The sequence below is a fragment of the Pseudomonas sp. LAIL14HWK12:I10 genome (assembly GCF_900184205.1).
Lineage (GTDB): Bacteria > Pseudomonadota > Gammaproteobacteria > Pseudomonadales > Pseudomonadaceae > Aquipseudomonas > Aquipseudomonas kermanshahensis.
Window position 1 is genome coordinate 203374 of record NZ_FXWU01000003.1, and the last position, 115343, is coordinate 318716.

The following is a 115343-nucleotide window of genomic DNA, read 5'->3' on the forward strand; positions in this document are numbered from 1 at the left end:
TACCAAGCCGCCTGCGTCCGGCAAGCCATCCGGGTTTTACGCATTGCCCGGTAGGAGCAGCCTTGTGCTGCGAAGAGGCCGGTGATAGCAACGAAGATTGACTGTGCCTGTACCCGCCTCTTCGCAGCGCAAGGCTGCTCCTACACAGATTGGGGGCGCAGCGCTATTGCATATGGGCCTGCAGCGCTTGCTGGTCGGCATGGTAGGAGGACCGCACCAGCGGCCCGGACGCCACGTTCTTGAAGCCCATCGCCAAGGCCCGTTCGGCAAACCAGGCGAAGGTGTCCGGGTGCACGAAGCGCTGCACCGGCAGGTGGCTGCGCGACGGTTGCAGGTATTGCCCCAGGGTCAGCATGTCGACCTGGTGCTCGCGCATGCGCTGCATCACCTCGATCACTTCTTCATCGGTTTCACCCAGGCCCAGCATCAGCCCGGATTTGGTCGGTACGCTGGGCACACGTCGTTTGAAATTCTCCAGCAGGTCCAGCGACCACTCGAAGTCCGAGCCCGGCCGCGCCGCCTTGTACAGGCGCGGCACGGTTTCCAGGTTGTGGTTGAACACGTCCGGCGGCTCCTGCGCGGTGATGGCCAGGGCCACGTCCATGCGCCCGCGGTAGTCCGGCACCAGGGTCTCCAGCTTGACGCCCGGCGACAGCGTGCGGATTTCACGCAGGCAGTCGACGAAGTGCTGGGCGCCGCCGTCGCGCAGGTCATCGCGGTCCACCGAGGTGATCACCACGTACTTCAGGCGCAGGTCGGCAATGGCAATCGCCAGGTTCTTCGGCTCATCGGCATCCAGCGGTTTCGGCCGCCCGTGGCCGACGTCGCAGAATGGGCAACGGCGGGTGCAGATGTCACCCATGATCATGAAGGTCGCCGTGCCACCGGAGAAGCACTCGCCCAGGTTCGGGCATGAGGCTTCTTCGCAAACACTGTGCAGCTTGTGCTTGCGCAGCAGCGCCTTGACCCGTGCGACCTCGGATGACGTGGCAATGCCCACGCGAATCCAGTCAGGTTTGCGCGGCACCTCCTCGGTGGGCAGGATCTTCACCGGGATGCGCGCCACCTTGTCGGCGCCGCGCAGTTTCACACCGGCTTGCAGGGGCTGCGGGCGCGTGGCGGCAGGCAGGGTCTGGTTCATGTTCATGCTCCGGCAATGAAGGCTTCAGCCACGGTAATATCGTTGCGTCACAAAGGGTGTGCGTACCACCTGCATCGGCACCCGCTTGCCTCGCACCAAGGCGAAGACTTCGGTTTCCAATGCCGCGTGCGCACTGTGCACGTACCCCATCGCCAACGGCCCGCCCAGGCTGGGGCCGAAACCGCCGCTGGTGACGCGGCCGACTTCCTGGTCGTTGGCATCGACGATCAGCGCCCCTTCGCGCACCGGTACACGCGCTTTGGGCATCAGGCCCACCCGTTTACTGGCCACGCCCTCGCGTTGCTGGGCAAAGAGGCGTTCGGCCCCCGGAAAACCGCCGGCCCGCACGCCCTCGGCACGTCGAGCCTTGGAGATCGCCCAGGTCAGGCTGGCCTCGATAGGTGTGCTGCGCGCGTCCATGTCATGGCCGTACAGGCACAGCCCGGCCTCCAGGCGCAGCGAATCGCGGGCGCCCAGGCCGATGGCCTCGACCTCGGGCTCGGCCAGCAGCGTGCGGGCGAGCATTGCCGCCGCCTCGGCCGGCACCGAGATCTCGAAGCCATCCTCACCGGTATAACCCGAGCGGCTGACGTAGCAGTCAACACCCAGCAGCTTCACACGGGCGAACTGCATGAAGGTCATGGCGCCGGCCTGGGACGCCAGGCGCCCCAGCACCTTGGCCGCAGCAGGCCCCTGCAGGGCCAGCAAGGCGTGGCTTTCGAACAGCGATTCCACCTCGCACTGCCCTTCCAGATGCTGCTTGAGGTGCAGCAGGTCCTGGTCCTTGCAGCCAGCGTTAACCACCAGCAACAGTTCGTCACCGCCCAGGTTGGCCACCATCAGGTCGTCGAGGATGCCGCCGTCGTCGTTGGTGAACAGCGCATAACGCTGCATGCCCACCGGCAGGTCGAGAATGTCGACCGGCACCAGCGCCTCCAATGCCTTGGCAGCGCCGGCGCCGCGCAGGCGAATCTGCCCCATGTGCGAAACGTCGAACAGGCCGGCCTGCTCACGGGTATGCAGGTGCTCCTTGAGCACCCCCAGCGGGTATTGCACCGGCATGGCGTAGCCGGCAAAGGGCACCATGCGCGCGCCGAGTTTCAGGTGCAGGTCATGCAGTGGTGTTTGTTTGAGTTGTTCTGTGGACATGAACGATTCCCCGTAGTCGATTCAGGCGCGATAGACCGGATATTCCGCGCACAGCCTGGCCACCGACGCGGCCACCTGGGCCTCGACATCGGCATCGCCAAGGTGGTCGAGGATGTCGCAGACCCAGCCGGCCAGGGCCACGCATTCGGCCACCTTGAAGCCACGGGTGGTGACCGCTGGGGTGCCGATACGCAGGCCCGAGGTCACGAACGGCGACTGCGGGTCGTTCGGTACGGCATTCTTGTTGACGGTGATGTGCGCGCGGCCCAAAGCGGCGTCGGCGTCTTTACCGGTGAGGCCCTGGCGGATCAGGCTGACCAGGAACAGGTGGTTGTCAGTACCGCCGGAAACCACGTCGTAGCCGCGGTCGATGAACACCTGGGCCATGGCCTGGGCGTTTTCGATGACTTGTTGCTGGTAGGCCTTGAAGCCTGGCTCCAGCGCTTCCTTGAAGCACACGGCCTTGGCGGCGATGACGTGCATCAGCGGGCCGCCCTGGGCGCCGGGGAACAAGGCAGCGTTGAGCTTCTTCTCGATTTCTTCGTTGGACTTGGCCAGGATAAGGCCGCCACGTGGGCCGCGCAGGGTCTTGTGGGTGGTGGTGGTGACCACGTCGGCGAACGGGATCGGGTTCGGGTACAGGCCCGCAGCAACCAGGCCGGCAACGTGGGCCATGTCGACGAACAGCAGCGCACCGACCTTGTCGGCGATGGCGCGGAAGCGTGGGAAGTCGAGGGTCTTGGAGTAGGCCGAGAAGCCGGCGACGATCATTTTCGGCGTGTGCTCGACCGCCAGGCGCTCGACTTCGTCGTAGTCGATCAGGCCGGTCTTGGTGTCGATGCCGTATTGAACCGCGTTGTACAGCTTGCCCGAGGACGACACTTTAGCGCCGTGGGTCAGGTGGCCGCCGTGGGCCAGGCTCATGCCCAGGAGGGTGTCACCGGCCTGCAGCAAAGCCAGGTACACCGCGCTGTTGGCCGAGGAACCCGAGTGCGGCTGGACGTTGGCGTAGTCGGCACCGAACAGCTGCTTGGCGCGCTCGATGGCCAACTGTTCAACCACATCGACGTGCTCACACCCCCCGTAGTAACGCTTGCCTGGGTAGCCTTCGGCGTACTTGTTGGTCAGCTCGGTGCCCTGGGCCTGCATCACTTGCGGGCTGGTGTAGTTTTCCGAGGCGATCAGCTCGATGTGGTCTTCCTGGCGTTGTACTTCACGGCTGATGGCCTCCTGCAGCACAGGGTCGAAGTCGGACAGGGTGAGGCTTTTATGGAACATGTGGGTGCTTCCTTATTGTTGGGGGCAGGCAAGGCCCGGACGGGGTCCGGGCCTGGGCAGTCAGGCGTCCTGGTAGACCGACATGGGCGGGCAGGCACAAGCCAGGTTGCGGTCACCGTAGACGTTGTCCACGCGCCCCACCGGCGGCCAATACTTGTTCTCGCGCAGCGTTTGCAACGGGTACACCGCCAGCTCCCGGCCGTAGCGATGGGGCCATTCGCCCACCAATTCACTGGCGGTGTGTGGGGCGTTTTTCAGCGGGTTGTCGAGCGCGTCGAAGGTGCCATTTTCCACGGCGCGGATTTCCTCGCGGATGCAGATCATCGCCTCGCAGAAGCGGTCCAGCTCTTCCTTGGACTCGCTCTCGGTCGGCTCGACCATCAGCGTGCCAGCCACCGGGAACGACATGGTCGGGGCGTGGAAGCCGAAATCGATCAGGCGCTTGGCCACGTCCTCGACGCTGATGCCGCTGCTGTCCTTGAGCGGGCGCAGGTCGAGGATGCACTCGTGGGCGACCAGGCCGTTCTCGCCGGTGTACAACACCGGGTAGTGCTCCTCCAGGCGCCGGGCAATGTAGTTGGCACTCAAAATCGCCAGCTGCGAGGCACGCTTGAGCCCTTCGCCACCCATCATGCGGATGTACATCCAGGTAATCGGCAGGATGCTCGCACTGCCATAAGGCGCTGCGCAGACGGCACCTTGTTTATGTTCCAGGTGCGCGTGGCCAGGCAGGAACGGCGCCAGATGCGCCTTGACCCCGATCGGGCCGACACCGGGGCCACCGCCGCCGTGCGGGATGCAGAAGGTTTTGTGCAGGTTGAGGTGCGACACGTCGCCGCCGAACTTGCCCGGGGCGCAGAGGCCGACCATGGCGTTCATGTTGGCACCGTCCAGGTACACCTGCCCGCCGTGCGCATGGATGATGTCGCAGATGCGGGTGATGCCCTCTTCGAACACCCCGTGGGTCGAGGGGTAGGTGATCATTAGCGCGGCCAGTTGCGCCTGGTGCTGCTCGGCCTTGGCTTGCAGGTCGGCCACATCGACGTTGCCGCGCTCATCGCAATTGACCACCACCACGCGCAGGCCGGCCATCTGCGCCGTGGCCGGGTTGGTGCCGTGGGCGGACGACGGGATCAGGCAAACATCACGGCCCGCTTCGCCACGGCTGGCGTGGTAAGCGCGGATGGCCAGCAGGCCTGCGTATTCCCCTTGCGAGCCGGCGTTGGGCTGCAGCGACATCGCGTCATAACCGGTGGCCTCGCAGAGCATCGCCTGCAATTCGTCCGTCAGTTGCCGATAGCCGAGCGACTGTTCGGCCGGGGCGAACGGGTGCAGGTTGGCGAACTCGGGCCAGGTGATCGGGATCATCTCGCTGGCGGCGTTGAGCTTCATGGTGCACGAGCCCAGCGCGATCATGGTGCGGTCCAGCGCCAGGTCCTTGTCGGCCAAGCTGCGAAGGTAGCGCATCAGTGCTGTTTCAGAATGGTAGCGGTTGAACACCGGGTGCTGCAGGAACGGGGTTTCGCGCAGCAGCTGCACTGGCAAGCAATCGCCACAGCCTTCTGCCAGGGCGACGAAGGCCGGAAGCGCCTGGCCCGGGGCGGCGAACACCTGCCACAAGGCCTCGACACTGGCCTGCTCGCAGGTTTCATCCAGTGACAGGCCGACCCGCTGGGCGTCGATCGGGCGCAGGTTCAGGCCGGCCCCTTGGGCGGCGGCCAGCACATCGGCCGCAGGCCTGGCAGTGACCACGCTGACGGTATCGAAGAAGTGCGCTTGTTCCACTGCGTGCCCGAGCTGCAGCAGCCCTTGCACCAGCACTGCCGTTAACCGGTGCACACGCTGGGCGATCTGCGCCAGGCCTTGAGGGCCGTGATACACCGCGTACATGCTGGCGATGTTGGCCAGCAGTACCTGCGCGGTGCAGATGTTGCTGGTCGCTTTCTCGCGGCGGATGTGTTGCTCGCGGGTCTGCATGGCCAGGCGCAGCGCCGGCTTGCCAAAACGGTCGATGGAGACACCGACCAGGCGGCCGGGCATGTCGCGTTTGAACGCATCGCGCGTGGCAAAGTACGCCGCGTGCGGGCCGCCAAAGCCCAGCGGCACGCCAAAGCGCTGGGCGCTGCCCAGCACCACGTCGGCATCGAACTCGCCCGGCGGGGTCAGCAGGGTCAGCGCCAGCAGATCCGCTGCCACCGCCACCAAAGCGCCGACGGCATGGGCGCGTTGCACCAGGGCCCGGTGATCGGCGATAGCGCCAGTGCTGGCCGGGTACTGCAGCAACAGGCCGAAGTACGCCTCAAGGCCCTGGCCTTCCAGTGCCGCTTCATCACCGATGACCACCTCGATACCCAGCGGCTGGGCACGGGTGCGCAGCACGTCAAGGGTTTGCGGGTGGCAGTGGCGGGAGGCGAAAAAGGCCGGTGCCTTGCTCTTTGCCAGGCGCTTGCAGAAGGTCATGGCTTCGGCCGCAGCGGTGGCCTCGTCGAGCAAGGACGCGTTGGCGATCTGCATACCGGTGAGGTCGCAGACCAAGGTCTGGAAATTGAGCAGCGCTTCCAGGCGGCCTTGGGAAATCTCTGGTTGATACGGCGTGTAGGCGGTGTACCAGGCTGGGTTTTCCAGCAGGTTGCGCAAGATCGGCGTCGGCGTGTGGCACGGGTAGTAGCCTTGCCCGATGTGGTTACGAAACAGCTGATTCTTCGCGGCGATGGCCTTGAGCGCAGCCAGGGCCTCGGCCTCGCCCTGCCCTTTGCTCAGTTCAAGCACGCTGGTGCCTTTGATGCTGCCTGGGATGACGCTGTCGACCAGGGCCTGCAGGGAGCCATGGCCGGTCAGCGCCAGCATCGCCTCGATATCGTGATCACGCGGGCCAATGTGGCGCGCGATGAACTCATTATCCGTGGTCAATGGAAACGGTGCGTTGTGCATGTCGATACCCTGGCTCAGGCGTTGTCGGCCAGGAAGCGGTCGTAGCCGTCCTGGTCCATCAAGGTGTCGAGGTCGGCGAGGTTGGCCACCTGGATACGGAAGAACCAGCCATCCTGCATCGGCGAGGCATTGACCAGTTCCGGGTCGTCGGCCAGGGCCTGGTTGACCGCCACCACCGTACCGTTCAGGGGCATGCTGATGTTGCTGGCGGCCTTCACCGACTCCAGCACTGCGACTTCATTGCCCTCGCCATACTCGCCCGGCTCCGGCAACTGCACGAACACCACGTCCCCCAGCGCCTCCTGGGCATAGGTGGTGATGCCGACGGTCAGTTCGCCAGTCGCTTCCAGACGCAGCCATTCGTGTTCGGGGGTAAAACGCAGCATGCTCATGGATCTTCCTCTCTTGTTATCAGGTAGGTCCCGGTACAGGACTGACAACTACAAGAGCAAGGGCGATGCCAACTTGATTAAATCCTTTTATTTCAATGACTTGAGATACAAATCGGCGCCAATCCAGTCGGCCCAGGCGGAACGAATAAGCTCCAGTGCATCGCCCCGGCAGGCCTGCGTGCCGGGGCGTGCCAATGAACGCGGGGACCTCGCCGAACTGGAGTGCAATCACTCCAGTGGAACGCATTGCCACCAGGGTGCTACGCCCGGGTGGCAATGCCGTATTTGCGCAAGCGCTGGCCGATGGCCGTGTGCGACGTCTGCAAGCGTGCGGCCAGTTGCCGGGTCGAGGGATAGGTTGCATAGAGCTTTTCCAGCAGGGATTTTTCGAACCCCTGCACGGCCGCTTCCAGGCTGATGATTTCGTGTACGTCGGCCTGCTGGCTGCTCAAGGCGGTGCCGGCCAACTCCAGGTCGTCGCAGTCGATCACCTCCCCTTCGCTGATGGCCGCGGCGCGGAAAATCACGTTCTGCAACTGGCGCACGTTACCCGCCCAGCGGTTGCCCAGCAGCAGCGGATGGGTCGCCAGCGCCAACCGGCAGGGCGAGCGCTGTATCTGCGCGCAGGCCTGGCGCAGGAAGTACTCGGCCAGCAGCAGGATGTCCTTGCCTCGCTCGCGCAAGGGCGGCACCTTGAGGTTGAGCACGTTGAGGCGGTAGTACAGGTCTTCGCGAAAGCTGCCTTCGACCACCATGCTTTCGAGGTTGCGGTGAGTGGCACAGACCACCCGCACATTCACCCGCACCTCACCACCACCGCCGACGCGGCGGAAGCTGCCGTCATTGAGAAAGCGCAACAGCTTGGCCTGCAGGTAGGGCGACATCTCCCCCACTTCATCGAGAAACACCGTGCCGCCATCGCCCAGCTCCAGCAGGCCGGGCTTGCCGCCGCGCTGGGCGCCGGTGAATGCGCCAGCGGCGTAGCCGAACAGCTCGCTCTCGGCCAGGCTCTCGGGCAAGGCGGCGCAGTTGAGGGCCAGGAACGACGCATCGCGCCGGGCACTGAGGGCGTGGCAGGCGCGGGCGACCAACTCCTTGCCGGTGCCCGTCTCCCCCTGGATCAGCAGCGGCGCCTCAAGGCCTGCTACCTTGTGCAGGCGCACCTTGAGTTCCTTCAGCGCCGTGGAATCGCCCAGCAGCCCCTCCAGCCCTTCGGTGTGGTCGTGTAGCAACGACGCCAGGCGCTCGCCGATGCGGCTTGGCGGGTACAGGGTAAGCAGGCCGCCCACCAGGGCATCGGCACCGCCGCTGATGGGCGTGGCTTCCAGCAACAACGCCTGGCCCTGGAAGCCGACCTCGCACATGGGCAGGCGAAAGCCCTTGTCGATCAGGGTTTGGGCCAAGTCGGCCTCGGCAAACAGCCGCGACAACGGCTCGCCGGCCGGCTCGCGGCCAATGAGGTTGACCAGGGTGGGGTTGGCCAGCAGCACATGGCCGCCGGGGTCAACCGCCAGCACCGGGTCACTCATCGACGCCAACAGGGCCTCCAGTTGCAGGCGCCGGCGGTGACCAGGCAGGAAGTCGACCAACTCGACCGCCTGCACCCCCACCACGCGCAACAGCGCACCGTAGAGCTCGTCCAGCACGGCCTGTGACAGCGCCGGAGCGTCGATGTAGACGTTGGGCGGGATCATTTCCACCGCGTCCAGGTTGAGGTTGCGCGCCCCTAGCAATGCCAGGATTTCCTGGGTGATGCCGACGCGGTCGATGAAGGTGACGTGGATTCTCATCGTGATTCCCTGGTTGGCGAAACGACAACAGGGAGACAGCGCACCCGGCGCTGTCCCCCTGGTTAGAACGTGAAGGGGCGGTTACTCCGCTTCGAGCGACAACGCGGCGTGCTCCTGTTTTTTCTGGCGAATGGACCGGTAGGACAGGCCCAGCACGGCAAACCATACTGGCACGGCGAACAACGCCATGCGGGTGTCCGCCTCCAGGGCCAGCAGGCCGAGGATGAAAACGAAGAACACCAGGCAGACCCAGCACATGATCGTGCCGCCCGGCATCTTGTATTTCGACGCACGGTGCAGGTGGTCACGCTGTTTGCGGTACGCCAGGTAAGACAGCAGGATGATCGACCAGACGAACATGAACAGCAGGGCCGACACCGTGGTAATCAGCGTGAACGCGTCGAGCATGTTCGGCACCAGGTAGATCACCAGGGCGCCAGCGGTCAGGCAAATACAGGAGAAGATCAGGCCGTTGGAGGGCACTGCACGGCGTGACAACGCGCTGAACCGGCCCGGTGCATCACCCTCCACCGCCAGGCCATAGAGCATGCGGCTGGTCGAGAACACGCCACTGTTGGCCGAAGACGCCGCAGACGTCAGTACCACGAAGTTGATGATCCCCGCTGCAGCAGGCAGCCCGGCCAGCACGAACAGTTCGACGAAGGGGCTCTTGTTGGCCACCACTTCTCGCCACGGGGTCACGGCCATGATGGCAATCAGCGCCAACACGTAGAAGACGATGATGCGCAGCGGGATGGAGTTGATGGCCCGTGGCAGGTTGCGTTCCGGGTTCTTGGTTTCGGCCGCGGTGGTGCCGACCAGTTCGATGCCGACGAAGGCGAACACCGCAATCTGGAAGCCGGCGAAGAAGCCCATGGCGCCGTGGGGGAACATCCCGTCGTCGTTCCACAGGTTGGCCAGCGAGGCGACGTTACCGGTCGGCGACTGATAGGCTGCCGCCACCATGTACACCCCGGTGCAGACCAAGGCGCAGATGGCCACGATCTTGATCATGGCGAACCAGAATTCCAGTTCACCGAACATCTTCACCGTCATCAGGTTGAGCGACAGCAACACACCGACGCAGGCCAGTGCCGGTAACCACAAGGGAATATCCGGGAACCAGAACTGCGAATAGGCGGCGATGGCAATAACGTCGGCTATACCGGTGACGATCCAGCAGAACCAGTAGGTCCACCCGGTAAAGAACCCCGCCCACGGGCCTAAAAGGTCCGCCGAAAAGTCGATGAATGACTTGTACTGCAAGTTGGACAACAACAGTTCGCCCATCGCCCGCATGACGAAAAACAGCATGAAGCCGATGATCATGTAGACGAAGATGATCGAAGGCCCAGCCAGGCTGATGGTCTTGCCAGAGCCCATGAACAGGCCCGTGCCAATGGCGCCGCCGATGGCGATCAACTGGATATGGCGGTTGGACAGGTTACGTTTGAGTTCGTGGGTGTCACCCTCAGGCGGACAGTGACCCTGCGGCAGGTTATTCATTGTTATTTACCTTGCTAGTTTAATTGTTTTTATAACGTCACAAGTTCAACTTTCTAACCGGACATGCGTTGCAACAGCCGGCCGAACGCAAGGGAAAGAGCAAGGACTATGCCAAAGGCTAGAGCCCTTTAACTACGGGGGTCTGTGTGGGTATTAACGTTTATTGCTGTAATGAAGCCACTCCAGGCGGTGGCGGTAAAGGCGCGGTGTACGACACCGAAGCGTCGTATACCGTGCCCTGCCCTGTGCTGTATCGATATCACTACAATGGAGCGCTATCGGTCCAGGTTTATCTGCTTCATCCGCCCCATGGCCAGCGCTGTACCTGTGGGAGCGGGTTTACCCGCGAAAAATCCGACGCGGTGTATGGCACCGGCTTCGCCGGTGTTCGCGGGTAAACCCGCTCCCACAGGGACCGCGTAGGCTCACCCACGCTTGATCACGCACGCACCTCGCGCCGCGGCGCGCGGCTGCGCTGTTGTTCTTCCCACCCGTCCACCAAACCGACCGGCACATCGACCGGCACCAGCGGCTCACGCCCGCGCACCAGGTCGGCGGCACGTTCGGCCAGCATGATGGTCGGCGCGTTGAGGTTGCCATTAGGCTCGCTCGGGAACACCGACGAGTCGATCACCCGCAGCCCCTGCAGGCCATGCACACGCAGCGTCGAATCCACCACTGCCATGTCGTCCTCACCCATGCGGCAAGAACCGCACGGGTGCATGGTGCTTTCCATGTTGGCACGCACGAAGGCATCGATCTGCTCATCGGTCTGCACCTGCGGCCCAGGTGCCAGCTCCTCGCCGCGGAAGCGGTCCATGGCCGGCTGAGCGATGATCTCCCGGGTCAGGCGCACGCAGCGGCGGAAGCCCTCGCGGTCCTCCTCGCTTTGCAAGTAGTTGAAGCGGATTTCCGGGTGCTGGTAAGGGTCGGCCGACAGGGCCCGCACATGGCCGCGGCTCTTGGGCTTGTTCGGCCCGGTCAGCACCATGAAACCGTGGCCCTTGAACGGTTTGTCACCGTCGTAGCGCATGGCCGCCGGCAGGAAATGGAACTGGATGTCCGGCCAACGCAGCCCCTTGGACGAGCGGATAAAACCACCCGCCTCGAAGTGGTTGCTGGCGCCCAGGCCATCCTTGAACAGCAGCCAACGCAGGCCGATCATCGCCTTGCCCAGCAGGCTCATCTTGCCGTTGAGGGTAACGGGCTCCTTGCACGCGTACTGAATGTAGATTTCCGAGTGGTCCTGCAGGTTTTCGCCCACACCCGGCAGGTCGTGCAGCACCTTGATGCCAGCCTTTTTCAGCACCGCCTCTGGGCCGATACCCGAGCGCTGCAACAGGTGCGGCGAGCCGATCGGGCCGGACGATACCAACACCTCGCGGTTGCAATGCACCGTGTGGGTCTGCCCGCCCTCGTCATACTCCACGCCCACTGCGCGCTTGCCGTCGAGCAGGATGCGCCGGGTCATGGCGTGGGTCACCACGGTCAGGTTCGGCCGGTTCATCGCCGGGCGCAGGTAGGCATTGGCGGTGGACCAGCGCACCCCGTCCTTCACAGTCATGTGCATGGCGCCGAAGCCTTCCTGCATGTAGCCATTGCAGTCGGCGGTCTTGATGTAGCCGGCCTCGGCGCCGGCCTCTACCCAGGCACCGTACAGCGGGTTCTGCATGTTGTTGCCGTTGTTGGTGGCCAGCGGCCCTGCACCGCCGCGGTAGTCATCACCACCAAACTTGAAATGCTCGGCGCGCTTGAAGTACGGCAGGCAGTTGCGGTAGCTCCAGTGCTTCGCGCCCAGGCTTTCCCATTCATCGAAGTCGCAGGCATGGCCACGGATGTATACCAGCCCGTTGATCGAGGACGATCCCCCCAGCACTTTGCCCCTCGGGCAGTGCAATCGGCGACCGTCCAGGTGGGCTTCGGCGGCGGTCTCGTAGCGCCAGTTGTACTTCTTGGTATTCATCGGCAACGAGAACGCACTGGGCATCTGGATGAGCACGCTGCGGTCACTGCCGCCGAACTCCAGCACCAGTACCGAGGTGCCGGCATCTTCGGTCAGGCGGTTGGCCAGGACGCAGCCGGCAGAGCCTGCGCCGATGATGATGTAGTCGTATCGTTTTTTCATTGTTCTAGTCCTGTACGCGAAGGCCTGCGGCCTCGATGTTGCGTTCATTGCCCTTGGGGTAGCCGCCCCAGCCCAGGCGTGTGGCCAGCAGGCGGGTCAGGCCGTAATGCACCAGCCCGGCCAGCAGGCAGGACGGCAGCGAGGCGGTGGCGAAGGTGAAGAAATCGGTATGGGCCAAGGTCTGCGGGTTGAACACCACCACGTAGATGGCAAACCCTGCCACCAGCGCCAGCAGCGCGATGGGGTTGAAGCCTTTGCAGAAGCGCAACGGCGAGCCACATTGCTCGGCATACAAATGGCGCAGGTTCAGGCGTTGCTTGCGCAGGAAGAAGTAATCGGCGATGCCGATGCCGGCCAGCGCACTGTTCAGCGCCGACGTCCACACCAAGAAGATGAAGAAGCCGTCGTAGATACCTGGGAGGCACACCACGATGACCACCGGGATGATGCAGAACAGCCCGATCAGCATCCCCCAGCCCAGGCTGCGCAACCGCTCCCCGGCCAATTGACGCAGGCCGATGACGGCTGTGTAAAGGATGTTGACCATGCCCGTCAGGTTGGCCAGGGCCAGGAAGCTCAGGGCGATCACGCCGAAGGTCATGCCGCCGGCCAGCCGCATCCAGGCGGTGGGGTCGCTGCTGCCCAGGGTAGTGGCGGCGAACAGGCTGACCGACTCACCCAGCGACGCGGCGCCGAAGATGCCCACCAGGTTGGGCCAAAACGCCGTACGCTGGTTGCTGCACAGGCGCGACAGGTTGCCGATGTAGGGCCACCAGGAGAACCCCGCAGCGATGTTGATTTCAACCGCGATCATGAAGTTGACGTGCGGGTTTTCGAACGGAGGTTGCAAGGGCGGCATGGCCAGCAGTTCGCCGAAACTGTAGCGGCGGGAGATGAAGTACATCAGCGCCAGCATGATCAGGATCAGACTGGGTGCGATCACCGCGCTGAGGCGGCGGATCATGTCTGGCCCGCGCATGGCCACCAGCGCCGCCAGCACGATGGCCAGCAAGGCCCCAGCGGTCACCAGCCAGTCGTTGCTGTCGGGCTGGCTGTGCTGCACGAGGGTTTCCAGGTTGTCCAGCGCACGCCCGCACATCAGCCCCAGCACCGCCAGCCAACCCATGGTCAGGATCACCACCGAAAGGGTATAGACCAGCCGGCTGCCATTGAGGCCAAACATGCTGCGCAGGAAAGTGAACTGCTCGACGCCGTACTTGCCGCACGGCAGGCAGGTGGACGAGGCCGCGAGCACCACGCCGATGATGTTGCCGATGATGATCGCGGCAATGCCCTGCAAGGGCCCGACGAACAACGCGGTGGCACCGCCGATCAAAAACACCCAGGTGGCCACCGCCAACGCCGAGTTGGCGTAGGCATAACCCCAGAAGCCCCAGACCCGCTCGCCCGGCAGCAAAGGCGTATCGCCGCGTTCGGCGGCCAGGCGAAATTCCTGCTCTCTGGAGCGGCTCATGGCTGGCCCCCCAGGCAATACGCGCCCACCACCATGACCAGGGTCAGCACGGCCAGGGCAACAACATCCGCCGCGCTCAGCGCGCCGGGCCAGTGCGCCCTGCCCTCCAGTTCTTCATAGGCGCGCAGGCGCCGTTCCAGGTCTTGTGCACGCTCGGTATCCACTTGGCTGTTCATTGGCATCACCTCGACGGGTTCTTGTTCTTGAAATTCGATGCGTTCATGTGGCCCGCGTCGCTCGCCAAACCAGGCGACGCGGGCCAGCCCTGTACCTCAGGGCAAGGTGATCCAGACCGCCTTGGTCTCCAGCAAAAACTCCAGTTGTTCAGCGCCCATGTCCTTGCCATAGCCCGATTGTTTGTAGCCGCCAAACGGCATGGAGGGGTCCAGCGTGCTGTGGGCGTTGACGTAGACGGTGCCAGCGCGCAGGCGCGGGATCAGCCCGTGGACCTTGCCCAGGTCGTTGGAATAGATGGCCGCGGCCAAGCCGTATTCCGAATCGTTGGCCAGCGCCAGGGCCTGCTCCTGGGTATCGAAGGGCAAGGTCACCAGCACCGGGCCAAAGATCTCCTCGCGGACGATGCGCATGTCGTTGTTGCAGTGGGCGAAGATGGTTGGCTGCACGTAGAAGCCCGGGCCTTCGACCGGCTCGCCACCGTAGTGCACCTGCGCCCCTTCGGCCTTGCCCAGGGCGATGTATTCCAGTACCCGCTGCTGTTGCTGGCGCGACACCATGGGGCTGATGAAGCAGTCAGGGTCCAGGCCCGGGGCAATCTTCAGCGTGGCCGTATAGCGGGCCAGCGCTTCGAGGAAGGCTGGGTAGACGCTGCGCTCGACATAGGCACGGGTACCGGCATCACACACCTGCCCCGAGTTGAAGAACACACCGTTGGCGACCGCCTCGGCCGCCGCGTCAAGGTCGGCATCGGCGAACACGATCACCGGCGACTTGCCGCCCAGTTCCAGGGTCAGGCGTTTCATCTGGTCCATCGCCGCCTTGCCCACCGAGCAGCCCACCGGGGTAGAGCCGGTGAAGCTCAGCTTGTCGATGCCTGGGTGGCTGGACATCGCCGTGCCCACCACGCTGCCGCGACCGGTGACGATGTTCAGCACACCGTCAGGGATGCCCGCCGCCTGCACCAGCTCGGCAAAGCGCAGGACCGACAGCGACGTCAGCTCCGCCGGTTTTACCACCACGGTGCAGCCGGTCGCCAACGCCGCGCCGAGCTTCCAGGCCATGGTTTGCAGCGGGAAGTTCCAGGGCACGATGGCCCCCACCACGCCGACCGCTTCCTTGCGGGTGTAGGCCAGGTAGTTGCCCGGCAGCGAAGGCTCGACCGTGCGCCCATGAATCTTGCTGGCCCAGCCGGCGAAATAGCGCAGCGTATCGACGGTACCTTGGATATCCACGGCGCGGGCCTGGGCGACCGACTTGCCCATGTCGATCGACTCGATCTGCGCCAGCTCGTCGGCATTGTCCTCTATGAGGTCGGCCAAGCGATGAATCAGGCGCTCACGTTCCAGGGGCTTGAGCTGACTCCAGGGGCCGCCATCGAATTGCGCACGGGCGGCACGCACCGCGCGGTCGAGGTCGTCCTGCGTGCCCATCGGGATGCGCGTCAGCACACCCTCGGTGGACGGTTCGATGACCTCGGCGCTGGCACCGTCACTGGCCTCGAGCCAGGCACCGCCAATGAACATGCGCTGGGGCTTGCAGAGAAAACGCTGGGTGGCCTCGGAAACGCCGAAGGCCTGCAGGTAGGCTTTTACCTTGTTGTCCACGGTACAGTCTCCGGATCAGCGGGCGTTGGCACGCGCGTGGAAGATGAAGCCGATGCTGTTCATCAGCAATTGCGCGGCCAGAATCGAGGTCACGCCTGCCGGGTCGTAGGCCGGGGCCACTTCCACCAGGTCCATGCCGACAATCCGCCCCTGGCTGCGTCGGGCCAACGCCTGGATGATCTCCAGCACTTCGTAGTAGAAGAATCCGCCATGGCTCGGGGTGCCGGTGCCTGGGGCGATGGACGGGTCGAAGCCATCGATGTCGATGGTGATGTAGTAGTCGCGGCCTTCGGGGATCTTTGCCAGCACACCTTCGCAGCCCAGGCGACGCACGTCGCGTACCGAGAGGATCTGCGAGCCGGCTTCGCGTGCGGCATCGTAGTCGTCGCGGTTGGAGGACGACACGTTGCGGATGCCCATTTGGGTCATGCCGACGATGTGGTCCAGCTCCGAGGCGCGGCGCAAGGGGCTGCCATGGCCGTAGCGCACGCCATGGCGCTCGTCGACGAAGTCGAGGTGGGCATCGAAGTGCACGATGTGGATCGGCCCACGCCCTTCGAAGGCCTTGATGACTGGCGCATGGATCGAGTGGTCGCCGCCCAGTACGATCGGCATGGCACCCGCCGCGAGGATCTGGCGCACGGCCGACTCGATGTTGGCATTGCTGGTGGCCATGTCGGTGTGCACGATATCGGCGTCGCCGACATCGACCATGCGCAGCTGGTCATCGGTCAGGTAGGTGGCGTCATCTTCGAAGTCGTAGGCACCGGCGTGGCCGAACGAGAACAGGGTCGATGCCTCGCGGATGCCGCGCGGTCCGAACCGTGCGCCCGAGCGCCATTGGGTCCCCATGTCGTTGGGCGCGCCGAGGATCGCCACATCGGCGTCGATGGCATTCCAGTCGGTGCAGATGGGTGACTTGGCGAAGGTGCAATGCCCTACGAAGGGCAGGTTCAGGCGGCCGGATTCATAACCGTGCTTTGCCATGTTCGGGTTTCTCCACTTATTGTTCTGGTCAGGAGACGGGGCGACTGCTCGACCGCCGTTGCAGCCACTATGGCGGCAGGCCAACGCGGGAAAAATGCGCAAGTGCAGATGCATACATCGGCCAACCCGAAGTAATCGCCCGCTGCCAGCGGCCAGGCGAAATGCCGGGTGTGCACCAGCAGTCATTTGCAGGTGCCGGGCATTGCAGTGATCACAGGGGCGTGGTTAGCTTGAAAAAAAACAATGGCCGGACGCTCATATCAGCCAGCGCGATGTGACGCACCGCCAGGAGGCCCCAGTGATCCAGCTCCACGACGTCGATCTGAAGCTCCTCAGGGTATTCACCACCATCGTCAGGTGCGGTGGCTTTTCTGCGGCGCAGGCCGCCCTCAACGCCGGCCAATCGACCATCAGCGAACAGATGACGCACCTGGAAACCCGCCTTGGGGTCAAGCTGTGCCAGCGCGGGCGCAGTGGCTTTCGCCTGACCGAACAGGGCGTGGCCATCCACGAAGCCACCTTGCGCCTGCTCAGCGCGGTGGAAAGCTTTTGCATGGATGCCGACGTGCTCAAGCAGCACATCAGCGGCAAGCTCAACCTGGGCATCATCGACTCCACCCTGACCGACACCGCCTCGCCTCTGCCGCGCACCACCCAGCGCTTTGTTTCACGCGGGCACGATGCCCACCTGCACATCTACATCGGCGCCCCGGCGGAGCTGGAAGAGCGTGTGCTGGACAGCCGGCTGCACCTGGCCATCGGCCATTTTCCGCTGCGCGTGCCGGGGCTTTCGTACCTGCCGCTGTACGACGAAGCCCTGGGGCTGTACTGCGGCCGCCGCCATCCGTTGTACGCCAGCAAGGCGGCGAACGGCCGGTTGCTTGAAGAGGTTCGCCAGTGCCATATCGTGGTGCGCGGCTATATGCAGCAATACGACCTGGAGCAACTGGGCATCACCAAGGCCGCCGCGACCGTGGAGAACATTGAGGCGGCCGCGATCCTGATCATTTCCGGTGCCTATATCGGGTTTCTGCCGGTGCACTTCGCCGAGCAGTGGGTGAAAACCGGCGAAATGCGCCGGCTGGGCGCCAATACCCTGGACCTCACCTCGCCCTTCGACGTGATCACCCGGCGCGGGGTGTCACCACCGCCGATCCTGCGGGCGTTCCTCGAAGACCTGAACGCCTGCATGCACCAGGCCGGGGGCGTTTGAGCCCGCAGGCTCAGGCAATAACCCGGGCAACCTGCTGCGCGCGAACAAGCCCAGTCGTCGCCAGGCCCTGAAGCCTTGCCACCAGCACGGCGCGGGCGGTTGGCGAGGTGGCAGGGTCGATAATCCGATACTGGCGATCGCACCAGCCGCTGATCTCCTGTAGCCAGCCGGCCTGCAGGACGGGCTCGGCGTCCAGGCGCTGCAACAGGTAGGCCACTTGCTGCCAGCCAGACAACAGGTGGAGCACCGCCAAGCGACGCGGCGCCGGGCATTCATGCCAATGGCGGTCCAACCAGGCGCTTGCCTCGACATTGACGGTCGCCCAGGGCAGCTTGCCCAATTGCACGATGGTGGCGGCGAACACCTTGTCCGAAGGGTCGCCCAGCAGGCCGAACAGCTCACCCGCAGTGGCCTCCCCTGCCTGGTGCACCGCAGCAAAACGCACAAAGGGATAGCGCGATTGCAAAGCGGCCCTCCACCACGCGAGGGGGAGTTCCACCTGCAGTTCTGCGCCAAGGCCAAGCACGCCCAGCCAATCGCGTTTTGTGGTGGGCATTTCACCGGCCAGGCGCGCCGCCAGCACCGCCGCAGCGTCAACCCCGTAGCGCGGCGCCTGCCAACGCGCAAGGCTGCGGATAGCGGGCGAGGCATCCAGCAAGACCTGGCGCAGTAACGGCTGCGGGTCATCCAGCAAGGGCAGCAATGCCCGCAGCACACAGACCCGCACCTTGGCAGCCGCGTGTGGCAAGGCGTGCACTAACAGCGGCACGGCTTGCGCAGCGGGGAGCGCCTGGCACGCAGCAACCGCTGCCAAGCGAACGGTCAATTCGCGGTGGGCCAAGGCATCACGCAGCAGGGTTGCAGGCTCGGTGTCGGCTTCCAGCAAGCGCGCAAACAGAAAACGCGCTGTCTTGCCTTGCCGGGTCAGAAAATCAAGGTGGACCTCACGCCGAGCCTGAGCCCCCTGCAACACTGCACACACCTGTTCCAGGGTGGCAGCATGATCGACCCGCCGGCGCGCAGCCAGCGCCACCACTGATTCCAGGGCGCTCAACAATGACGTCACATGGGCGCTTGTGAGGTAAGGCTGAATGCCCGCCTTGGCCAGTTCGCGAACCTGCGGCACCCAGTCATTCAACCGCTCGATCAGCGCCTGCAAGGCTTGCGGCGTTTGCTCGGCGCACAGCGCCCGTACCGCGACTTCTCGCACGAAGCCGTTGTCGTGATGGCTGAGGGTGATCCACGTATCGCCATCGTGGGCAGACGCGATCAGTTCGAGGGCTTCATTACGCCGCTGATCGGCCCAGGACCCTGCTGGTACCTGCCTTGCCTTCAGCCGACCCAACCAGTTGCTGATGGAGCTTACATTCATTCCCTTGTATTCCATGTACGTGCAGTGTGGGCTTCAGACGCTATTCGAAGGCTCAGGTTTCACGGCAGCTGAATTCGGAGCCTGGTTCAATCTGCATCTGCAGCCAGCTGCCCCTCGATCCAGTCGATGAATGCCCGCACGTGTGGTCGTTTCAACTGCTCTTTGCGGGCGACCAGGTAGTAGGCAAAACGTGAAGGCCAGGGCCGGTCCACGGCCACCACCAGGCTGCCGTTACGCAGCCCCTCTTCGGCGTGTTGCGCCTGTACCAGGGCGATACCTTGACCACTCGCGGCCGCGCTTAGCAACAGCAGCTCCTCGTCAAAACTCGGCCCGCGCCGGCTGCGGCTGTCGGGCTCGAAGCCATGGGCCTGCAACCACAGCGTCCAGTCGGCACGGTCGGCATCCTGCAGCAGCGGGTACCGCAAGCAATCCTCAGGCGCATGCAGTGGCGGGCCGCTGGCGAGCAGTGCCGGGCTGCACACCGGCAACAGCACCGGCGCCAACAAGGGTATCGACTGCAGCCCCGGGTAGTCGCCCAGGCCATGGCGCAGGGCGATGTCGACACGGTCGCGGTGCAGGTCGACCAACGCCGCCGTGGCCTCGACACGGACCTCGATGCCGGGGTGCAGCGTGCTGAAACTGGCCAGGCGCGGCACCAGCCAGCTAGAAGCGAAGGACGGTTGCGTGCTGATGGTCAGGGTGCTGGCGCGGGCCAAGGCTTCAATGTCGAGCAGTGCGCGCTCGATGTCGCCGAAGCCACGTGATACGCCTGGGTACAGGCTCGCCCCAGCCTCGGTGAGTTGCACGCCATGACGGCTGCGGGTCAACAGAGTGACGCCTAGGCGGTCCTCCAGCAGGCGAAGCTGCTGGCTGATGGCCCCAGGCGAAACCCCCATGCGCTCGGCGGCGGCTTTCAAGCTACCCAGGCGAGTGGTTTCGCTGAAGGCGCGCAAGGCAAGCAGTGGCAGGACGGCGCCCATTACATTCCTCACTTTAGAAAAACTAACGTTAAGGGTAGAAGCAATCGTTTTTGTATCTTGCTTCATCTGCATAGCATAGCGCTCAGGCCTAACAACTTGCGTTAGTTTTTCTGAGGTTATTCGACATGCCTGAACCTTCACTCGTCGCAGATATCGCGACCTTCGCCTGCCAGCCCCGGCCACCGGCCCATGAACGCCCACAACCCAGGAACAGCCATGAACGCTAAAGCTGCCACCTGCGGCGCCAACGCCAACGCTTTCGCCCACCACCCCGGCTACCGGCGCATGTTTGCCCCGGATCACCTGACCCTGGGCATCTTCATGCCGCAGCGCTTCTATGACGGCGACCTGCAGGCCCTGGCCGGGCAGGCGCGGCTGGTCGGTGAAATCGACCGCCTGGGCTTTGCCGCAGCCTGGGTGCGCGATGTGCCGTTGTTTGACCCGGCCTTCGGTGATGCCGGTCAGGTATTCGACCCGTTCACCTATCTGGCTTACCTGGCCGCGCACACCCGGCAGATCGCCCTGGTGACCGGCAGCGCGATCTTTGCCTTGCGCCACCCGATCGACCTGGCCAAGGCCGCCACCACCGTTGATACCTTGTCGGGCGGGCGCTTGGTGCTTGGCATTGCCTCAGGCGACCGCCCCGTGGAGTTTCCGGCGTATGGCCTGGACCACGGCAGCCGCGGCGAGCGCTTTGCGCACAGCGTGGACTACTTCCGCCAACTGTTGGCCGAGCACCCAGGGCCTATTCAGTCGCCGTTGGGCCAGCTCAGTAACGCCCGACTGTTGCCCAGGCCTGTGTCAGGGCGCATCCCCCTGGTGGTGACCGGCTCGTCGCGCCAGACCCTGCAGTGGCTGGGCGAGCACGCCGATGGCTGGCTGACCTACCCCGACGCCACCCATAACATCCTGGGCCCACGCCGCCTGGCCGAAAAAATCCGCGCTTGGCGCGAAGCGATCCCGGGCGGCGGGTTCCGCCCGCACATGACCAACGAATGGATCGACCTGGACGACGACCCCAACTTCCCGCGTACGCCGCAGCAAGGCGGCTATGTACTGCGCACCGGGCGCAACGGGCTGATCGACTTGCTTGGCGAGTGGCGCGAGGCTGGGGTCAATCATGCGGCCTTGGGCGTGCAGATGGCGCGGCGCCCGGCCCGGGAAATCATTCAGGAACTGGCCGAAGAGGTATTGCCGCTGTTTCCGGCGCTGGCCGGGCCTGCGCCGCAGTCGCAAGACTGGTAAAGCGTGCCAGGCAACGCAAATGTGCAGCGGACGGTGTGGGGCTTGCCCGCGAAGCAGGCGCCGCGGTGGATGGCACGGGCTTCGCCCGTGTTCGCGGGCAAGCCCGCTCCCACCCGAACTGTGTAGCCTCCAAGGCTAGGGCCGCACCTGGACTGCCCCCAGCCCTTTGGGCCGCGTTGTCGAGCAGAGAACAAAGTTCGTAAGCGAGTTGCTGACCCTGTGGGAGCGGGTTTACCCGCGAACACGGGCGAAGCCCGTGCCATCCAAGGTGGTGCCTGCTTCGCGGGTAAACCCATTCCTACAGAAATCACGCTGCGCCTTGAGCCTGCGCTGTACTTTCAGGCTTTGGTAGCGGTTGCTCTCGCCATGGCGTGCCCGTCCGGATCATCGCGTTGTTGCACGATGAAGACCCGCATACCACTACAAGACAGTTGCTCTCACACGGGCACTGCTAGAACAGTGAAACGTGAGGTTTCCTACAGAAGCGGGCTTGCCTGTGGCATTGCCGCGAGCCACTGCATCATCAACTGTGCCAGCACTTGAGGCTGTTCAAGCGGGATCATATGACCGGAGCCTTGAATGATCTCGAGGCGTGCTCCCGGGATCTGACTGCACAAGGCTTCAGCCTCTTCAACTTGCCTCAGCGCGTCCTGCGCTGCCGCAATCACAAGTGTCGGGCACTGGATCTGATGAGGCCCCACGTCCGCTCTGGTCAGCAGCGACTGTGTGGCAAATACCGCATGCCCCATGCGTGCCCCCATCTCACGAATCCTCCCAGTCAGGGCGTTATCCGCAGCACGCTGCGGATGCACCGACTGCCTGATCGCAGCCAGGCTCAAACCGCGAAACTGCCCGTGAGCCGACGCATCGACCGCCGCTTGCTTGGCTTTCTGCCGCTCGGGCGAATCTTCACGCAGGGAGGTAGCGATCAGTATCAGGGCAGCCACACGATCTGGGCACTGCTGCACGATTGATCTCGCCACATAGCCCCCAAGGGAAAAACCAACGAGGACGAAACGAGGCGGCGCACTTGCCACGACATGGCGGGCGATCTGCGCAAGGGTTTGACCCTGGAGCAGGTTGGCCCGGTGGACCTCACACGTAGCGGGCAGGCTCTCGACCACTTCATCCCAGAGCGTTTCGTCCAGCACAAAGCCTGGGATCAACACCAGGGAGAGCGCGTTTTCAGGGGGCATGTCTTCACCAGGCAAATCCAGACAGCAGCATACGGGCCAACCCTGATCAGTTACACAGCGGGTCGCGCAACGCATCGGCAATGTGTGTGTATAACGCATCGGCGGCGCGTGAACCTGCGGAGTCTCGACTGCGGGTCAGTACCACCTCCGCCACCGGCAGGTCCGGCAGGCCGTGCCGCAGGTCGAGCACCTTGAGGTGCGCCGGCAAGCTGCAGCGGGTGACCACCGCCACCGCCAGGCCACTGTCCATCGCCGTCAATTGGCCGCTGACGTTAGGGCTGTTATAGACCACGCGATACTCCCGCCCCAACCCGGTAATGGCGGCGAGTATCGATGTGCGCAAGCGATCGCTGAGCCCGTGCACCGCGATCGGCAGCGGGCTGCGCTTCCACGCCTCATGCTGCTCGGCGCCGCCCCATACCAGCGCTTCCCTGAACAGCAGTTCGCCGCGCGATGGCGCGTCACGGGTCAACAGCGCCAGGTCGATCTGGCCACGGTCAACCTTTGCCCACAGTGTGGCTGAGTCCTCGCAGGCCAGGGTGACCTCGACCTCGCCAAAGCGGGTCATGAAACTGCGCAAGGCCGGCATCAGGTAGGTCACGGCATAGTCATCCGGCACACCCAGGGTGACGCGCCCGGACACCGCACCGCCGTGCATCGCGTCTACCATCGTCGAGTGGGCCTCGAGCAACTTGCGCGCGTGGCCGAGCAGGTCGTAGCCGGCGGGGGTCAACGACAGCTGCCGAGGCTCGCGCTTGAACATCGGCCGGCCGAGGCTGTCCTCGAGCTTTTTCAGCTGCATGCTCACTGCCGACTGGGAGCGAGCGACCTGACGCGCGGCTGCCGTCATCGACCCGCTGTCCACCACGGCCAGAAACGTGCGCAACCAGTCGATCTGTAAATCCTTGGACTGCATGGTGGTGCGCTGCCATTCGATAATCGAATGCCTTGTATAACAGATATTCGCTTTTATGGAGTATCCCTGTGCCAGCACACTTGTCGCTACAACGACAGCATCAGCACAGCATTGAGTACGTCCCATGCCCCACCTGCACACCCGAAGCGAAATCTTGCGAGGCGCCAAAGATGCGCTCCCCGTCATGTTCGCGGTCGCGCCCTATGCCATGGTCCTTGGCGCACAAGCCTCTCAGGTCGGCCTGTCTTTGGCTGAAGTGGGCGCGATGACGGGCCTGAACTTCGCCGGGGGTTCGGAGTTTGCCGCTATCAAATTGTGGGCGGCGGTCCCGCCAATGCTGACGATCGTACTCATCACCCTGCTGATCAACAGCCGGCACATCGTCATGGGCGCCGCCTTGGCGCCGTTTCTGCAGCACCTGCCTAAACGCAAGGTGATTCCTGCGTTGTTCTTCATGGCCGACGAAGGGTGGGCGATCAGCTACGCCGACACCCTGCGCCGTTCGCAGGGCCAGCAACTGCCCGCGTTCAGTTGGCCGTACTACTGGGGCGCCTGCCTGCCCTTCTACCCCGTCTGGGTCGGTTTTGCCTTGATCGGCGCGGCAATCGGCCCGGTGCTCGGCAACATTGAAGCTTATGGCTTTGCCATGGCCTTTCCGGCGGTATTCATCGTGCTGCTCAGGGGCATGTGGAAAGGGCCGCGGCTGGCGTGCGCGTGGCTGGTCAGCCTACTGGTGGCGATTCTGGTGTACCTGACGGTGCCGGGGGCCTGGTTCGTGTTTGCTGGCGTGATCGCGGGCATGCTGTTTACCTACCTGCGGGAGGTCATGCAATGATCAGCGCGGCGGCTTTGCTGACAATACTGGGCATGGCCTCTGCCACCTATGCAACACGGCTGGCAGGTTACCTGTTGCTGCGCAAGCGCAAGCTCGGGCCGCGTGCCCGCGCCGTCATGGAGGCAGCACCGGGCTGCGTGCTGATTTCGGTGATCGCCCCACACTTTGTCTCGCCTCATCCTGAAGAGTTGATTGCGCTGGGCATCACGCTGGTTGCCGCATGGCGCTTGCCGATGCTGTTCACCGTCGCGATTGGCGTGGCGTCGTTGGCGGTACTGCGATTGTATTGGTCGTGAGAACCTGGATTTTGCCCTTCTGCGCGACAAGGACGCTGCATGCTCGTCAACTCGGTCCGCCTAAGCCTCTCCCGCTCCAGCTTCGAGTGACTGATCTGCTTAAGGCAATGCTTGCATCACCTCGTCAACCATCTTCTGCGTACTGTTCGTACCGTCAACCCGCAACACTGCAGACTTCTGCTCTGCCAACCACGCCTCGTGCCACGCTCGGTTGCGCCCCGAGAAGTTAGGGTCGTCATACTGCGAGGCCCATTCGCGGAAGGCCGTGTGGATCCCGTGCATGTCGCCACCCGGTGCAATCCGATCGCCAAAGCGCTCTTTTTCACGCGCGGCCAGCCGTTCAAGGCGAATGGGCGTTGGGGTGACGACGAACACGGTCAGGTCGACGTGCGCAAGCAGCGCATCGCCCCACACCATGCAGGAACCGGTCAGTACCCAATCTTGGTCACCGAGCTTTTGCTGGATCACTTTCACGCGGTCAGGAACAGGCCGCTTGGTCGTGAAAGGTGGGTCGGTGGGCATCCAGTAAGCATCATCGACATCGACATGCCGCGCGCCAAGCACGGTCGCGAGGTTTTGACCCAAGGTGGTCACACCGGCACAGGAAGCACCCGTAATGTAGATTCGCAATTGTTCCTCCATGAATGCACGCCGAAAACGGGCAGCACTATACACCCGACCTGCGCAAGGCGCTGAAGCCGACGGCTGGCATCGGGTCAGCGTCAGGAAGAAATGGCAGGCTCAACGCTCCATGACATAAGTACCCGGCGCAGGGCAAAGCGGCCGGTACTTGCGCGAGCCCAGCTTCTTTGGCGCCGCCAGGCTTTCGCCGGAACGCTGCCCAATCCATTCGCGCCAATGCGGCCACCAACTGCCTTGCTGGCGCTCCCCGGCGTGCTGCAGCCAGGTTTCCGGCGCCTCGGCGGCGGCGGGCGCCGCGTAGTAGAACGACTTGGGGTTGCCGGGTGGGTTTACCAGGCTTTGCAAGTGGCCGGCATTGGACAGCACGTAGGTCGTGTCCTCGCCGAACAGCCGGGCGGTGCCGTAGCAGCCTTGCCAGGGGGTGATGTGGTCGGTAGTGCCGCCCACCACATAGGCGCCCACCGTTACCTGGGTCATGTCGATCAACTCGCCGGCAATTTCCAGGGTGCCGGGGTTGCTGTAGGGGTTTTGCTGGATGAGGTCGAGGTAGTCCGCGTGCAGCTGAGCGGGGAGCCGCGTGGTGTCGTCGTTCCAGGCGAGAATGTCAAATGCCGGCGGTGGGTTGCCCAGCAGGTAGTTGTTGACCCAGTAGTTCCAGATCAGGTCGTTCGGGCGCATCCAGGCGAACATGCGGCCCATGTCCTGGCCACTGAGCACACCCTTGCGCCGGGAGCTGGCCTTGGCCGCGCGCAGGGCGGACGGCGTGGTGAACAGCCCCAAGGTGGTGTCGTTAAGCGCCGACGCCGTGTCGAGCACGCACACGGCCCAGCTGGTATTGGCCACTTTGTGGCCCTCGCCACGGGCCGCCAGCCAGCCCAGGTAGGCTGCCAGGGTGATGCCGCCCGAGCAGGAGCCCCACATGTTTACATCCGGGCTACGGGTAATTCGACGCGCCACGTCCACCGCCTGATCGAGGCACAGCGCGTAATCGGACAAGCCCCAGTCACAGTGCTCGCGGGTGGGGTTGCGCCAACTGATGACGAACAGGCTCACGCCGCTGTCCTGTATCCACTTGACCAGGCTTTTTTCCGGCGACAGGTCGATGGCGTAGTACTTGTTGATTTGTGGCTGCGACATGACCAAGGGCCGGGCAAAGACCTTTTCGGTGGTGGGCGCGAACTGCAGCAGCTCGAACATTTCGCAGCGAAACACCACCTCGCCCTTGGCCGTGGCGATGTTTTCACCCACCGTGAATGGCGTACTGTCGACCTGCCTCGGGAGGCCGCGGTTATTCAGCATGTCCTGGCCGAAGTGGCGGATGCCCCTGGCCATGCTCATGCCGCCTGTGTCCACCCATTTGCGCAGCGCCGCGGGATTGGTCAGCGGGGAGTTGCTCGGTGCCAAAGCATCGGCCAGCTGTGCTGCGACGAAGCGGGCGCGGCTTTTTTCCAGCGGGGCCAGGTCGGTGGCCTCGATGAAGCGGGTCAGCTCTGCCTGGCCAGCCAGGTAACTCTGTAACAGTGCGCGCAGGAAGGCGTTGGATTGCCAGGCCGGGTCGGCGAAGCGCTTGTCCTTCGGGTCTGGCGCGATGCTGGTGTTGCCTGCGACGATGCCGCGCAGCGCCTTAAGGTAGCCCCCCACATGGGCACCCGCCTTGAGCGGCGAGGTGCCTACGGCCTTGAGCAGGTAGCCGGCTGAACTGGCCAGGTCGGCCGGGCGCATGCTGACCAGGGGGTTGCCTGCCAGGGGCTGGCAGGGGGTGACGGTCTCGTTCGTTTGCGTGGATCTGCTCATGGCGGCTCTTGATTCCGGGCACGGTTGTGTTGTGCTCCGACTCTAAGGCAGCCGTGGCTGCGGCCACTTCTCATCCCGCGACAGCGGTTTTTCACTTCATGACGGGGGAGCGATCTGACCGAAAGCACCGGCAAACTCGGTGCCATCCACGCTATGGTCAACACGACTCCCCGAAAGAGCAATCACGGCTAGGCACCTCGATGTCTGGACACAGGATGCTAGCGCTCACCGCACCTTCCAGAGGCTCCATTCGTTGACTGACTCACAGCACAGCCCTACCTACGCAAAACGGTTCGAAGCCGTGCTTGCCTACATCGACAACCATCTCGAAGATGACCTGTCGGTGAATGCACTGAGTCGCATCGCCAACTTCTCGGCGTTTCACTTCCATCGGCAGTTCACGGCGTTCATGGGCGTTCCGGTTTCACGCTATGTGCAACTGATGCGGCTTCGACGCGCGGCGCACCAAATGGTCGCCTCGCCCGCAACGTCCGTGCTGGAGGCCGCATTCGGCGCTGGTTTCGAAAGCCCCGAAGCCTTTTCCAGAGCCTTCAAGCGTGCCTTCGGCATGGCGCCGAGCGTGTTCGCCAAGGCCCCGAACTGGCAGGCCTGGAGTGCGGTATTCGTTGTTCCCCATCGTTCCAGGAGTATCACCATGCAGATCCGTATCGTGGATTTCACCGAAACCCGCGTAGCCGCGCTCGAACACCGAGGTGCGCCCGCCCTAGTCGGCGAAAGCGTCGCGCGTTTTCGCCAATGGCGCATGCACAGCGGCCAATCGCCAGTGGCCAGCAGCCGCACCTTCGGCATCCCCTTCGACAACCCCGACACCACACCGTTGCACGCCTTCCGCTTCGCCGTTTGCGGCGAGATAGACGAGGCTGTGCAGCCCAACGATTTCGGCGTGCACGAACGGCTTATCCCGGCGGGGCGCTGTGCGGTGATTCGGCATACCGGTTCGCCTGACTACATTGGCGAAACCATCTACCCGCTTTATCGTGACTGGTTGCCGTCGAGCAACGAAGAGCTGCGCGACCATCCGCTGTTCTTCCATTACCTGAGCGCGTACCCGGAAACGCCCTTGGAGCAATGGCAAACGGATATCTACGTCCCGCTGAAGTAGGCCGTGCCCTGCCCGCCCGGTGCCGGGCCACCGAGCCCCCACCCATGAGCCTCTTCGATAAAGTGCAGCACTGCACGCGAACGCTCGTCAATCCGTGAAATCAGCGAAAGTTCACTGACCATTTCCGCTTGCGCCAGGGGCACGATGCGGATGCCCGGCATGGTCAGCCGGGTCATGGTTTCGGGCACGATGCTCAGGCCGATGCCGGCGGCCACCAGCCCGGGAATACTCATCAGCGACGGCACATACATGATGTTCTGCGGGTGCAACTGGTGCTGCCGGCACGCCTGGAGGGTGTGGGAGGTCAGGCCGATGCCGGTGCTGTCCTGGAGAAACACGAACTTTTCGTGGCGCAGGGTCGACAGGTCCCCGCTGAAGCGGTCGGCCAATTCATGGTTGTCCGGGATGAGCAGGACGAGCCTGGACTGGCTGAATGGGTGGGTGCGCAGACGGTCCGGCAGGTGGTCCTTGAACACCCGGGCAAAGGCCAGGTCGAGTTTGTGGTCAAGCAACATGTCGAACTGCGCGCGAATACCGGCGTCGACCAGCGACACCTTGACCTCGGGGAACGTGCTGAAGTAATGCCGGAGCAATTGCGGCAAATTGGCTTCGAACAATGCCGAGTGGTAACCGATGTTGATTTCGCCCACCTCCCCCCGCTTGGCACGCCGGGCCGCGGCCATTGCCCGTTCGCTGGCCTCGATGGACTGCCGCGCGTGGGGCAGGAACGCCTCGCCAGCAGCGGTCAACGCCACGCCGCGGTTCTCCCGCCGGAACAGCGTCAGCCCGAGTTCAGACTCAAGCGTTCGCATCAATTGGCTCAGGGCCGGTTGTGCAATGCCCAGTTGCTCTGCCGCCCGGCTGAAATGCTGCAGGTCAGCGGCGACCACAAACGCTCTAAGGTGACGCAGTTCCATAATCGCTACCCATAAGGCTGGCTTATCTATTTATCGTGATTTTGATAATTATTCTGCAAGCAGGATGCGCTAACGTCTATTCACTTCGACGATTCCTTTCCACTGCATAGCCCGAGCGGAATCGTATGGGTATTCCGACACCATAAAAACAATGACGAGCCCCTTATGAGCACAATCAGTGACGCGCCTCATGATTCGCGCATGCCTCGCAAAGCGGTGACCGCCGCGACCATTGGCACAGCCCTGGAATGGTTCGACTTCACGTTGTATGGCGCGATGTCCGCGACCATTCTGCCCAAGTTGTTTTTCCCCGCGATGGAACCCACCGCAGGCCTGCTCGCTTCGCTGGCAACGTTCGGTGTCGGCCTGGCCGCGCGGCCCCTGGGCGCCATTACCTGTGGCTACCTCGGTGACAAACTCGGCCGCCGCAACTTGATGCTGGCCACCGTAACCATGATGGGCCTGGCTTCGGTACTGATGGGGTTGTTGCCCACCTACGGCCAGGTGGGTATCTGGGCGCCGATCCTGCTGGTGCTGCTGCGGATCATTCAAGGCTTCGCACTGGGTGGCGAGTCCACTGGCGCGCAACTGATGGCGCTGGAACACGCCTCCCCCGACCGTCGCGGGCGCTATTCCGGCATGCTCGGCCTGTGCTCGCCCCTTAGCCAGATTTTGGCCAACGGCGTATTGATGGGCCTGGCAGCGACGCTTTCAAGCGAGCAATTCGAAAGCTTCGGCTGGCGAATCCCGTTCCTGATGAGCTTCGTACTGGTTATCGTCGCGATATTCATTCGCCTGAAAGTCGATGAAACCCCGGCCTTCGTGGCCTTGAAGAAGGCCCCGCTCAAACAGGAAAAGAGCCCACTCACATCAGCCGTGAGCAGCCATTACAAAACCATCCTGCGACTGATGCTGTTCTTCTGCTCGCCCGCTGCGCTGTTCTACTTGATCGTGATTTTCTCCCTCAGCTACCTGACCAAGCACCTCGGCTTTAGCCAATCGACAGGCTTCATGTCGCTGATGGTGGCTAACCTGTGCGCGATTTTCGGTGCGCTTGCCGGTGGTTATCTGTCCGATCGTTGGGGGCGTAAAAAGGCGCTGGCATTGGGCTCGTGCATGACGTTGCTGATTTTGTTCGTCTATTTCCCAATCCTCAACACCCTGAACGTGCCCGCCATCATGGCAATCATGGGGCTGTTCCTGGGCTTCACCCAGTTCCAAAGCGGCATCCAACCTGTGGCCTTCGCCGAAGCGTTTCCTACCCAGGTCCGCTACTCGGGCTCGGCACTGGCCTACACAGGCGCCAATCTGGTAATCGGTGGCCCAATGCCGATGATCGCCGTGTGGCTGATGAGCCAGTCGAACAACTCGCCTTGGCCGCTGGTGACATTGTGCGCGGTGATCAACCTGATCTCGCTGGCGATGATCATCACCGGCCGGGAAACCCGCGGCATCGACCTGAACGCCGTCGCCGAAGACGACACCGTCGACGCCCGCGCTACCACCCTTCTTTCCAAATAACGCAGCAGGACAATCATGAATCGCACCGTTTTCATCCTTAACGGCCCTAACTTGAACCTGCTGGGCCGCCGTGAACCGCACATCTACGGCCACACCACGCTTGAGCAAATCCGCCAACGCAGTGAAACCCTGGCGCTGGAACTTGACCTGATATGCGACTTTCGCCAAACCAACCACGAAGGCGTCATGGTCGACTGGATTCAGGAAGCCTTCGAGCAAGGCGCTGCAGTGATCATCAACCCGGCCGGCCTTTCGTTTCACTCGATTCCAGTACTGGATGCGCTGAAATTACTCGACACACCGCTGGTCGAACTGCACCTGTCGAACATTCATGCACGGGACGAACTGCACCGCCACTCGATCATGTCTGGCGTGGTCAATACAGTGATCTGCGGCATGGGCGCTGACGGGTATCCCCTCGCAATCCGGGCTATCGATGCTTTACTGCGGCGTCGGGCAGCCAACACTTAACCGCCCTTCACCGGACGCTGACTGGGTGGCCCTTCGGCAACTTCGGAACGTCGCGCTTACACCCTAAACCGCCCTACCAGCGCTGTCATTTCCCCCACCAGGCCCGACAGCGCCTGGCTCGCCGCACGGGTTTGCTGCGCCCCGGTCGCCGACTGGTTCGACAACTCGCGAATGTTCAGCAGGTTCCGGTCCACTTCCCGCGCGACCTGGGCCTGCTCCTCCGCCGCACTGGCGATCACCAGGTTGCGCTCGTTGATCTCGCCGATGGCGCTGTAGATACCTTCCAGCACCTGCCCTGACGCCAGGGTGACATCCAAGGTCGACTGGGCCCGGCTGGTGCTGGCCTGCATTGATGCAACCGCGGCTTCGGTGCCTTGCTGCACGCGCCCGATCATCTGTTCGATTTCCTGGGTCGATGCTTGTGTGCGATAGGCGAGCGTACGCACCTCGTCCGCTACCACCGCAAAACCACGCCCGGCCTCACCGGCGCGGGCGGCCTCGATGGCGGCGTTGAGCGCCAGCAGGTTAGTCTGCTCGGACACCGAACGGATCACTTCCAGCACCTTGCCGATGTCCCGCACCTGCCCCACCAGCTGCTCCAGGTGCCCACTGCTGGCCTGGATCTCATGGGTCATGGCCTCGGTACCATCGATGTTCTCGTTGACTTGCCGGCGGCTTTTTTCGGCCAGCTGATTCGATGCCTGCGTGGTCTCGGACGTGGAGACAGCATTACGTGCGACCTCCTCGACCGCCGTGGTCATTTCGGTGACGGCAGTGGCAGCCTGCTCCAGCTCCTGGCCCTGCTGGCGCAGGTTATTGGCGCTTTCCTCGGTAACGGTGTTCAGCGCCGTCGCCGCGTCAGCCAGCTGTTGTGTGCAGCTGCTGAGCTTGCCGAGGGTTTCGCGCTGGCTCTGCTGCATGCGCTCCAGTTCGTGGAACAGCTGGCCGATTTCGTTACGCCGCTGCACCACCACTGGCACGCTCAGGTCGCCGCCGGCGATGCGCTGAAAGTGCTGGCCAGCTTTACGCAATGGGTGCAACACACGCTGTGCGATGAAGGCCCAGCACAGCGCCGCCAGCAGCAACGTCACGCCCAGCAGCCCCAGGCTCAGCAGTTGTGCGCGCTCCAGACGGCGGTCGGACTCGAGCATGATCTGCTGGCTGCGCTCGCTCAAGGTGGCAACCAGTTGCTGACGCAGCGCCTGCAGGCGGCCCATGGCATTGCCGGCATCGGTGTTGACCTGGAAGTACTGCTCCAGCGAGCGCTGCCGCACGGCCTCACGCTGCCCCGCCACCGCCTTGGCGTAGTCGGCGAAGGTGGCCTGCAGTTCCTTGGCCGCCGCATGCAGCGCAGGTTCGCGGGCGTTGCCGACGAACTCATCGACCAGTTTCTGGCTCTTGTCGTTCAATTCGACCGACAGCGCCATGCGCTTGTTCGCACTCTCATCGTGGCCGCCCAATTGCTCGATGAAACCCGAAGAAACGTTGGCGCTGGCGCGGATCGCCATGAGCAACGCATTGTTCAACCGGTCCGACTGGTGCGCGGTCTGGTCCAGTTCGCTGATCTGCTCATCGCTGCCCACCGCCGCGCGCCAGGCGCTGACGGTAGAGAACAGCAAGGTCAGGCTGAACAGCGACAGCACCCAGAACATTCCGGTGCGGATCTTCAGGTCGGCAAACATACGGGCAGTACTCCTCATGGTCCTGTTGGCACCCCTTCTCATCGGGATTTCGATGGCGGGTGAGCAGGTATCGGAGTGCCCGCTGCGGGCTTGAGTGGCGCTGAGGCGCTTGTGTGCGGTAACCGCACGATTGTTACTGGCGCCTTGCATGTGGCGGCGCATACGTGCAAGGGTAAAAAAGGAACGTCAGTCATCAGAACAGGAAGATAAGCACCTTATGCTTGGAATCACACGTATCCATCGCTACGTGCGCCCATTGCCTGCAAGCCAAGCAGCAGCCAGTGGGCGTGACGTCAACGTCAAACCAGGCGCCCGCCTGGCCGCGAAGCTTGCCACCCTCCTCTGCACACCCCGCGCCGTCCCGCCCTACCTCTGGGTCAACCCCGAGCGCCCCCCTGTCGATCGCATGCCCCCAACCTGACCGCCCACGCGCCGTCATCGCACCGGCCTCGCCATTCAGTGGCTGAAGGCGGGATGTTTCACGCAAAAAAAGGGGCAACACCCAATGATCATGTTTCAGGGCAAGAAAATTCACAGCGCCATCTTCGACATGGATGGCACGATGTTCGACACCGAGCGCCTGCGTTTCAGGACGCTGAAGCAAGCTTCGCTGGAAATCTTCGGCACCGCCTTGAGCGAGCAAACGCTGATCGGCTCGCTGGGCCTGAGCGCGAAAAAGGCCGAGGCCCTCGCCAAGGCTCACAACGGCGATGACTTCCCGTATGCGCAGATCCGCCAGCGCGCCGATGAGCTCGAACTGGCGTACGTGCGCAACCATGGCGTGCCGATCAAAGCCGGCCTGCTCGAGGTGCTAGAGCGCCTGCGCAAGTCCGGCCTGACCCTGGCGGTCGCCACGTCCAGCCGCCGCGCCATCGCCGAGGAGTACCTGATCAACGCCAACGTGCTCAAGTACTTCGACATCACCGTTTGCGGCGACGAAGTCAGCCAAGGCAAACCCCACCCAGAAATCTTCCTGCACGCCGCCCGCGCGCTCAATTGCCAACCCGGCCAGTGCTTCATGGTCGAGGACTCGGAAAATGGCCTGCTCTCAGCGATCCGCGCCGGGGGCCAGGCAATCCTGATCGAGGACATCAAGCCGCCCGCGCCCGAGGTCAAGGCCGGCGCGCTCATGGCCTACCGTGGCATGCACGCCTTCCTCGCCGACTTGAGCGAGTGCGTGCCCGACTTGGGCATGCCGGCGCTCGACGAGGCGTTCCCTGCCTCACTGAACCAGTTCCGCGTCGGCATCCACGGCTTCGGCGCTATCGGTGGCGGCTACCTGACCCAGGTGCTGTCCCATTGGGACGGCTACACGCGCCCCTGCGAAATCATTGCCGCGACCCGTTCGCGCATGCTCCGCGAATCGGTCGCTGCGTTCGGCCGCTACAGCGTGCGCTACGGCGCCACCGCGTTCGACCAGACCATCGACAATGTGCGCATGATCGACATGGACGACGAAGAGGCGGTAATCGAGATGTACAACGCCGCCGAAGTCGTCGGCATGAGCCTGCCCGAGCAGGCCATCGCGCATCAGGCCAAGGTCATTGCCAAGGGTTTGCTGCGGCGCTTCGAACGCAGGGGGCGCGAGCTGACCGTACTGATCGTGTTGAACAAGATTGGCGGTGCGGCGTTCGTCCGGCGCCAGGTGCAGGCGCAGTTGGCGCTGCTGTGCACGCCACAGGTGTGCAAGCAGGTGCTGGAAAAGACCCATTTTGCCGAAACGGTGGTCAGCCGCATCGTTTCCAAGATCAGCAATGACGCGCTGGTTCGGCAGTTACGCATCAAGTCGCAGATCTTCAAGAACAGCCTGGAAGATGAGCCAGCGGTCACCCGCAAACCCGCCACGCCAGCCCCTGAATACGAAAGGCTTATCGGGCACTTCAGGCCCTTTGCACAATCCAGCAGTGCCATGAGCCAGTTGCACCTGATCCTGTTCAACAGCGAGCCCGACATGCCGCTGTACGTAGAGCGTGGCAGTGATTTGCTGGAGCGGCTGCGCCAGGTAAAAACGGTCGCGGACATTACCCAGATCCAGATCATCAAGAACCGCTTGTGGAACGGGCCGCACGCGATCATCGCCTGGTATGCGAGCCTGCTGGGGCACACCTGGGTCGGCCAGGGCATGGGGGACGCCCGCGTCAGTGCGCTGGCGCAGCGCCTGATTCATCAGGAAGTGGCGCCAGCGTTGATGGCCGAATACCCGCAGATGTCGGAGGTCGTCAGCAGCTTTGCCAATGCGTTTCTCGAACGGTGCAAAACCTCGTTCAAGGACCCTTGCGTGCGGGTTGGGCGCGACCCCATGCGTAAATTGCAGCGTAACGAGCGCATCCTCAGCAGCATCGACCTGGCCCGCAAGCATGGCATTCAAACGCCTGCGCTGGCGTTTGGGGCGGCGCTGGCCATTCACTATGCGCTGCACGGCAACGCCAGCAAAGATCGCGAGGCCCAGTTGATCAAGGCGCTGTACACGGCCAGCGGCGAACGTGTCGAAGCGGTGCTCACCCATGACGGGGAGTATCAGGGCAAGCCTTATCCGGGGCTGGACCCGGTCAGGGATGCCGAGCTGGTCGAAAGCATTTCGGCCAACTTCCGGCTGTTGCTGGAACGGGACAGGGCTGACTGGGCACTGCCCGCTGCGTTGGCGCGGGGGTCGTCCGAGTGTGGTAGGGCGTCGGCCAAGCATTCGCTACCGGTTGCTTGAAGCGGTTTGGTAAGGGCGGTGTGACGATGTGTTCGCCCTGACATCGTCAGCGCCTGGGAAATCGAGCGCCGCGCGGGCGGCGCTCGAACTCACAGGCGCCGCAAATGTCGAGGTGAACGACTGACTGACTCAACACTGACCACCGCCAGCACTAGGTCGCAAACCGTCGACCGGGAATGACCGCTTTCGACCCTTTGCAGTCGTTCGGGGTGTCTACCAAACCAAGGGCGATTCATACTGCCGGGTGGATAGGTGCTCTGAGGCGTGTAGCCGGCTTGGGAAAAGACAATCCTCGCTGTGCAGATGGGCTTGATGTATCCAGGCCTGTAGGGCCAGCCGAGTTTGCTCTGTAATCTCAAACTGCACGGGGCGCTGAGTTTTCTGCTGCATCAGAACCTTTCTGCTAAGGACGTGCACCATGTCGACACACACCGCACGGCAAAGTGCTTGTGGCTGGGTTTGTCGAAGGCCACCTGCACCTGGAAAAAGCCAACGTGATGCAGCGCAAGGCCAACCGTTCCGGCACCTTGAAGGAAGCGATCGCTGTCACCGCCGAACTGAAGCTCACACTGACCCGTGAGGATATCCGCGAGCGTTCGATCCAGGTGCTGCGCGCACTGGTTCAGGCCGGTACCACGCATGTGCGTGCCCATGCCGAGTTCGACCCGCCCAAGGCTTCACCGGGCTCGAAGTGGTGCTGGAGTTGCGCGAGCAATTCCGCGAGGTGATCGACATCCAGGTCGTGGCGTTTCCGCAAGAAGGCATTCTCAAGCTGCCTGGCATGCAGGCCATGATGGCCCAGGCAATGGAGATGGGGGCCGATGTGGTGGGCGGCATTCCCTACAACGACGTGTCGCCGCTGGAGCACATAGATTTCGTCTTTGACTTGGCCAAGCGCTACGGCAAAGACATCGACTTGCACCAGGACTTCGCCGATGACGCCGAGCACATGACCATCAAGTACGTGGCACGTCGAACCATTGCCGAAGGCTACCACGGGCGCGTCTGCGTTGGGCATCTGACCAGCCTGGCCGCCACCTCGCCAGCGCGACGGGCACAGGTGATTGCGTTGCTACGTGAGGCCGACATCAGCGTGATGTGCCTGCCCGCCACCGACCTGCACCTGGGGGCTCGGGGTGACAGTCACAATGTCAGACGCACCCTGACACCGGTGCGTGCACTGCGCGACGGCGGTGTCACGGTTTGCCTGGCCACCAACAACATCCGCAATGCAATCACACCGTATGGCAGGTGCTCAAGCGCGGCAAGGTGGTTGCCACGGCTGAGCATCGTAGGTCAGTTGCATTTTGAGGCCATCTTGAAGAATTCGTAATCAAGCGGGCTCATTTATCCCCGTGGAGAAGAGCACTGGCTGCGTCTCAGGAAGGTGGCATTGGATCGAGAGCGGCCACTGGCAAGGTGGTAGACGTTTCGTTTCTACAGCCAACGCCTGACCTGTTTGCAGTACTGCGCAAACTCCCTCCCGAAAAGGCTGGCAAGGGCCCGCTCCTCCGGCCCGATCTGGAAGCGGTTCATGTAGATCACGAAGCCCAGCACGCCCAGCAGCGCTGGCGGCCAGGCGAGAAAGATCGACCAGGCTATCAGCACTGTGGCGAATCCTAAGTACATGGGGTTGCGTGTGTACCTGTAAACGCCCGAGCTGACCAGGGCCGAAGCCGTTTCAGGCTTCAGCGGATTGACTGTGGTACGTGCGTGACGGAAGGAAAGCACGCCGGCCAGGCAAACCGCTACGCCTGCCAGCAATACCAACAGCGCAAGGCCAATGCGCCATTCGAGAGTCAGCTCCAGTGTTCCCGGCAAGTGTCGAGCTGCGAACCACGCCAACAGGCCGAACAGGGTAGCGACCAGCGGCGGAGGAATACGGTTGTCCATGATGAATGCCCGCTAGAGAGAAACTGGCTACCAGCGTGAGGGTTGTAGCCACTTCAGGGTCAAGCCGCTTGTGTACGATAGAGACCTCAGGGGCTCATATGACTTTCACCGCGCGCCCAATGAACTTCACCGGGCCCGTTGGAGCACCGGTCGGGGAGCCGCCCGCTTTCTCAAGGGTCAGCTCGAACAGCTGATTCGGCTCAAGCGCAGGCAAGCGCGTCAGCGGCACGCGGTACTGTTCGCCCGGTTTGACCAACCCCAGCGAAACAGGTGCGCGCCACTGCTCGCCCTTGGTCCAGAACTGCAGGGTCATGCCTTCGGGAACATCGTCCACGCCAAGCGGGATCAGTTCGATCATGCTCGCATCGTTGGCTTGCACTACCCACCCCGGGGCCTGCCCCGACGGCGCTACCAGCACCACCATGTAGGTGGTCACAGGCGGTGTCTTGGTCAGCAGCGCCAAGGCCAGAAGCAAGCTCGCGGCCAACCCCGCAGCGCTCAAGCCCTGCCAGAGTCCAAGCCGCTGCCACCAGCCAGCGCGTGGTTGCCCGGACGGTTGAGCCTCTTCAAGGCTGCGCTCGATCCGGCCCCACAAGCGGTGGCTTGGCGTGATGGGTTCAGCCTGCGTGGTCAGTTCGAGCAGGCGGGCCTCCCAGGCATCCACTGCGGCGCGTACGGCCGGCTCCGTTTTCAACCGGTCCTGCATGGCAGCACGCTGCTCGCCACTCAAGGTACCCAGCACGTACTCGGCTGCCAGGTCGTCCAGGTCCTCGGCGCTGTCATCACCTGGGGTACGCTTCATGTCATGCACTCCCGCAGGGCCTTCAGGCTTCGCTTGATCCATGCCTTCACGGTGCCTAGCGGCGCACCCAGCAGCGCTGCGATTTCGGCATTGCTGCAACCGTCCACATACGCGTGCAGGATGCAACGCTGGGGGGCGGGTTGCAGTTGCTCAAGGCAGCGATAGATTTTCGCCGAGCCTGACCACAATTGCAGGTCGTCCAGCTCCGGGGCCAGGGTTACAGCCGCGATCATGCCAGTCTCGTCCAGGTCGGTTTCCCAGTGGCCGTCACGCACGAAGTTCAGTGCCAGGTGACGGGTAATGCTGTAGACCCAGCCCCGGGCTGAACCGCGCGACGGGTCATAGCTGGCAGCACGTGTCCAGATACGCACAAAGGCATCGTGAACGATATCCTCCGCGCTCGCCTGATCGCGCGCGATGCGCCGTGCGACGCCCAGCAAACGCGCCCCCTCATGCTCATAGAGCGCCTGCAAGGCACGGCGGTCTCCTTGGGCACAAGCGGCAAGACAGCCCTCGAAATCAAATGGAACAACGGGCGAATTCAAAATGGGGTCGTTCCTTCATCATGAAACCTGGACGGTGCCCTGCCTTACCGGCCTGGGGCACGTCCAGCAGCGTAGATGATCAATCGCTGGCCTGCCGCTCAAGCCCTCGTCACTTGGCCGACCAGAACACGTAGTCCGCCTGGTACTTGACTACTTGTTGCGCGCCTTTGCTCTGCGCCGTGCAGTCCATGGCAGGCGCTACGCCACCGCGCGTCGCCAGGCGCTGGATGTAGCTGACCCCTTGCATCGCGCCCTTGCCCTCGGCAGGGTTGGCCTTGACCAGTTGATACGGGATATCGCCTTTGGCCGCCGGGGCGACGGCAAGCTGGGTGCCGGTCACTTTCGAACCGTCCTTGGCCTGCCAGGTGGCCGGAGGACCAAAATAGTCACCTACAGGTTTGCCGCTGCGATCATTGAGCACCGCCTTGGGGCCGACGAAAAACCACTCCGTCTGGCCTGGCGCATTGGCCTTGTCGCGGCATTCGTAGGTGATCTCACCGACACCGACGGTTTCCAGCATGATGGCGTGGCCGTCGGGTACCTTGACGGCGTCCGGGACGCCCGACTGGGCATGGGCGGGTGCAGACGCAAGTACAAGGCAGGCGGCGAGCAGGGAGAAAGCGGGCTTGATGATCATGGGGCGAACTCCGTGGGGTCATGGGTCAGGCAATCACCGACTGCCTGATAAGAACTACCCATCGAGAGCCCTTCTGGATGCACTGGCGCAAAAAAATATTTTTGCATGCTCGTAATCGATACCGTGCTGACGCCGAAGCAGGCGTGCAGGCTTGCAACGGTCGACTGATCAGGCCGAGGCGGTTACGCTGGCGTTTTCCACCTGCACGGAAGCGCCAGTGAAAGAGGCATACCAAGGAAGCTGCTTGTGCGCAGCGGTCAGTTACCTGCTGCTTACCCCGCCAAAGGCCGTGAGCCACTGCCATTGCAGCCAGTGCCGCAAAGGGCACGGGGCAGCATTCGCTTCTTACGGCAGTGTTCCTCAGCATGCTGCGCATCCTTCACCTCGATTCTGCTGCCTCGTGGTACGCGCCCTGCAGCGCAGTGCCTCAAACTGACTGAGATTGCAAAGCATCCTGATACCCCTATAATTGCGATCAATTCTTATCCGCACTTTATAATCAGGAAGATCCAGGTGCCCTACCCCCAGCCGCCCGCATCAGCCCGGCATGATGAGATGCACGCCCTGTACCGCGACCACAGCCAATGGCTGCAAGGCTGGATTCGCAGGCGCCTGGGTAATGCAGACCGGGCGGCCGATATTACCCAGGACACCTTTCTGCGCCTGATCAGCAGCGCGCTACGCCAGCCATTGGCAGAGCCTCGCAGCTTTCTGGCCACCGTGGCGCGGCGAGTGATGATCGACCAGCTGCGCCGACGCAACCTTGAGCAGGCCTACCTGGAGTTCCTCGCCAGCCAGCCGGTACTCGAAGAGTGCTCGCCCGAACAACGCCTGCTGATGCTGGAAACCCTGATGCAACTGAACGCCATGCTCGACGGGCTGGGCCAGAAAGTGCGTGACACCTTTCTGTACGTGCAACTCGATGGCCTGACCTACCCAGAGGTCGCCCAGCGCCTCGGTGTGTCGGTCAGTTCAGTGACGAAGTACATGGCCAAGGCCACCGAACGTTGCCTGCTGTTCGCTTTTGATGCGCAACTGTGAACCCCGCCGACCAGCGCCAGGCCCTGCGCGAAGCGGCACACTGGCATGCGCGCTTTCTCGCAGCGCCTGACTGCGCCGAAAACCGGGCACAGTGGCAAGCCTGGCTTGACGAAGCGCCTTTGCACGGTTGGGCCTGGGGGCGCCTGGAGCAATTGCAGGCAGGCCTTGCGGGCGTGCATGGCCCGCTGGCACGGCATACCCTTGCCGCAGGACAGATCGGGACGGGACGGCGTAAGGTGCTCAAGACGCTGGTGCTCGGTGTGGGGCTGGCCGGGGTAGCCTGGACAGGCTATCGCAACGCCCCCATCTGGTTGGCCGATGTGCGTACCGCGACCGGTGAACGCGGCAGCCTGACCCTGCAGGATGGCACGCGGCTGACGCTCAATACAGCCTCTGTGGTCGATATCCGGTACAGCGCAGAGCAGCGCCTGATCGTCCTGGTCGAAGGCGAAATCGCCGTACACACCGCCGCTGACTCTCGCCCGCTGCGGGTGCGCACGGTACATGGCGACATGCGCGCCCTGGGCACTGATTTCACCGTGCGCCTGCATGCCGACTGCACCGAGCTGTCCGTTATCGAACACGCCGTTGCGGTGCACAACGCCGCGAGCGCCCATGAGGTGCGGGTTGAAGCAGGCATGGCCCTGGCCTTCGACAACGGGCTGCTGCCAGAGCCACGCCCAGCCGAAATGGCTCGCACGGCATGGCGCGATGGCCAACTGGTGCTCGACGGCTGGCCGCTGCGCCGCGCCCTGGCCGAACTGCAGCGCTACCGCCCCGGCGTGCTGAGTTGCAGTGACGACGTGGCCGGGCTGCGTCTGGCTGGGGTGTATCCACTGGACGACACCGACCGCGCCCTGGTGGCGATTGCCGAGGCGCTGCAGCTGAAAGTCAGCACCTGGACTCGCTACTGGGTCAGGCTGATGCCTGCCACGTCGTGATGTCAGGTGAAAATATTTCTCAACCGCATTGTCGGATTGGCCTCTCTCGTTCGAGCTCTCCTGCAAACCGCCCAAACAGGCATTTGAAGGAGCTGTCATGCCTAGAACAACAAGCTGCCCATACCCACGCCGAAAACACCTCACCTCCCTGCTGCTTGGCAGCGCCATCGCAGTGCATGCCGGGCTGCTGGCCCCGCTGCTGTCGACGGGCGCCCAGGCCCACGCCGAACAGGCCAGCCGCGTCTACGATATCGCCCCAGGGCCGTTGATGACGACCCTGAACCGCTTCGCCCGCGAGGCCGGGGTGCTGCTGTCGTTCGATGCGGCGCTGACCCAGGGACGGCAGAGCAGCGGGCTGCGCGGTGGCTACAGTATCGAACAGGGGTTTGCCCAACTGCTGGCCGGCACCGGGCTACAGGCTTTGCTGGTGGGCAACAACTATGTGCTGGTGAGCCAGGTTGATGCAGGTTCGGCGCTGCAACTGGGCGCAACCAGCATCACGGGTGAAGGTTTGGGCCTGACCACCGAGGGAAGCGGCTCTTACACCACCGGCGAAACTGCCGCCGCCACACGCCTGAACCTGAGCCTGCGCAAAACCCCGCAGTCGATCAGCGTGGTCACCCGCCAGCAGATGGACGACCAGAACCTGCAAAGTGTTTCCGAAGTCCTGAAGCAAACGCCCGGTGTCACGGTCAACCAGGAAAGCTCCGAAGCCTTTACCTTCTATTCGCGCGGTTTCAAGCTGGATAACTACCAGTTCGATGGCGTGCCCAGCCTGTCCTCCGACGGCGGCTCATTGCGCGACAACTACAGCATCGGCAACAGCCTGGTCTATGACCGGGTCGAAGTGCTCAAGGGCGCAACCGGCCTGGTCAACGGCGCCGGCAACCCTTCGGGGGTCATCAACCTGGTGCGCAAGCGCCCCACTGCCGAACTACAGGGCCATATCGGCGCAGGCGCCGGGTCCTGGGACAAATACCAGGCCGACTTCGACCTTGCCGGCCCGTTGACCGACAGCGGTAATGTCCGTGGCCGCATGGTGGCTGGCACCCAATCCCAGCACAGTTACGTCGAGTACCTGACCGGCGAGCAGAACACCTTCTATGGCGTGCTGGAAGCCGACCTCAGCGAGAGCACCCTGTTCACGCTTGGCTACGACGTGCAGAAAAACTACGACAACGGCAGCACCACCGGCGCACTGCCCGCGTTCTTCCTCGATGGCCGTACGGTCAAGTTCGACCGTGACACCAACGCCGCCGACCGCTGGACCTGGCGCAACCAGGAAACCCAGCGTGCCTTTGCAGAACTTGCCCATACCTTCGATAACGACTGGGTACTCAAGGGCGTGCTCAGCAGCCGTGATTACCGCTCGCGCGAGCTGATCTCGGGCATCAGCAGCGAGGCCATCCAGGCAGACGGCAGCATTTCCCATGGCTTTATCGGCGGCAACATCGACCCCGATACCGGCGCGGTGAACAACAACGGCACCGCGAGCAAATTCAACACCACCAGCAAGGAAAAAGGCCTGGACCTGTATGCTCGCGGCCCGTTCTCGCTGGGCGGACGCGTGCATGAAGCCGTGTTCGGCTACAGCATCGCCCACACCAAATCCACCTCCAAGCGTGATGATGGCGTGACCAATGGCGTCATCGACGACGTATTCCAGTGGGACGGCTACGGCGATACCCCGACCAACTTTGAATGGTGGTCCACCTTTGATATCGAAGCGCGGCAGAAGGTTGGCTTCGCGGCCACCATTCTCAAACCCACCGACGCGCTGGCAGTTATCCTGGGGGCACGGATCGTCGACTACAAATGGGACATCGACACGATCAACGCCATCGGTCGCCGCCTCCCGGCCAGCGCCACCAACTCCAGTGAAATCGTGCCTTACGCCGGCGTCACCTACGACCTGGACCAGTACCACACCGTGTATGCCAGTTACACCGACGTGTTCAAGCCGCAGGCCTACAGCCTCGGTACGGACGGCAAGCCCATCGACCCGCTCACCGGCGCCAGCTATGAGATCGGTATCAAAGGCGCCTACTTCGAAAACCGCCTGAATGCCAGCCTGGCCCTGTTCGAGCTGAAGCAGGACAACTTCGCAGTGCTCACCGGCGGCACCACGCCAAGTGGCGGCGGCGCCTACCGGGCAGCGCAAGGCGTCACCACGCGCGGCGTTGAGCTGGAAATGAACGGCGAACTGATGAAGGACCTGCAAGTGATGGCGGGCTACACCTTCGCCGAATCCCACGATGCGGATGACCAGCGCGTGGCGACCAACCAACCGCAACATCTGCTCAAGCTGGCGACCAACTACCGCCTGCAGGGCGAATGGCGCAAGTTCACCGTGGGCGGTAATGCGTATTGGCAGAGTTCGACCTTCTTCAAGCCAAGCGATGAGGACTGGTACGCGATCGACGACCCGGCTGCCAAGTTCGAACAGAAGTCCTACGCGCTGGTGGGGCTGGTAGGTGGCTATGACTTCACCCGCAACCTGAAGGCTACCCTTAACGTCAACAACCTGTTCGACAAGCATTACTACAGTGGCATTGGCAACTACGGCACGGTTTTCTATGGGGCGCCGCGTAACCTGATGGTCAATGTGAAGTACAGCTTCTAGGATATTCCCAAGCACCAGACCGAAGCCCCCGGCACCACGACGCCGGGGGACCGTGCCCATGATGGGTTCACTGCGCGTAAAGGGTCACGACAATTTCCAACAGAGCAATCACGGCTAGGCACCCCAATGCCTGAACAGCGGATGCTAGCGCTCACCGCACCTTCCGGAGACTCCGCTCGTTGACTGACTCACAGCACTGCCCTGCCTACGCGAAACGGTTCGAAGCCGTGCTTGCCTACATCGACAGCCACCTTGAAGGTGACCTGTCGGTGAACGCCTTGAGCCGCATCGCCAACTTCTCGGCGTTTCACTTCCATCGGCAGTTCACGGCATACATGGGTATCTGTTCATGCCCATGGTCGCCTGGTTGGTGCAATCGGTTTTTCTCAATGTGCAATTCCCTGCCATACCGTTCTGGGGCTGGATGTTGGTCAACATTGGCCTGACCACGCTGGTGAACGTCCTGGGGCTTAGCCTTGCCGACCGGACAAACAAATTGCTGACAGGGTTGGGCATCGCCCTTGTCGCGAAGCGCAACATCCCGCGCGCCGTGGTGCTGGTGATGGCAACGGCAGGCCTGCTGTTTGCGTTGGTGGCGTACATCATGCAGCTGGTCCATCCCGGCGGCGTATTCGAAGATGCCCAGATTGCTGCTTATCTCATGTCCGTCGAAGTGGGCGGGCAGATATTTGCGGATTGGCTGAACCTCGGTTTGATCATCTCCGGGTTTGCTTCGGGCCTCATCGTGCAACTCAGTACCAGCCGCCTGCTTTACTTCATGGGCCGGGCCGACATACTGCCCAAGAAGTTCTTCGGCACACTCAGCCCGAAGACCCAGGCTCCGGTGTTCAACCTGCTGTTCACCGCCGTAATCGGACTGCTGGGTTTGAACCTCACGCTCGAAATGGCGACCTCCTTCATCAACTTCGGTGCCTTCCTTGGGTTCACCGCAGTGAACCTGTGCGTCATCTGCTACTTCTACCGCGCTCGTCGGCGCCAGAGCCTCGGGCTTGTGAGTTATCTGTTGTTTCCACTGCTGGGCATGTGCGTAAACCTGTATCTGGTGAGCCAGCTGAGTGCGACCGCGATCGTCATTGGGCTCTGTTGGCTTACCCTCGGCGTGATCTATCTCACCTGGCTGACACATGTTTCGAAAAATCCATGAAGGAAGTGTTTCATCCGTTCGGTATCAAGATGACCGGACATGATGGACATATTCAAGATCCATTGCACGCAGCGTTGAGAGACCGAGGCTACATCCACAACAAGGTCAGGAAAAAGCCAATCATGGGTTTCCTATGTACAGACCACTTTGAGCCACTGACTGTCCACCATGGGTCGAAAACGGTCGCCAATGCATATCCGCCCCCCATCGCCCCTCATCAGCCAGCCGCCGCCGCTCTGCACAGCGCCTTTCATCGATCTCACTGATGAGTACTATCAAGCCGCGCGCCTGTGTAGTTGCCCACCCCCGCCCGTATAATCGCCTCCAATTTTCCCCCTCCTCCTCGTCTTTCAGGCGACTTCCCCCTTGGAACCCAGCACCATGCCAAGCGACAGCCAGGCCCCTAGCGGCCTTCCCGAACATAATCAACAAAGCGTCAAACAGCAGTGGCTGGCGATTCTTTCGGTCGCGGTGGGTGCCTTCGCCCTGGTGACCAGCGAGTTTCTCCCGGTCGGCGTACTCAACGATGTCGCCAGCGACCTGGGCATCAGCGCCGGCCAGGCCGGGCTGATGGTTACCCTGCCCGGCATCATGGCCGCCCTTGCCGCCCCCTTGTTGTCTGTAGGCATTGGCGCCTTGGACCGTCGTTACCTGCTGATCGGCCTGACGCTGATCATGATCATCGCCAACGCGGTGGTGGCCTACGCCAGCGACTTCAACCTGCTGCTGTTCGGCCGTGTGCTGCTGGGCATCAGCATCGGCGGCTTCTGGGCGACGGCCATTGCCCTCAGCGGCCGCCTGGCGCCCAAGGGTGTGGGCGTTGCGCAGGCCACGTCGATCATCATGGTCGGTGTGACACTAGCCACTGTCCTGGGTGTGCCCGTGGGCACCTGGTTGAGTGGCCTGATGGGCTGGCGCATGACGTTTCTGGTGACCGCGTTGGTGGGCGTGCCGGTGCTGCTGGCGCAGATCCTGCTGCTGCCGCGGCTTAACCCGGACAAGGCCATTCGCATCAGTGACCTGCCGGCCCTGTTCATCAATCCGCAGGCGCGGGTTGGCTTGATCGCGGTATTGCTGATTGGCCTGGCGCACTTTGCCGCCTACACCTATGTCGCGCCCTTCTTCAAGCAAAGCGCTGGCTTTGATGGGCCGACCATTGGTTCGTTGCTGCTGCTCTATGGCGTCGCGGGCGTCATCGGCAACATTTTCGCCGGCTTCGCCGCCAACCGAAGCGTCCGTCATACCCTGATGCTGGTTGCGCTTATGATTGGCGTCAGCACCGCGCTGTTCCCCTACTTTGCCACCGGCATGACCGGCGCGGCGATGCTGATCGCACTGTGGGGCTTCGCCTTCGGCGCCTTCCCGGCGTGCGCCAGTATCTGGATGTTTGTCGTAGCACCCAAGGATGTCGAACGCGGCATGCCACTGTTCGTCGCTATGTTCCAGGTGATCATTGCCTTGGGCTCGTTCTTCGGTGGGCAGATCGTCGACCAGTTGGGCACCGCAGTACTGCTGAGCTTGGCCACGGCACTGGTGGGTTGTGGTTTTGCGACGGTGCTGGTGCTGGGGCGTAACGTGAGTAACCGATTGGCGGTTCAACCCTGCTGATAGGGGTGCAAGCTGCCAACGGCCTTTGGCAGCTTGCGCCTTTGTGTGCCGCACTCGTATACAGGTCTTTTTGGGCAGGCAGCAGACGCCGCGGCCGCAGGGCGACAGCGGTGCGTCGCTGGCGCCCTTCAATCATGAGGTAAAATAAAGTTCATCTCAAAAATAATGAGATTGCCTCATATTCCTTCACGCCTGAAAATCCCCCTATCGTTTTTTGCGCCGGCTCGCAGGTTACCTGGCGAAGCCCACACTGCGTAAACGCACCGGAAAGCTCTGGTGCACTGAACAATTAAGGGATTAAGGCATCGCACCAACATGAACAACACGCTTGCTTTTGCTATCAAGAGCGTCTGTTTCGATGAGCACTACCAGCCCTCGGACAACACGCGCATCACCACCAACTTTGCCAACCTGGCGAGAGGCACCAGCCGCCAAGCGAATTTACGCAACACCTTGAAGATGATCGACAATCACTTCAATGCACTGGCGCATTGGGACAACCCCACCGGCGATCGTTACACAGTAGCGCTGGAGATCATTTCTGTTGAGATGAACCTCGATGCTGAAAGCGGTGACCCGGCCCTGCCGCTGATCGAACTACTTAAAACGACCGTCATTGATAAAAAAACCAACACGCGTATCGATGGCATTGTCGGCAATAACTTCTCGTCCTACGTGCGCGATTATGATTTCAGCGTGCGCTTGCTGGCCCACAACAAAGGCCGGCCCACCTTCAGCACGCCAGAGGATTTCGGCGACCTGCATGGAAAACTGTTCCAGTGCTTCGTGAACTCAGCGGCCTACAAAGCGCATTTCAACAAGCCACCGGTTATTTGCCTGAGCGTTTCGAGCAGCAAAACCTATCAGCGCACTGAAAACCAGCACCCTGTACTGGGGGTCGAGTACCAGCAAGACGCGTATTCGCTGACGGATGAGTACTTCAAGAAAATGGGCTTGAAGGTTCGCTACTTCATGCCGCCAAACAGCGTTGCGCCGCTGGCCTTTTACTTCGCCGGCGACCTGCTGGGTGATTACAGCAACCTTGAACTCATCAGCACCATCAGCACGATGGACACCTTCCAGAAGATTTACCGCCCCGAGATTTACAACGCGAACGCGGTCGCTGGAAGGTCCTATCAGCCCAGCTTGCAGCACCAAGACTATTCATTGACGCGCATTGTCTATGATCGCGAAGAGCGCAGCCGACTGGCGATTGAACAAGGTCGGTTCGCCGAAGAGCACTTCATCAAACCCTACCACGCCATACTTGAGCAGTGGTCCGCCAATTACGCTCATTGACGCTTCCCACGTTCAAGGTCTTTTACTATGAAAAAGCTGTTACCCACTTCAACCGCCGGCAGTTTGCCTAAACCGTCCTGGCTCGCACAACCTGAGACACTTTGGTCGCCTTGGAAGCTGCAAGATGAGGCCCTGATCGAGGGCAAACACGATGCCTTGCGTTTGTCATTGCACGAGCAGCAAGTTGCAGGCATTGACATTGTCAGCGATGGTGAGCAAACGCGACAGCACTTTGTCACGACGTTTATTGAGCACCTCAGCGGTGTCGATTTCGAGAAGCGTGAAACCGTTAGAATTCGCGATCGCTATGACGCCAGCGTGCCGACGGTTGTCGGGGCTGTGGCTCGCCAGAAACCGGTGTTTGTCGAGGATGCCAAGTTCTTGCGTCAGCAAACCAAGCAACCCATAAAATGGGCACTGCCGGGTCCCATGACCATGATTGATACGCTGTACGACAGCCACTATAAAAGCCGTGAAAAGCTGGCCTGGGAATTTGCCAAAATCCTCAACCAGGAGGCCAAGGAGTTAGAAGCCGCTGGGGTCGACATCATCCAGTTCGATGAACCTGCATTCAATGTCTTCTTTGATGAGGTGAACGACTGGGGGGTGGCCACCCTGGAGAGGGCCATTGAAGGGCTTAAATGCGAAACGGCCGTGCATATCTGCTACGGGTATGGCATCAAGGCCAACACCGACTGGAAAAAAACCCTCGGGTCAGAATGGCGGCAGTATGAAGAAGCCTTCCCCAAGCTGCAAAAATCCAGCATCGACATCGTTTCGCTGGAATGCCACAACTCCCGCGTGCCGATGGACCTGATTGAACTGATTCGCGGTAAAAAGGTGATGGTTGGCGCCATTGATGTGGCAACCCATACCATTGAAACACCCGAGGAAGTGGCCAACACCCTGCGCAAGGCCCTTCAGTTTGTCGACATCGACAAGCTCTACCCGTGCACCAACTGCGGCATGGCGCCGTTACCGCGTCACGTTGCCAGGGGGAAATTGAGTGCGTTGACTGCAGGCGCTGAAATCGTCCGCAACGAATACGCCAACGCGTAGATTCAACTTCCTCCCTCCGTGTTCTTCCCAGCCTTGGCCAATCCCTCTACAATCGAGAGTGTTTCGTATTTGCATCCTCCGCCGGCTGGGAGAGGGAATGTCCACAATGCCCCCCGACGCAGTACCTCATGAGCATCTGCATGTGCTGTACCGCGACCACAACGTGTGGTTGCGTAGCTGGTTGCGCCATCGGCTGAACAACTCAGCGGATGCCGCGGACCTGGCCCAGGATACCTTTGTGCGCGTGCTGCTGGCCCGCACCGCCAGCAGCCTGAAGGAGCCTCGGCACTACCTGGCGACCATCGCCCGCGGCCTGGTCATCGATCTGTACCGGCGGCGCAGCCTGGAACAGGCCTACCTCGAAGCCTTGCAACTGCGCCCCGAAGCGTATGCCCCTTCGGCAGAAACCCGTGCACAGATCCTGGATAGCCTGCTGGCCATCGATCGCCTGCTCGATGGCCTAGGCACACGTACCCGGCAAATTTTCCTGGCGGTGCAACTGGATGGGCTGTCCTACGAGAAAGCCGCTGAACGCTGTGGGGTATCGGTGAGCACCGTGCGCAAGCACCTGGCCCGCGGCCTGATGCATTGCCTGCTGCTGGACGAGGCATGAAGCGCGCCCTGGCCCAGGCGGTGGACTGGTATGTGCGCCTTAACGAAAGCACGGTCAGCCCTGCCACCCACAGCCAGTGGCAAGCCTGGCTGGCGGCAGACCCGCAGCACGCACAAGCCTGGGCCCGGCTTGAACACTTGCAGCAGCGCTTGGCCCAAGCCCCTGCGGCGGTGGGTGCCGCGACCCTTGAACAAGCCCGGCAACAGCGCCGTGCGGCGGTCAAGATGCTGGCGCTGTTGCTCGGGGTCGGCGTGGTCGGTTGGCAGGGTTATCAGCTTTCGCCTTGGCAGGCGGACTACGCCACGCGCGTGGGGCAACGCCGCCACCTGACGCTGGCTGACGGCAGCCGCTTGGTGCTGGACACCGACACCCAAGTGAAGCTGCATTTCGATGGCCAGCAACGGCTGATCGTGCTGAAGCAGGGCGAAATTCTGGTGGAGACGGCCAAGGATGCGCGCCCGCTGAGTGTGCAGTCGGCGGAGGGCCGAATCCTCGCCCTCGGCACGCGCTTTGCCGTGCGCCAGGGGCACGGCAGCACCCGGGTCACGGTCGAGGCGCACGCCGTGGAGGTCCGGCCACGGCTGGCGCAGGCACAAGTGATGCGTGCCGAAGCTGGGCAAACCCTGACCTTTACCGCAGACCGAATCGGGCCACTGCACCCAGCCGCCGCGCAAAGTTCAGCCTGGGCGCGGGGCATGCTGGTGGTGGTCGACTGGCGCCTGGACGACGTGCTCGCCGAGCTTTCACGCTACCGCCCCGGCTACCTCGGTTGCACGCCCGAGGTCGCCGGTTTGCGGCTGTCCGGCACCTTCCTGCTGGATGACAGCGAGGCGGTGCTGGCCAATCTGCAGGACTCGCTGCCCGTGCACATCCGGCGCCTGACCCGTTACTGGGTGCGGATCGAGGCAGGTGCGGCATGAAGCAAAACTTTTTCGCGTGAGGGGTAACAGATTTCGATTTCTGCTTCGGCTCTAGCTGCACATGCGTAAAAAACGCAGCCACTGCCAACCCCAACAGGAAGTTGTTCATGTTCGTACCCCCCTCCCGACTCGCCTGCGGTATCCACCGCGCAGCGCTCACCCTGAGCCTGGCCGGCTCGCTGCTGGTGCTGCCCGCTGCCTGGGCGCACGCACAGCGCTATGACATCCCGGCTGGCAGCCTGGCCGAGGCACTCAGCCAATTCGCTGCCGCCAGCGGGGTCATGATCACCTTCAGCGCCGAAGATACCGCGGGCCTCGGCTCACCAGGCCTGCAGGGGGATTTCGAGCTGCACCAGGGGTTTGCCCGCTTGCTCCAGGGCAGCGGCCTGCGGCTCGTGCAGGCGGGGAACAAACGGTACGTGCTGGCCAAGGCCGAGCGCGGCGCCGCCTTGGAACTGGGCGCCACCAGCATCAACGCCGCAGGCCTGGGGGCCACCACCGAGGGCACTGGCTCGTACACCACAGGCCAGAGCAACACGGCCACCAAACTGCCGTTGACCCTTCGCGAAACCCCGCAGTCGATCAGCGTGGTTACCCGTCAGCGTATGGATGACCAGGGGCTGAACGACATCACCGAGGTGTTGCAGCAGACGCCGGGGTTGTCGGTGCAGAGCCTCGGCAGTGAGCGTTTCAACATATATTCGCGTGGCTACTCGGTCGATAACTACCAGTTCGACGGCATCCCCACCACGCTGGATATTGCAACTCAGATGTCGGCGCAGAGCCTGGCCGACATGGCCATCTACGACCGTGTCGAAGTCCTGCGTGGTGCCACTGGGCTAATGACCGGCGCGGGCGACCCTTCTGCCACGATCAACCTCGTGCGCAAACGCCCTACGGCCGAATTCAAGGGCCACATCACGGCCGGCGTGGGTTCGTGGGACAAGTACCGTAGCGAAGTCGACCTGTCCGGCCCGTTGACGCCCACCGGCAACGTGCGTGGACGGATGGTCGCGGCTTACCAGCAGAACAACAGCTTCATGGACCATTATTCCCAGGAAAAACAGATTTTCTACGGGGTCCTCGAAGCCGACCTGACCGACACCACGTTGCTGACGGTGGGTGCCGACTACCAGAAAAACAACCCGCAAGGCTCGTCTTCGGTGGCGTTCCCGCTGTTCCACAGCAATGGCGAGCAAACGTCGTTCTCGCGCTCCACCAACAGCGCCGCGCGCTGGAGCCACAACCCGCAAGATGCCCTCAACACCTTCGCAAGCCTCGAGCAGAAACTGGCGTATGACTGGACCCTGAAGGCGTCGGTCAACCAGATGTATATCAAGCGTGACGACTACAAACTGGCCACCGCCAGTTGGGGCTTCCCCGACGAGAGCACCGGCGCAGGTGTACGCCTGTATGGTGGCGCAGGCAGCACCTGGCAGAAACAGACCGGCCTGGATGTGCAAGCCCAAGGCCCGTTCCAGCTGTTCGGCCGACAGCATGAGTTGATCGTCGGCTACAACTACTCACGTTACGAAAACCGCCATACGCCGACCCGGGGTACCCGCATCGAAGGCACTTTCGTCAACGTCTACGACTGGGACAACTACACGGACAAACCGGTAATGGGTGGCGGCAAGCTTTACGATGGCGACACCGTCATTCACCAGACCGGCACCTACATTGCCACCCGCCTGCGCCCGACCGATGACCTGTCGGTTATCCTGGGTGCGCGAGTCAGCAAGTACGACTACGACTATGACCTGACCTACCCGGCGACGCCCCTCAGCAACCGCACGACCGACTACAAGGAAAACGGCGTTGTCACCCCTTACGCCGGTGTGGTCTATGACCTCAACGACATCCACTCGGTGTATGCCAGCTGGACCAGCATCTACAAACCACAGAGCCTGCGTGATGCCGACGGCTCGACCCTCGAGCCGCGTGAGGGCGACAACTACGAGGTGGGCCTGAAGAGTGAATTCTTCGACGGTCGCCTGAATACCAGCATCGCAGCCTATGAGGTCAAGCAGGACAACCTGGCCGTGCTCGACGAAGGCAAGACCGTCAACAATGATGGTATGACTGCCGCGTACAAAGCCGTGAGCGGCGCCACCACCCGTGGCTTTGAAGTCGAGGCCAACGGCGAGTTGATGCCCGGCTGGAACGTCTCGGCCAGCTATAACCACGGCATCACCAAGGACCGCGATGGCGAGCGCTTGAACACCGAAGCCCCGGCCAACATGGTGAAGCTGTGGAGCACCTACCGACTACCGGGCGACTTCGACCGCCTGACCGTCGGCGGCGGTGCCAACTGGCAGAGCGGCACCCACATCACCGTCACGCCAAGCACCGCATTGGGCACGGTCAAAGCCAAGCAATCGCAGTTCACCGTGGTCAACCTGATGGCCCGCTATCAACTGACCGACCAACTTTCCACGACGCTCAACATCAACAACCTGTTCGACAAGAAATACATCAGTGCGTTGGATACCACGTTCTACAGCGGCTATTACGGCGAGCCGCGCAACGTGATGTTGAATACCCGATACGATTTCTGAGCAGCCTCATGGCCCGAAATAAGGGGCCGCTGCGCGCCGAGTGTGTGATTTTTGCTGCTGAGCCTGCGTCTGAAACGCTACCCCTCGCTGTCGAATGGGGAGTGATAACAGGGCCTTCCATGCAAACGCTGTTGAACGAGATTCTCGACGAAGTGCGCCCCTTGATCGGCAAGGGCAAAGTGGCTGACTACATTCCTGCGCTGGCCGACGTGCCAGCGCAGCAATTGGGCATCGCAGTCTATGGCAACGATGGCAGTTATCACTGCGCGGGTGACGCCCGGGTGCCATTCTCGGTGCAGAGCATTTCCAAGGTATTCAGCCTGGTCCAGGCAATTGGCCATTCCGGTGAAGCCATTTGGGAGCGGCTTGGGCATGAGCCGTCAGGCCAGCCATTCAACTCGCTGGTGCAGCTGGAGTTCGAGCGCGGGCGCCCACGCAACCCCTTTATAAATGCTGGTGCGTTGGTCATCTGCGATATCAACCAATCGCGCTTCGCAGCCCCCACGTTGTCGATGCGCGATTTCGTGCGACGGCTCTCGGCCAACCCCCATATTGCGATCGATACCCGCGTCGCGGATTCGGAGTATCAATTCCGCGCGCGCAACGCGGCCATGGCTTACCTCATGCAGTCCTTTGGCAACTTCCATAACGACGTCGAGACGGTGTTACGCAGTTACTTCAGTTACTGCGCGCTGCAGATGAGCTGCCTCGATCTGGCCCGCGCCTTCTGCTTTTTGGCCAACGACGGGTTCTGCAAGCACAGCGGCGAGCAAATCCTGAGCCGACGCCAGACCCAGCAGGTGAACTCGATCATGGCCACCAGCGGGTTGTATGACGAAGCCGGGAACTTCGCCTACCGCGTGGGGTTGCCAGGCAAGAGTGGCGTGGGTGGCGGCATTGTTGCAATCGTGCCGGGCCAATTTACCGTATGCGTGTGGTCGCCTGAACTGAATGCCGCGGGCAACTCCTACGCGGGCATGGCGGCGCTCGAGTTGTTGAGTTCACGGATCGGGTGGTCGGTGTTCTGACGCATTACGTGGGAGCGGGCTTGCCCCGCGAACACCGGCGAAGGCGGTGCCATGCACCGCGTAGCCCCATTCGCGGGGCAAGCCCGCTCCCACACAACTACTCCTACAGAGCCTAGTGTGCGTGCGCCCAAGCACTGGGCCTGCGCGAAGACGCTCCCGGACGCTTCTTGATGTCTTAAATCATGACCATATGCGTCGTTTAAGACATATCAATATCTCTGCATCATGGCTCCACACCCAATCAACGGAGCTGGACCATGACTCAGGAATACAAAGGCACTGCCCTGATAACAGGCGCATCTTCCGGCATCGGCGCGATCTACGCCGAACGCCTGGCTCAACGTGGCTACGACCTGGTTCTGGTCGCCCGCAATCGTGATCGCCTCAATGCCCTCGCCAGCCGTATCACCAACGAGACCCAGCAGAGTGTGGAAGTCTTCCAGGCGGACCTGGCCAGCTCAGCGGACTTGGCCCGCGTCGAGCGCAAATTGCGCGAAGACGCCAGCATCAACCTGTTGGTTAATAACGCCGGCATCGGCACCCACACCAGCTTGATGGAAAGCGATGTCGAGCGCATGGCCGAGATGATCACGCTCAACGTCACCGCACTGACAAGGCTCACCTACGCCGCTGCTCCGGGCTTCGTCGCTCGCAAACAGGGCGCAGTCATCAATATTTCCTCCATCGTCAGCCTGGCCCCCGAATTACTGAATGGTGTGTACGGCGCAAGCAAAGCCTACGTAACGGCCTTCACTCAGTCGCTGCACAAAGAACTGGCAGAACATGGCGTCAGGGTTCAAGCGGTGCTGCCAGGCGCCACAGCGACCGACTTCTGGGAGATCGGGGGGCTGCCTGTCGAAAACCTTGATCCCAACATCGTGATGTCAGCCAGCGACCTGGTGGATGGTGCCCTTCAAGATTTCGATAACAGCGTCCTGATCTCCATCCCTTCCATGCACGACCTGCAGCATTTCGAACGCTACGAAAGCAGCCGCAAGGCGCTGTTCGGGCATCTTTCCAACAACACACTCGCACCGCGTTACGGCGTTTGATCGATTGCGCGGGCGTAAAATACTTCGTCACCCGAGGGTCTGTAGTGCCGCTTCGGCACGCACGTCAGTCGGTACTCGAGTAAGCTTGAAGCAGATGCGGGGCCCCCTGCCCCGCTATTCGAACCTAGGCGCCTGCAGATCATCGATTCGTATGATTTCCTTCACTTTGACACGTCATTTATTCAACGATGCTGCGTTTCACGCACAAACTCGATCAGCGCCTTTAGCGCTGGCGGTACGTGACGCCGGCTTGAGTAGTAGATGAAAAACCTGCTTGGCAAGGCTCTCCAGTCTTCCAGCACTTCCTCCAATTGCCCCCGAGCCAAGTATTCCTTTGCCATCTCCTCATACACGTACGCGATCCCGGCGCCGTCTTTCGCCGCTTGAATCATCATGGTGTCATCTTCCAGTATCAACGGCCCTGCCACGGCCAGGCGCATAGGCTGCCCCTCGGCAAGATATTCCCACTTGTACAGTTTGCCGCTGGGAAAGCGTCGGCCAATGCAGGCATGCTCAAGTAGCCTTTGCGGTGTGTCCGGTGTCCCGTGCCTGCTGAGGTAACTGGGGGCAGCAACGGTGACAAACCCCTGGGGTGGGCCCACCGGGACGGCGATCATGTCACCCGCCAGGCTCTCGCCGAAGCGCACGCCGGCATCGAACCCTTTGCCGACGATGTCGCTCAACCCATCATCGGCTACCAGCTCTACGTTGATGCGTGGGTAGGCTGCCGTGAATCGCGCCAGCAGTGGCGCAATAACAAGACGGGCAGCGGGCCGCGATACGTTCAATCGCAGCGTGCCGGTGGGGACTTCCTGCTTGAAGGTCAATTCATGCAACGCGTTGGCGACCTCCGTCAAGGCAGGGACCAACGTGGCGAGCAGTTGATTACCCGCTTCGGTAGGCGTGACGCTGCGCGTGGTGCGATTAAGGAGCCTGACCCCCAGCTTGCTTTCCAAGGCACGCATGGCGTGGCTGAGAGCTGAAGCAGATACCCCTCGCTCGTCGGCGGCTTTGCGAAAGCTGTGATGGCGAGCTACGGCGGCGAAGGCGTCGAGTTCGGAAAGGTCGCAAGGGGATTTCATGAATACAGCTCAGCAGTTCAAACACGATTAGCTATCTTATCGTCGGCAACCTCTCAATGAATACTCTGCGCCTCAATCGACGAGAGGTTTGCATGCAAAAGAATCGACTAGGTACATCCGAGTTGTTGATTTCGCCAATTGGAATGGGCACGTGGGCCATTGCAGGACAAGGATGGGCGTTCAGCTGGGGGGCGCAAGATGATGGCGATAGCCTGGCAGCATTGGAGTATGCAGTAGAACGCGGCGTGAACTGGATCGACACAGCAGCGGTATATGGGCTCGGTCATGCCGAGATATTGACTGGGCAATTGCTGCGTCAGGTGCCAGCTTCGCGTCGCCCGCTAGTATTCACCAAAGGTAGCCTGGTGTGGGACCGCACAACCCGTGAGATCTCTCATTCGCTCGCCCCCCAGTCATTGATGAAAGAAATCGAAGATAGCCTGCGTCGCTTACAGGTGAGTGTCATCGATCTCTATCAGATTCACTGGCCAGCGTTCCCGGCAGATGGAAACAGCGAAGGCATCGAGGAGGCTTTGGCGACCTTGGCCCAAGCCAAGGCTCAAGGCAAGATAAGGGCGATTGGTGTATCAAACTTCGATGTTTCCCAGCTTGAGCGAGCCCGTTCCGTAACCGATATCGCCTCCCTTCAACCGCCGTATTCAGCTTTGATGCGTGATGTCGAAGACCAGATCCTGCCGTATTGTGCAACAGCGCAGGTGGGCGTGATTGCCTACTCGACGTTGCAATCTGGTTTACTGACGGGAAGCATGACCCGTGAGCGGATTGCACAGCTGCCCGACGATGATTGGCGAAAATCGCGGAGCGCCGACTTCCAGGAACCTCGCCTGAGCAAAAACCTCGCGTTGGTAGAAGTCATGGCAAATATCGGTGCCAGGCATGGGGTCAAAGCGGCGGCCGTAGCCATCGCTTGGGTATTGCGTCACCGGGCAGTTTCCGGCGCTATCGTAGGCGCACGCCGCCCCGACCAGGTGAATGGATTGATAGACGCCTGCAGAATTCGTCTTAGCCACGCCGAAATAGAAGAGATACGCCCCTATTTACCTGAAGGTATGGGCACGAATGTACCCAGCAGTGGGGCTTGAGCATCGGATGCCCATTACGCTTCTCCGGTCAGTAAAACTCAATCAATTGGGATGCAATTTTTGCCTCCGGCATCATCTGCTGAAGTCCGCTGCTCAGCTCATCCCCAGCAGCCCTGAGGGCCTCTATGGGCATTTCAGGAAGGCTCTCCAGAATGAACCACATCCGCTTCGTGTTCGAATCAAGCCGGGTGCGGGTGCCCTGACGCCAGTTCCAGCGTCGGCAAGTCACACCGTGATCATCGCGCCAAATGACTTCGCCTTTTTCTGGCGACTCGTTTGCCGCACTGCCATCTTTGGTTGTGTCAAACAGCTCAGTGCCATCGGCGATGGTTAAACGTGGGCCACCTATGTAGGCATCAAAATTTTCTCCGCCAACGGGGACGGCGTACTTGATGCTGATTGCGTTGTACAAATCGACAATGGGATCGATGCTGGGAAGGCTCCCGTCTCGCAGAACTCGCTTGCGCAATGCTTCGGCTGAGCACGGGGTGCGCTGTGGTTTGGCGCCGAACAGCCTGAATGCATTGGCCCATGCAGCCAAGTGGCTCTTAGCCCAAACCGGGGTGTCAGCGACCAACGACTCACAAGCCTTTTCAAGCGCGTCTGTGGAAACCTGCGGGTGTTCGATCTGCGAAGCTTCCACGCTGATACTCAGCGCTCGGAAACCTGGTGCAATCTCAGCGAGTTGGGGGTCAAGAACAGGAGCGACAAATGACATGCTGGCCTCCACGGCTACTAACGCTGAAGGTTTCTCATGGTGTAGCTGCCCCATGCCGAGCACAGGGTATGGAGGGTGTGGACGAGCGATTTCAGTGTGCATGCCAATGTAGCTGTCTCCGCTGTGAAGGTGATCAATGCAGGGAGTTTTAAACCTTCCCCGTCATTAGATCTAATGATTTACCATCATGGCGCATAAGATCTTCTTATTAGCCTAATCAACATCTGTAACCGGGGCCGCTTCGCGGCCCATCGCCGGCAAGCGCGGCTCCCACAGGTACAGCGCATGCCTGAAGGCTGGTGATATTCCGGTGGGAGCCGGCTTGCCGGCGATGAGGCCTGCACTGACAGCAGAGCGTTGGATCAGTGTACGCCTTGGGTCGATTGCGGCCAGTCATGACCGTCTGCTTACGACCCATTGCGGTCGTTCACGAGCGACGTGGGCTGCAGTTTCCGTTTCCCGGGCTGACAGTTCAGTTTGCGGCGTTGTTCAGCTGCTGAAGTTCAAGTTGCTTGGCAGCACTGGCCTCAAAGTTTGCACGCTCTGCATCCAGGTACCGATAAATGCTTTGGAGGTTGGCGATCTTCTGCTTGATCTCTGCCATCTTTTTTTCAATGAGTCTGGCGCCGTCAGCACAGTCAATCAGCTGGTTCCGCTGCGCATCCAGAATCTCGCCAATTTCCCCAAGGGAAAACCCCATGCTTTGCGCGCGCTGGATAAAGTCCAGATCGTGCAGCGTTTGCTCGGTGTAAACGCGATAGTTGTTGGTTTGCCGCAGCGGTGAGATCAGGCCAAGTTGCTCGTAGTAACGCAGCGTATGGCGGCTAGCGCCGCTGCGCGCCTCAAGTTCGCCGATTTTCATGACAATACCGCTTGACCCTAGAGTTGGGTCGATAGTTTACGCTGTGTTTCTCACCTTAAACAAGGAACAGGGAAATGAGCGTGGAGTGCTTTGTCACAGGCGGGACTGGCTTTGTTGGCCAACATTTGGTGGCGAACTTGAGTGCAAAAGGTCACACCATCAGGGTGTTGATGCGTCGCCCAGAGCAATTGGCTGCACTGCGCGAGCACGTCGCTAATTTGGGCGGGTGCGCCAGCCGGGTGTTTGCCGTAGCGGGCGATTTGGAACGGGACAACCTCGGGCTGAGTCCTGCTGACCGGGAGGTGCTAAGGCACGCCAGCGTCATATTCCATCTAGGCGCCCACTTCGCATGGGGGCTGTCAGTGGAGCATTCCCGTGCGGTAAATGTGGAAGGGGCAAAGCGCGTGGCGCTTCTGGCGGCAGAGCAAAAAAGCCGTTTAGTCATGATCGGCGGCTTCATGCTGAAAAATCATAAACACCTGCAACGCATCGGAATTGATCCTCGTAGTCCGGAGTTGACGAACTGGTCTGCCGTCTATCGACGTGTGGGTGGTTACGAGGGCAGCAAGCTGGAGGCGCATTTTGCGACCCTGGCGCTCATGTCTGCCAAGGGTGGGGAGATTACCGTTGTCCACCCTGCGACGGTCTGTGGCCACAGCAGCACGGGGCATATTCTTGAGGGGCAGCCACTGGTGGCGCTGATACGCAACCTTGTGCAGGGAAAGCTCACTGCTGTACCCGGTACCGCCAAGCACTGGCTGCCACTGGTCACCGTCGATTATCTGGCTGAGCTGGTGGCAGTTTGTGCGTTTGACCCTGCCATGGTAGGCCAGGAATTGCTGGCACTTGATGACCACACCCCAAACTTGCGAGAACTCCTGATGCAGGTTGCACAACCGTTGGGCTTAAAGTCTCCCAAGCATCACATTCCCCTCCGATTGTTGAAGCTGCTATTGGCTATTCCCCCCGTCGCGTCGTTCTTGCACACAAAACCCGAAGCCTTGGACTTTATCCAGACCACGCGTTTTGATACAACGGCGGTCGAGCAATTTGCAAAACGGCATAAAATTGCCAAACCGGATATCCGTCAGTCATTGCAGCACACGGCAGCGTTCGTCAATTCCTATTGCATCGCCAAAGGCTAGGCACCTGACTTCTCCTCCTCAACATTTATGCCGTCGATACTGGCGGAATTCTATCGAACGACAACTCAGCGACAGGGATCGCCAGCCATGCAATCAACTTTCGGCAAAGGCGTCATATTTGCACTTTCCGCTGCAGCACTGAACGCAACAATCGGTGTACTCAGCAAAGTACTCATGAGTAATGGCTTCACCGCCAGCAGTGTCGCTGTGATCAAGACCGTACTGGGGTGCATGCTTCTTTCGATCTTACTGTTTTTCCTCAAGCGCCCTGCGGTGTCGACCCAATGGGTTCAGGCTGCTATCTGTGCATTCCTTGGCATCTTTGTGCTGTTCCATTTCGAAACGTCCGCCTATAGACACTACGCTGCGGCAGGTGTGGTAGTAGTGCTGATGGCCAGTGCCTCAATTTCGTCGATCATCCTAGGGCGCATTTTTCTCAAGGATGCCATCACTGCGAACGCTACCCTAGGCGCCGCATTGGCTATCGCTGGGATTTCGGTGATCTTCGGTGGCGACCTGCAGCAGGGCTTTAGCCTGCAAGGTGCTGCGCTCGCCTCCATTGCCGGCTCCGGCTATGGGGCTTTTTCGGTTGCCATGAAGCGTATGGGAGTATCGGGAGGGCTGCACTTCACCCGTCAGTTGTTGTTCTTTGGCAGCCTGTATCTGCTGATGCCAGCTGCCGCCGATGGTTTCGCGATCGGCGAATTGTCGCCGCTGGCGATCGCGGCGCTGCTGGCGCTGGCCACACTGCCGACAATCCTCGGCTTCTTCTGCACCACCAAAGCCATCGAGTACCTGAAGCCATCCCAAGTGCAGGCACTGGAGCTGACGGAGCCACTGTTCGCCGCGCTGCTGGCATTTGTAGCGCTTAACGAAGTGCCGCCCCACAGCCTGTACGCGGGAGCGGCACTGATCATCGTCGGCCTGTGCTTCTCCAATGAACTGATTCGCTTGGGCGGTAAAGCATCCGCCCCTTCCACTTAGTAAACGATTTCGGGCTGCTGATCACGTTAGTGGCGCGAGTGTCTTGAACCGACCGTTTCTGGCCGGTTCCTGCCCTTCGTTGCTCATTAAAATTGATCCTGTCTTAGGGCGCGATCCAACCCGCCTGCCAATGCTCGCCTTGCAAAATGAAGCGTGCCCGTTGGTGGATATCCTGGGTAAGATCAAGCCACTCTATTTGTCGTAGGTGGACAGCCAGTACAGCGAAATTTTTGAAACCCTCCCTGTGCGTTTCATAGGCTACAGAAGGTGAAGAAATCGACTCGCCGGGTATGCGCCCATGGCGAAAGAGCGCTTGAGTTCTTCCCCGTGCCTGCTCCCAGTGCTTGGCAAGCAGCGACACATCAGACACAGGTTCACCTAGGCCCTCAAGCCGAAGCTGACGCTTGCCAGACGGGTCGACGGCGGTAATACCGACTCTAGGTTCGGCCAGTATCTCTGCGAGCTTCGCCGACCGCTTGTCCACATAAAAGATGATCGACTTCGTAGACTCATCCGCATGGCGCAAGACAACGGTGCTTACCTTAGGTTGCCCTTCAGCATTGACCGTGGCCAGTTGCATCAAGCGAAAGGGATTTGGACTACCGCCAACCGGTATAGCTAAATTTGACCATACCTCAGCCAATATCAGATCAAGCATGGCAATCGCCCAAAATGAAAAAGGGCCGCGTACTGCGTGCGGCCCGGAGGCACTCAGACGCTGCGTGTAACGCCGCCATCGACCTTGATATTCTGGCCAGTAATGTAGGCTGCCCCTTCGCTCGCCAGGAAGGCGACAGTGGCGGCAATCTCCTCACTGGTGCCATAGCGTTTAAGCGGCACACCTTCTCGACGCTGTTCGGTAGCAGGGAGACTGTCGATCCAACCAGGCAGCACGTTATTAATGCGAATGTTGTCAGCGGCGTACTTGTCCGCATAGATTTTGCTGAACGACGCCAAACCGGCACGGAACACTGCCGAGGTAGGGAAGAGTTCGCTTGGTTCGAACGCCCATGCAGTAGAAATGTTGATGATTGCACCGCCTTTCTGGCGCTGCATGTACGGGGTCACCAGCCGCGCCGGGCGAATGACGTTGAGCAGGTAGGTCTCCATACCCTGGTGCCAGTCTTCGTCGCTGATTTCAAGAATGGGTGCCCGCGGACCATGGCCGGCGCTGTTAACCAACACATCGATACGGCCCCATTTCTGAATGACTGCGTCGACTAGGCGCTGCAGGTCTTCATTTGACTGGTTACTGCCGGTTACACCAATACCGCCTAGCTCTTGCGCCAGGGCCTCGCCTTTGCCAGACGAAGAGAGAATACCGACCTTGAAGCCGTCGGCAGCCAATCTACGTGCTGCCGCCGCTCCCATGCCGCTACCACCGGCAGTGACTATTGCTACTTTTTCTACTGACATACATCCCCCTAAGTGAGGCGTTGACGGGTTGTTGGTGAAATGAGACTAGCACCGCTCAGCACGTCTCAGAGAGACAACAACCCTTCTTCCTGCCAGTAGATAATCTATAGCCTCGCCTGTTCAAGTAGCCACGTTCGGACGGTTTCCAGGGCCGCCGGCTGGTGAGCGTTTCGCGGCCAGACCAGATAATAGGCTTGGTCCAAGCTCATTTGATGCGCCATCGCCAGCGCTAACCTTCCTGCCTCTAGGTCTGCTTTGACGAAGTGGTAGCTGGCCAATGCCAGCCCTTGTCCTGCTGCTGCAGCCTCGATCGCAAGTACTGTCTGGTTGAACCGCACATTTTTAGAGGGTTGGCGGATGGGGCTCTGGAAGGCCTGATCTATGAACTCAGGCCAGAAACTGTGAGCGTCATGCAGCAAGGTGTATGCCTGCAGTTTTTCCACGCTCTCTGGCCGACCCAGTTGTTCAAGCAATACCGGGCTAGCCACCGCAACTATACGTTCAGTCAGAAAAAGCTCGGCATTGAGCATATTCTCGAAAGGTGCACGTCCGTAGCGGACAGCGATGTCAGCTCCACCAGGCCGAAATTGCGAAATGCGGTCAGTGGCAAGTACTTGCAGATCGATCTGTGGGTGCGCAACTGAGAACGAGGACAGCCGAGGGATTAGCCACTTCGCCGCAAAAGTAGGCGTGACGCTGACCGTCAGCTCCAGCCCCACTGGTTTGAGGGCTTGCGTGGCCGTAGTGATCAAGGCGAATGCCTCACGAACTGCCAAGCTGTAGCCCTTCCCGGGTTCAGTCAAGCGCAGCCCTCTAGGCAACCGCTCAAACAACTTCAACTCCAGGCTCGTCTCAAGCCCTCGTATCTGCTGTGCCACAGCGGCCTGAGTGACACCTAGCTCGTCGGCAGCCAGCCGAAAATTCAGATGACGGGCAACCACCTCGAATACCCTGAGCGAGTTAAGGGGAGGCAACAAGGTATGTCCGTTCATAGTATTTTTTCTAATGGCAAGCGAGGGATTTAATGCCGCTTTGGGAGGATGATAGGCGCTGCCTACAACGCCCACGGACTACATCTAGTCCTCTTTCGTCCACTCCAACGTGCCAGGGAACCTCGCTACGAAGCGCGTGCCGGCCTCAGGCGTAGAGGTTACTGATAACGTCCCGTTGTGACCCGTTACGATCTGGGATGCGATATACAAACCGAGCCCCAGCCCCTCCCCGCGGCCACCGGCTGCCGACCTTTTGAACGGCTGGAACAGTAGCGGTAACAAAACGTCGGGGATTTCTGGGCCATGGTTCATCACTGACAGCACTATATGATTTTCTTGCATGCTTGCGGTCACCTCTATCGGAAGATCACGCGCCCCATGAGCCACTGCATTGCCCAAGAGGTTTGAAAGCAACTGCCCCATTCTCCCAGCATCACAGAAGACCCCAGGTGAAATGATCACCTCTTGACGGATGTTGACGTTGGGATGAATCGTCATGATTTCATTGATGACGGCACTAAAAACGTCACCCAGGTTGTCCACTAACGTCCGTTTGACCGGAATGCCTCCCCCCAGCTTTCCTCGAGAAAAATCCAGGACATCTTCAATCAAGTTATTCATCCGCTGCGAGCTTTGTCGTATTGCAGTGGCAAGCTGCTGCTCGCGACCGGCGGGAAGCTTAGCCTCCAGTAGATCGGCGCTCATTCTGATAGCGCACAGTGGCGAACGGAGGTCATGCCCCAGTACGGCAATGAACTGCTCCCGGACATTGCCGGTCTCAGCTGCATTGGCCAGTTCAATCGTTTTGGTCTCAAGGTCCGCCAAAACGTCGAGTTGAACAGCTATTAACTGGGCGAACAGCGTTAGCGTTTTGCACACCGCCTCTTCATCAAAATGGGCCGGAACCTCATCGATAGCACAGAGCGTTCCGAAGAAGTCTCCGTTTGTCCTGGTGATAGGAATGGAGACGTAGCTTTCTAAGCCGTATGTCTGAGGGGTGTGGTGGGTTGAGTACACCGGATGCTCACTGGCATTCCTGAATATAACGGGTTTGCGGTGCTGACGAATTTCGTGGCAAATCGTCGTTTCCAGCACCAACTCACCGCCAGGTATGAGCCCAAAATCAATAGAATCATCGACAGCGCAAGCCACCCATTTTGTCTCGGTGACACGCGCAATTGCCGCAAAGCGCATGCCGGTAACATGCTTCACCATATTGAGAATAAGCGGGACGGCCTCGATCTTGGCAATCGTACTGATGTCGTGTGAAAGGTCAGACGGATAAGGCATCAAGATCGCCGATTGGGTGAATGGCAAATTGGAATTAAAGCGTAAGCCCCTGCGTTTGACAATGAGCCGGGAAAAGCGTCGGGGCCAAAAGTGGACGAATCATCAAACCGGCAGGATGCGCGTCCAGTAACGGGTAAGTTGCTGGATTCGGATGGGTAACGAGCGGGCAATCGTGTTCAATGTCAGCTCGATATTACCAAGCGAATACGAGCCCGACACCCGCAAATGGCTGACCTCGGGCGCACAGCCAAGATAGCCGGGGCAATAGCGCTGCAACTCATTGATCAGTAGGTCCAGCCTCCAGCCTTCCACTACCAGCCGCCCCTGGGCCCAGGCCTCTTCGGCTGTTTTCAACGCCTGCGTGCCCAACAGTCGCTGACGATCAAACGTCACCGATTTCCCTTCCTCGATCACGACCTCATCGGTGGCCTGCTCAGGGCGTACCGCAACGGCATGCTGGTAGACGCTAAGACGCGTCAGCCCGTCTAACTGGCGCACGGCGAAACGAGTGCCCAATGCGCGCAGCTCCCCCTGGGCACTGCGCACCAGGAACGGACGGGAGTCCTTGCCGGTGGTTACGTGGATCTCACCGGCCCGAAGGATCAGCAAGCGCGTGCTGGCATTGAACATTACATCCAGCGCGGTATCGGTATCCAACACCAGCAAGGTGCCGTCAGCAAGCGCCTCTTGGCGCTGTTCTCCGGTGCGGGTTTTGAGATCGGCCATCCATTTTGGCGCAACGTCATAGCCTTGCCATGCCAATGAACTCGCGCCGGCGCCGAGCAACAGCCCTTTGAGAAGGGTGCGGCGATTCGGCCCGCTCTCGCGTAACGTGGACTTTTCCATGACCGCCCAGGCCAACTGCTGCGGCATGCTGCCAAGGCGCGCCTGCAATTCGGTCAACTGCTGCCATGCCCACTCATGCTCCGCACTTCGGCAGTGCCAGCGTTGCCACTGTGCGCGCAGCGCCGGGTCGTCAGGGTTCGCGGACAGGTGCGCGAACCACTGCGCAGCGTGGCGAAGCGCTTGGCGCTGGGCGTCCTTGGTCACCAGGGATTGTCCAAGAGATACAAGAGGCAGCGTTCGGTGGCTCGGGCCATATATTTGGTCACTGAGCTGGCGGACACCTGTAATTGTTCCGCGATCTGAGGGTAGGTCAGCCCTTGCACTTGCGACATCAGGAACGCCGTTTTCGCCTTCACGCCCAGGCCGTCAAGCATGCGATCCAGCTCCAGCAGTGTCTGGAGCAAGGACAGCTGTTCCTCGGCAGAAATCTCGAACGACTCAGGCTGCGCGGCGAGCACTTCGAGGTAGGCACGCTCCACCGACTGACGGCGAAAACTGTCGATCATTACCCGCTTGGCGATAGTTACCAGAAAATGCCGTGGCTCATTGAGCGTGGCCGCCAGGGGTTCACGGCGCTCGGCGAGCAGCACGCGAAGAAAGGTGTCCTGGGCGAAGTCTGCCGCCGCCTGCGAACACCCGGTACGCTTGCGCAGCCAGCTGATAAGCCAGGGTTGATGGTCGTTGTAGAGCGTCGCGATAGGGTTGCCAGACGGCATGTCGAAGCCAAGCAGAGAATAAGAATTAATCTCAATATAGTGAAATGGTGGCCTGAGGGCAATCGACTTTTGGGCCAAAAAACAGGCAAAAAAAAATTTCAAAACGCGTTGTCACTTTACGCTCGGCAGCGCGACTCCTTTTGCAGACACCTCATAAAATGCCAACAATCGCATCAGGAGAAAGCATGCAGCATCCCCTTCCAGGCTTCTGCACCGCCACGTTGAACACCCCAAGCGCGCTATGCCTTGCCCTAATGGGTGCATCGTTGTTGATGGCCACTCCAGCAATTACCCGTGCGGCTGAAAGCCAGGTAACAGCCCGTACCCTGCACCAGCAGGAATTTGTTATCGAAGCCGGGTCTCTTGCCACTGTGCTGAACAGCTTTGCCACCAGAGCAGGCGTTGTCTTGTCGTTCGACAACGGCCTGACCGAAGGCAAGCAGAGCCGAGGCATCAACGGACGCTACAGTATCGATCAGGGCTTTTCTGTGTTGCTGAGCGGGTCTGGATTGCAGGCAGTTGCCGGTGGGGATAACAGCTATGTGGTACTGCCGGCTGCACCGTCGGGCTCATTGCAACTGGGCGTGACCAACGTGACGGGCTCGGGGCTGGGCGCCATCACCGAGGGGTCGAGGTCCTACACGACAGGTAGCACCAACACAGCGACGCGGATGAACCTCTCGCTGCGCGAAACGCCGCAGTCGGTCAGCGTCGTCACGCGTCAGCAAATGGACGATCAAAACATGCAATCCCTGGAAGACGTTGCCAGGGCTGCGACGGGAATCAACACCACCAAGGATTTCGGTACCGAACGCTCACGCTATTTCTCCCGCGGTTTCCAGGTCAACGACCTGCAATACGACGGCGTACCGACCAGCATTTCCGAAAGCTACTCGATGGACGTGACCTCTGTTAACAACATGGCCATCTACGACCGGGTAGAGTTTGTTCGCGGTGCAAACGGCTTGATGCAGGGTGCGGGAAACCCCTCGGCGGCCATCAACCTGGTGCGCAAGCGGCCAACGGATACCTATAAGCTCAAAGCAGAAATCGGCGGCGGCTCCTGGGATAATTACCATAGTCAGATCGACGTAAGCGGGCCGTTGAACGAACAGGGCACGCTGCGTGGCAGGACCGTACTGTTATACAACGCCGGCAATAGTTTCGTAGACCGTGCCGACAAAGAGAACCAGCTGTTCTACGCCATTGGCGAAGCCGACGTGAGTGAAGATACGACCGTGACTCTCGGCACCGTCTTTCAAAAGGATTATCACGGCGGTTATGACTGGGGCGGCTTGCCCACTCAACTCGATGGCAGCTTCTATCCACTGTCGCGCTCGGCGTCCTTTGCGCCAAGCTGGGCCCACCTGAACAAAATCAATCGCACGGTATTCGCTGACATCAAGCATGCGTTCAACGATGACTGGAAACTCACCGTCAATACTAACCTGATGTGGTCGAATGCCGATTTCCTCGGGCTCTACGGCAACAATATGGGTAACGACCAGTTCCGCCTGTCCACCAACGACACAACATACGACGACGAACAAATCAGCCTTGATGCCGCGCTGAACGGCGCTTTCTACCTGCTCGGCCAGCGCCACGAACTGGTGTTTGGCGCCAACGCGCGCAAAGACCGGTTCATCAACGAGTCGCGTTACAACAACAACCCAAGCGTCGTCGATATTCTGGGTTTCGCCCCTTCACACGTGGTCGCGCCCACCTATAGCTACGAACGCATCCAGTACCGCAACGTACGCAAGGACAAAGGGCTTTATGCCGCCACCCGGTTGAACCCCAGCGACGACCTGCATGTGATAGTGGGCAGCCGTTTCAGCTGGGTTGACTACGCGTCTGCTGACTATGACGACCGTTTCAAGGAAAACGGAAAAGTCATTCCCTATGCGGGCGTCGTGTATGACCTGACTGACAATGCCTCGGTTTACGCCAGCTACACCGAGATTTATCAGGTTCAAAGCAACTACGACATCAACAACACACTGCTCAACCCTATCACCGGCAGCAACTATGAAATCGGCCTAAAGAACGAGTTCTACGACGGGCTGCTCAATACGTCGTTGGCGGTATTTCAGGTTGACCAAAGCCATTTACCTCAGGCGGTTGCTGGCGCAGACCGTATTTGCGGGCCAGGGCATAGCTCAACGTGCTACGAGGAAGGCGGCAAGGTGCGCAACCGAGGTTTTGAAGTAGAGGCTTCTGGCGAGATTCTCCCCGGTTGGAACGCCGTGCTCGGCTACACCTACAGCCACCCTGAATATGTCGGCGGAACCCGCAAAGGTACCGACTACGCCACCGAAACCTCCCCACGCCGATTAGTCAAACTGGCCACCAACTACCGTTTGCCCGGCGAGTTGGACAACTGGCGCGTAGGCGGCAGCCTCTATCATCAGAGCAAAGTCTACCTGGGCAGCGTAGAGCAAGGTGCATACAGCCTGGTCGATCTGAACGCCAATTACCAGATCAACAAGAACCTGAGCGCACAACTGAACCTGAACAACGTGTTTGACAAGCAATATTACTCTGCCGTCTATAACTCGAACCTGGGCAACTATTACGGTGAGCCGCGTAACTTCGCTGTTACGCTACGGTACGAAAACTGACGTGGCCTGGTCTCGCCGCAGGCATGTGATGTGCGGCGAGATTGCAGACCTGTACTGAACAGCAGTGGATGGCAGGTTTGGGTCGATAGCGGACGGTCGCGAGAGACCGCTTCCGACCCATTGCGGACGTCCGTCAGAGACTGCTTTCGGCTCATACCCGTCGTTCAGAAGGGGCCGCAAAGGCCTGAAACAGACTGTAGGCAATACTAGGGCGGTCTCTGAAGTACTGCGTTTGCATGTTGAGTCATAGGTCATCACGTTTTAGCGGCAGGTTTGAGTCGGAAGCTGACGCCCATACGGTTAAAAGCGTTCATTGCGGCAATGGCCGCTGTCAGGTCGACAAGGTCCTTTTCGGCAAACATTGCCGATGCTGCTGCGTAAGCTTCGTCGGATACATGTGTCTCGCTTACCCGCGTGACTTCTTCTGCCCAGGCCAATGCTGAGCGCTCCTGATCCGAGAACAAATAGTGCGCTTCATGCCATACTGGTACTAACAGCACTTTGTCCACTGAAATACCTGCTTTGATCAGATCGCGTGAGTGCAGATCGATGCAATGGGCGCAGCCGTTGATTTGAGACACCCTGAGAAACACGAGGTGAATCAACGGGGCTGGCAAATTTGTCGCGGTGGTCACGAAATGATGCAGCCCGCCAAGGGCCTTGGCTGCACCAGGCGAAGCTTCAAACCAATTGAGTCGACTCATGATTTCTTTTCCTGTCTTTGAGCAATGAAGAGGGTGACATGCGGATTGCCGCTTGACGGCACACCGCCCAGCTAATGTGCAAACCTATACGCTTGAATTCGATGATGTTCTTAAAGCGGGCTGCAGACTTGATCCACACCATGGCTATCCCTACCAAAGAACGTCTGCACCTCACCGTACCCTGTTTCCCTCCCAGTATTCAGTGACTCCACACCCTTGGCGGTACCTTCAACGGTGAAGTAGTACACGTGATTGAGACCGATGGTGGCGAGGACGGCGGACAGGTAGGGGCGCAGAAAGTCGGGTTGACGGGCATGCTGGCCGCTGATGTAGCCCCCGCAAGCTATTGCGACGTAAACCGGACGATCCGTCAGCGATCCGACTTTGCCTTTGGCGGTGCCCAGAAACGTTTTGCCCACGCGTACCACCTGGTCGATCCACATCTTGAGTGGGGCGGGCACGCTGTAGTTGTGCATCGGCGTGGCAATCAGCAGTACGTCGCATGTCTGCAGTTGGTCGATCAACTCGTCGGAACGGCTCAACGTACCCTCCTGACCGCTTGCTATGACTACGCGCTGATTGGCTAACGCCTGGGCGTAAGGCGCATCGACTGGGGCCAAGGAGTTGAGGTCTAAATCGGTCAACTGGATACCCCTTCTGCCGGCCTGACTGGCCAAGGCAAACAGGATCTGCTGGGACAGTTTCAGACTTTCCGAATCCTCTGCATTGGGGCTGGCGACCAGGCGAAGAATGCGCAAAGGAGCAAGTGGCTGTTGGGACGATGTCATGAGGTTTGCCTCCTTGGATGTGCATGCGGGTTATGGCGTATCGAACTGTTTTTGAAAGCGCAGTGCACCCGTCAACAGGCCTTCACGGAAGTAGAAACGTTGCGCGCGGGCGTTGGCCAAACCCGTGTCGAGTACCAGGCGTGCACAACCGCTGGCGCGGGCCAGTCGTTCCAAGGCTTGCAATAAGCGCGACCCCCACTGGCCACACCGCTGAGCCTCGGCGGTTACAAGGTCATCGACATACAGGAATGCGCCGTAGACCAGGTTTTCCTGTAAGCGGTAACCAGCCAGTGCCACAAGAACGCCTAAGTCATAAGCACCAATCAGGCGATAGCCTTCAACGCGCATACGCTCGATGCGGCTGACGAAGTCAGCTTCGCTCGTCAGATGAGGGCGCAATTGCTGCATTACCGGGAATGCGCTGCAGAGGTCATGGGTGCTGTCCAGGGGGCGCAGGGACGTGTCGGCCAGGTCGAGCACGCTGGGTATGAAGTTGTGCAAAGGGGATGTCATGGGAGTTGCCCTCATGAGTAGGTGATGGCGCTATATTGGACTACCATTGACCCACTTGATTGAGCCAAGAAATGGGATATGAACTAGGCCATGATGACCTCCCCCAAGCCGCCTTTTGCTCCCTTGGAAGAGCAGTCTGCCTTGCCTCTGTATCGTCAACTGTACGACCGCGTACTGGCCGCCGTTGCCGCAGGCACGTTGTCCCCCGGTGACCGCTTGCCGTCGGCGCGCGCCATGGCCAAGGAGCTGGGGGTGGCCCGTGGCACCGTCGAATTGGCCTATTCGCTGCTGGCCAGCGAGGGTTACCTCCTGGCGCTCGGGCAGAAAGGCACCGTAATCAATCCTGAACTGCAGAAGCCCTTGTCGGAGGCCACCGCATTACCAGTCAGCAGCCAAGTGATCGAAGACGCACCTGATTCGCTCTGGCGTCCACCGCAGCTGTTGCCGTTCCAGATGGGGGTACCGGCGCTGGATGCATTTCCGCGCAAGATATGGGCGCGTCTCGGTGCTCGATATCTCCGTGGGATGCGTCTTGGAGATCTGGACTATCCGGCACCTCACGGCCTGGCAGCGTTGCGCAGCGCCATTGCTTCGTATCTGCAGGTGTCCCGAGGTATCGATTGCGGTGCCCATCAGGTGTTTATCACCAGCGGTTGGCGCAATAGCCTGTCTTTAGTCGCACATACCCTGTTGCAGCCAGGCGAGTGCGCCTGGGTGGAAGACCCGGGCTATCCCACTACGCGCCAGGTGCTTCGCCAGTTCGGCCTGGACCTGGAAGCGGTGCCGGTTGATGCCGAAGGCATGAACGTAGAACACGCCATCGCGGGTTCTCGGACTGCTCAGGTCGTCATGGTGACACCAGGGCATCAGAGCCCGCTGTCGATGGCACTGTCGCTGCCACGCCGGCAACTGCTACTCGATTGGGCTGCCCGCACCGGTGGCTGGATTGTCGAGGACGATTACGACGGCGAGTACCGCTACGTCAGCCGTCCACTTCCAGCGCTGGCCAGCTTGGATCGCCATGGGCGCGTGCTGTATGCCGGCACCTTCAGCAAGGTGCTGTTTCCCGGTATTCGCCTGGCTTATCTGGTGGTGCCGCAGGCGCAGGTGGCAGCGTTCGAGCGCGTCGGCCGGGCCTTGTTTGCTGCCGGGTCACCGTCAATTACCCAGGCTTTGGTGGCGGAGTTCGTTGCCGAGGGACACTTCGCTCGGCATATCCAACGCATGCGCCGCCTCTACAACGAGCGACGGGCATTGACCATCGAAGCACTGGACCGGAGTTTGCCGAAGGGTCTGCAGGTGGAACGCTCGCCAGGCGGCATGCACTTAGTACTGCGTTTGCCGGAGGACGTAAGCGACACCGCCCTGGCCGAGCAGGTGCTGGCCAGGGGTATGTCGGTACAAGCGTTGTCGCGCTGGGCTGCGTCATCGCAGCGTCAGTCAGGTCTGCTCCTGAGTTTTACCAACTGCGCCACGACGGCTCCAGGCGAGCAGCTTGGCGCGTTGATCAGCAAGTTACTCAGTTGAGGTTGGCCTTGTTCAGGCCGAACAGCTCATCGGACGAGCCGGGGATCGCCTGGAAGGCCACATTGAGGCGATTCCAGCCATTGATGGCGACGATTAGGAACGACAAATCCGACAGCTCCTGCTCGGAAAACTGCTCAAGCGCACTCGCATACAGGCTGTTGGAGATACCATGAGGCGGCAGTTGGGTTAGGGCTTCAGTCCACTCCAGCGCCGCCCGCTCTACTGGCGAAAACAGCCCTGACTCACGCCATACGGCCACGTGGTGAAGACGCAGCTCGCGCTCGCCATGGATCTTGGCCTCTTTCACATGCATATCCACGCAGAACGCACAGCCGTTGAGCTGCGAAGCGCGCAACATGATCAGGTGGGCAAGATCGGCCAGTGGCGGTTTCTTGCTCAGTTGTAGGGTGAGTTCCACCAGTCTGTTGGACGCTTGGGGAGACAGCTTGAAGTAATCAAGGCGATTGTTCATGGGTAGTTGCTCGCAGTGGGTGGAGTTTGTTGGAGCCCACTGTAGCAACGCTTGGAATAGCCCCACAGGGCCAAGATGGTAGCTTCGAACTAGGCCATGTCTGTATCGAATACGCCATGAACACCCATCGAGCGGTATGGTCGAAGGGGCGCTATAGGCCGTTCATTGCCCTCCGCGAATGGCCGCAATGGGTCGGAAGCGGTCGCTCACGACTGACCGCTATCGTCCCATAGCTGCCGTTGGCGGAGGGCAGCTAACGGCCAAAAGCGGACGTAGGCAAAGTCCTTGGGGACTCTCAGGTATCGATGCCCCCCCCGCCTGTTGGCGAGCACCGAGCTCTACGACTAGCTACCAGGTAGCTGAGTCGGTGCGAAGCAGGTCTATTAACTCCCGCAGGCCTGGAGGCATTTGCCGGCGGCCTGGGTAGTAGATGTGGAATGCTGGTTCAATGGGCGCCCAGTCAGGCAGTACGACCTGGAGCTCTCCCCGCGAGATGTAATCTGCGATGCGCTCCTCCGGGCAGTATGTAATGCCTCGGTCCGATAGCGCCATCTGAATGCCAAACTCGGTTTCGTTCACACAAAGCTGGCCAGGCACCTCAATCACTCGGTGGTCGCCTTCCTTCTCGAAGTCCCAGCGATAGATGACGCCTTGGCCAGTCCGAATCTGAATGCAGTTATGGTTCTTCAGATCCTCCGGCACCACGATCCTCGCTGTCCTGTTGAGGTAGCGAGGCGATGCCGCGGCAACCCAGCGCAGCCGGTCACTGATGGGCACAGCAATAAAGTCTTCAGCGATCGTCCCACCATACCTGATACCCGCATCAAATCCGGCGGCCAGGATGTCCACCATCCGGTCATCTACTGCGACCTCGACTGATACATCCGGATAGGCCTCCAGGTACTTCGGCAGCCACCGATTGAAGAGCAGTCGAGCGCCGTCACTAAGGACGTTGATACGCAGGCGACCTGCAGGACGGTCGCGATGCCGATCTACTTCCGCCAGCGCCCCTCCAATCTCCTGAAAACCGACAGCCAGACGCTTCGCCAAGCTTGCGCCAGCGTCTGTCGGAGAAACTGTTCGGCTGGTTCTGTTGAGCAGCCTTACTCCCAGGCGAGTCTCCAGATTTCGAATGGAATGACTGAGCGCGGACGTGGTGATACCCAGTTCAACGGCCGCCTTGGAGAAGCTGCGATGACTCTCCACCGCAAGAAAGGAATTCAGATCGGCTAAGTCAGCTCGTGACAGCTTTGTGGTCGGGAGTACTGGCATCGGGGCGACCTTAGTGTTGAGAAATTCTCAATGATTCATGAATAAAACCTAAACAAAGCGACTTATATTACAGTGTAACATTAAATAAATTCAACGATAGTTGATCTTAGTCCGCCATCCCCAGAAGAGCTTTCCCGTGTTTCACGTCTATCTTGGCCTTGCGTACCTATACGTCCTGTGGCGATTCATTCTCCCGCTTCCAATCTCGGAGGGCGGACGTACTGCCCTGGCTACCTTCCTGCTCGTGGTATCGAAGTACCACCTGATTCAGATCTGGGTATTCGGGACCATGTTCTCGCCCGAGATGCCACGGTGGGCAGTGTTGGTAGCCGGCTGGGCTTTCTGCTCGTTCGTTTTGCTGTTCGTCTTCGTGGTGCTGGCAGATCTGGCCAACGGCCTTCTGTCAGTCCTGCGGATACGTGCAGCCAAAAAACTGGTAGGGCCGAGCTGTCGATACCTGCCCGCAGCATTTGCCCTTCTTCTGTCGGCATTTGGCGTGTACCAAGCGGCGCAGGTGCCAGGCGTTCGCACTGTGGAAGTCAGGATCAAGAGTCTGCCACAGGCGATGGATGGCCTACGGGTGGTGCAGTTGACAGATCTGCACATCAGCAAACTCTTCCAGCTGCCTTGGGTAGATGCGGTAGTTTCCCGTACCAATGCACTCAACCCCGACCTGATTCTGATAACCGGCGATCTGATTGATGGGACAACCACTGATCGACAGCTCGATGTAGCTCCCTTGGCAAGACTGAAGGCTCGCCTCGGCATCATCGGCATTCCTGGCAATCACGAGTACTACTTCAACGAGCCACAGTGGCGCGCCGAGTTCGAGCGCCTCGGAATGCAGATCCTGCTGAACGAGCACGTAGTGATTGGAGCAAGCACCGAGTCGCTGGTCATAGCCGGTGTCACTGACGAAGCCGCCGCTCAATTCGGGATGGCTGGGCCGAACCTGAATGCCTCGCTTAGGGGAGTGCCAGAAACTGCTCCCATCATCCTCCTCAAACATCGACCAGCCGGTGCAGATCGCTCCGCCCAAGCAGGCGTAGCACTGCAGCTCTCCGGTCACACCCACGGTGGAATGATCAAAGGACTGGATCAGGTAGGCCGCTACGCCAACGAAGGTTTCATCTCCGGCGCCTACCAGGTGGGTGCGATGACTCTCTACACGAGCAATGGAGCGGGTCTCTGGAATGGATTCCCCATTCGTCTCGGCGTGCCAGCTGAGATCACCGAACTCATTCTTCGCGTGGATTCGTCCACCTAATCCCAATCCAGGAGATTCCAAATGGGTCATCCAGCTATCCGCCAGAACAGAGTTGCGGTCATCACCGGGGCTGCAGTCGGGATCGGCTATTCAATTGCTAGTCGCCTGTCCCAGTTGGGGATGAAAGTTGTCCTATTCGATAAGGACCAGACCGCACTCGACGCTGCAGTACTGTCGCTGTATGGCAAGAATGCAAATGCTCAGGTGGCCACCGTCACTGGGGATGTAACGTCTCCAAGCGCATTGCAGGAACTGTTTACTGTGGCCCGAGAGTTCGGCGAAGTGTCTTTCATGGTCAACAATGCCGCCATTCTCAAAGGGGCGGGTCCCTGGAACGACCAGGAACAGTGGCGTAAGACGATGGAGGTCAACTTCTGGGCGGTCCTGGCAATCCAGCAGCTGTTCGTCGATTACCTGCTCACTCACGACTACCCTGCCGCAATTGTGAATGTTGGCTCCAAGGAAGGAATTACCACCCCTCCAGGAAACACCGCCTACTCCGTTTCGAAGGTCGCAGTGAAGGTGCTGACCGAGCACCTTGAACATGAGCTGCGCGAGCGTACCGATAGCCGAGTATCGGCCCATTTACTGATTCCCGGCTACACGTTCACACCGATGAATTTTCCGGGTATGGCGGCCGGCTCCGCAAAACCCAACGCGCCATGGACAGCCGATCAGGTCGTTGATCGCTTGTTAGAGGGCCTGGCTCGTAGCGACTTCTACATCTTCTGCGAGGACAACGAAGTCAGTCGCGAGCTGGATCAGCGACGCATGCAGTGGAGCGCAGACGACCTTATCCAAAACCGGCCTGCCTTATCTCGTTGGCATCCCGCGTACCGCGAGCAGTTCAACGCGTACATCGCTGATGAGGCCCCGCCGCAGTAACCCCATCGAAGTGCGCTGAAGCGCAGCAACCTCTTACTGCTCCTTTGCACTGCACACTCTCTGCAGGTGTGGGCATCTTTTTTCCGAGAATTTCCATGGCCTCGATATCCAGCGCTTCACCGCGCACCTCAGACAGTTCAGAAATTCACGCCCCGCATGGCGTAGCAACTGCGATAGTCACCCTCGGGCTTGGAGGCCTTTTCATCGGTACCGGTGAGTTCGTTTCGATGAGCCTCTTGCCCGGCCTGGCCGAAAGCACCGGGGTGTCTATACCAACGGCAGGCAGCTACATCAGCGCGTATGCGCTGGGTGTTGTGATTGGCGCTCCGCTGATCGCGATCCTGGCAGCACGCACGTCTCGAAAAGCCCTTTTGATTGCCCTCATAGCACTATTCGCCATTGGCTACGCCGCCAGTGCTGTTGCATGGGACCACTTCAGTCTGCTGTGCGCACGCTTTCTGGCAGGCCTACCTCATGGCGCATACTAAGGCGTTGCCTGCCTGGTTGCTGCCGCCATGGTGAGTGAAGGGCGAAAGGCGCAAGCGGCTGGATATGTAATGGCCGGTCTTGCGGCCGCCAACGTGATAGGTGTGCCCGCGGCGACCTGGATAGGTCAGACCTTCGGCTGGAGAGCAGCGTTTGGATCACTCGCTGTAGCTGGTATCGCCACAATGCTCTTGTTCTGGCTGTACGTCCCGTCGGTACCGCGTGATCCGAACGCCAGTCCTAGGGCCGAGCTGAGTGGGCTCAAGCGCCCATTGATATGGCTGACGCTAGCGACTGCCTCGATCGGTTTCGGTGGCATGTTCGCGGTGTACAGCTACATCACGCCAACGCTGACCGAGATGACTGGCTTCTCGATCAACCAGGTGCCGATGGTGCTGGCCTTATGGGGTATCGGCATGATCGCCGGCAACCTGGTTGGCGGCTGGTTAGCGGACCGAGGCCTGATCCGAGCCATCTTCGCCATCATGGTGTGGAACGTGATTTTCCTGACGCTGTTCTCCCTGTTCGCTCCGTCGAAGGTTGGGACCCTCGCGGTCCTGTTCCTGGTGGGCTGTGGCTTCGCTCTGGTACCTGCTCTACAGGTGCGCTTGATGAATGTCGCCGGGCACGCACAAACACTTGCGGCCGCCCTCAACCACAGCGCCTTCAATATCTCCAATGCAATGGGGGCGAGCCTCGGCGGGATGTCTATCGCCATGGGCCTGGGCTGGGCATCAACGGGCTGGGTTGGAGCCCTGCTTGCGCTCCTGGGCATCGTGGCCATGGTCATTTCCGTGATGGTGGAAAGAGCGGCAAGAACCACATCGCAGCCAAGGTGATCCCATAGATCAAAGGGCACTCCGCTGCTTCCAATCTGTTTTGTTAATCCCTGGTGAGGTAACCATGACGAACCACCAACCTATGATCGAGCTGTCCGACGGGAACCTGATTCCTCAACTGGGACTGGGCGTCTGGCAAGCGAGCCAAGGGCAAGCCCGTACAGCTGTCAGCCAAGCGCTACAGATCGGATACCGCCACATTGATACCGCCTCGATCTATGAGAACGAGGAAGGTGTCGGAGCAGGCCTGCGTGACTCCGGTGTCGACCGTGAGAGGGTCTTCGTAACCACAAAAATCTGGAACGCTGACCAGGGATTTGAAGCCTCTGGCAAAGCTCTGGACGAGAGCCTGGCTCGGCTCAAGCTGGAATACGTAGACTTGCTGCTCATTCACTGGCCGGCGCCGGCGAAAGGGCTATTCCTTGATACCTGGAAGGCGATGATCGAGGCCAAGAAGCAAGGCAAGGCTCGCTCCATTGGCGTCTCGAACTTCAACCCAGATCATCTGAAGCAACTAATTGAGGTCACAGGAGTCGCCCCAGTCCTGAACCAGATCGAGCTGCACCCATACTTCCAGCAGGCTGACCTGCGCCGGAGCAACGCCGAACTCGGGATTCGCACCGAGTCCTGGAGCCCCTTGGCGCAGGGAAAAGCAATCGATGATCCGCTAGTACGCGAAATTGCTGCGAAGCATGACCGCACGTGCTCTCAGGTAATCATCCGCTGGCATCTGCAGCTCGGCCTAGTGGTCATTCCTAAGTCGGTCACGGAAGCTCGCATCCGAGAAAACCACCGCGTGTTTGACTTCGAATTGTCTGCCGATGAGATAGGGGCAATTGCCGCTCTCGACAGAGAGCAGCGACTGGGGCCAGATCCAGTCGTACTTGGCTGAGCTTTTTTCTTTCGTCTTGAAACAAGCAGGCGATTAGCTTCTAGCGGGTTGTGACCGTCTGCTTTTGGCCGATAGCAGAAATCCATGGAGGGCTGCTTTGGGTCGGTTAGCGCCTCTGGCGCCGAGCTGACCATCCTTGTCCTCCCTCACATGGAGCACAAGACATGAACACCATTACAACCAGCAGACGTCAGCCTTGGAACAAAGGAAAACTGGTCGGGCAAAAAGCCCCACTCCGACTGAAAGATATCTGGGCTATTCGAGTGAGGCTTCAAATCGCGGAGGAAACTCGTGATTTGGCTCTTTTCGATCTGGCCATCGACAGCAAGCTACGAGCCTGCGATCTGACTAAGCTTCGCGTCCGCGACGTTGCTCATGGGGAGCACGTGTCATCGCGAGCGATAGTGATGCAGCAGAAAACTCAGCGCTCCGTACAGTTTGAGATTACGGAGCAAACTCGGCTGGCCCTACAGGCCTGGATACATCAAGCCCATCTGCACAGCGAGGATTGTCTTTTCCCAAGCCGGCTACACGCCTCAGAGCATCTATCCACCCGGCAGTACGCCCGAATCGTGAAAGCGTGGATAAAAGCTATTGGTCTTGATCCAGCCATGTACGGCACCCACACGATGAGACGTACGAAGGCATCGCTGATCTATCGCAGGACGAAGAACCTGAGAGCAGTTCAGCTCCTACTCGGTCATACAAAGCTTGAAAGCACGGTGCGATACCTGGGTATTGAGGTCGATGACGCATTGGAAATGGCGGAGCAGACTGAGGTCTGAAAGCGTTTAGCGACGGTCGAGGTATGACCGTCGCTAAGCGACCCAAAGCAGCCATTGGTGAATGGCAGGATTCAGCCAAAAGCCGTCGCGTGCTACCGATAGCCCTGCCCTCCTAGTGAGCCGTTGAGGACCCAGCATCTTTTATTCAATCTGATTACCCACCAAGAACAAACCCAGGCCGATCAGGCAAACCACTAACTGAGTAGCGCCCAGCGTGGTCACAGGGGCGAAGTCCAATATTGAGACCAGCCAGGTAGTGATCGCCGCCGCACCCATGGTCAGGAAGCCGAGCAACGCGGAGGCCAGGCCCGCTTCGTTGCCGAACGGCCCCATGGTGATAGCGGTGCCAAGCGGGTTGGCCAGGCCCATGCCCCAGAGAAACGTGACCATCGACAACGAGTACCAGGCCAGGCCGGGCTCGCTCGGGGCGATCAACAGCAGGCCGCCAGCCAGCGCCGCGATTGCGAGGCCGAAGCTGGCGACCCGGCGGCTGCCGAAGCGCCGGGCCAGGCGTGGCGTGGCCAGACCGGCCGCGAATACCACGAATACGGTCGCAGCGAAGTACAGCCCGGCCTGCAGAGATGACAATCCCATACCGCTCATCAGGATCGCCGGTGCCGCACCGAAAGAGGCGAACAGGCCACTCATCAGAAGGCTCACGGCTCCGGCGGGCAGAATGAAGCGTCCGTCGCCGAGCAGGCGGCCGTAAGCCGCCATCACCTGTGGCACGGACTGCATGACGCGGCGTTCGAATGGCAGGGTTTCGCCAAGGCCACGGGCGTAAAAGAACGCGATGACGACGGCGGCAATTCCCACCATCACGAAGATTGCCCGCCAGCCCAGGGCGGTGGTCAGCAGGCTGCCTATCAGCGGTGAGAAACCGGGGGCCATAGCGGTAGCGATCATGGTCAGCGACAGGGCCCGCGCCAGCGTTTCGCCTTCGAACAAATCACGGGCGATGGCCCGCGCCAACACCGCAGCGGCGCAGACGCCCAGGGCCTGGATCACCCGACCGGTTATCAGCATGCCGAGCGAATTCGCCAGGCCGGCCACCAAGGTGCCGATCACGAACAGCGTGAGCCCACCGAGTACCAGGCGCTTGCGGCCGAAGCGATCGGCCAGTGGCCCTACCACCAGTTGCGCGAGCGCGAAGGTGATGAAGAAGCTGGAGAGCGTCAGCCCGAGCTCGCGGGAGGACACCCCCAGTTGCTGGCCGATCTCCGGGAAAGCCGGAAGAATGATATTGGTGGACAGGATGCTGATCGCCGACAGCCCCGCCAGCAACGCAACCATCCTGCCCGTCAGCGCGGTACCGCCATGCAGGGGCAACACACTCGTCACGCCTTCTGGCCGCACGCTCATCACACCCCCTCCCAGCGACGAAACAGCACGCTTGCATTCACACCACCAAAGCCGAAGCCATTGGACAGTGCATGGGTGATCGACATCGGCCGGGCGTTCAACGCGACCAGGTCGAGGCCCGCGGCGACTGCGTCCGGGTTGATGAGATTGAGGGTCGGCGGCGCGATCTGGTCACGCAACGCCAGCACGGTGAAGATCGCTTCGATCCCGCCGGCGGCTCCCAGCAAATGGCCCGTGGCGGATTTAGTCGAGCTGATCGCCACGCCCGCATTGGCCCCGAACAGCGCCTGAATTGCTGCCAGCTCACCTTTGTCACCAACCTGTGTGGAAGTGGCATGGGCGTTGATGTGCTGCACGTGCTCAGGCTTCACGCCTGCCTGCTGCAGCGCCAGTTGCATGGCACGCCGCGCGCCGCTGCCGTCTTCGGGGCCCGCGGTAAGGTGATAGGCATCGGCGCTGGAACCATAACCCACCAGCTCGGCCAGCGGCCTAGCGCCGCGCAGCAGCGCGTGTTCAAGTGACTCGATCACCAGCAGCCCGGCGCCTTCGGCCATGACGAATCCGTCGCGGTCACGGTCGAAGGGGCGCGACGCCTCCTGCGGCCGCTCCGCATAACCGGTCGACAGCGCGCGAGCGGCCGCGAAGCAGCCCAAGGTAACGCGGTCGATCGCAGCTTCCGTTCCGCCACACACCGCGATATCGGCTTCGCCACTTCTGATTAGCCGGGCTGCATCGCCAATGGCCTGTACGCCGGCCGCGCAGGCGGTAACCGGCGCACCAAGCGGGCCCTTGAAGCCATGGCTGATCGACACGTGCCCCGCTGCCATGTTGGCTAGAAACGACGGTGCGGTGAACGGTGATAGCCGGCGTGGCCCACGCGTGTCGGTAATGCGTACGGCCTCGGCAATAGCGCCGAAACCGCCCACCCCCGATGCGATTATCGTCGCCGTGCGCTGCCGCGCCTCTTCCGTTTTCGGCTGCCAGCCCGCTTGTTGCAAAGCCTCGTGCGCGGCCAACAGTGCGAACTCGATGAAGCGGTCCATCTTCTTGCGTTCCTTGGCCGCGATGACAAGATCGGGTTGGTAGCCAGCGACCGCGTCCTCCTCCTGCGTGGGCACTTGCCCGCCGGCCGTTATCCCTGTGCCCTCGGTGATGGCCACCGGCAGCGTACGAATGCCCGAACGCCCGGCCAGCAAACGTTGCCACACCGTTTCGGTCCCGCAGCCCAGCGGGCCAACGATACCGACACCGGTTACCACGATGCGCTGGTGCTTTTGAAAATTGATCATTGCAGCCTCTCAGATTGGCGGCGAGCAGTTGGGCACCACTCGCAACTGAATCAAGCATGTGCTTCTTGCATTTCGGCGCTCGGACGGATCCTGAACCAGATGGCGTACATTGCCGGCAGGAATACCAGCGTCATGATGGTGCCGACGAAGGTCCCGCCAATCAGGGTGTAGGCCAGGGTGCCCCAGAACACCGAGTGCGTGAGCGGAATGAAGGCGAGGATCGCCGCCAGTGCCGTCAGCAGCACCGGGCGGGCGCGCTGCACGGTGGCCTCGACGACTGCCTGGAACGGGGCAAGCCCTTCGCGCTCGTTGTGGTGGATCTGCCCGATCAGGATCAGCGTGTTGCGCATCAGGATCCCTGACAGCGCGATCAAGCCGACCAGTGCGTTGATGCCGAACGGCTGCTGGAACAGCAGCAGCACCGGCACGACGCCAATCAGGCCCAGCGGTGAAGTGAGAAACACCATGACCATGGCCGAGAGCGAGCGCACCTGCAGGATGATGATCAGCAGCGTCAGGGCAATCATGATCGGCAGCAACGGCACGATCGCCTTGCTGGCCTTGCCGGACTCCTCGATGGCGCCAGCCATCTCGATGCGATAGCCGGCCGGCAGCGTCTCGATGATCGGTTGCAGGTCCTTCCAAACGGCAGTGGACACGTCCGGCGGCTGCAGCCCCTCGGCAATGTCGCCGCGCACGGTGATGGTCGGCGTACGATCACGGCGCCGCAGGATCGGGTCCTCCATGCGTATATTCACCTCGCCGACCTGGGACAGCGGAATGCGCTGGCCCGCTGAGCCAACCAGCGTGAAACCTGCGATCTTCTCTGGGTCGAGGCGAATTTCTCCCGCCGCGCGACCGACTACCTGCACAGAGCGGATGTCCTCGCGCACCGAGGTGATCGGCACGCCGCTGAGCAGGAACTGCAGTTGCTGCGCCACGGCATTGGAGCTCAGGCCAACGGCCTGCAGACGATCTTGATCCAGAGAGAAGTGCAACGTCGGCACCAGCGGGCCCCAATCGGCGTTCACCGTGCGCATCATCGGGCTGGCCTGCAACACGGCCTGCACACGGCTGGCAATCTCGCGCAGTTGCACAGCATCCGGCCCCATCACCCTGTAAGCCACCGGGTAAGGTGAATACGGACCGAACACCAGTTGCGTGACGCGCACCTTGGCCTCAGGCGCCAGCCCTTCGGAGGCCGCCTCACGGATGCGCAGCTTGAGGGCTTCACGAGCCTCCTGGCTATCCGTCAGCACCACGATCTTGGCAAACGACGGGTCAGGCAGCTCCGGTGCCATAGCCAGGAAAAAGCGTGGCGGGCCTTGGCCGATATAGCTGGTGACGATCTTGGCTTCTTCCTGCTTGCGTAACCACGACTCGACCTTTATAGCCGTGGCATTGGTCTGCTCGATGGACGTGCCATAAGGCATCTGCAACTCGACCAGCACTTCCGGGCGGTCGGACGTCGGAAAGAACTGCTTCTTTACCAGCCCCATGCCCAGGACGGCCACTACGAACGCGGCGATCACCACGCCGGCCACCAGCCATTTGTGCGCGATGACGCGCCCCAGCAGCCTGCGAAAGCGGTTGTAATGGCGCGTGTCGTAGATCGCCGCATGTCCACCCTCGACCTGCTTGATGCCGGGCAACAGCTTCACGCCCAGATAGGGCGTGAACGCCACGGCCACCACCCAAGAGGCGATCAGCGCGATGCCAACGATCCAGAACATGTTGCTGGTGTACTCGCCGGCCGTGGACTGCGCGAAACCGTTCGGCATGAAACCGATGGCGGTGACCAGCGTGCCGGAGAGCATCGGCGCCGCGGTGTGGCTCCAGGCGTAGGCCGATGCCTTGAAGCGGTCATAGCCCTCTTCCATCTTCACCACCATCATTTCGATGGCGATGATGGCGTCGTCCACCAGCAGGCCCAGGGCAAGGATCAGGGAACCCAGGGTAATGCGGTCGAAGTTCTTGCCGGTGGCCGCCATCACCACGAAGACGAGGGCCAGGGTCAGTGGCACGGCGGCGGCCACCACCACACCCACGCGCCAGCCCATGCTGATGAAGCAGACCAGCATCACCACCAGCAGGGCGACGAAGAACTTGACCATGAACTCATCGACGGAAGAGCTGATGTTGACCGCCTGGTCGGTGACCTTGTCCAGCGTCATGCCCAGCGGCATGGCGTCATTGATGCTCGCTGTTTCCGCGTCCAGCGCCGCGCCGAGGTCGAGACCGTTCCAGCCCTCGCGCATCACCACGCCAAGCAGCAGCGCGGGTTCGCCAGCGTTGCGCACCAGAAAGGTGGCGGGATCTTCGTAGCCACGCTCCACGGTTGCCACATCAGCCAGTTTCAGGGTCCGGCCCTGCACGGCGATCGGTGTGTCCCGAATCTTCGCCAGCGTGTCGAACGCGCCATCCAGGCGCATCACCACTTGCGGGCCGGAGGTTTCCACCGAGCCGGCTGGCGTCAGCGCGTTCTGGCTGTTGAGTGCAGCGAAGATGTCCTGTGCAGTCACGCCCAGCGTCGCCAGCCGGTCATGGGAAAAGGACACGAAAATGCGCTCGGCCTGTTCGCCAATGATGTTGACCTTCTTCACCCCCGGCACATGCAGCAGACGCTGGCGCAGCGACTCGGCCTCGCGGACCAGTTGGCGCTGGGGTTCGCCGTTGGCCTTCAGGGCATACACCGCGAAGGTCACATCCGAGAACTCGTCGTTGATCATCGGCCCGATGACGCCAGCCGGCAAGCTCTTCGCTTCATCTCCGAGCTTCTTGCGGGCCTGGTAGAACTCCTCCTGCACCTGCGAAGGCGGTGTGCTGTCGAGCAATGACACCATGGTAAACGCCAGGCCCGCGCGGGTGTAGGTTTCGCTGCGGTCGTACCAGCGCAGCTCCTGCATGCGCTTTTCCAGCGGTTCGGCCACCTGATCCTGCATTTCCTGAGCAGTAGCGCCCGGCCAGGCAGTGATGACGGTCATCTGCTTGACGGTGAATGGCGGATCTTCGGCGCGCCCCAACTGGAAGAACGCCAGCGTGCCAGCCAGCGCGATCAGCAGAATGAGAAACAGGGTGATGGCACGCTCGCGAACCGCCAGTGCCGACAGGTTGAAGCGGCCTTCGCTCATGGCTGGCTCCCGGCGACTGCAGGTGCCTGGGCAACGCGCACCTCCTGATCGTCATGCAACAGGTGCGCGCCCAGCGCCACTACCTGCTCGCCCGCGCTCAGACGGCCATCGACTCGCGCCGTCTGATCGCCGATCCCCACAACCCGCACCGGCCGCCAAGCGACTTTCGCCGGCTCACCAGCGACCACCCAGACGCCGGGACCATTGCCCGGATCGTACAACGAGGCGGCAGGCACCTGCAGCGCCTGGCCTGTATCGCTCGCCGCTGCAATATCGAGAGTGATGGTAGCGCCTAGCGGGGCATTGGCCAACGCGCCGTCGAGCACGTAACGGGCCTCGAAGGTACGCGTGGTGGCATCGGCGGCCTCGGAAAGCAGACGCAGCCTCGCCGCAACCGAGGCGCCGCTGCTGCCATACAGAGCCGCCTGAGCGGTCGAACCCGGCACCGGTCGCAGGGTTTCGGGCAGGTGCACGATGGCTTCACGCTTCCCTGCTCGCGCCAGCCGCACCACTGCCTGCCCGGCGCTGACAACCTGGCCGGGCTCTGCCAGGGTTTCCATCACCACACCGTCGGCATCGGCCAGCAAGGCGGCGTAACCCCTGGCGTTGCGCGCGACATCGGCCTGGGCTTGGGCAGCGCTGAGCTGCGCCTTGGCGGAATCGGCGGCAGCCTTGATCTGATCGTAGGTCGAAGCCGATACCGCCCCGGCAGCGACCAGCCCGCGGTAACGGGCTTCGTCGTCAGCCGTCTGCTTGGCCCGCGCCCGAGCAGACGCGACGGCCTCCTCCTGCGCCCGCGCCTGCAGCTGCAGGTCGACGGGATCGAGTCGCATCAACGGCTGCCCGCGCCTGACCGTTTCGCCGGTATCGACCAGGCGCTCCAGCACCTTGCCGGATACGCGAAAGCCGAGGTCGCTTTGAGTGCGCGCGACCACTACACCAGTGAAGGAACGAGCGGCTCCGGATGCCTGCACGACCACTGCTACCCGAACCAACGGCGGCTTGTTGCGGGGGTCTTTCTGGACAGACGAATCGCCGCACGCCACCAGGACGAGAGGCAGCAGGCAAACGGCAAGAACGGCGGGCACGTGGCGCATGGGTTCCATCACTCAAAAGCAATTCAGGAACCTCATTCTTAAGCTGGTGACCAATATTGTCAATGGTCACTATTGAGCGACTAGGGAGCCAGGCTGCGTAATATCAGCGCCGGCAGGTGCGCGGCTGCCTCGACGGCGCTATCCAGGTTGTACTGCAGCTGGGCGGAATTTATGTAGGGCCGCAGGATCAGAAAGATCGCGTTGGTGGTTTCGTCCAGAGGCGTCTTGCGCTCGAATTCGCCCGTTTCGCGGCCCTCGAGCAAAATCCGCTGAATTAGCTCGCGAATGCGCAGCTCGTGCGCCTTGACCGACGGCCACTGGTCGCGCGAGGCCACCGCAGCGATGTCGTAAAGCTTTCGATCGTGGAAGAAAAGATCGCTGCCAGCCTCTGAAATCGAGCGAAACAGGCGCCTCAGCTTCTCCGAGGCACTCGGCGCATCGGCCAGTGCCGCTTCGACAATACCCATGATCATGGCCAGGCGATTGGTGCAAATCACCCCACCAATGGCCTGCTTGGAATCGAAGAATTTATAGATGTAGGCCTTGGAGAAACCGATCGCCTTGGCAAGATCCGAAACCGTGGTTTTCTCATAGCCATAGTGGCCGAAATGCTCGGTCGCGGCGTTGATGATCTGGTCGCGGATCTCATGATCCTGCGGCCCACGTGTATTCGAGGTGTTGATATCGTCGTTCATGCCTAGAGCATAACTCCACGGTGAGCTGATTGACAGTAAGTGACCAATCTATAATATGGTCACCATCTATTTTCGCCTATGAGAATTCCCATGTCGGCCATGCGCACCCTTGCACTCGTGATCAGCACCAGCCTGGCGGCAGGGTGCGCAGTCGGCCCTGACTACCATCGCCCGGACGCACCGCTGGCCGACCACTACCTGGGTCAGGCCGCCGTGGAACGGCGAGCCGCGCCGGCACCTGCCAGTTTCGCCCGGTGGTGGGAGGGCTTCGGCGACGCCCAGTTGAGTGCGTTGATAGACGAAGCGCTGGCGCAGAATCTCCACATCGCCAAGGCCCGGGCCCGCGTCATGCAAGCCCGTGCCGGCCTTGGCGCCGCCAATGCGGCGCTGCTTCCCTCGGCCACGATCAACGGCCAGGCGGCACGTGCCCAGCAATCGGTGGAAACGCCATTGGGCCAGGTACTGGACGCCACGCCCGGCTACGACCGCAATGGTAATAGCTACGAGGCCAACCTCGAAGCGAGTTGGGAGCTGGATGTGTTTGGCGGCCTGCGCCGTGGCAAGGAAGCTGCCCAGGCGGATTACCAGGCATCCGGGGCCGACGTCGTTGCCACGCGGCTCGCGGTCGCCGCGCAGACAGCCGACATCTACATCAGTATCCGCGGCCTGCAGGCGCGTATGGCGATTGCCGAGCGGCAGGTCGACACACAGCAGGCGTTGCTGGACAAAGTGCGCCTGCTACATACGCGCGGCCTGGCCGCCGACTATCAGGTGCGACAGACCGAAGGCGAACTCTCGCAAGTCAGGGCCAGCGTGCCGGTCTTGCAAGCGGGTCTTGATGCAGCCATGAACGCGATGGATGTGATGCTCGGCAGCACGCCGGGCACCCACCGGGCCGAACTCGCCAACGCAGGCGCCATTCCACGCGCGCCGCAGCTCGTGGCGACGGGCACGCCCGCTGACCTGCTGCGCCGTCGCCCGGACCTGATTGCCGCAGAGCGCCGACTGGTCGCCGCCAATGCGCGTATAGGCGAGGCGATCAGCGAGTACTACCCGAAGTTCTCACTCAGCGCTCTGCTCGGCAGTGCTACTACGCAGAATGGTAACCTGTTCAGCAGCGGTGCAGCGCAATCGGCTGGGGTGTTGGGTTTGCGTTGGCGGCTGTTCGATTTTGCGCGCATCAACGCCCAGATCGACCTGGCCAAAGGCCAGGAAGCAGAAGCGCTCGCCGCCTATCGCCAGTCTGTACTAATGGCCAGCGAGGATGTGGAAAATGCCTTCTCGGCGCTGGTCAACCATGAAACCCAGGCTGCGCTCCTGACGGCTGGCGAAACCGCCCTGGCAAACGCCCGGCAGTCTTCCTTCATAGCGTACCAGAACGGCGCCGCCAGCCTGATTGACGTGCTCAACGCCGATCAGACGCTGCTGCGCACTTCCGACGCCAGGGCGCAAGCGCAGACAGGGTCGGCCCGCGCGGGCATCGCAGCATACCGTGCCCTAGGAGGAGGCTGGGATTCCGAACAAATGGCAGTGAATGGACCGTTAGAAGCTAAATAGCCGGAGTTTGCTTTGGGCCGAATTTAGCCTCTTGTGGACGACCGCTTTGGGTCGAAAGCGGTCAGTCGCGAACGGCGGCTATCGACCCATAGCGGCCTCTGGCGAAGTGTAGTAATCGGCCAATTGCGGACATCAGCAATTAGCCTCACAGAGCGATATTCAACAGCCCGCCCAGGACGCCGCTGCCGAGTACAACCAGCCACGGCGGCAACTTCCAGAACATCAACGCAACTAGTGCCACAAGGGCCAGACCAAAGTCTTGTGGGGCGTGAATGGCACTCATCCATACCGGCTGATATAGAGCGGCAAGCAACAGACCCACCACAGCCGCATTGATGCCCAGCAGTGCCGCTTGGGTGCGGCTGTTGCGGCGCAGACGCTCCCAGAACGGCAAGGCGCCCACCACCATCAGGAAAGAAGGCGCGAAAATCGCCAGCAAGCAGATCAGGCCTCCAAGCCAACCGCTTGGCGCCTGGTTCATAGAGGCGCCGAGAAATGCTGCGAAGGTGAATAGCGGGCCAGGGACGGCCTGAGCTGCGCCATAGCCAGCCAAGAATGCATCGTTGTCGACCCATCCAGAAGGCACGACTTCAGCCTGCAATAGCGGCAGCACCACATGTCCGCCACCGAAGACCAGCGAGCCGGTACGGTAGAAAGCGTCCACCATCGACAGCATCTGACTTGGGAACAACATTGCCAGGAGCGGCAGCCCGAGCAGCAAGGCAAAGAACAGGGCCAACCAGATTAGGCCAGCGCGACGCCGGATGCTAATGGGCAGTGGATCATGGGATTCGTCCGGCAGGGGCTTGAACAGCAACAGACCAATGATCGCGGCAATAAAAATGACTCCCACTTGCCCTAAGGCGGACGGCATGAGCAGCACGAAGCAGGTCGCTGCCGCCATGATGGATATACGCGGCGCATCAGGGCACAAATTACGCGCCATACCCCATACCGCCTGTGCGACCACCGCCACGGCTACCACCTTCAAACCGTGCAGCACGCCAGTGGGCACGGCATCGCTATAGCTGGCGATGCCCAAAGCGAAGAGGATCAGGGCAGTCGCGGAAGGTAAGGTGAATCCCATCCACGCAGCCAGGGCGCCGCGGTAGCCTGAGTGAGACAGACCAAGCGCGATGCCAACCTGACTGCTAGCAGGTCCCGGTAGAAACTGGCAAAGGGCGACCAAATCCGCATAACTGCGCTCGCTTAGCCACTGTCGACGCACAACGAATTCATCTCGGAAGTACCCCAAGTGAGCAATTGGGCCACCAAAAGAAGTCAGGCCCAATCGCAGAAAGATTAAGAAAACAGTCCAGTGGCTGCGGTCAGCCTGTGGGGTATTGCTCATGTTCGTTTGATCCATCATTGGCAAATTCACCGAACGATAATCGAAAATCGTAACGGAATATGATGAACCTAGCTGCGTAACCTGATGATGCAGAGACCTACTGAACCTTGTCGCGTAGCAGGTTGAACCCACCCCATCAACTGCCGAGAGAAAGCTCCAATAGCTCATCAGCTTGACAAGTGACCGATTTTGACCGTTAGCCGACCTCGGCGAAAGGCAGCTTTGGGTCGATTGCAGCCGCTCGCTAGTAACCCCTTTCGACCCCTAGCTGACAGCCGTAGCCGTGCTGCAGCCAAAAGGAGGGCTCAGTTCACCATCACTTCGTCCAGCGCCCGTTCAAGGGTGCTGACCGTGCGCTCGATATTGTGCAGTTTTTCGAGCCCGAACAGACCAATACGAAAGGTTTGGAAGTCGGCCGGCTCATCACATTGCAACGGCACTCCGGCGGCTATCTGTAGGCCGTGTTCTGCAAATTTCTTACCGTTCTTGATGTCGGGATCATCGGTGTAGCTCACCACTACACCCGGGGCCTGAAAGCCGGCTGCGGCCACGCTTTTGATGCCTCTGCCGGTCAACATGGCGCGGACGCGATCGCCCAACGCCTGTTGTTCACCGCGCACCTTGTCGAAACCGTAGGCTTGCATCTCGTTCATCACGTCGTTGAATCGCGCGAGAGAATCGCTGGGCATGGTCGCGTGGTAAGCATGTCCGCCCTGTTCGTATGCCTGCATGATCTGAAGCCACTTTTTCAGGTCGCAGGCAAAGCTGCTGCTATGCGTCTGCTCGATGCGCTCGAGGGCCAATGCACTGAGCATCACCAGCGCGCAGCAAGGGGAGGCGCTCCAACCTTTCTGCGGTGCGCTGATCAGCAGGTCGACTGCGCACTTGTCCATATCAACCCAAAGCGTGCCTGAGGCGATGCAGTCCAGGACGAACCGCCCCCCCACTGCATGCACAGCGTCGCCAATGGCCCGCAAGTAATCGTCGGGCAGGATAATCCCGGATGAGGTTTCAACGTGTGGTGCAAAGACAATCTGCGGTTTGTGCGCCTCAATGGCCGCTAACACTTCGTCCAGAGGCGGGGGCACGTAGGCTGGCTGGCGACCCGTGTCGATCGGTCGGGCTTTCAGCACCGTGGTAGCCGCCGGAATGTTGCCCATCTCAAGGATCTGGCTCCAGCGATAACTGAACCAACCGTTGCGGATCACCAGGCACTGCTGGCCGGTGGCAAACTGCCGCGCTACCGATTCCATCCCGAATGTACCGCTACCCGGCACTACTGCAACAGCCCGGGCGTTATAGACCTGTTTCAGGGTGCTGGAAATGTTCTTCATCACGCCTTGAAATGCCTGCGACATATGATTGAGCGAGCGGTCGGTGTAGACCACCGAATACTCGACCAGCCCCTCAGGATCAATACTTGGATAGAGCTTTGACATGCGGTGACTCCTTTGGCAGAGATGTCATTGGTATGGACCCAGCCCTAAGCCTTGGCAACTGAGAAGTTAGAACATGGCTCGGACGGAGGTCGTTCACGTCCGGTTAGTCGACAGCAGGCGGTGGTGACTGTCTGCTATCACCCCACCCAACAAGCCATTAAGCTAGCGCACTGTCTGACCGCTCTCTCAGGACGAGGCCAACCATGTTCGATCACCCGACCCACCCCGAAATCGCTGAATGGTTTACCCAGTTCAATGTCCCTGAGGTGTCCTACAGCGTCTGCTCCATTGACCAGAGCAATGAGCCGCCCGAGCACTGGTTTTACAAACGCAAGAAGTTGCGGCCTGAAAGCCTGAAACTCGATCTGCACATCCCGGCCAACGGTAGCTGGTGGGTCGACCTGTCGCGTCATGACAAGCTCTTCAACGTCCAGTGGCGCCCCAACAATGACCTGCGCATCGAGTCGCAGCAACTGCGCTACCGCAAGCAGATCAAGTGGCCCCGCCTGCACAACCTGATGGGCTTCCCCTTGCTGGTCGAACAGTTGCAGCAGTGCCTCGAGGTGACCTTCCTGCGCCATGCCAATATAGGGGCGCGCTTGCTGGAACCCGAAGCGTTGGCGCGCAATCCAGAACTACGGCAATGGCTGGCACCCTGTGCCGACACTTTTGGCTGGAACAGGCGAATGCAGCCGGAATAACAGGGCCGTGCGATTCACCTACAAGCTCAAGCGTCGCCCGCTACCCATCAATCCGATCAATCTCCTCCTGGCTCAGCGCACGCCAATCAGCCGGCAGAATCCCGTAATCGGCGCGCGCGGACTCAAGGGCCTGCGCCAATGACAGCATCAGGTGATCGCCTTCAACCTGTTGAGCGCCGTAATCGATGAAGCGAATCTCCAGATAAACCGGCGGGTCCTCCCCTCCTTCGACCTCAAGACCAAACAGCACGATGGCCGTTACGTTGGGACGATATTCACAGGGTTGCCGCACCTTGGCGAACAGGTACACGGGCTTTTCCGTCATTCGTTCAACTCCGTTACATGCCCGGGTACAGACCCGCAGGGGGTTGGTAGTCGGGGTCTTCGAAGCGACTGTTACTGTAAGTCGTTTTGGCCGTTGGCCCGCTGTGGGGGTACGTCACTTGCGGGTTGGGGACGAGGTGCCACTCGGCGCCGTCTTTGTCGCGCTCAATCAGCGTGGGATACAGCGTGCAGGTACCGCCTGAACCGGAGGTCAACCTGAACTGATAGTAGCGCCCTGCCTGGGGCGTGAACTGAGTTACGACCATGCAGGATTGCGTACGCGGCCCCTCCCAGAACATGCCCACCTGCGTTTTGATACCGGGCCTGACACGGGTTTCGAAGTAGTCGAACGTCAAGTCCTGCCCGGCTTTGGGCATGCCCTGGTCCTGTGTATTGATGAACGGCAGCGGCCCGGTGCGGATCACGCCGCCCGAGCGCACGCCGTTTTCGTATTGGTAAATAGTGGCATGCTGCGTGAAGTTGACGACGCGAACCCACGCGGGATCCGGCTCGTTTTCTGGCGCGACGAAGTAATCGGTATGAGGTAAATATTGGCAGCCCGCAAACAACGGCAGAAGCAGCAAGCAGCGTGCAGTACGGATCGACATGGCGCATGTCCTTTGCAAAGTGCCTGTACAGACCACACGAGCGGGGATGCATTCCCTAGCTGCTTCAAGAATGTCACGCTTAGCCGTCGGCCAAACGGTCATGGCGAATCGCCTTGAGGGGGCTATCGTTGCTTGTCTGGGCAACGACTACCGACCGAGGGCGGGGCGATGAACACCAGTGATCTTCTCGAACAGTTACTCCGGGCCGGGCAAGGCTCGCAAGCGCAACAAGGCAGCGGCGGCCTGTCATCGCAAGATGGCCTGGGCGGTTTGGGCAGCTTGCTGGGTGGTTTGCTTAACGGCGGCAGTGCCGCGGGTGGCGGCGGTGGCCTTGGCGGTCTACTGGGCGGCCTGTTGCGGGGTGGCGGCAGCGCTGGCGGCATTAGCCAGGGGCGCGCCACGGGTGGCACCCATTACGCGGCCCTGGCGTCGCTGGGCATGATGGCGTTCCAGGCCTATCAAAGCTGGCAGCGCAGCCAGGCGGCAGCCCCGCAACAGGCCATGCGTACTGTCGATCAATTGTCCGGCCCCGAGGCTGAGGGCCACAGCCATGCAATATTGCGCGCGCTAATTGCGGCAGCCAAGGCTGACGGGCGCATCGACGAGCAAGAAGAACAGTTGATCTACGCAGAAATCAAACGTCACACCAGCGACCCGCAACTGCAGCAATGGCTGGATGACGAAGTCAGCAAACCCCTCGATGCTGCCGAAGTGGCACAGTCGGCACAGGACCCGGCCATGGCTGCGGAGATGTACCTGGCCAGCGTGATGCTGGTGGATGACCAGCAGGCCGCAGAGCGGGCCTACCTTGATGAACTCGCCAGCGCTCTGCAAATCGACCCGACCTTGCAGGTGCACCTGGAACAACAGGCCAAGGGAGCCGCCTGACCGGGCTGAGATGCCTGCGCTATTTCATTAACCTGAAGCCCGCGCAGGCATAATCCCGAGCGTAAGCAGCCTGTGAAGTTGTGCTGCTTAGCTGTCACCTTCCTGCACACTGACCCTCACGCCCGTGCTTGCGATTTCGTACTCGGATTCCGATATCTGCCGCACGGCCCCACCGAATTGCATTTCAAAATGCACCGGACCTTCATGCCGAATCATTCCATTGGGCGAGCGCTCAACGGTCTCATCCTGATAAATGTTGATCACATAGACCACATTATCCGTACCCACCCCGACTTTTTTTCCAACGTATTTGTCCGCCATATCCTTACGCCTTGAGTGAAACCTCACAGCCGCTGCACCTGGGATGCAGACCGTTAAAGCCTGTGCGCAATGGCGCAAGCGGTCTGTGCGCTACCGTACAGACGCTTCGAATTAGATAGCTGCCGCAGGCTAATTAGACAGGCTGGATGGTATCCTCCAGCGGTTTTACCCCGTTGGCAGTAGCGGACGGCGAACAGGACAAAAGGAAAATGTCATGCGTACACGCACCCTCCTCGCGGCATTCGGCGCCGCGTTCACACTGCTGTCAGCCCCGGCATCGGCCACCCAGCCGGCGCCCGTGACGCCGGCACAGGTGAACAAAGACCGCATTTCGGTAACGGTCGAAGGCAGCGGCCCTGATGTGATCTTGATCCCGGGCTTGGCGTCTTCCCGCGAGGTGTGGCGTGATCTGGCCACCCGCTTGCAGCGCAGCCACCGCCTTCACCTGGTACAGGTCGCAGGTTTCGCCGGGGCACCTGCGGTGTCCGACTCGCGTGGAGAAGTCGTGGCGCCAACGGCCGAGGCCATCGCTGACTACATCCGCACCCAGCACCTCAAGGCCCCGGTCATCATTGGTCACTCGTTGGGTGGCGAGGTGGCGCTGATGCTCGGCGCGCGTCACCCCGATCAGGTCGCGCGGCTGATGGTCGTCGATGCCCTGCCCTTCTACACACTGCTCATGAACCCTTTCGCAACCCGCGAGACAGCCGAACCGCAGGCGGCTGCATTCCGCGATTCGCTGCTGGCGTCAACGCCTGAGCAGGCTGAAGCCCTGCAGCGTGTATCCATTGCCCGCTTGGTAAAAAGCGAAGCAGCCCGGCCTGTGCTGCTTGCGGCGGCGACAAGCTCGGATCGGCAGACCACGGCGCAAGCCACTTACGAACTGATGACCACCGACCTGCGCCCGGAGCTTGATCGCATCCAGGTGCCGGTCGAGGTCGTCTATGCCTATGACCCGGTGTACGGCATCCCTGCGGCCAATGTCGAGGCGACCTTCCGCAACGCCTATGCCAATACCCCGCACATCAACTTCACGCGCATTGACGACAGCTTCCACTTCGTCATGCTCGACCAGCCAGAAGCGTTCGCCAACGTGGTCACTGATTTCCTGCAGCCCTAGCGGGCGCCTGCCACCGCCGTTCAGCGCTTGAGCAGGGCAATGAAAAACAGCCCGCCAAGCGCCGCAGTGGCAATGCCGATCGGCAGGTCTTGCGGGGCGATCAGGGTGCGTGCAGCCACGTCTACCCAGACCAGGAAAATCCCCCCCAGCAGTGCGCTCACCGGCATCAGCCGGCGGTTTTCCGCCCCCACCAGCGCCCGCGCCATGTGCGGTACCATCAAGCCGACAAAGCCGATGGCACCGGAGAGCGACACCAGCACACCGGTCAGCAACGAGGTGCAGGTGAACACCTGCAGGCGCAGGCGTCGGCCGCTGAAGCCTAGGCTCACTGCGGTCTGCTCACCGCTCATCAGCGCATTCAGCCCGCGCCCCATGACCTGCAAGGCCACCAGCCCCAGCACCACGCAAAGCGCCGGCAACCAGAGGACATGCCAGCGCGCCGCCCCCAAGCCTCCCAGCATCCAGAACACCACCGAGGCGGCGGCGTGCTGGTCGCCGGTGTACAGCAGCAGGTTGACCACGGCCATCAACACGAACGACACGGCGACGCCCGCCAGCAGCAGGCGGTCGCTTTCCATGCGGCCATGGCGCCGCGCCACGGCGATCACCAGCAGCATGCTCGCTGCTGCGCCCATGAACGCCGCCAACGGCAGGCTGAAGGCACCGATGAATTCGCCGAGGTAGAGCATCACCAGCACCGCCCCCAACGCCGCGCCGGAGCTGACGCCCAGTAGGTGCGGGTCTGCCAGAGGGTTACGGGTCACGGCCTGCAGCGCCGTGCCGACCAGTGCCAAGCCGGCACCCACCAAGGCCCCCAGTAAAACCCGGGGGGCGCGAATCAGCCAGACGATCTGCGCCTGGCTTTGGGACCACTCGCCTGGCCCGGCGATGCCCAGTTGCTGGCCGACGATCCCCGCCACGTGGGCCAGCGGTACCGATGCGGGGCCGAATGCCAGGGCGATCAGGCACGACACCAGCAACAGTGCTGTCAGCATCACGATCAACCACCGGTAGGCCACAGGGCTGTGCCCGACCCTCATTGAACGGCACCTTGGAACAGCTGCGGATGCAGGGCAGCAGCCAGCTTCTCGATGGCCAGGGCGTTCTCGACAGCGGGCGTTACCTCCAGGTAAGTCAGCACAATGAAGCGCTGCTCACGAATCGCCTGCACGTCTTTCAACGCCGGCAGTCGCAGCAAGAAATCGCGCTTCTGCTGCCAACTGCTCGGGCCATAGTCGACGATCAGAATGACCTGCGGGTCGCGCTCCACCACACTCTCCCAGTTCACCTGGGTCCAGCTGGCAGACACGTCGTCCATCACATTGCGACCGCCTGCCGCCTCGATCAGGGCCTGGGGTACGCCCAGCCTTCCCGAGGTGGTCGGGCGGTCTTCGCCACTGTCGTACAGAAATACACGGGGCGCAGGCTGCGCGTGTTCAACCCGGCGCTGCACGTCACCGATGCGCGTGCGCATGCTTGCGATCAAGGCGTCGGCCTGGGGCTCGACGGAAAAAATCCGACCTAGATTGCCCAGGTCGCGATAAACGTCATCCAGCCTGGCCCGTTGCTGGGCCATGACCCACGAACACGACTCGCTGAGCTCGTACACCGGGATACCAAACGGCGCGAGGGTGCTGGGCGTGACTGGCCCACCGACCTGCATGCCGTAGTTCCAGCCGGCAAAGAACAGGTCGGTTTCAGCCGCCAGCAAGGTTTCGATGGCGGGGTAGCGGCTGGCCAGCGGTGGTACGCCCTGCAGCGCTGCATCCACCCACGGGTCGCGGTGTTTGCTGGCAGTGAAGCCGGTGTAGCCGATGATGTGCTCGCGCAGCCCCAGGTGCAGCAGCATGGCGGTCATGTTCACGTCGTGCACCACGACCCGCTGCGGTGGCTGGGTGAACGTTATGTCGCGGTCACAGCTGCGCACGCTCAGGGGGTAATCGCTGGCCATCGCAGGCAGCGCGGTCAGCAGCGCCAACAGGCCGATCAGGTAGCGGACAGTCATGTTCGGGTGATCCAGGTAATGCGTGGGTAGGGATGCAGGGGATGCGGGTCGACCAGCGCCTCGACGCCGAAAACCTGCAGCAGCAGCGCGGGGGTCAGCACCTGCTGTGGCGTACCGCAGGCGACGATGCGCCCGCCGTCGATGACGTACAGCCGATCGCAAAACGCAGCCGCCAGGTTGAGGTCGTGGAAGCTGGCCAAAATGCTCAGGCCCAGGCCACGCAGGTGCTGAAGCAGCTCCAGCTGGTAGCGTGGGTCGAGGTGGTTGGTTGGCTCGTCGAGTAGCAGCAGCTGTGGCGTCTGCACCAGCGCCCGGGCCAGCAGCACGCGCTGTTTCTCGCCGCCAGACAGGCTGGCAAAGGCCCGTTCGCCCTCGCCGGCAAGGCCAACTTGCGCCAGTGCCTGGGCCACTTGCCGGGCGTCCTCGGCCGTGTCGCCGTCGAACAAGCCCTTGTGCGGTGCGCGCCCCATCGCAACGATGTCGCCAACGCTCAAGCCAAACGAATCGGGAAACTCCTGCAGCACCACCGCGATGCGTTGTGCGCTCCAGCGTGCGCTGCGTTGCCAAAGGTCATCACCGCCAAGGCGCACACGGCCCTCGGCAGGTTCGTTGGCGCGGTAGGCGCACCGCAGCAGGCTGGTCTTGCCGCTGCCATTGGGGCCGATCAAGCCGACGAACTCGCCCTGTTCCACCCGCAGGTCCACGCCTTGCAGCAGCGGGCGCGGCGGCTGTCCCCGTTCAAGCAGGGCCCAGTCCAGGGCCTCGATGTGCAGTTGTGTCATGGGCATCACCTCCAGGAAGCACCGGCCAGGAGCCGGTGCGACAGGCTCAGAAGCTGTAGTCAGCCGTGACGAAGAACGAACGCGGTTCGCCCAGGTACCACTGCCGGCCGTTGTTACCCGTGGTGGTGGCGTACTGGCGGTCGAACAGATTGTTCAACTGCAGGCCCAGGGTCAGGTCCGGTTGCACGTGCCAGTCGATGTTGGCGTCAACCACGGTGTAGCTGGGCACCTCGACGGTGTTGGCGTTGTCGGCGTAGCGGCTGTCGACATAGCGCGCCCCGGCGCCGGCACTGAAGCGTTGGCCGAAGTCTTTGCTCAACCACAGGTTGGCGGAGCGGCGCGGCACGTTGATCGGCTGGTTGCCGGCGTAGTCGTTGGCGCCACTGGCAAACTCGTCATACTCCGCGCGCACCCAGGCGGCGTTGGCCGACAGTTGCACGTCATACGGCAGGCGCAGTTCGAGGGTGGCCTCGATGCCGTCCGACGACTGTTGGCCGACCTGCTGTTGCAGCGTGGGGTTGAGCGGGTCGGTGCTCAGCAGCTTTTTCTTGACGATGTGATACGCCGCCAGGGTCCACTCGCCTCGCCCGTCAGGCAGCCTGTGCTTGATGCCGGCTTCGGTCTGTTTGGCGGTGCTCAGGTCCCATTGCTGCTGCGCGGCGTTGAGGGTGAGCAGGTTGCTCACACCTTCGGTACTGGTAGCGTACTGGCCATAAACCGACAGGTCCTCGGTCAGCGCGAACACCAGGCCGGCGCGCCAGTTGTCGCCAGACAAGCTGCGATCGGTGCGGGTATCGGCATCCAGGTCGTCACGGTTCAGGTGCACCTGGTCGCGGCGTGCACCGGTGATCAACGACAGGCGCTCGGTGAGTTGCGTGCGGTTTTCGGCGAACAGCGAGAATTGCTTGGCCTGGTTGGCTTCGCGCGAGCGGTAAGGGTCGTTGCTGATGTACTCGCCCCCACCGGAACCGGACAACGGCACGGTATCGGTCAGGGTGTTGCCGAAGTCGTGCTTGCGCACGAAACGGATCGTGTTGTAGTCGGCGCCCACCACGGTCTGGCTGTCCAGGCCGAACAGTGGGTGTTGCAGGATGAACGACTGGCGATCGCCGAGCTGTTCCTGGGTCTGCTTGATGCTGATGAAGCTGCTGCGCCGCACCTGGTCGCCTGGCAGCCAGGTGTAGGTCTCGGCGTTGCGCCAGCGGCGCTGGGCCTTGAGGAAGTACAGCTGGTTGCTGGCGGTGAGGTTGTCGTTGATCACCCAGTCGGTGACCAGCCGCGTCGACTGGTCGTTGTAATGCACTTCGGCGTTGTCGACGTTGTAGTTGTGATCGCGCAGCGACTCGCGGTAATGCCCGTCCACCAACGGCGTCCCCATGTACTGCTGCGGGTCTTGGTCTCCGTAGTCGTGGCTGAGGGTGAAGCTCAGTTCATCGCTGGGCTGCCAGCGCAGCGCGCCGCTGATGGCAAGGCTCTGCGAATCGCCCCGGTCGACCCAGCCGTTGCTGGCCAGCTTGTTGAGGTTCAAGCGGTAGCTCAAGGTGTCGGTCAGCGAGCCGCCGCTGTCCAGGGCCATCTGCCGACGGTCATCCGAGCCGTAGCCCAGGCGCAGGTGATTGCGGATTTCACCTTCAAAAGGCTTCTTCGGCACGACGTTGACCACCGCACCGGTGGCGCCCTCCCCGTACAGCACCGAGGCCGGGCCGCGCAGCACATCGATGCGCTCGACCGACCAGGTATCGACCGGGAAGGTCACGGTGCCGGCGCCCACGTAAAGCCGGGTACCGTCGTACAACTGCATGGTCGAGCTGTGCCCGGTGAAGCCGCGGGCCGACAAGGCCGTGCCGCCGTTACCGGGGGTGCCGATGAAGGTGATGCCGGGTGAACGGGTGACCGCGTCCTGCACCGTGGCGTTGTTACGCGTGAGGATTTGCTCGGCACTGATACTGGTCACGCTGGCCGGTGTTTCCAGCGGCGTCAGGCCAAGCCGCGAACCACTGGTGCCTGGGGTATGCAGGTCGGGCTGAGGGTTGTGCTCGGCCGTGCCGGTAATGTCCGTGGCCGGTAGCGCCAGGGCGTTGTCCGCCTCGGCGGCGTGGGCGGCAACAGAGAGAAAAACACAGGGCACCAGGCTGGCGTGCAGCAGCGTACCTGGCAGAGAATTAAACAGCGAATAACGGGACATGTCGTTCCACTTGAAGCAGGAATGAAAGAATCCCGGAGGGAACAACGCAAAGAGGAATCGCGGGCGAGCACGCCCACGGAAACCGGCCTGCGCCCGCCCACCGCGGGTTTGCCAAACGATGCTTCAGGCCGGTCTCCGGGCTCGCGAGGGTCATGAAGCCTTCACCTTCCCATGCCAGGGCACAGTGGTGTCTTGAATGCTTCGCTCGCATACCGTTGCGGGGGCAGCGCCGGACTGATCATCGAACGATGACGAACCGGCTTCCCGTTTCACCCCATGCACGGCGGCAGGGGGCACCTGAAACAGGCGCGCAGATGACCATCAAAAGCCCGCTGCGTCAACCGGCTTGTGGCAAACAGGTCGCCTGAGCTCGCCACTTCAGGCCCTGGGCGAACGCGTCACGGTTCAATCATCGCCAGGGCTTTCTACTGCCTTTTCTGGCGCGGCATTTTGTAACGTTCAGTAAGAAGTTTTTGCATGGACATCATACCCACCACTCTTTAGCCTTACGCCTCCGTCGAAGTGGGGACCCCGTGTGAAGCAGCAGTCAGCTAAACCAAAGCCCGCCCTCTGGGGAATTCTGATGGTCGCCGCGAGCCTCTGCGCACACGCTGACAGCACACCCCAACAAAGCCCGACGCTGGTGTATTCCTGGCCCGTTAACGCAGGCCCGCTCGACCCACGCGGCTACTCGCCCAATCAGATGTACGCCCAGGCCATGGTGTATGAACCGCTGGTGCGTTACACCTCGGCGGGCACTGTAGAGCCGTGGTTGGCACAGGCTTGGCAAGTCTCCGACGATGGCAAGACCTACACCTTCAACTTGCGAGATGGCGTGCGCTTCAGTGACGGCACGCCATTCGACGCTGCAGCTGCCAAGGCCAACCTGGATGCCGTCCTGGCCAATAGCCAACGCCATCGCTGGATGGAGCTGGTCACCACCCTCGACCACATCGAGGCCCCTGACCGCCTGACCTTGCGCCTGGTGCTCAAGCACCCGTATTACCCAACGTTGATGGAACTAGCCCAAGTGCGCCCGCTGCGCTTCGCCTCCCCACAGGCCAAACCTGGCGAACCCGCCGGCACCGGCCCATGGATGCGCGTCGAATCGCGCTTGGGCGAGTATGACCGCTTTGCCCGCAACCCCTTTTACTGGGGCGCAAAGCCGGCCTATGGCGAGGTGCTGGTAAACGTCATCCCTGATCCCAACAGCCGCGCGCTGGCCCTGCAGGCCGGCGAGCTCGAGCTGATTCAAGGGGCCGCCGGCGAGATTACCGCCGGCACGTTCGTGCGCCTGCGCGACCAAGGCTTCGCCACCGCCCTCTCGGCACCGCTGGCTACCCGCACCCTGGCGATGAACACCGGGCATGGCGCCACCCGTGACCTGGCCGTGCGTCAAGCGATCAACCAGGCGGTGAACAAGCAGGCCATCATCGACCAGATTCTGTATGGCCTCGAGCCCCGTGCCGATACCCTGTTCGCCAGCAACATGCCCTATGCCGACATCGGCCTGAAACCCTACGCCTACGACCCTGCCCAAGCCGCCCGCGAACTTGACGCTGCCGGCTGGACCCTGACGGCAGGCGCAACGGTACGTAGCAAGGCCGGTGAACCGCTGTCGATCGAACTGGTGTTCCTCGGCACCAGCGCGCTGCAGAAGAGCCTGGCTGAAGTGCTGCAAGGCGAGCTGGCTAACGTCGGCATGCGCATTGAGCTGCGTGCGGTCGAAGAAGGTGGGCTGGTCCGGCGCCAGCGCGATGGCGACTTCGGCATGATCTTCGCCGACACCTGGGGAGCGCCCTACGACCCGCACTCCTTTGTCAGCTCCATGCGCTATGCCGGCCATGCCGACTACATGGCGCAGCGTGGTTTAGCGATCAAGGACGAACTGGACCAGCGCATTGGCCAGGTACTGGCAAGTACCGACGCGCAGCAACGCGCCGAACAGTACCGGTTCATCCTCACCACCCTGCATGAGCAAGCCGTGTACCTGCCGATTTCCTACCTCACCGCCATCAGCGTTCGCCGCGACTCCGTTGCCCATGTGCAATTCGGCAGCACGCTGTTCGACGTGCCGTTCGAAGCCATGACACCGAAGCAGGGAGACTGACATGCTGCGCTATATCCTGCTGCGGCTGGCACTGCTGGTGCCAGTAATGCTCGGGGTCTCACTGCTGGTCTTCGTGCTGCTGCACCTGGGCAGCACCGACCCGGCCCTGGACTACCTTCGCCTGTCGCACATCCCGCCGACTGACGCGGCCATTGCCGAAGTCCGCCATACCTTGGGCCTCGACCGGCCGTTGCTTGAGCAGTACCTGACCTGGCTTGGGAAGGCCGTGCAGCTGGACTTCGGTATTTCATACCTCACGGGGCGGCCGGTGCTCGACGACCTCCTTTACTACCTGCCCGCCACCTTGCAACTGGGCGGCCTGGCCCTGGCCTGCACCCTGCTGCTGTCGATTCCGCTGGGCCTGGTTGCTGCGCGCTGGCAAGGGCGCTGGCCCGATCACGCCGTCCGCGCGGTGACGTTCCTGGGTGTCTCGATGCCCAACTTCTGGCTGGCGTTTCTGCTGATTGCGCTGTTCTCCCTTTGGCTGGGCTGGTTACCGCCACTGGGTCGCGGCAGTGCCGGGCATCTGGTGATGCCGGTACTGGCGATTGCCCTGATGTCGATGTCGATCAACGCCCGCCTGTTGCGGGCAAGCCTGCTGGAGGCCAGCGGCCAGCGTTATGTCACCTACGCCCGTGCCCGCGGGCTGCCCGAGCGCCGGGTATGGCGTGACCACGTGTTGCGCAACGCCTGGCTACCCTTCGTCACGGCCACCGGTATGCACATCGGGGAATTGATCGGCGGGGCACTGGTAATCGAGACCATCTTCGCCTGGCCGGGCGTAGGCCGCTTCGCGGTGTCGGCGGTGCTCAACCGCGACTTTCCGGTCATGCAATGCTTCACCCTGCTGCTGACAGGCCTGCTGATGGTCTGCAACCTGGTGGTGGATGTCTGTTATGCCTGGCTCGACCCTCGCAGCCGTCTTGAAGGGGTCGACGCATGAGTGTACTGGCCATCTTCCGTCGCGCTACGCTGGCCGGCCAGGCCAACCTGATTGCAGGGCTGGTACTGGTCAGCGTGCTCTACATGTTGGCCGTGTTTGGCCAATGGCTTGCCCCGCACGACCCGGACCTGGTCGACCTCGGCCGACGCCTGCTGCCACCGGACAGCAGCCACTGGCTGGGCACCGACCACCTTGGCCGCGACGTGCTGTCCCGGTTGATCGTCGGCACACGGCTGTCGCTGGGCAGCGTAGTGCTGACACTGGCGCTGGTGCTGTTTCTGGGCCTGCTGGTGGGCGGGGTGTCCGGTTTTGTCGGTGGCAAGGTCGACCTGCTGCTGATGCGCCTGTGCGACATGTTCATGACCTTCCCCACGCTGGTGCTGGCGTTCTTCTTCGTCACCCTGCTGGGTACTGGCCTGAGCAACGTGATCATTGCCATCGCCCTGTCGCACTGGGCATGGTATGCGCGCATGGTGCGCGGCATGGTCATCGCCCAACGCGGCCGCGAATACGTGATGGCATCACGCCTGGCCGGTGCCTCACGTTGGGCACGGCTGCGCCAGCATGTGCTGCCGAACATTGCCGGCCCCTTGCTGGTGCTGGCCACGATGGACATCGGGCACATGATGCTGCATGTCTCGGGGCTGTCCTTCCTCGGCCTTGGCGTCACCCCGCCCAGTGCCGAATGGGGGGTGATGATCAACGATGCCAAGGAGTTCATCTGGACCCAGCCGCAACTGCTGCTGTTGCCCGGGCTGATGATCTTCTTCTCGGTGATGGCGTTCAACCTGCTGGGCGATGCGTTGCGTGATCGCCTGGACCCAACCCAGGAGGCTCATTGAATGCCCGTGTCGACGTTACAGCTCAAAGGCCTGTGTATCGAAGGGCGTGCTGGCGTGTTAGTGGACGACGTCGACCTGCAGCTGCGCCGAGGTGAAGTCTGTGCCCTGGTCGGTCACAGCGGATCGGGCAAATCGCTCAGTTGCCTGGGTTTGCTTGACCTGCTGCCGCCAGGCCTGCGCCGTACACGCGGCCAGTTGCTGCACGATGGCAAGCCATTGGCGGCCGATCAGGTGCGTGGGCAGCTTGCCAGCCTGATCCTGCAGAACCCACGTAGTGCATTCAACCCTGTGCGCAACATGGCTAGCCATGCCCAGGAAACCCTGAAACTGCGAGGGGTCGTCGGCAGCGCTGCACGTACGCGGATGGATGAATGCCTGGAGGCCGTGGGGTTGGATGACCGCAGTCGGGTCCTGCAGTCGTTCGCGTTCCAGCTCAGCGGTGGCATGTTGCAGCGCATGATGATCGCCCTTGCGCTCATGGCCGAAAGCCCCTTTCTGTTGGCGGACGAGCCCACCAGCGACCTCGACGCCGTGAGCCAGGCGCGCTTTCTCGACCTGCTCATGAAGCTGGTGCAGCAGCACAGGCTTGGCGTGCTGTTGGTGACCCATGACATGGGGGTGGTTGCCCGCTGCGCCGACCATGTCGCGGTGATGGAAGCGGGGCGCGTCGTCGAGCGGCAAACAGTGCATGGCCTGTTCGATCAACCGGCCAGCGCCACCGCCCGCACCCTGCTTGAAGCCCATCAGCTACTAAACGGGAGCCAGCCATGAGCCTGCTGCACGTTAAACAACTCGGGCATGGCTACCGTTGCGGAGGGCTACTGAGCAGACGCGGCTGGCTGCAGGTGCTCGACGGCATTGAGCTTGAGCTGCAGCCCGGTGAGTCGCTCGGCCTGCTCGGCAGCAGCGGCAGCGGCAAGAGCACGCTTGCCCGGTTACTGCTGGGCCTGGAGAAACCCGCGTGTGGCCAGGTGACATTTGCCGGCCAAGAGGTCAGCCGACTGCGCGGCGGTGAGGCCCGTGCTTTCTTGCGCGCCGTTCAGTTGGTACTCCAGGACGCGCCCAGCGCGTTCAACCCGCAACGCAGCATCGGCTGGAGCATTGCCGAGCCATTGCGTCACCTGAGCGAGCTGGACGAAGCTGCACGCAACGCGCGTACCGTAGAGCTACTAGAGCACATGGGCCTGCGCAGCGAGCATGCCGAGCGCCTGCCGCACCAACTCAGTGGCGGCCAGCTGCAGCGCGCCAATATCGCCCGCGCGCTGGCCATCTCACCCAAACTGGTAATACTGGACGAGGCCTTGTCAAACCTGGACCGGGTGTTGCAACTGCAACTGCTGCAGCGCCTGGATGCACTTCGACGCGAGCACGGCACCGCGTTCTTGCTGATCACCCATGACCTGAGCCTGGTGCGCTACTTCTGCCAACGGGTGGTCGTGTTGGACGCCGGGCGTATCATCGAGGAGCGTCAGATAGACGGTAGGCTTTCGTTCGATCACGCCGTTGGCAAGCAGCTACAGGCCGCAGTACTGCCGGTGCGGCCAACAATGCGCGAGCCTGAGGCAGGGTCGCCGGCGGCCTTGTCACCTGCGGCAGTTCGGGCGACGACTAGACTGAGTGTCTGACCCAGCCGGTGGCTAGCAAAGCTGCCTGCCTGCGCCAGCCCCAGAGCCCGACGCCGTGGAGGCACTGCGCACATGAGCTTCATCGTCTGGGTGGCCATGCTCGGCGCAGTCTTGTTGCTGCTGGCGTTGACCTCCTCTTACCTGCGCTGGATCCCGGTCACGACCTCGGTCGTGTGCCTGGCCCTGGGCGTCGCGCTTGGCCCAGGTGGCCTCGGCTTGCTGCAACTCGAGCTGCCCGATGCGCACGGCTGGATGGAGCACCTGACCGAGGTCGCCGTGCTGTTTTCCCTGTTTGTCAGCGGCCTCAAGCTGCGCCTGCCGCTGAGCAGCCGCAGCTGGCGGGTGGCGGTTTTCCTGGCTGGGCCGGTCATGCTGGCTTGCATCGCCGGGGTCAGCCTGGTGCTGCATTACGGCCTGAACCTGGGCTGGGGGGTGTCGGTGTTGATTGGCGCCATCCTGGCCCCGACCGATCCGGTGCTGGCCACCTTGGTCCAGGTCAATGACGCGCAGGACTACGACCGCGTGCGCTTCAGCCTGTCGGGTGAGGCAGGGCTCAACGATGGGGTCGCCTTTCCGTTCGTAATCCTGGGCTTGCTGCTTGTGCAGGGCGCAGCAGGCAGCCAATGGCTGACTGACTGGTTGTGGCAAGACGTGCTGTGGGCGGTGCCCGCCGGCTTGCTCAGTGGCTACTGGATGGGGCGCGGCCTAGGGCACCTGACCCTGTACCTGCGCACCCGGCACGAGGACAGCACCCTCTCGCCCAACGACTACCTGGCGCTGGCGTTGATCGCGATGGCTTATGTGGTCGCCGACCTGATCCATGGCTATGGGTTTCTCGCCGTGTTCGCTGCCGGGCTGGGCCTGCGACAGGCCGAAGTACACGCCAGCCCCACCCCACAAGCGCCTGCAGAACACCTTGTGCAGCCTGTGGTCGGCCACCAGCATGTCGCCCCGGAGCACGCGGTCAAAGGCGATATAGCCGCGCTGGAAGACACCCAGGTCGCAGCTGGCATCATGCTGGGCGACATGCTCTCGTTTGGTGGGCTTGTGGAGCGGGCGATGGAGGTGTTTCTGGTGACCTTGCTCGGTGTCGTGTTGATCGAGCACTGGGACTGGCGCGCACTGACCGTAGGCCCGGCGCTGTTCGTGTTCATTCGGCCATTGAGTACGCTGATCATCCCAGGGCGTGGCCTGCTGGACCTTCGCCAGCGCGGCATGCTGGGCTGGTTCGGCATACGTGGTATCGGCAGCCTTTACTACCTGTTCTACTCGGTAAACCACGGCCTGAGCGCCAGCGATGCCGCGGCCATCACCAACCTCACACTGTCGGTAGTGGCGCTGAGCATTGTCGTACATGGGTTAAGCGTGCAGCCTCTTCTGTCGCGTTATGAAGCAGGCCGAAAACGCCGTGACGGCTAGCGTGACTCGGGTCAAGCACACAGCGCCGGCAGTTCGCTACGCAGCAGTGCCGCAGCGGCGGGCTTTAGGAGGGAGGTATTCAGTGCATCGCGCTCAATCCACTTGCAAGCGACGATCTCATTCTTCGGCACCGGTTTATCCTGATCGTCCAGCTGAAGGGTAAAAATGTAATGGAGGGTGTTACCGACTTGCAGCGTGCATAGCGCCACCAGGCGCTCACGGCAAATCCCTGTTTCCTCTTTCAGCTCTCGGCTGGCGGCGTGCAACGGTGCCTCATTCGTGCCCACACCGCCCCCCGGAAAGCCCCATTTCCCGGCCTTTCTACGCACCAGGAGTATTTTGCCACTGCGAAAGCACAGCACCGTCGCTCTGCTCCTGAGGCTGCTCCTGTCAGACATGTATACCTCCTACTTCCCAACACAACGCCCTGCGCTCGCAAGCGGCTAGCGTTATTCACTTGGATGCGAATATCGCGCCACTTTCAAAGCAGGCAACTAGCCTTGAGAAAGCGTGGCCTGGGCGGTAGTTCCGTTCGGCAGAAGAAGATTGTCCAGGCCTGTCGGCAATGAAGGCACCTCGGTGCATGGCACCGGCTTTGCCGGTGATCGCAGGCAAGCCAGCTCCTACAGGCAAGCGCTGCTCTCAAGGGCAGCGTTGCACCTGCGCGTTGGCTTGCCAGCGGGCGGTCAAGCGTCAGGGAGCGCTGCGATAATCGAGATTTCGACCAGCACGGCAGGGTCATACAACTTGGCTTGCACCGTTGCGCGCGCTGGCGCACACCCCTGCGGCAACCATTGATCCCACACCTGATTCATGCCCGCGAAGTCGGCATCGATGTCTTTGAGGTAAAGGGTTGCGGACAAAATCCGTGTCTTGTCGGTGCCGGCCTGGTCGAGCAGTCGCTCGATGTTCTGCAAGGTTTCACGGGTTTGCTGCTGCACATCGCCCGCAAAATCGTTGGCAACCTCACCGGACAGGTACACGGTGCCTTGGTGCTTGACCACAAGGCTCATGCGAGCGTTAGTGTGCAGGCGTTCGATCGTCATCTGAAATATCCTTATCTTGTTGTTATATAAATAAAAAATTGTGAAGCATGCGTAGGCGATTGCTGCATCTGACGGGCACGATAAGGCTCGTCAGCTAGGCCCATTATCCACAATTGACGTTCAAGCTGTAGCCCGCTGGCTGACAGCGCAGCAATCAGCCCACCACCGGCTTCAACAACGCCTGCGCCTCGTAGAGCGGTGGCAGGTAGCGCAGCCGTATCTCGTCGACGCTCAACCGCGAGGCGTGGGTGGTGATCGTCAGCGTCGCCTTCAGCTGGCCGCTACGGTCCAGCAGCGGTACACCCAGCACGCGCATGCCGATTTCGTATTCCTGGTCGACGATGCTGTAGCCCTGGTGGCGCACGCGCTGCAACTCTGCTTCCAGCAGCGCCCGATCGGTCTGGGTATAGGGCGTGAGCGGGCGGAGCGGGTTGCGTGAGAAGTAGTCATCGCGCGCGGCCTCCTCCAGCGCTGCCAGCCAGATTCGCCCGCCGGCGGTGCAGTACATCGGCACCCGCGAGCCGGGCCTGATCGACAACGAGGCGATGTGGCTGTAGCGGCTGCGCACCAGGTGGATGATTTCATCGCCGTCACGGGTGCCGACCGAGACATGCTCCTGGGTCTGCCGCGCCACCTGCTCGACGATGGGCCGCAGCATGCGCGGCAACTGTGCCGAGTCCACGTAGGCCTGGCCGATGCGCAGCGCCTTGGGCGTGAGCCAGTACTGGCGGCTGTCGGTGTCGGCAAAGCCTTCGTGTACCAACGTCAGCAGGAAGCGGCGCGCGGCACTGGGGGTCAGGCCCGATTGCCTGGCTGCCTGCGGCACGGTCAGGCGTGGCTGATCGACGCTGAACAGTTGCATCAATGTCAGGCCTTTCTGCAAGCCCACGATCAGGTCGCGGGGGTGGATATCGGGTTTGTCCATGGGGGTTCTCCAGTGATGCGCGAGCCCGGGTAGGAGCAGCCTTGTGCTGCGAAGAGGCCGGTGGCAACACCCTCGATCTTCGCTGTTTTTACTGGCCTCTTCGCAGCACAAGGCTGCTCCTACAGTGAGGGAGCGTGTTTATGACGGACATTTTTTGGTATTACCCGCCAATAATCGCTACCTGACTGCGATTATCGCACTACCCGCCCGACAAGCGCATTTTCCCGCGCCCTGTACCCGGTCACCCTTGCTGCACAACAACAGCAAGCACGGAGGTCAGCATGATTCGGGGTTCGACAGAACTGGTCGCCATCGTCGGTTCACCCATCACCCAGGTGAAATCGCCTGAAAACTTCAACACCTGGTTCGCCAGCAACGGCTGCGACCTGGCAATGCTCCCCATCGACCTGCAAGAGACTGCGCTGGAAGCCTTTGTCGGCAGCCTGCGCGGCTGGCAGAACCTGCGCGGTTGCGTGGTCACCGTGCCCTACAAACAGGCACTGGCCGCACGCCTGGACGGCCTCAGTGCGCGCGCCGCCGCACTGGGTTCGGTCAACGTGGTGCGCCGCCACAGTGACGGCCGCCTGCTCGGCGACAATGTCGACGGCGCAGGCTTTCTTGGCGCCGCACGCAAACAGGGCTTTCAACCGGCAGGCAAACGCGCGCTGGTGATTGGTTGTGGTGGGGTGGGCAGTGCAATTGCCTATGCACTGGGCGAAGCGGGCGTGCGCCAGATCATCCTGAGCGACCCCAGCGCTATCCGCGTTGGCGCGCTTTGCGAAGTACTCGGCACAGCCTTCCCCAGTCTCGAAATCGCCACCCACTACCGCTCGCTGGAAGCGTTCGACCTGGTGGTCAACGCGTCGCCGGTTGGCATGGGCAGCACCGATGAGTTGCCGCTACCAGCGCCGATGCTGACAACCCTGCAACCCTCCACGTTGGTTGCCGACGTGGTCACCTCGCCAGAAATCACCCCGCTGTTGCAGCAGGCACGCGACCGGGGCTGTGCGATCCAGACTGGCCCGCAGATGGCCTTTGCCCAACTCGGCCACCTCGGCGCCTTCATGGGCGTCACCCCGCTGGAGATCTGAGCCATGGCCGCTACCGAACACGCGCAACCGGTGTACGACTTGGTGGTCCTCGGCAGTGGTGCCGGGGGCTTTGCCGCCGCCGCCACAGCTGCCAGCCTTGGCCTGAAGGTACTGGTCGTGGAGAAAGCCGACACTTTCGGCGGCACGTCGGCGATCTCCGGCGGTGCGGCGTGGGTGTATGGCACCGATCAAGCCCGTGCAGCCGGCGCCAAAGACTCCCCCGAAGCCATGCGCACCTACCTGAAAACCGTGATTGGTGCCGGCTACAACGCACCGCTGGTAGACGCCTTCATTGCACGCGGGCATGAAGCGCTGCGCTGGCTGGAGCGCCACACCGAACTGCGCTATGCCCTGCGCCCGCACTCGCCGGATTATTACCCGGATGAGCCCGGTGCCACCCAGTTCGGCCGAGCACTGGAAATGGTCGAGTACGACGGCCGCCGCCTCGGCCCGCGCTTCAAGGACCTGAAAATGCCACCGCCGGGCATGCTGTTGTTCGGCGGGATGATGGTCAACCGTGTGGATATCCAGCATTTTCTTGGCCTGCGCAAATCACCACGCTCCCTGTGGCATTGCCTGAAGCTAATGGCACGCTATGCGTTGGACCGCCTTCGCCACCACCGTGGCACCCGCCTGACCACCGGCAATGCGCTGATTGCACGCCTGGCCACCACGGCATTTGCCCACGGCACGCAACTGTGGCTGCGCAGCGAGGCTAAGGCGCTAATCGTCGAGCACGGCGCGGTGACTGGCGTGGTGGTGCAGCACGAAGGCCAGCGCGTGCAGGTGCGTGCCCGGGGTGGCGTGGTCTGCGCCATGGGCGGCTTCGCAGCCGGTGAACTGGCTGCCGCCTACCGCCCAGGCGTTGATGCGCCGCACCTGACCATGTCGCCGCCAACCAACGACGGCGCCGCGCTGCACCTGGGTGAAGCGGTGGATGCTGCCCACGGCGAGGGGCTGGCCGCTAACTTCTTCTGGGCCCCCGTTTCCGAATTGCGCCATGCCAATGGTGAGCGCGAACGCTTCCCGCACCTGGTCACCGACCGTGCCAAACCGGGGGTGATCGCGATCAACCCGGCCGGGCAGCGCTTCGTCAACGAGTCGAACTCCTACCATCACTTCGTGCAGACCATGTTCGCCAGCAACCTCACCACCTGCTGGCTGATCTGCGACGCCGAGGCCATGAACCGCTACGGCCTGGGCCTGGCACGCCCGAAACCTGTGAACAACGCGGCACTGATCGACGCCGGCTACCTGTACCGCGCCGACACACCCCGCGCCCTGGCCGAGGCCATCGGCGTCGACCCTCAGGCATTGCAGGCGACGCTGGAGCGCTTCAACGCCGACGCCCGCAACGGCATCGACCGCGCATTCGACAAAGGCGGCAACAGCTACAACCGCTACATGGGCGACCCGCATCACACGCCCAACCCCTGCCTGGCGCCCTTGGTCAAGGCGCCCTTCTACGCCATCCAGCTCCACACCGGCGACCTGGGCTCGGCACGCGGCCTGGTGACCGACGCCCATGCCAACGTGCTCAACCGCGCCGGCACGCCGGTTGCCGGCCTTTATGCAACGGGCAACGACATGAACTCATTGATGAACGGCACCTACCCCGGCCCAGGCATCACCCTAGGCCCTGCCCTCACCTTCGGCTGGATCGCCGCCAGCCATATTGCCAACCGCCTGCAGGCGCAGGCCCACCCTGTAGAGACACAAGCATGTACTACGAACTGAGAACCTACACCCTCGACCCACTGAAGATGGCCGATTGGCTGGCCCTGTACCAAAGCCACGCGCTGGCGGTGCAGAGCGAGCACCTGGGCAAGCTGGTCGGTTTCTTTACCAGTGAATTCGGCGAGGTCAACCAGGTGGTGCACCTGTGGGCCTACACCAGCCTCGACGACCGCATGCAGCGCCGCGCGGCGATGGCGGCGGACCCGCGCTGGGCGGAGTTCTCGCAGCGCAATCGCGAGCTGGGCGCAGTGTTGCGGTTGCAGTCGCGGTTGATGCGGCCCACCGGCTTTTCGCCGCTGCAGTAACTGACGCCCCCTCCAACCTGACCGGAGCCCCTCCATGCAATCCCTGGAATGTGACGTACTTGTCCTCGGCTCCGGCGCCTCTGGCCTGGCTGCCGCAGTAACCGCCGCCCATCACGGCCTGAAGGTGATCGTCGCGGAAAAGGCCAGCCAGTTCGGTGGCACCAGCGCCTGGTCGGGGGGCTGGTTATGGATACCCCGCAACCCGCTGGCGATCGCCGAAGGCACCGTCGAAGCCGACGATGCGCCAGAACGCTACCTGCGCGCACAGACCCACGTCGCCGAACTGGACCCTCGCCAGCAGGCGTTTTTGCGCCATGGACCGGAGATGGTGGCGTTCTTCCAGCGACATACCGCCGTGCAGTTCCAGTCCGGGACGAAAATGCCCGACATGCACGAGGGGGATGGCAGTGCGCGTGGCGGGCGCTCCCTGTGTGCGCAGCCGTTCGACGGGCGCCTGCTTGGGCACTGGCTCCACCGGCTACGGCCGCCCCTGGACATCGTCAGCCTGGCCGGCATGGGCATCGCCGGTGGCGCAGACATGGCCGCCTTCTTCAACGCCAGCCGCTCACCCAAGGCGGCCTGGCACGTCGGCAAACGCCTGCTGCGCCATGGGCGCGACTTGCTGCTGCACCGTCGCGGCCTGCAACTGGTCAACGGCAACGCGCTGGTGGCGCGCCTGCTGCGCAGTGCCCTCGACCTGGGCGTGACGCTGTTGCATGACCGGCAGGCCACAGGCTTGCTGAGGGATGGGCGTATCACAGGCGTGCAGTTCAGCGATGGCCAGGTGATCCATACGCGACGCGGTGTCGTGTTGGCCTGCGGCGGGTTCCCCCATGACCGCCAGCGCATCGCCCAGCTGATACCCCATGCCCCTGAGGGCGATCGCCATTATTCCGCAGCGCCGCCGCAGAACAATGGCGACGGCCTGCGCCTGGGCGAACAGGTCGGCGCACAGGTCGCCACCACGGCGGCCCACGCCGGGGCCTGGGCGCCGGTCTCACTGGTGCCGCGAAGCGACGGCAGCCTCGGCCACTTCCCGCACCTGATCGACCGCGCAAAGCCGGGTTTCATTGCCGTGCGCGGTGACGGTCGACGATTCGTCAATGAGGCCGACAGCTACCACGCCTTCATGAATGCGCTGTTCACCTCCACGCCACTCGGTGAGGCGCCCGAGGCCTGGTTGATCTGTGACCACGCCGCGCAACGTCGTTACGGTATCGGCTGGGCCAAGCCGTTCCCCTTCCCTGCTGGCTTCTATGAGCGCCGTGGCTACCTGTTCAGCGGCCCTGACCTGGCGCAACTGGCCGCACGCTGCGGGATCGACGCAACGCAACTGCAGCGCACCGTGGCACTTTTCAACCACCATGCGGCGCAGGGCACGGATCCGGACTTCCAGCGTGGCGCATCGCTGTATAACCGTGCGCAGGGCGACCCCTTGCACGCGCCCAATCCGTCGCTGAGGCCGCTGCTGCACGGGCCCTTTCATGCGGTAAAACTGCTGCCGGGCAGCCTCGGCACCTTCGCCGGCCTGCACACGGATGCTTCGGCACAGGTAATGGACAGCCTGCAGCGCCCAATACCTGGCCTGTTCGCGGTCGGCAACGACATGCACAGCATCATGGGCGGGCACTACCCCAGCGGCGGTATCACCCTTGGCCCTGGGATGACCTTCGGTTACCTGGCAGGCATGGCACTGTGCAATCCGCCAGAAGACGCCGCGTCACTTTTGTTCGATCATCGAACAGTAGCCCCATCTTTGAATTGACGCTCCCCCCTTCACTGCTCACCATAAATGACCTTGCACGCCCAGCCTTGCCCTGGGCAAAACCGCGTTCCAGACGCATTGCCGTTCAAAACAATTTCAAGAAACGACTTCACATGACCCCTTCCAAGTTCGACACTGCCAGCCCCCGCCTCGCCCATGGATCCATCGGCGACAAGGTGCGCGGCGCCTTCGCCGTCGGCAAGACCCGCTGGGGCATGCTTGCCCTGGTGTTCTTCGCCACCACCCTGAACTACATCGACCGTGCCGCCCTCGGCATCATGCAGCCCGTTCTCGCCAAGGACATGGGCTGGACGGCGATGGACTACGCCAACATCAACTTCTGGTTCCAGGTCGGCTATGCCATCGGCTTTGTGCTGCAGGGCCGGCTGATCGACAAAGTCGGGGTAAAACACGCCTTCTTCGGCGCCGTCCTGCTGTGGAGCCTGGCCACCGGCGCCCATGGCCTGGCGACCTCGGCAGTAGGGTTTATGGTCTGCCGCTTCATTCTGGGCCTGACCGAGGCGGCCAACTATCCGGCGTGTGTAAAGACCACGCGCTTGTGGTTCCCCGCCGGCGAGCGCGCCATCGCCACCGGCCTGTTCAACGCTGGCACCAACGTCGGCGCCATGGTCACCCCGGCGCTGCTGCCACTGATTCTCGCTGCCTGGGGTTGGCAGGCCGCGTTCATCGCCATGGGTAGCCTTGGCCTGGTTTGGGTGGTGTTGTGGGGTTTGAAGTATTTCAACCCTGAGACGCACCCGCACGTTCGCCAGAGCGAGCTGGACTATATCCAGCAAGACGTGGAGCCCGAAGCCAAACCCGTGCCGTTCAGCCGCATCCTGCGCCAGCGCGGCACCTGGGCCTTTGCCGTGGCCTACTCGATCACGGCGCCGGTGTTCTGGTTTTACCTGTACTGGCTGCCGCCGTTTCTCAACCAGCAGTACGACCTGGGCATCAGCGTCACCCAGATGGGCATCCCGTTGATCCTGATCTGGCTGACTGCAGACTTCGGCAGCATCGGCGGCGGCATTCTGTCGTCCTGGCTGATCGGCCGCGGCGTGCGCGCCACCCGTGCCCGGTTGATCTCGATGTTGATCTTTGCCTGCACCATCGTCAGCGTGGTCTTCGCTGCCCACGCCAGTGGCCTGTGGGTCGCGGTGCTTGCCATCGCCGTGGCGGTCGGCGCGCACCAGGCCTGGACCGCGAACATCTGGAGCCTGGTCATGGACTACA

The 115343-nt window shown here is 61.6% G+C and carries 101 protein-coding genes, 4 pseudogenes and 1 riboswitch (1 of these 106 running past the window's edge); of the genes and pseudogenes, 49 read left to right on the plus strand and 56 right to left on the minus strand.

Annotated features, from left to right (window positions below; all coding sequences use genetic code 11):
• Positions 1-163: 163 nt before the first annotated feature.
• The 12 genes from lipA to speB form a co-directional block, all read right to left on the minus strand.
• Positions 164-1141, minus strand: coding sequence for a lipoyl synthase (gene lipA / locus QOS90_RS08020; RefSeq protein ID WP_027596344.1), 978 nt, complete (start codon positions 1139-1141; stop codon positions 164-166).
• A 24-nt stretch (positions 1142-1165) separates the two neighbouring features.
• The gene (gcvT, locus tag QOS90_RS08025) at positions 1166-2290 is read right to left on the minus strand and encodes a glycine cleavage system aminomethyltransferase GcvT (RefSeq protein WP_027596343.1); all 1125 of its coding nucleotides are present in this window, start codon (positions 2288-2290) and stop codon (positions 1166-1168) included.
• A 21-nt stretch (positions 2291-2311) separates the two neighbouring features.
• Positions 2312-3568, minus strand: coding sequence for a serine hydroxymethyltransferase (glyA, locus tag QOS90_RS08030; protein ID WP_027596342.1), 1257 nt, complete (start codon positions 3566-3568; stop codon positions 2312-2314).
• A 60-nt stretch (positions 3569-3628) separates the two neighbouring features.
• Positions 3629-6499, minus strand: a complete 2871-nt coding sequence (gcvP, locus tag QOS90_RS08035; RefSeq protein WP_027596341.1) for an aminomethyl-transferring glycine dehydrogenase — start codon at positions 6497-6499, stop codon at positions 3629-3631.
• Between the two features lie 14 nt (positions 6500-6513).
• Entirely contained in the window at positions 6514-6891 is a 378-nt protein-coding gene (gene gcvH, locus QOS90_RS08040) for a glycine cleavage system protein GcvH (RefSeq protein ID WP_027596340.1), read from the minus strand.
• A gap of 260 nt (positions 6892-7151) precedes the next feature.
• Positions 7152-8681 (minus strand): transcriptional regulator GcsR, encoded by a 1530-nt coding sequence (gene gcsR / locus QOS90_RS08045; protein ID WP_027596339.1) that lies wholly within the window; start codon positions 8679-8681, stop codon positions 7152-7154.
• Between the two features lie 81 nt (positions 8682-8762).
• The gene (cycA, locus tag QOS90_RS08050) at positions 8763-10187 is read right to left on the minus strand and encodes a D-serine/D-alanine/glycine transporter (protein ID WP_027596338.1); all 1425 of its coding nucleotides are present in this window, start codon (positions 10185-10187) and stop codon (positions 8763-8765) included.
• Between the two features lie 439 nt (positions 10188-10626).
• The gene (gene betA, locus QOS90_RS08055; RefSeq protein ID WP_027596337.1) at positions 10627-12312 is read right to left on the minus strand and encodes a choline dehydrogenase; all 1686 of its coding nucleotides are present in this window, start codon (positions 12310-12312) and stop codon (positions 10627-10629) included.
• Between the two features lie 4 nt (positions 12313-12316).
• The gene (locus QOS90_RS08060) at positions 12317-13786 is read right to left on the minus strand and encodes a cytosine permease (protein WP_027596336.1); all 1470 of its coding nucleotides are present in this window, start codon (positions 13784-13786) and stop codon (positions 12317-12319) included.
• A complete protein-coding gene (locus QOS90_RS08065; RefSeq protein ID WP_027596335.1) occupies positions 13783-13962 on the minus strand; it encodes a hypothetical protein in 180 nt (59 codons plus the stop codon). Before QOS90_RS08065 ends, QOS90_RS08060 begins: the two co-directional genes overlap by 4 nt.
• Positions 13963-14058: 96 nt before the next feature.
• On the minus strand, positions 14059-15567 hold the full coding sequence (locus QOS90_RS08070) for an aldehyde dehydrogenase family protein (RefSeq protein ID WP_027596334.1): 1509 nt from the start codon (positions 15565-15567) through the stop codon (positions 14059-14061).
• Between the two features lie 15 nt (positions 15568-15582).
• Positions 15583-16554, minus strand: a complete 972-nt coding sequence (gene speB / locus QOS90_RS08075; protein ID WP_027596333.1) for an agmatinase — start codon at positions 16552-16554, stop codon at positions 15583-15585.
• A 298-nt stretch (positions 16555-16852) separates the two neighbouring features.
• Here speB and QOS90_RS08080 point away from each other — a divergent pair, with 298 nt between their 5' ends.
• Positions 16853-17767 (plus strand): LysR family transcriptional regulator, encoded by a 915-nt coding sequence (locus QOS90_RS08080; RefSeq protein ID WP_027596332.1) that lies wholly within the window; start codon positions 16853-16855, stop codon positions 17765-17767.
• A gap of 10 nt (positions 17768-17777) precedes the next feature.
• On the opposite strand, the gene QOS90_RS08085 is transcribed toward QOS90_RS08080, so the two are convergent.
• Positions 17778-19139 (minus strand): HEAT repeat domain-containing protein, encoded by a 1362-nt coding sequence (locus QOS90_RS08085; RefSeq protein WP_033694337.1) that lies wholly within the window; start codon positions 19137-19139, stop codon positions 17778-17780.
• 86 nt (positions 19140-19225) lie between these two features.
• A complete protein-coding gene (locus tag QOS90_RS08090; RefSeq protein ID WP_027596330.1) occupies positions 19226-20119 on the minus strand; it encodes a LysR substrate-binding domain-containing protein in 894 nt (297 codons plus the stop codon).
• A 216-nt stretch (positions 20120-20335) separates the two neighbouring features.
• On the opposite strand from QOS90_RS08090, the gene QOS90_RS08095 reads away from it, so the two are divergent.
• Positions 20336-21364, plus strand: a complete 1029-nt coding sequence (locus QOS90_RS08095; RefSeq protein WP_027596329.1) for an LLM class oxidoreductase — start codon at positions 20336-20338, stop codon at positions 21362-21364.
• A 476-nt stretch (positions 21365-21840) separates the two neighbouring features.
• Here QOS90_RS08095 and QOS90_RS08100 read toward each other — a convergent pair whose 3' ends face one another.
• Positions 21841-22560, minus strand: a complete 720-nt coding sequence (locus tag QOS90_RS08100) for an alpha/beta fold hydrolase (protein WP_085273206.1) — start codon at positions 22558-22560, stop codon at positions 21841-21843.
• A 46-nt stretch (positions 22561-22606) separates the two neighbouring features.
• Positions 22607-23476 (minus strand): LysR family transcriptional regulator, encoded by an 870-nt coding sequence (locus QOS90_RS08105; protein WP_033694336.1) that lies wholly within the window; start codon positions 23474-23476, stop codon positions 22607-22609.
• A 124-nt stretch (positions 23477-23600) separates the two neighbouring features.
• On the opposite strand from QOS90_RS08105, the gene QOS90_RS08110 reads away from it, so the two are divergent.
• Together QOS90_RS08110 and QOS90_RS08115 are read left to right on the plus strand one after the other, a co-directional pair.
• Complete coding sequence (locus QOS90_RS08110; protein ID WP_085273205.1) at positions 23601-24311, plus strand: AzlC family ABC transporter permease; 711 nt, start codon at positions 23601-23603, stop codon at positions 24309-24311.
• Positions 24308-24607, plus strand: coding sequence for an AzlD family protein (locus QOS90_RS08115; protein ID WP_027596326.1), 300 nt, complete (start codon positions 24308-24310; stop codon positions 24605-24607). Before QOS90_RS08110 ends, QOS90_RS08115 begins: the two co-directional genes overlap by 4 nt.
• 99 nt (positions 24608-24706) lie before the next feature.
• Here the strand turns inward: QOS90_RS08115 and QOS90_RS08120 are convergent, their stop codons facing one another.
• Complete coding sequence (locus tag QOS90_RS08120) at positions 24707-25237, minus strand: P-loop NTPase family protein (protein WP_085273204.1); 531 nt, start codon at positions 25235-25237, stop codon at positions 24707-24709.
• A gap of 111 nt (positions 25238-25348) precedes the next feature.
• The gene (locus QOS90_RS08125; protein ID WP_085273203.1) at positions 25349-27043 is read right to left on the minus strand and encodes an alpha/beta fold hydrolase; all 1695 of its coding nucleotides are present in this window, start codon (positions 27041-27043) and stop codon (positions 25349-25351) included.
• A gap of 253 nt (positions 27044-27296) precedes the next feature.
• Between QOS90_RS08125 and QOS90_RS08130 the strand changes: the two genes are divergently transcribed.
• Positions 27297-28166 carry an AraC family transcriptional regulator gene (locus QOS90_RS08130; protein WP_085273202.1) on the plus strand — a complete coding sequence of 290 codons (870 nt, stop codon included), beginning with the start codon at positions 27297-27299 and terminating at the stop codon, positions 28164-28166.
• On the opposite strand, the gene QOS90_RS08135 is transcribed toward QOS90_RS08130, so the two are convergent.
• Positions 28148-29083: a LysR family transcriptional regulator gene (locus QOS90_RS08135; RefSeq protein WP_050580786.1), complete on the minus strand. Its 936-nt coding sequence runs from the start codon at positions 29081-29083 to the stop codon at positions 28148-28150. The two genes, QOS90_RS08130 and QOS90_RS08135, sit on opposite strands and share 19 nt — an antisense overlap.
• Before the next feature lie 165 nt (positions 29084-29248).
• Between QOS90_RS08135 and QOS90_RS08140 the strand changes: the two genes are divergently transcribed.
• Positions 29249-30604, plus strand: a complete 1356-nt coding sequence (locus QOS90_RS08140; protein WP_085273201.1) for an MFS transporter — start codon at positions 29249-29251, stop codon at positions 30602-30604.
• A gap of 15 nt (positions 30605-30619) precedes the next feature.
• A complete protein-coding gene (locus QOS90_RS08145; protein WP_085273200.1) occupies positions 30620-31075 on the plus strand; it encodes a type II 3-dehydroquinate dehydratase in 456 nt (151 codons plus the stop codon).
• Positions 31076-31131: 56 nt separating this feature from the next.
• Here QOS90_RS08145 and QOS90_RS08150 read toward each other — a convergent pair whose 3' ends face one another.
• Positions 31132-32757 carry a methyl-accepting chemotaxis protein gene (locus QOS90_RS08150; protein ID WP_085273199.1) on the minus strand — a complete coding sequence of 542 codons (1626 nt, stop codon included), beginning with the start codon at positions 32755-32757 and terminating at the stop codon, positions 31132-31134.
• 505 nt (positions 32758-33262) lie between these two features.
• On the opposite strand from QOS90_RS08150, the gene mtlD reads away from it, so the two are divergent.
• The gene (gene mtlD, locus QOS90_RS08155; protein WP_085273197.1) at positions 33263-35458 is read left to right on the plus strand and encodes a bifunctional mannitol-1-phosphate dehydrogenase/phosphatase; all 2196 of its coding nucleotides are present in this window, start codon (positions 33263-33265) and stop codon (positions 35456-35458) included.
• Positions 35459-35692: 234 nt separating this feature from the next.
• Here the strand turns inward: mtlD and QOS90_RS08160 are convergent.
• Positions 35693-35869, minus strand: a pseudogene (locus QOS90_RS08160) (integrase); the annotation flags it as partial.
• Between the two features lie 38 nt (positions 35870-35907).
• On the opposite strand from QOS90_RS08160, the gene QOS90_RS08165 reads away from it, so the two are divergent.
• Both QOS90_RS08165 and QOS90_RS08170 read left to right on the plus strand, forming a co-directional pair.
• On the plus strand, positions 35908-36186 hold the full coding sequence (locus tag QOS90_RS08165; protein ID WP_225876650.1) for a hypothetical protein: 279 nt from the start codon (positions 35908-35910) through the stop codon (positions 36184-36186).
• On the plus strand, positions 36162-36791 hold the full coding sequence (locus QOS90_RS08170; RefSeq protein WP_256215328.1) for an amidohydrolase family protein: 630 nt from the start codon (positions 36162-36164) through the stop codon (positions 36789-36791). Before QOS90_RS08165 ends, QOS90_RS08170 begins: the two co-directional genes overlap by 25 nt.
• Positions 36792-36895: 104 nt before the next feature.
• Here the strand turns inward: QOS90_RS08170 and QOS90_RS08175 are convergent, their stop codons facing one another.
• From QOS90_RS08175 to QOS90_RS08190, 4 genes are all read right to left on the minus strand, one after another.
• The gene (locus tag QOS90_RS08175) at positions 36896-37351 is read right to left on the minus strand and encodes a methyltransferase family protein (protein ID WP_027596318.1); all 456 of its coding nucleotides are present in this window, start codon (positions 37349-37351) and stop codon (positions 36896-36898) included.
• Between the two features lie 94 nt (positions 37352-37445).
• Positions 37446-38153: an anti-sigma factor gene (locus QOS90_RS08180; RefSeq protein WP_027596317.1), complete on the minus strand. Its 708-nt coding sequence runs from the start codon at positions 38151-38153 to the stop codon at positions 37446-37448.
• Positions 38150-38698 (minus strand): sigma-70 family RNA polymerase sigma factor, encoded by a 549-nt coding sequence (locus QOS90_RS08185; protein WP_085273196.1) that lies wholly within the window; start codon positions 38696-38698, stop codon positions 38150-38152. The genes QOS90_RS08180 and QOS90_RS08185 overlap by 4 nt, the downstream gene beginning before the upstream one ends.
• Positions 38699-38807: 109 nt before the next feature.
• Positions 38808-39335, minus strand: a complete 528-nt coding sequence (locus QOS90_RS08190; RefSeq protein WP_027596315.1) for a DUF3455 domain-containing protein — start codon at positions 39333-39335, stop codon at positions 38808-38810.
• Positions 39336-39552: 217 nt separating this feature from the next.
• Here QOS90_RS08190 and QOS90_RS08195 point away from each other — a divergent pair.
• The 14 genes and pseudogenes from QOS90_RS08195 to QOS90_RS08260 all read left to right on the plus strand — a co-directional run.
• A pseudogene (locus QOS90_RS08195) lies at positions 39553-39705 on the plus strand (GFA family protein); the annotation flags it as partial.
• Between the two features lie 185 nt (positions 39706-39890).
• On the plus strand, positions 39891-40376 hold the full coding sequence (locus QOS90_RS08200; protein ID WP_033694335.1) for a sigma-70 family RNA polymerase sigma factor: 486 nt from the start codon (positions 39891-39893) through the stop codon (positions 40374-40376).
• Positions 40373-41317 carry a FecR domain-containing protein gene (locus tag QOS90_RS08205; RefSeq protein WP_085273195.1) on the plus strand — a complete coding sequence of 315 codons (945 nt, stop codon included), beginning with the start codon at positions 40373-40375 and terminating at the stop codon, positions 41315-41317. The genes QOS90_RS08200 and QOS90_RS08205 overlap by 4 nt, the downstream gene beginning before the upstream one ends.
• A 97-nt stretch (positions 41318-41414) precedes the next feature.
• Complete coding sequence (locus QOS90_RS08210; RefSeq protein WP_027596312.1) at positions 41415-43940, plus strand: TonB-dependent siderophore receptor; 2526 nt, start codon at positions 41415-41417, stop codon at positions 43938-43940.
• Positions 43941-44119: 179 nt separating this feature from the next.
• Positions 44120-44284: pseudogene (locus QOS90_RS08215) on the plus strand (AraC family transcriptional regulator); the annotation flags it as partial.
• Positions 44285-44289: 5 nt separating this feature from the next.
• Positions 44290-45105, plus strand: a complete 816-nt coding sequence (locus QOS90_RS08220) for an APC family permease (protein ID WP_085273194.1) — start codon at positions 44290-44292, stop codon at positions 45103-45105.
• 381 nt (positions 45106-45486) lie between these two features.
• Complete coding sequence (locus QOS90_RS08225; protein ID WP_027596311.1) at positions 45487-46713, plus strand: MFS transporter; 1227 nt, start codon at positions 45487-45489, stop codon at positions 46711-46713.
• 315 nt (positions 46714-47028) lie between these two features.
• Complete coding sequence (locus tag QOS90_RS08230) at positions 47029-48012, plus strand: DUF1852 domain-containing protein (protein ID WP_085273193.1); 984 nt, start codon at positions 47029-47031, stop codon at positions 48010-48012.
• Between the two features lie 27 nt (positions 48013-48039).
• Complete coding sequence (locus QOS90_RS08235) at positions 48040-49071, plus strand: methionine synthase (protein ID WP_085273192.1); 1032 nt, start codon at positions 48040-48042, stop codon at positions 49069-49071.
• 97 nt (positions 49072-49168) lie between these two features.
• Complete coding sequence (locus QOS90_RS08240) at positions 49169-49684, plus strand: sigma-70 family RNA polymerase sigma factor (RefSeq protein ID WP_050580784.1); 516 nt, start codon at positions 49169-49171, stop codon at positions 49682-49684.
• Positions 49681-50604, plus strand: a complete 924-nt coding sequence (locus tag QOS90_RS08245) for a FecR domain-containing protein (RefSeq protein WP_085273191.1) — start codon at positions 49681-49683, stop codon at positions 50602-50604. The genes QOS90_RS08240 and QOS90_RS08245 overlap by 4 nt, the downstream gene beginning before the upstream one ends.
• Positions 50605-50711: 107 nt before the next feature.
• Entirely contained in the window at positions 50712-53162 is a 2451-nt protein-coding gene (locus QOS90_RS08250; RefSeq protein ID WP_085273190.1) for a TonB-dependent siderophore receptor, read from the plus strand.
• 119 nt (positions 53163-53281) lie between these two features.
• Positions 53282-54190, plus strand: a complete 909-nt coding sequence (glsB, locus tag QOS90_RS08255; RefSeq protein WP_085273189.1) for a glutaminase B — start codon at positions 53282-53284, stop codon at positions 54188-54190.
• Positions 54191-54447: 257 nt separating this feature from the next.
• The gene (locus tag QOS90_RS08260; protein ID WP_085273188.1) at positions 54448-55242 is read left to right on the plus strand and encodes an SDR family NAD(P)-dependent oxidoreductase; all 795 of its coding nucleotides are present in this window, start codon (positions 54448-54450) and stop codon (positions 55240-55242) included.
• A gap of 182 nt (positions 55243-55424) precedes the next feature.
• Here QOS90_RS08260 and QOS90_RS08265 read toward each other — a convergent pair whose 3' ends face one another.
• Positions 55425-56324: a LysR family transcriptional regulator gene (locus tag QOS90_RS08265; protein ID WP_027596303.1), complete on the minus strand. Its 900-nt coding sequence runs from the start codon at positions 56322-56324 to the stop codon at positions 55425-55427.
• A gap of 92 nt (positions 56325-56416) precedes the next feature.
• Between QOS90_RS08265 and QOS90_RS08270 the strand changes: the two genes are divergently transcribed.
• A complete protein-coding gene (locus QOS90_RS08270) occupies positions 56417-57427 on the plus strand; it encodes an aldo/keto reductase (protein WP_027596302.1) in 1011 nt (336 codons plus the stop codon).
• 28 nt (positions 57428-57455) lie between these two features.
• Here QOS90_RS08270 and QOS90_RS08275 read toward each other — a convergent pair whose 3' ends face one another.
• Positions 57456-58145 carry a B3/B4 domain-containing protein gene (locus QOS90_RS08275; RefSeq protein ID WP_027596301.1) on the minus strand — a complete coding sequence of 230 codons (690 nt, stop codon included), beginning with the start codon at positions 58143-58145 and terminating at the stop codon, positions 57456-57458.
• Between the two features lie 472 nt (positions 58146-58617).
• The gene (locus tag QOS90_RS08280) at positions 58618-59007 is read right to left on the minus strand and encodes a MerR family transcriptional regulator (RefSeq protein WP_027596300.1); all 390 of its coding nucleotides are present in this window, start codon (positions 59005-59007) and stop codon (positions 58618-58620) included.
• A 74-nt stretch (positions 59008-59081) separates the two neighbouring features.
• Between QOS90_RS08280 and QOS90_RS08285 the strand changes: the two genes are divergently transcribed.
• The gene (locus QOS90_RS08285) at positions 59082-60152 is read left to right on the plus strand and encodes an SDR family oxidoreductase (RefSeq protein ID WP_085273187.1); all 1071 of its coding nucleotides are present in this window, start codon (positions 59082-59084) and stop codon (positions 60150-60152) included.
• An 87-nt stretch (positions 60153-60239) separates the two neighbouring features.
• Positions 60240-61136, plus strand: coding sequence for a DMT family transporter (locus tag QOS90_RS08290; protein ID WP_085273186.1), 897 nt, complete (start codon positions 60240-60242; stop codon positions 61134-61136).
• Positions 61137-61239: 103 nt separating this feature from the next.
• On the opposite strand, the gene QOS90_RS08295 is transcribed toward QOS90_RS08290, so the two are convergent.
• From QOS90_RS08295 to QOS90_RS08320, 6 genes are all read right to left on the minus strand, one after another.
• Complete coding sequence (locus QOS90_RS08295) at positions 61240-61794, minus strand: pyridoxamine 5'-phosphate oxidase family protein (RefSeq protein WP_027596295.1); 555 nt, start codon at positions 61792-61794, stop codon at positions 61240-61242.
• Positions 61795-61847: 53 nt separating this feature from the next.
• On the minus strand, positions 61848-62552 hold the full coding sequence (locus QOS90_RS08300) for an SDR family oxidoreductase (RefSeq protein ID WP_027596294.1): 705 nt from the start codon (positions 62550-62552) through the stop codon (positions 61848-61850).
• Positions 62553-62656: 104 nt separating this feature from the next.
• Complete coding sequence (locus tag QOS90_RS08305) at positions 62657-63544, minus strand: LysR substrate-binding domain-containing protein (protein WP_085273185.1); 888 nt, start codon at positions 63542-63544, stop codon at positions 62657-62659.
• Positions 63545-63628: 84 nt separating this feature from the next.
• Positions 63629-64834 (minus strand): GAF domain-containing sensor histidine kinase, encoded by a 1206-nt coding sequence (locus QOS90_RS08310; protein ID WP_085273184.1) that lies wholly within the window; start codon positions 64832-64834, stop codon positions 63629-63631.
• 102 nt (positions 64835-64936) lie between these two features.
• Positions 64937-65884, minus strand: coding sequence for a FecR domain-containing protein (locus tag QOS90_RS08315; protein WP_085273183.1), 948 nt, complete (start codon positions 65882-65884; stop codon positions 64937-64939).
• The gene (locus tag QOS90_RS08320; protein ID WP_027596290.1) at positions 65881-66396 is read right to left on the minus strand and encodes a sigma-70 family RNA polymerase sigma factor; all 516 of its coding nucleotides are present in this window, start codon (positions 66394-66396) and stop codon (positions 65881-65883) included. Before QOS90_RS08320 ends, QOS90_RS08315 begins: the two co-directional genes overlap by 4 nt.
• Positions 66397-66581: 185 nt before the next feature.
• Between QOS90_RS08320 and QOS90_RS08325 the strand changes: the two genes are divergently transcribed.
• On the plus strand, positions 66582-69017 hold the full coding sequence (locus QOS90_RS08325) for a TonB-dependent siderophore receptor (protein ID WP_085273182.1): 2436 nt from the start codon (positions 66582-66584) through the stop codon (positions 69015-69017).
• Between the two features lie 254 nt (positions 69018-69271).
• On the opposite strand, the gene QOS90_RS08330 is transcribed toward QOS90_RS08325, so the two are convergent.
• The 3 genes from QOS90_RS08330 to QOS90_RS08340 form a co-directional block, all read right to left on the minus strand.
• Positions 69272-69721 carry a carboxymuconolactone decarboxylase family protein gene (locus QOS90_RS08330; protein WP_023532827.1) on the minus strand — a complete coding sequence of 150 codons (450 nt, stop codon included), beginning with the start codon at positions 69719-69721 and terminating at the stop codon, positions 69272-69274.
• 110 nt (positions 69722-69831) lie between these two features.
• Positions 69832-70509: an FMN-dependent NADH-azoreductase gene (locus QOS90_RS08335; RefSeq protein ID WP_033694334.1), complete on the minus strand. Its 678-nt coding sequence runs from the start codon at positions 70507-70509 to the stop codon at positions 69832-69834.
• A 30-nt stretch (positions 70510-70539) separates the two neighbouring features.
• Complete coding sequence (locus tag QOS90_RS08340; RefSeq protein ID WP_085273181.1) at positions 70540-71022, minus strand: GNAT family N-acetyltransferase; 483 nt, start codon at positions 71020-71022, stop codon at positions 70540-70542.
• Positions 71023-71112: 90 nt separating this feature from the next.
• Here QOS90_RS08340 and pdxR point away from each other — a divergent pair, with 90 nt between their 5' ends.
• Complete coding sequence (gene pdxR, locus QOS90_RS08345) at positions 71113-72549, plus strand: MocR-like pyridoxine biosynthesis transcription factor PdxR (RefSeq protein WP_085273180.1); 1437 nt, start codon at positions 71113-71115, stop codon at positions 72547-72549.
• Here pdxR and QOS90_RS08350 read toward each other — a convergent pair.
• Positions 72542-73021, minus strand: a complete 480-nt coding sequence (locus QOS90_RS08350) for a carboxymuconolactone decarboxylase family protein (RefSeq protein ID WP_027596286.1) — start codon at positions 73019-73021, stop codon at positions 72542-72544. The genes pdxR and QOS90_RS08350 overlap by 8 nt on opposite strands.
• Before the next feature lie 348 nt (positions 73022-73369).
• The gene (locus QOS90_RS08355; RefSeq protein ID WP_027596285.1) at positions 73370-74293 is read right to left on the minus strand and encodes a LysR family transcriptional regulator; all 924 of its coding nucleotides are present in this window, start codon (positions 74291-74293) and stop codon (positions 73370-73372) included.
• A gap of 136 nt (positions 74294-74429) precedes the next feature.
• Between QOS90_RS08355 and QOS90_RS08360 the strand changes: the two genes are divergently transcribed.
• The 5 genes and pseudogenes from QOS90_RS08360 (at position 74430) to QOS90_RS08380 (ending at position 79447) form a co-directional block, all read left to right on the plus strand.
• On the plus strand, positions 74430-75560 hold the full coding sequence (locus QOS90_RS08360) for a metallophosphoesterase (protein WP_085273179.1): 1131 nt from the start codon (positions 74430-74432) through the stop codon (positions 75558-75560).
• Between the two features lie 21 nt (positions 75561-75581).
• Entirely contained in the window at positions 75582-76445 is an 864-nt protein-coding gene (locus tag QOS90_RS08365) for an SDR family NAD(P)-dependent oxidoreductase (RefSeq protein WP_085273178.1), read from the plus strand.
• A 95-nt stretch (positions 76446-76540) separates the two neighbouring features.
• Positions 76541-77770, plus strand: a pseudogene (locus QOS90_RS08370) (MFS transporter).
• A gap of 64 nt (positions 77771-77834) precedes the next feature.
• Positions 77835-78662, plus strand: coding sequence for an aldo/keto reductase (locus QOS90_RS08375; RefSeq protein ID WP_027596281.1), 828 nt, complete (start codon positions 77835-77837; stop codon positions 78660-78662).
• Positions 78663-78826: 164 nt separating this feature from the next.
• Entirely contained in the window at positions 78827-79447 is a 621-nt protein-coding gene (locus QOS90_RS08380; protein ID WP_027596280.1) for a tyrosine-type recombinase/integrase, read from the plus strand.
• Between the two features lie 141 nt (positions 79448-79588).
• Here the strand turns inward: QOS90_RS08380 and QOS90_RS08385 are convergent, their stop codons facing one another.
• The 5 genes from QOS90_RS08385 to QOS90_RS08405 all read right to left on the minus strand — a co-directional run bounded on the left by QOS90_RS08385 (position 79589) and on the right by QOS90_RS08405 (position 87021).
• On the minus strand, positions 79589-80809 hold the full coding sequence (locus tag QOS90_RS08385) for a multidrug effflux MFS transporter (RefSeq protein ID WP_027596279.1): 1221 nt from the start codon (positions 80807-80809) through the stop codon (positions 79589-79591).
• Positions 80809-82098, minus strand: a complete 1290-nt coding sequence (fabF, locus tag QOS90_RS08390) for a beta-ketoacyl-ACP synthase II (RefSeq protein ID WP_027596278.1) — start codon at positions 82096-82098, stop codon at positions 80809-80811. The genes QOS90_RS08385 and fabF overlap by 1 nt, the downstream gene beginning before the upstream one ends.
• A gap of 50 nt (positions 82099-82148) precedes the next feature.
• Positions 82149-85229 (minus strand): efflux RND transporter permease subunit, encoded by a 3081-nt coding sequence (locus QOS90_RS08395; protein ID WP_027596277.1) that lies wholly within the window; start codon positions 85227-85229, stop codon positions 82149-82151.
• Positions 85226-86326, minus strand: a complete 1101-nt coding sequence (locus tag QOS90_RS08400) for an efflux RND transporter periplasmic adaptor subunit (protein WP_371098580.1) — start codon at positions 86324-86326, stop codon at positions 85226-85228. The genes QOS90_RS08395 and QOS90_RS08400 overlap by 4 nt, the downstream gene beginning before the upstream one ends.
• Before the next feature lie 80 nt (positions 86327-86406).
• Entirely contained in the window at positions 86407-87021 is a 615-nt protein-coding gene (locus QOS90_RS08405; protein ID WP_027596275.1) for a TetR/AcrR family transcriptional regulator, read from the minus strand.
• A gap of 90 nt (positions 87022-87111) precedes the next feature.
• Here QOS90_RS08405 and QOS90_RS08410 point away from each other — a divergent pair, with 90 nt between their 5' ends.
• Positions 87112-88578 carry an efflux transporter outer membrane subunit gene (locus tag QOS90_RS08410; RefSeq protein WP_027596274.1) on the plus strand — a complete coding sequence of 489 codons (1467 nt, stop codon included), beginning with the start codon at positions 87112-87114 and terminating at the stop codon, positions 88576-88578.
• 145 nt (positions 88579-88723) lie between these two features.
• Here the strand turns inward: QOS90_RS08410 and chrA are convergent, their stop codons facing one another.
• Both chrA and QOS90_RS08420 read right to left on the minus strand, forming a co-directional pair.
• On the minus strand, positions 88724-89929 hold the full coding sequence (chrA, locus tag QOS90_RS08415) for a chromate efflux transporter (protein WP_085273177.1): 1206 nt from the start codon (positions 89927-89929) through the stop codon (positions 88724-88726).
• Between the two features lie 305 nt (positions 89930-90234).
• Positions 90235-91368 (minus strand): aminotransferase class V-fold PLP-dependent enzyme, encoded by a 1134-nt coding sequence (locus QOS90_RS08420; protein WP_085273176.1) that lies wholly within the window; start codon positions 91366-91368, stop codon positions 90235-90237.
• Between the two features lie 203 nt (positions 91369-91571).
• On the opposite strand from QOS90_RS08420, the gene QOS90_RS08425 reads away from it, so the two are divergent.
• The gene (locus QOS90_RS08425) at positions 91572-92069 is read left to right on the plus strand and encodes a hypothetical protein (RefSeq protein ID WP_085273175.1); all 498 of its coding nucleotides are present in this window, start codon (positions 91572-91574) and stop codon (positions 92067-92069) included.
• A 40-nt stretch (positions 92070-92109) separates the two neighbouring features.
• Here the strand turns inward: QOS90_RS08425 and QOS90_RS08430 are convergent, their stop codons facing one another.
• On the minus strand, positions 92110-92394 hold the full coding sequence (locus tag QOS90_RS08430) for a hypothetical protein (protein ID WP_085273174.1): 285 nt from the start codon (positions 92392-92394) through the stop codon (positions 92110-92112).
• 13 nt (positions 92395-92407) lie between these two features.
• Complete coding sequence (locus QOS90_RS08435) at positions 92408-93001, minus strand: hypothetical protein (RefSeq protein ID WP_085273173.1); 594 nt, start codon at positions 92999-93001, stop codon at positions 92408-92410.
• Positions 93002-93169: 168 nt separating this feature from the next.
• Here QOS90_RS08435 and QOS90_RS08440 point away from each other — a divergent pair, with 168 nt between their 5' ends.
• The gene (locus QOS90_RS08440; RefSeq protein WP_085273172.1) at positions 93170-93889 is read left to right on the plus strand and encodes a tellurite resistance TerB family protein; all 720 of its coding nucleotides are present in this window, start codon (positions 93170-93172) and stop codon (positions 93887-93889) included.
• An 87-nt stretch (positions 93890-93976) separates the two neighbouring features.
• On the opposite strand, the gene QOS90_RS08445 is transcribed toward QOS90_RS08440, so the two are convergent.
• Positions 93977-94210 (minus strand): hypothetical protein, encoded by a 234-nt coding sequence (locus tag QOS90_RS08445; RefSeq protein WP_027596268.1) that lies wholly within the window; start codon positions 94208-94210, stop codon positions 93977-93979.
• Between the two features lie 214 nt (positions 94211-94424).
• Between QOS90_RS08445 and QOS90_RS08450 the strand changes: the two genes are divergently transcribed.
• Positions 94425-95330: an alpha/beta fold hydrolase gene (locus QOS90_RS08450; protein WP_085273171.1), complete on the plus strand. Its 906-nt coding sequence runs from the start codon at positions 94425-94427 to the stop codon at positions 95328-95330.
• A gap of 20 nt (positions 95331-95350) precedes the next feature.
• Here the strand turns inward: QOS90_RS08450 and QOS90_RS08455 are convergent, their stop codons facing one another.
• Genes QOS90_RS08455 through QOS90_RS08470 form a run of 4 tightly spaced genes read right to left on the minus strand, consistent with a single transcriptional unit; the run spans position 95351 to position 100302 of the window.
• Positions 95351-96370, minus strand: a complete 1020-nt coding sequence (locus QOS90_RS08455) for a FecCD family ABC transporter permease (RefSeq protein WP_085273170.1) — start codon at positions 96368-96370, stop codon at positions 95351-95353.
• Positions 96367-97335 (minus strand): ABC transporter substrate-binding protein, encoded by a 969-nt coding sequence (locus QOS90_RS08460; RefSeq protein ID WP_085273169.1) that lies wholly within the window; start codon positions 97333-97335, stop codon positions 96367-96369. The genes QOS90_RS08455 and QOS90_RS08460 overlap by 4 nt, the downstream gene beginning before the upstream one ends.
• On the minus strand, positions 97332-98117 hold the full coding sequence (locus QOS90_RS08465) for an ABC transporter ATP-binding protein (protein WP_085273168.1): 786 nt from the start codon (positions 98115-98117) through the stop codon (positions 97332-97334). The genes QOS90_RS08460 and QOS90_RS08465 overlap by 4 nt, the downstream gene beginning before the upstream one ends.
• Before the next feature lie 46 nt (positions 98118-98163).
• Positions 98164-100302, minus strand: a complete 2139-nt coding sequence (locus QOS90_RS08470; RefSeq protein WP_085273167.1) for a TonB-dependent receptor — start codon at positions 100300-100302, stop codon at positions 98164-98166.
• A 109-nt stretch (positions 100303-100411) separates the two neighbouring features.
• Positions 100412-100618, minus strand: a riboswitch (cobalamin riboswitch).
• 219 nt (positions 100619-100837) lie between these two features.
• Between QOS90_RS08470 and nikA the strand changes: the two genes are divergently transcribed.
• The 6 genes from nikA to QOS90_RS08500 all read left to right on the plus strand — a co-directional run bounded on the left by nikA (position 100838) and on the right by QOS90_RS08500 (position 107241).
• Positions 100838-102412, plus strand: coding sequence for a nickel ABC transporter substrate-binding protein (gene nikA, locus QOS90_RS08475; RefSeq protein WP_085273166.1), 1575 nt, complete (start codon positions 100838-100840; stop codon positions 102410-102412).
• 1 nt (position 102413) lies between these two features.
• Positions 102414-103355 (plus strand): nickel ABC transporter permease subunit NikB, encoded by a 942-nt coding sequence (gene nikB / locus QOS90_RS08480; protein ID WP_027596261.1) that lies wholly within the window; start codon positions 102414-102416, stop codon positions 103353-103355.
• Positions 103352-104197, plus strand: coding sequence for a nickel ABC transporter permease subunit NikC (nikC, locus tag QOS90_RS08485; RefSeq protein ID WP_085273165.1), 846 nt, complete (start codon positions 103352-103354; stop codon positions 104195-104197). Before nikB ends, nikC begins: the two co-directional genes overlap by 4 nt.
• On the plus strand, positions 104198-104968 hold the full coding sequence (gene nikD, locus QOS90_RS08490) for a nickel import ATP-binding protein NikD (RefSeq protein WP_027596259.1): 771 nt from the start codon (positions 104198-104200) through the stop codon (positions 104966-104968).
• Positions 104965-105822 carry a nickel import ATP-binding protein NikE gene (gene nikE / locus QOS90_RS08495; protein WP_085273164.1) on the plus strand — a complete coding sequence of 286 codons (858 nt, stop codon included), beginning with the start codon at positions 104965-104967 and terminating at the stop codon, positions 105820-105822. The genes nikD and nikE overlap by 4 nt, the downstream gene beginning before the upstream one ends.
• 72 nt (positions 105823-105894) lie before the next feature.
• Positions 105895-107241: a cation:proton antiporter gene (locus QOS90_RS08500; protein WP_085273163.1), complete on the plus strand. Its 1347-nt coding sequence runs from the start codon at positions 105895-105897 to the stop codon at positions 107239-107241.
• An 11-nt stretch (positions 107242-107252) separates the two neighbouring features.
• On the opposite strand, the gene QOS90_RS08505 is transcribed toward QOS90_RS08500, so the two are convergent.
• From QOS90_RS08505 to QOS90_RS08515, 3 genes are all read right to left on the minus strand, one after another.
• Positions 107253-107639, minus strand: a complete 387-nt coding sequence (locus QOS90_RS08505) for an NUDIX domain-containing protein (protein WP_027596257.1) — start codon at positions 107637-107639, stop codon at positions 107253-107255.
• A gap of 288 nt (positions 107640-107927) precedes the next feature.
• On the minus strand, positions 107928-108287 hold the full coding sequence (locus QOS90_RS08510; protein WP_027596256.1) for a RidA family protein: 360 nt from the start codon (positions 108285-108287) through the stop codon (positions 107928-107930).
• 154 nt (positions 108288-108441) lie between these two features.
• Positions 108442-109212 (minus strand): IclR family transcriptional regulator domain-containing protein, encoded by a 771-nt coding sequence (locus QOS90_RS08515; RefSeq protein ID WP_085273162.1) that lies wholly within the window; start codon positions 109210-109212, stop codon positions 108442-108444.
• 281 nt (positions 109213-109493) lie between these two features.
• On the opposite strand from QOS90_RS08515, the gene QOS90_RS08520 reads away from it, so the two are divergent.
• The 5 genes from QOS90_RS08520 to QOS90_RS08540 all read left to right on the plus strand — a co-directional run.
• Complete coding sequence (locus QOS90_RS08520) at positions 109494-110303, plus strand: shikimate dehydrogenase family protein (protein WP_027596254.1); 810 nt, start codon at positions 109494-109496, stop codon at positions 110301-110303.
• Positions 110304-110306: 3 nt separating this feature from the next.
• Complete coding sequence (locus tag QOS90_RS08525; RefSeq protein ID WP_085273161.1) at positions 110307-112040, plus strand: FAD-dependent oxidoreductase; 1734 nt, start codon at positions 110307-110309, stop codon at positions 112038-112040.
• Positions 112025-112345 carry an NIPSNAP family protein gene (locus QOS90_RS08530; RefSeq protein ID WP_085273160.1) on the plus strand — a complete coding sequence of 107 codons (321 nt, stop codon included), beginning with the start codon at positions 112025-112027 and terminating at the stop codon, positions 112343-112345. The genes QOS90_RS08525 and QOS90_RS08530 overlap by 16 nt, the downstream gene beginning before the upstream one ends.
• 34 nt (positions 112346-112379) lie before the next feature.
• Positions 112380-114110, plus strand: coding sequence for an FAD-dependent oxidoreductase (locus QOS90_RS08535; protein WP_085273159.1), 1731 nt, complete (start codon positions 112380-112382; stop codon positions 114108-114110).
• Between the two features lie 113 nt (positions 114111-114223).
• Positions 114224-115343 carry the 5' portion of an MFS transporter gene (locus QOS90_RS08540; protein WP_085273158.1) on the plus strand. 206 nt of this gene lie beyond the right edge of the window, so only the first 1120 of its 1326 coding nucleotides appear in the window; the start codon lies at positions 114224-114226; the stop codon falls past the right edge of the window.

What these genes read in the sequence shown, in the direction of transcription:
- lipA (WP_027596344.1), bottom strand. Translation starts at nt 1,141, where the DNA reads ATGAACCAGACCCTGCCTGCCGCCACGCGCCCGCAGCCCCTGCAAGCC.
- gcvT (WP_027596343.1), bottom strand. Translation starts at nt 2,290, where the DNA reads ATGTCCACAGAACAACTCAAACAAACACCACTGCATGACCTGCACCTG.
- glyA (WP_027596342.1), bottom strand. Translation starts at nt 3,568, where the DNA reads ATGTTCCATAAAAGCCTCACCCTGTCCGACTTCGACCCTGTGCTGCAG.
- gcvP (WP_027596341.1), bottom strand. Translation starts at nt 6,499, where the DNA reads ATGCACAACGCACCGTTTCCATTGACCACGGATAATGAGTTCATCGCG.
- gcvH (WP_027596340.1), bottom strand. Translation starts at nt 6,891, where the DNA reads ATGAGCATGCTGCGTTTTACCCCCGAACACGAATGGCTGCGTCTGGAA.
- gcsR (WP_027596339.1), bottom strand. Translation starts at nt 8,681, where the DNA reads ATGAGAATCCACGTCACCTTCATCGACCGCGTCGGCATCACCCAGGAA.
- cycA (WP_027596338.1), bottom strand. Translation starts at nt 10,187, where the DNA reads ATGAATAACCTGCCGCAGGGTCACTGTCCGCCTGAGGGTGACACCCAC.
- betA (WP_027596337.1), bottom strand. Translation starts at nt 12,312, where the DNA reads ATGAAAAAACGATACGACTACATCATCATCGGCGCAGGCTCTGCCGGC.
- QOS90_RS08060 (WP_027596336.1), bottom strand. Translation starts at nt 13,786, where the DNA reads ATGAGCCGCTCCAGAGAGCAGGAATTTCGCCTGGCCGCCGAACGCGGC.
- QOS90_RS08065 (WP_027596335.1), bottom strand. Translation starts at nt 13,962, where the DNA reads ATGAACAGCCAAGTGGATACCGAGCGTGCACAAGACCTGGAACGGCGC.
- speB (WP_027596333.1), bottom strand. Translation starts at nt 16,554, where the DNA reads ATGGCAAAGCACGGTTATGAATCCGGCCGCCTGAACCTGCCCTTCGTA.
- QOS90_RS08085 (WP_033694337.1), bottom strand. Translation starts at nt 19,139, where the DNA reads ATGAATGTAAGCTCCATCAGCAACTGGTTGGGTCGGCTGAAGGCAAGG.
- QOS90_RS08090 (WP_027596330.1), bottom strand. Translation starts at nt 20,119, where the DNA reads ATGGGCGCCGTCCTGCCACTGCTTGCCTTGCGCGCCTTCAGCGAAACC.
- QOS90_RS08095 (WP_027596329.1), top strand. Translation starts at nt 20,336, where the DNA reads ATGAACGCTAAAGCTGCCACCTGCGGCGCCAACGCCAACGCTTTCGCC.
- QOS90_RS08100 (WP_085273206.1), bottom strand. Translation starts at nt 22,560, where the DNA reads ATGCCCCCTGAAAACGCGCTCTCCCTGGTGTTGATCCCAGGCTTTGTG.
- QOS90_RS08105 (WP_033694336.1), bottom strand. Translation starts at nt 23,476, where the DNA reads ATGCAGTCCAAGGATTTACAGATCGACTGGTTGCGCACGTTTCTGGCC.
- QOS90_RS08110 (WP_085273205.1), top strand. Translation starts at nt 23,601, where the DNA reads ATGCCCCACCTGCACACCCGAAGCGAAATCTTGCGAGGCGCCAAAGAT.
- QOS90_RS08115 (WP_027596326.1), top strand. Translation starts at nt 24,308, where the DNA reads ATGATCAGCGCGGCGGCTTTGCTGACAATACTGGGCATGGCCTCTGCC.
- QOS90_RS08125 (WP_085273203.1), bottom strand. Translation starts at nt 27,043, where the DNA reads ATGAGCAGATCCACGCAAACGAACGAGACCGTCACCCCCTGCCAGCCC.
- QOS90_RS08135 (WP_050580786.1), bottom strand. Translation starts at nt 29,083, where the DNA reads ATGGAACTGCGTCACCTTAGAGCGTTTGTGGTCGCCGCTGACCTGCAG.
- QOS90_RS08140 (WP_085273201.1), top strand. Translation starts at nt 29,249, where the DNA reads ATGAGCACAATCAGTGACGCGCCTCATGATTCGCGCATGCCTCGCAAA.
- QOS90_RS08145 (WP_085273200.1), top strand. Translation starts at nt 30,620, where the DNA reads ATGAATCGCACCGTTTTCATCCTTAACGGCCCTAACTTGAACCTGCTG.
- QOS90_RS08150 (WP_085273199.1), bottom strand. Translation starts at nt 32,757, where the DNA reads ATGTTTGCCGACCTGAAGATCCGCACCGGAATGTTCTGGGTGCTGTCG.
- mtlD (WP_085273197.1), top strand. Translation starts at nt 33,263, where the DNA reads ATGATCATGTTTCAGGGCAAGAAAATTCACAGCGCCATCTTCGACATG.
- QOS90_RS08175 (WP_027596318.1), bottom strand. Translation starts at nt 37,351, where the DNA reads ATGGACAACCGTATTCCTCCGCCGCTGGTCGCTACCCTGTTCGGCCTG.
- QOS90_RS08180 (WP_027596317.1), bottom strand. Translation starts at nt 38,153, where the DNA reads ATGAAGCGTACCCCAGGTGATGACAGCGCCGAGGACCTGGACGACCTG.
- QOS90_RS08190 (WP_027596315.1), bottom strand. Translation starts at nt 39,335, where the DNA reads ATGATCATCAAGCCCGCTTTCTCCCTGCTCGCCGCCTGCCTTGTACTT.
- QOS90_RS08200 (WP_033694335.1), top strand. Translation starts at nt 39,891, where the DNA reads ATGCACGCCCTGTACCGCGACCACAGCCAATGGCTGCAAGGCTGGATT.
- QOS90_RS08210 (WP_027596312.1), top strand. Translation starts at nt 41,415, where the DNA reads ATGCCTAGAACAACAAGCTGCCCATACCCACGCCGAAAACACCTCACC.
- QOS90_RS08220 (WP_085273194.1), top strand. Translation starts at nt 44,290, where the DNA reads ATGCCCATGGTCGCCTGGTTGGTGCAATCGGTTTTTCTCAATGTGCAA.
- QOS90_RS08225 (WP_027596311.1), top strand. Translation starts at nt 45,487, where the DNA reads ATGCCAAGCGACAGCCAGGCCCCTAGCGGCCTTCCCGAACATAATCAA.
- QOS90_RS08230 (WP_085273193.1), top strand. Translation starts at nt 47,029, where the DNA reads ATGAACAACACGCTTGCTTTTGCTATCAAGAGCGTCTGTTTCGATGAG.
- QOS90_RS08235 (WP_085273192.1), top strand. Translation starts at nt 48,040, where the DNA reads ATGAAAAAGCTGTTACCCACTTCAACCGCCGGCAGTTTGCCTAAACCG.
- QOS90_RS08240 (WP_050580784.1), top strand. Translation starts at nt 49,169, where the DNA reads ATGTCCACAATGCCCCCCGACGCAGTACCTCATGAGCATCTGCATGTG.
- QOS90_RS08245 (WP_085273191.1), top strand. Translation starts at nt 49,681, where the DNA reads ATGAAGCGCGCCCTGGCCCAGGCGGTGGACTGGTATGTGCGCCTTAAC.
- QOS90_RS08250 (WP_085273190.1), top strand. Translation starts at nt 50,712, where the DNA reads ATGTTCGTACCCCCCTCCCGACTCGCCTGCGGTATCCACCGCGCAGCG.
- glsB (WP_085273189.1), top strand. Translation starts at nt 53,282, where the DNA reads ATGCAAACGCTGTTGAACGAGATTCTCGACGAAGTGCGCCCCTTGATC.
- QOS90_RS08260 (WP_085273188.1), top strand. Translation starts at nt 54,448, where the DNA reads ATGACTCAGGAATACAAAGGCACTGCCCTGATAACAGGCGCATCTTCC.
- QOS90_RS08265 (WP_027596303.1), bottom strand. Translation starts at nt 56,324, where the DNA reads ATGAAATCCCCTTGCGACCTTTCCGAACTCGACGCCTTCGCCGCCGTA.
- QOS90_RS08270 (WP_027596302.1), top strand. Translation starts at nt 56,417, where the DNA reads ATGCAAAAGAATCGACTAGGTACATCCGAGTTGTTGATTTCGCCAATT.
- QOS90_RS08275 (WP_027596301.1), bottom strand. Translation starts at nt 58,145, where the DNA reads ATGTCATTTGTCGCTCCTGTTCTTGACCCCCAACTCGCTGAGATTGCA.
- QOS90_RS08280 (WP_027596300.1), bottom strand. Translation starts at nt 59,007, where the DNA reads ATGAAAATCGGCGAACTTGAGGCGCGCAGCGGCGCTAGCCGCCATACG.
- QOS90_RS08285 (WP_085273187.1), top strand. Translation starts at nt 59,082, where the DNA reads ATGAGCGTGGAGTGCTTTGTCACAGGCGGGACTGGCTTTGTTGGCCAA.
- QOS90_RS08290 (WP_085273186.1), top strand. Translation starts at nt 60,240, where the DNA reads ATGCAATCAACTTTCGGCAAAGGCGTCATATTTGCACTTTCCGCTGCA.
- QOS90_RS08295 (WP_027596295.1), bottom strand. Translation starts at nt 61,794, where the DNA reads ATGCTTGATCTGATATTGGCTGAGGTATGGTCAAATTTAGCTATACCG.
- QOS90_RS08300 (WP_027596294.1), bottom strand. Translation starts at nt 62,552, where the DNA reads ATGTCAGTAGAAAAAGTAGCAATAGTCACTGCCGGTGGTAGCGGCATG.
- QOS90_RS08305 (WP_085273185.1), bottom strand. Translation starts at nt 63,544, where the DNA reads ATGAACGGACATACCTTGTTGCCTCCCCTTAACTCGCTCAGGGTATTC.
- QOS90_RS08310 (WP_085273184.1), bottom strand. Translation starts at nt 64,834, where the DNA reads ATGCCTTATCCGTCTGACCTTTCACACGACATCAGTACGATTGCCAAG.
- QOS90_RS08320 (WP_027596290.1), bottom strand. Translation starts at nt 66,396, where the DNA reads ATGCCGTCTGGCAACCCTATCGCGACGCTCTACAACGACCATCAACCC.
- QOS90_RS08325 (WP_085273182.1), top strand. Translation starts at nt 66,582, where the DNA reads ATGCAGCATCCCCTTCCAGGCTTCTGCACCGCCACGTTGAACACCCCA.
- QOS90_RS08330 (WP_023532827.1), bottom strand. Translation starts at nt 69,721, where the DNA reads ATGAGTCGACTCAATTGGTTTGAAGCTTCGCCTGGTGCAGCCAAGGCC.
- QOS90_RS08335 (WP_033694334.1), bottom strand. Translation starts at nt 70,509, where the DNA reads ATGACATCGTCCCAACAGCCACTTGCTCCTTTGCGCATTCTTCGCCTG.
- QOS90_RS08340 (WP_085273181.1), bottom strand. Translation starts at nt 71,022, where the DNA reads ATGACATCCCCTTTGCACAACTTCATACCCAGCGTGCTCGACCTGGCC.
- pdxR (WP_085273180.1), top strand. Translation starts at nt 71,113, where the DNA reads ATGATGACCTCCCCCAAGCCGCCTTTTGCTCCCTTGGAAGAGCAGTCT.
- QOS90_RS08350 (WP_027596286.1), bottom strand. Translation starts at nt 73,021, where the DNA reads ATGAACAATCGCCTTGATTACTTCAAGCTGTCTCCCCAAGCGTCCAAC.
- QOS90_RS08355 (WP_027596285.1), bottom strand. Translation starts at nt 74,293, where the DNA reads ATGCCAGTACTCCCGACCACAAAGCTGTCACGAGCTGACTTAGCCGAT.
- QOS90_RS08365 (WP_085273178.1), top strand. Translation starts at nt 75,582, where the DNA reads ATGGGTCATCCAGCTATCCGCCAGAACAGAGTTGCGGTCATCACCGGG.
- QOS90_RS08375 (WP_027596281.1), top strand. Translation starts at nt 77,835, where the DNA reads ATGACGAACCACCAACCTATGATCGAGCTGTCCGACGGGAACCTGATT.
- QOS90_RS08380 (WP_027596280.1), top strand. Translation starts at nt 78,827, where the DNA reads ATGAACACCATTACAACCAGCAGACGTCAGCCTTGGAACAAAGGAAAA.
- QOS90_RS08385 (WP_027596279.1), bottom strand. Translation starts at nt 80,809, where the DNA reads ATGAGCGTGCGGCCAGAAGGCGTGACGAGTGTGTTGCCCCTGCATGGC.
- fabF (WP_027596278.1), bottom strand. Translation starts at nt 82,098, where the DNA reads ATGATCAATTTTCAAAAGCACCAGCGCATCGTGGTAACCGGTGTCGGT.
- QOS90_RS08395 (WP_027596277.1), bottom strand. Translation starts at nt 85,229, where the DNA reads ATGAGCGAAGGCCGCTTCAACCTGTCGGCACTGGCGGTTCGCGAGCGT.
- QOS90_RS08400 (WP_371098580.1), bottom strand. Translation starts at nt 86,326, where the DNA reads ATGCGCCACGTGCCCGCCGTTCTTGCCGTTTGCCTGCTGCCTCTCGTC.
- QOS90_RS08405 (WP_027596275.1), bottom strand. Translation starts at nt 87,021, where the DNA reads ATGAACGACGATATCAACACCTCGAATACACGTGGGCCGCAGGATCAT.
- QOS90_RS08410 (WP_027596274.1), top strand. Translation starts at nt 87,112, where the DNA reads ATGTCGGCCATGCGCACCCTTGCACTCGTGATCAGCACCAGCCTGGCG.
- chrA (WP_085273177.1), bottom strand. Translation starts at nt 89,929, where the DNA reads ATGAGCAATACCCCACAGGCTGACCGCAGCCACTGGACTGTTTTCTTA.
- QOS90_RS08420 (WP_085273176.1), bottom strand. Translation starts at nt 91,368, where the DNA reads ATGTCAAAGCTCTATCCAAGTATTGATCCTGAGGGGCTGGTCGAGTAT.
- QOS90_RS08425 (WP_085273175.1), top strand. Translation starts at nt 91,572, where the DNA reads ATGTTCGATCACCCGACCCACCCCGAAATCGCTGAATGGTTTACCCAG.
- QOS90_RS08430 (WP_085273174.1), bottom strand. Translation starts at nt 92,394, where the DNA reads ATGACGGAAAAGCCCGTGTACCTGTTCGCCAAGGTGCGGCAACCCTGT.
- QOS90_RS08435 (WP_085273173.1), bottom strand. Translation starts at nt 93,001, where the DNA reads ATGTCGATCCGTACTGCACGCTGCTTGCTGCTTCTGCCGTTGTTTGCG.
- QOS90_RS08440 (WP_085273172.1), top strand. Translation starts at nt 93,170, where the DNA reads ATGAACACCAGTGATCTTCTCGAACAGTTACTCCGGGCCGGGCAAGGC.
- QOS90_RS08445 (WP_027596268.1), bottom strand. Translation starts at nt 94,210, where the DNA reads ATGGCGGACAAATACGTTGGAAAAAAAGTCGGGGTGGGTACGGATAAT.
- QOS90_RS08450 (WP_085273171.1), top strand. Translation starts at nt 94,425, where the DNA reads ATGCGTACACGCACCCTCCTCGCGGCATTCGGCGCCGCGTTCACACTG.
- QOS90_RS08455 (WP_085273170.1), bottom strand. Translation starts at nt 96,370, where the DNA reads ATGAGGGTCGGGCACAGCCCTGTGGCCTACCGGTGGTTGATCGTGATG.
- QOS90_RS08460 (WP_085273169.1), bottom strand. Translation starts at nt 97,335, where the DNA reads ATGACTGTCCGCTACCTGATCGGCCTGTTGGCGCTGCTGACCGCGCTG.
- QOS90_RS08465 (WP_085273168.1), bottom strand. Translation starts at nt 98,117, where the DNA reads ATGACACAACTGCACATCGAGGCCCTGGACTGGGCCCTGCTTGAACGG.
- QOS90_RS08470 (WP_085273167.1), bottom strand. Translation starts at nt 100,302, where the DNA reads ATGTCCCGTTATTCGCTGTTTAATTCTCTGCCAGGTACGCTGCTGCAC.
- nikB (WP_027596261.1), top strand. Translation starts at nt 102,414, where the DNA reads ATGCTGCGCTATATCCTGCTGCGGCTGGCACTGCTGGTGCCAGTAATG.
- nikC (WP_085273165.1), top strand. Translation starts at nt 103,352, where the DNA reads ATGAGTGTACTGGCCATCTTCCGTCGCGCTACGCTGGCCGGCCAGGCC.
- nikD (WP_027596259.1), top strand. Translation starts at nt 104,198, where the DNA reads ATGCCCGTGTCGACGTTACAGCTCAAAGGCCTGTGTATCGAAGGGCGT.
- nikE (WP_085273164.1), top strand. Translation starts at nt 104,965, where the DNA reads ATGAGCCTGCTGCACGTTAAACAACTCGGGCATGGCTACCGTTGCGGA.
- QOS90_RS08500 (WP_085273163.1), top strand. Translation starts at nt 105,895, where the DNA reads ATGAGCTTCATCGTCTGGGTGGCCATGCTCGGCGCAGTCTTGTTGCTG.
- QOS90_RS08505 (WP_027596257.1), bottom strand. Translation starts at nt 107,639, where the DNA reads ATGTCTGACAGGAGCAGCCTCAGGAGCAGAGCGACGGTGCTGTGCTTT.
- QOS90_RS08510 (WP_027596256.1), bottom strand. Translation starts at nt 108,287, where the DNA reads ATGACGATCGAACGCCTGCACACTAACGCTCGCATGAGCCTTGTGGTC.
- QOS90_RS08515 (WP_085273162.1), bottom strand. Translation starts at nt 109,212, where the DNA reads ATGGACAAACCCGATATCCACCCCCGCGACCTGATCGTGGGCTTGCAG.
- QOS90_RS08520 (WP_027596254.1), top strand. Translation starts at nt 109,494, where the DNA reads ATGATTCGGGGTTCGACAGAACTGGTCGCCATCGTCGGTTCACCCATC.
- QOS90_RS08525 (WP_085273161.1), top strand. Translation starts at nt 110,307, where the DNA reads ATGGCCGCTACCGAACACGCGCAACCGGTGTACGACTTGGTGGTCCTC.
- QOS90_RS08530 (WP_085273160.1), top strand. Translation starts at nt 112,025, where the DNA reads ATGTACTACGAACTGAGAACCTACACCCTCGACCCACTGAAGATGGCC.
- QOS90_RS08535 (WP_085273159.1), top strand. Translation starts at nt 112,380, where the DNA reads ATGCAATCCCTGGAATGTGACGTACTTGTCCTCGGCTCCGGCGCCTCT.